Source organism: Streptomyces sp. NPDC014991, assembly GCF_043080665.1.
In the GTDB taxonomy this organism is placed as follows: Bacteria; Actinomycetota; Actinomycetes; order Streptomycetales; family Streptomycetaceae; genus Streptomyces.
The window spans coordinates 377,998-492,795 of record NZ_JBIBVY010000002.1 but is presented as its reverse complement, the minus strand read 5'-3'; the positions used below and the strand labels follow the sequence as shown (position 1 = coordinate 492,795).

98 protein-coding genes, 2 tRNA genes and 3 pseudogenes (2 of these 103 cut by a window edge) are annotated in these 114,798 nt (G+C 71.5%); 31 read left to right on the top strand and 72 right to left on the bottom strand.

Translation table 11 applies throughout. The annotated features are described in order from the left end of the window. Window positions 1–61 carry the 5' portion of an oxidoreductase gene (locus ACF1BE_RS06255; RefSeq protein WP_392197776.1) on the bottom strand. Its footprint begins 764 nt before the window's first position, so 61 of the gene's 825 nt are visible here — the first part of the coding sequence; the start codon lies at window positions 59–61; the stop codon falls past the left edge of the window. Between the two features lie 101 nt (window positions 62–162). On the opposite strand from ACF1BE_RS06255, the gene ACF1BE_RS06250 reads away from it, so the two are divergent. Then, complete coding sequence (locus ACF1BE_RS06250; protein WP_392197775.1) at window positions 163–1,143, top strand: ATP-binding protein; 981 nt, start codon at window positions 163–165, stop codon at window positions 1,141–1,143. A 3-nt stretch (window positions 1,144–1,146) separates the two neighbouring features. On the opposite strand, the gene ACF1BE_RS06245 is transcribed toward ACF1BE_RS06250, so the two are convergent. Beyond that, window positions 1,147–2,412 (bottom strand): hypothetical protein, encoded by a 1,266-nt coding sequence (locus tag ACF1BE_RS06245; RefSeq protein ID WP_392197774.1) that lies wholly within the window; start codon window positions 2,410–2,412, stop codon window positions 1,147–1,149. A 338-nt stretch (window positions 2,413–2,750) separates the two neighbouring features. On the opposite strand from ACF1BE_RS06245, the gene ACF1BE_RS06240 reads away from it, so the two are divergent. The 6 genes from ACF1BE_RS06240 to ACF1BE_RS06215 all read left to right on the top strand — a co-directional run bounded on the left by ACF1BE_RS06240 (window position 2,751) and on the right by ACF1BE_RS06215 (window position 10,697). After that, the gene (locus ACF1BE_RS06240; protein WP_392197773.1) at window positions 2,751–5,201 is read left to right on the top strand and encodes a SulP family inorganic anion transporter; all 2,451 of its coding nucleotides are present in this window, start codon (window positions 2,751–2,753) and stop codon (window positions 5,199–5,201) included. After that, the gene (acs, locus tag ACF1BE_RS06235; protein WP_392197772.1) at window positions 5,198–7,153 is read left to right on the top strand and encodes an acetate--CoA ligase; all 1,956 of its coding nucleotides are present in this window, start codon (window positions 5,198–5,200) and stop codon (window positions 7,151–7,153) included. The genes ACF1BE_RS06240 and acs overlap by 4 nt, the downstream gene beginning before the upstream one ends. 195 nt (window positions 7,154–7,348) lie before the next feature. Beyond that, entirely contained in the window at window positions 7,349–8,794 is a 1,446-nt protein-coding gene (gene nhaA / locus ACF1BE_RS06230; RefSeq protein WP_392197771.1) for a Na+/H+ antiporter NhaA, read from the top strand. A gap of 146 nt (window positions 8,795–8,940) precedes the next feature. Further along, complete coding sequence (locus ACF1BE_RS06225; protein WP_392197770.1) at window positions 8,941–9,438, top strand: phage holin family protein; 498 nt, start codon at window positions 8,941–8,943, stop codon at window positions 9,436–9,438. After that, window positions 9,435–10,358, top strand: coding sequence for an alpha/beta fold hydrolase (locus tag ACF1BE_RS06220; protein WP_392197769.1), 924 nt, complete (start codon window positions 9,435–9,437; stop codon window positions 10,356–10,358). Before ACF1BE_RS06225 ends, ACF1BE_RS06220 begins: the two co-directional genes overlap by 4 nt. Window positions 10,359–10,517: 159 nt before the next feature. Further along, on the top strand, window positions 10,518–10,697 hold the full coding sequence (locus ACF1BE_RS06215; RefSeq protein WP_356821438.1) for a hypothetical protein: 180 nt from the start codon (window positions 10,518–10,520) through the stop codon (window positions 10,695–10,697). Window positions 10,698–10,712: 15 nt separating this feature from the next. Here the strand turns inward: ACF1BE_RS06215 and ACF1BE_RS06210 are convergent, their stop codons facing one another. The 3 genes from ACF1BE_RS06210 to nth form a co-directional block, all read right to left on the bottom strand. Next, window positions 10,713–11,912: a MarP family serine protease gene (locus ACF1BE_RS06210; RefSeq protein ID WP_392197768.1), complete on the bottom strand. Its 1,200-nt coding sequence runs from the start codon at window positions 11,910–11,912 to the stop codon at window positions 10,713–10,715. 115 nt (window positions 11,913–12,027) lie between these two features. Then, window positions 12,028–12,723, bottom strand: coding sequence for an NUDIX hydrolase (locus ACF1BE_RS06205; RefSeq protein ID WP_392197767.1), 696 nt, complete (start codon window positions 12,721–12,723; stop codon window positions 12,028–12,030). 55 nt (window positions 12,724–12,778) lie between these two features. Beyond that, window positions 12,779–13,804: an endonuclease III gene (nth, locus tag ACF1BE_RS06200; RefSeq protein WP_392197766.1), complete on the bottom strand. Its 1,026-nt coding sequence runs from the start codon at window positions 13,802–13,804 to the stop codon at window positions 12,779–12,781. A 214-nt stretch (window positions 13,805–14,018) separates the two neighbouring features. On the opposite strand from nth, the gene ACF1BE_RS06195 reads away from it, so the two are divergent. After that, entirely contained in the window at window positions 14,019–14,693 is a 675-nt protein-coding gene (locus tag ACF1BE_RS06195) for a Crp/Fnr family transcriptional regulator (RefSeq protein ID WP_014674022.1), read from the top strand. A gap of 171 nt (window positions 14,694–14,864) precedes the next feature. On the opposite strand, the gene ACF1BE_RS06190 is transcribed toward ACF1BE_RS06195, so the two are convergent. The 4 genes and pseudogenes from ACF1BE_RS06190 to ACF1BE_RS06175 all read right to left on the bottom strand — a co-directional run bounded on the left by ACF1BE_RS06190 (window position 14,865) and on the right by ACF1BE_RS06175 (window position 17,557). Then, window positions 14,865–15,695, bottom strand: a complete 831-nt coding sequence (locus ACF1BE_RS06190; protein WP_392197765.1) for an MBL fold metallo-hydrolase — start codon at window positions 15,693–15,695, stop codon at window positions 14,865–14,867. 311 nt (window positions 15,696–16,006) lie between these two features. After that, window positions 16,007–16,867: pseudogene (locus ACF1BE_RS06185) on the bottom strand (NUDIX hydrolase); the annotation flags it as partial. Between the two features lie 67 nt (window positions 16,868–16,934). Then, the gene (locus tag ACF1BE_RS06180; RefSeq protein WP_392197764.1) at window positions 16,935–17,399 is read right to left on the bottom strand and encodes a RidA family protein; all 465 of its coding nucleotides are present in this window, start codon (window positions 17,397–17,399) and stop codon (window positions 16,935–16,937) included. Beyond that, window positions 17,396–17,557, bottom strand: a complete 162-nt coding sequence (locus tag ACF1BE_RS06175; protein ID WP_003975360.1) for a DUF4177 domain-containing protein — start codon at window positions 17,555–17,557, stop codon at window positions 17,396–17,398. Before ACF1BE_RS06175 ends, ACF1BE_RS06180 begins: the two co-directional genes overlap by 4 nt. 95 nt (window positions 17,558–17,652) lie before the next feature. Here ACF1BE_RS06175 and ACF1BE_RS06170 point away from each other — a divergent pair, with 95 nt between their 5' ends. Together ACF1BE_RS06170 and ACF1BE_RS06165 are read left to right on the top strand one after the other, a co-directional pair. Next, on the top strand, window positions 17,653–18,630 hold the full coding sequence (locus ACF1BE_RS06170; protein ID WP_392197763.1) for an ArsA family ATPase: 978 nt from the start codon (window positions 17,653–17,655) through the stop codon (window positions 18,628–18,630). After that, entirely contained in the window at window positions 18,627–20,027 is a 1,401-nt protein-coding gene (locus ACF1BE_RS06165) for an ArsA family ATPase (RefSeq protein WP_392197762.1), read from the top strand. Before ACF1BE_RS06170 ends, ACF1BE_RS06165 begins: the two co-directional genes overlap by 4 nt. A 321-nt stretch (window positions 20,028–20,348) precedes the next feature. On the opposite strand, the gene wblA is transcribed toward ACF1BE_RS06165, so the two are convergent. After that, window positions 20,349–20,687, bottom strand: coding sequence for a transcriptional regulator WblA (wblA, locus tag ACF1BE_RS06160; RefSeq protein WP_392197761.1), 339 nt, complete (start codon window positions 20,685–20,687; stop codon window positions 20,349–20,351). Window positions 20,688–21,180: 493 nt separating this feature from the next. On the opposite strand from wblA, the gene ACF1BE_RS06155 reads away from it, so the two are divergent. Further along, window positions 21,181–23,544, top strand: a complete 2,364-nt coding sequence (locus ACF1BE_RS06155) for a transglycosylase domain-containing protein (RefSeq protein WP_392197760.1) — start codon at window positions 21,181–21,183, stop codon at window positions 23,542–23,544. Between the two features lie 140 nt (window positions 23,545–23,684). Here the strand turns inward: ACF1BE_RS06155 and ACF1BE_RS06150 are convergent, their stop codons facing one another. Continuing rightward, window positions 23,685–24,152 (bottom strand): GatB/YqeY domain-containing protein, encoded by a 468-nt coding sequence (locus ACF1BE_RS06150; protein ID WP_392197759.1) that lies wholly within the window; start codon window positions 24,150–24,152, stop codon window positions 23,685–23,687. A 94-nt stretch (window positions 24,153–24,246) separates the two neighbouring features. Between ACF1BE_RS06150 and ACF1BE_RS06145 the strand changes: the two genes are divergently transcribed. From ACF1BE_RS06145 to ACF1BE_RS06135, 3 genes are all read left to right on the top strand, one after another. Beyond that, window positions 24,247–25,173 carry a metallophosphoesterase gene (locus ACF1BE_RS06145; protein ID WP_392197758.1) on the top strand — a complete coding sequence of 309 codons (927 nt, stop codon included), beginning with the start codon at window positions 24,247–24,249 and terminating at the stop codon, window positions 25,171–25,173. A gap of 130 nt (window positions 25,174–25,303) precedes the next feature. Then, window positions 25,304–26,062, top strand: coding sequence for a Pr6Pr family membrane protein (locus tag ACF1BE_RS06140; RefSeq protein ID WP_392197757.1), 759 nt, complete (start codon window positions 25,304–25,306; stop codon window positions 26,060–26,062). A gap of 65 nt (window positions 26,063–26,127) precedes the next feature. Then, window positions 26,128–26,201: transfer RNA gene (locus tag ACF1BE_RS06135), tRNA-Pro, on the top strand. 797 nt (window positions 26,202–26,998) lie between these two features. Here the strand turns inward: ACF1BE_RS06135 and ACF1BE_RS06130 are convergent. The 10 genes and pseudogenes from ACF1BE_RS06130 to ACF1BE_RS06085 all read right to left on the bottom strand — a co-directional run bounded on the left by ACF1BE_RS06130 (window position 26,999) and on the right by ACF1BE_RS06085 (window position 39,651). Further along, on the bottom strand, window positions 26,999–27,736 hold the full coding sequence (locus tag ACF1BE_RS06130) for a site-specific integrase (protein ID WP_392197756.1): 738 nt from the start codon (window positions 27,734–27,736) through the stop codon (window positions 26,999–27,001). A 222-nt stretch (window positions 27,737–27,958) separates the two neighbouring features. Next, a pseudogene (locus ACF1BE_RS06125) lies at window positions 27,959–28,344 on the bottom strand (PE-PGRS family protein); the annotation flags it as partial. Between the two features lie 34 nt (window positions 28,345–28,378). Beyond that, window positions 28,379–28,828, bottom strand: a complete 450-nt coding sequence (locus tag ACF1BE_RS06120) for a hypothetical protein (protein WP_392197755.1) — start codon at window positions 28,826–28,828, stop codon at window positions 28,379–28,381. Window positions 28,829–28,837: 9 nt separating this feature from the next. Next, window positions 28,838–33,142: a DUF6531 domain-containing protein gene (locus ACF1BE_RS06115; RefSeq protein ID WP_392197754.1), complete on the bottom strand. Its 4,305-nt coding sequence runs from the start codon at window positions 33,140–33,142 to the stop codon at window positions 28,838–28,840. Next, window positions 33,132–33,497, bottom strand: coding sequence for a hypothetical protein (locus ACF1BE_RS06110; protein ID WP_392197753.1), 366 nt, complete (start codon window positions 33,495–33,497; stop codon window positions 33,132–33,134). The genes ACF1BE_RS06115 and ACF1BE_RS06110 overlap by 11 nt, the downstream gene beginning before the upstream one ends. A gap of 191 nt (window positions 33,498–33,688) precedes the next feature. After that, complete coding sequence (locus ACF1BE_RS06105) at window positions 33,689–34,159, bottom strand: hypothetical protein (protein WP_392197752.1); 471 nt, start codon at window positions 34,157–34,159, stop codon at window positions 33,689–33,691. Between the two features lie 117 nt (window positions 34,160–34,276). Beyond that, entirely contained in the window at window positions 34,277–34,990 is a 714-nt protein-coding gene (locus tag ACF1BE_RS06100) for a hypothetical protein (protein ID WP_392197751.1), read from the bottom strand. Next, window positions 34,987–36,639: a polyprenyl synthetase family protein gene (locus ACF1BE_RS06095; RefSeq protein ID WP_392197750.1), complete on the bottom strand. Its 1,653-nt coding sequence runs from the start codon at window positions 36,637–36,639 to the stop codon at window positions 34,987–34,989. The genes ACF1BE_RS06100 and ACF1BE_RS06095 overlap by 4 nt, the downstream gene beginning before the upstream one ends. Continuing rightward, window positions 36,632–37,717 carry a hypothetical protein gene (locus tag ACF1BE_RS06090; RefSeq protein ID WP_392197749.1) on the bottom strand — a complete coding sequence of 362 codons (1,086 nt, stop codon included), beginning with the start codon at window positions 37,715–37,717 and terminating at the stop codon, window positions 36,632–36,634. Before ACF1BE_RS06090 ends, ACF1BE_RS06095 begins: the two co-directional genes overlap by 8 nt. Window positions 37,718–37,932: 215 nt before the next feature. Further along, window positions 37,933–39,651 (bottom strand): serine/threonine protein kinase, encoded by a 1,719-nt coding sequence (locus ACF1BE_RS06085; RefSeq protein ID WP_392197748.1) that lies wholly within the window; start codon window positions 39,649–39,651, stop codon window positions 37,933–37,935. A 636-nt stretch (window positions 39,652–40,287) separates the two neighbouring features. Between ACF1BE_RS06085 and ACF1BE_RS06080 the strand changes: the two genes are divergently transcribed. Both ACF1BE_RS06080 and ACF1BE_RS06075 read left to right on the top strand, forming a co-directional pair. After that, window positions 40,288–40,899 (top strand): hypothetical protein, encoded by a 612-nt coding sequence (locus ACF1BE_RS06080; protein WP_392197747.1) that lies wholly within the window; start codon window positions 40,288–40,290, stop codon window positions 40,897–40,899. Window positions 40,900–40,932: 33 nt separating this feature from the next. Next, window positions 40,933–41,799, top strand: coding sequence for a choice-of-anchor K domain-containing protein (locus ACF1BE_RS06075; protein ID WP_392197746.1), 867 nt, complete (start codon window positions 40,933–40,935; stop codon window positions 41,797–41,799). A gap of 99 nt (window positions 41,800–41,898) precedes the next feature. Here ACF1BE_RS06075 and ACF1BE_RS06070 read toward each other — a convergent pair whose 3' ends face one another. Then, entirely contained in the window at window positions 41,899–43,164 is a 1,266-nt protein-coding gene (locus tag ACF1BE_RS06070) for a DNA sulfur modification protein DndB (RefSeq protein WP_392197745.1), read from the bottom strand. A 383-nt stretch (window positions 43,165–43,547) separates the two neighbouring features. Here ACF1BE_RS06070 and ACF1BE_RS06065 point away from each other — a divergent pair, with 383 nt between their 5' ends. Further along, entirely contained in the window at window positions 43,548–45,614 is a 2,067-nt protein-coding gene (locus ACF1BE_RS06065; RefSeq protein ID WP_392197744.1) for an NAD(+) synthase, read from the top strand. 23 nt (window positions 45,615–45,637) lie between these two features. Here the strand turns inward: ACF1BE_RS06065 and ACF1BE_RS06060 are convergent, their stop codons facing one another. Both ACF1BE_RS06060 and ACF1BE_RS06055 read right to left on the bottom strand, forming a co-directional pair. Beyond that, window positions 45,638–46,348 carry a TIGR03943 family putative permease subunit gene (locus ACF1BE_RS06060; RefSeq protein ID WP_392197743.1) on the bottom strand — a complete coding sequence of 237 codons (711 nt, stop codon included), beginning with the start codon at window positions 46,346–46,348 and terminating at the stop codon, window positions 45,638–45,640. After that, window positions 46,345–47,364 (bottom strand): permease, encoded by a 1,020-nt coding sequence (locus ACF1BE_RS06055; protein WP_392197742.1) that lies wholly within the window; start codon window positions 47,362–47,364, stop codon window positions 46,345–46,347. Before ACF1BE_RS06055 ends, ACF1BE_RS06060 begins: the two co-directional genes overlap by 4 nt. Window positions 47,365–47,522: 158 nt before the next feature. Here ACF1BE_RS06055 and ACF1BE_RS06050 point away from each other — a divergent pair, with 158 nt between their 5' ends. Then, the gene (locus ACF1BE_RS06050) at window positions 47,523–49,391 is read left to right on the top strand and encodes an NAD-binding protein (protein ID WP_392197848.1); all 1,869 of its coding nucleotides are present in this window, start codon (window positions 47,523–47,525) and stop codon (window positions 49,389–49,391) included. A 108-nt stretch (window positions 49,392–49,499) separates the two neighbouring features. Here the strand turns inward: ACF1BE_RS06050 and ACF1BE_RS06045 are convergent, their stop codons facing one another. After that, entirely contained in the window at window positions 49,500–51,305 is a 1,806-nt protein-coding gene (locus tag ACF1BE_RS06045) for a prolyl oligopeptidase family serine peptidase (protein ID WP_392197847.1), read from the bottom strand. A gap of 196 nt (window positions 51,306–51,501) precedes the next feature. Between ACF1BE_RS06045 and ACF1BE_RS06040 the strand changes: the two genes are divergently transcribed. Further along, window positions 51,502–52,290, top strand: a complete 789-nt coding sequence (locus tag ACF1BE_RS06040; protein ID WP_392197741.1) for an SURF1 family protein — start codon at window positions 51,502–51,504, stop codon at window positions 52,288–52,290. A gap of 135 nt (window positions 52,291–52,425) precedes the next feature. Here ACF1BE_RS06040 and ACF1BE_RS06035 read toward each other — a convergent pair whose 3' ends face one another. The 7 genes from ACF1BE_RS06035 to ACF1BE_RS06005 all read right to left on the bottom strand — a co-directional run bounded on the left by ACF1BE_RS06035 (window position 52,426) and on the right by ACF1BE_RS06005 (window position 58,905). Next, entirely contained in the window at window positions 52,426–53,544 is a 1,119-nt protein-coding gene (locus ACF1BE_RS06035; RefSeq protein ID WP_392197740.1) for a hypothetical protein, read from the bottom strand. Window positions 53,545–53,687: 143 nt separating this feature from the next. Continuing rightward, window positions 53,688–54,371, bottom strand: coding sequence for a SigE family RNA polymerase sigma factor (locus ACF1BE_RS06030; protein ID WP_392197739.1), 684 nt, complete (start codon window positions 54,369–54,371; stop codon window positions 53,688–53,690). Between the two features lie 361 nt (window positions 54,372–54,732). Next, window positions 54,733–55,800, bottom strand: coding sequence for an aspartate-semialdehyde dehydrogenase (locus ACF1BE_RS06025; RefSeq protein ID WP_392197738.1), 1,068 nt, complete (start codon window positions 55,798–55,800; stop codon window positions 54,733–54,735). Next, the gene (locus ACF1BE_RS06020; RefSeq protein WP_121787698.1) at window positions 55,800–57,071 is read right to left on the bottom strand and encodes an aspartate kinase; all 1,272 of its coding nucleotides are present in this window, start codon (window positions 57,069–57,071) and stop codon (window positions 55,800–55,802) included. Before ACF1BE_RS06020 ends, ACF1BE_RS06025 begins: the two co-directional genes overlap by 1 nt. A 164-nt stretch (window positions 57,072–57,235) precedes the next feature. Then, window positions 57,236–57,898: a DUF5063 domain-containing protein gene (locus ACF1BE_RS06015; protein WP_392197737.1), complete on the bottom strand. Its 663-nt coding sequence runs from the start codon at window positions 57,896–57,898 to the stop codon at window positions 57,236–57,238. Next, on the bottom strand, window positions 57,891–58,490 hold the full coding sequence (gene recR / locus ACF1BE_RS06010; protein WP_392197736.1) for a recombination mediator RecR: 600 nt from the start codon (window positions 58,488–58,490) through the stop codon (window positions 57,891–57,893). Before recR ends, ACF1BE_RS06015 begins: the two co-directional genes overlap by 8 nt. A 73-nt stretch (window positions 58,491–58,563) precedes the next feature. Further along, entirely contained in the window at window positions 58,564–58,905 is a 342-nt protein-coding gene (locus ACF1BE_RS06005) for a YbaB/EbfC family nucleoid-associated protein (RefSeq protein WP_392197846.1), read from the bottom strand. Between the two features lie 265 nt (window positions 58,906–59,170). Between ACF1BE_RS06005 and ACF1BE_RS06000 the strand changes: the two genes are divergently transcribed. Next, entirely contained in the window at window positions 59,171–59,920 is a 750-nt protein-coding gene (locus tag ACF1BE_RS06000; protein ID WP_392197735.1) for an SLATT domain-containing protein, read from the top strand. Window positions 59,921–59,937: 17 nt separating this feature from the next. Here the strand turns inward: ACF1BE_RS06000 and ACF1BE_RS05995 are convergent, their stop codons facing one another. Then, window positions 59,938–61,914: a protein kinase gene (locus ACF1BE_RS05995; protein ID WP_392197734.1), complete on the bottom strand. Its 1,977-nt coding sequence runs from the start codon at window positions 61,912–61,914 to the stop codon at window positions 59,938–59,940. A 230-nt stretch (window positions 61,915–62,144) separates the two neighbouring features. Here ACF1BE_RS05995 and ACF1BE_RS05990 point away from each other — a divergent pair, with 230 nt between their 5' ends. From ACF1BE_RS05990 to ACF1BE_RS05980, 3 genes are all read left to right on the top strand, one after another. Further along, a complete protein-coding gene (locus tag ACF1BE_RS05990; RefSeq protein WP_392197733.1) occupies window positions 62,145–63,500 on the top strand; it encodes an aspartate aminotransferase family protein in 1,356 nt (451 codons plus the stop codon). Window positions 63,501–63,638: 138 nt separating this feature from the next. After that, window positions 63,639–64,334: a GntR family transcriptional regulator gene (locus ACF1BE_RS05985; RefSeq protein ID WP_392197732.1), complete on the top strand. Its 696-nt coding sequence runs from the start codon at window positions 63,639–63,641 to the stop codon at window positions 64,332–64,334. 108 nt (window positions 64,335–64,442) lie between these two features. After that, a complete protein-coding gene (locus ACF1BE_RS05980) occupies window positions 64,443–65,093 on the top strand; it encodes a hypothetical protein (RefSeq protein ID WP_392197731.1) in 651 nt (216 codons plus the stop codon). Between the two features lie 221 nt (window positions 65,094–65,314). Here the strand turns inward: ACF1BE_RS05980 and ACF1BE_RS05975 are convergent, their stop codons facing one another. Next, window positions 65,315–66,598 (bottom strand): adenylosuccinate synthase, encoded by a 1,284-nt coding sequence (locus ACF1BE_RS05975; RefSeq protein ID WP_392197730.1) that lies wholly within the window; start codon window positions 66,596–66,598, stop codon window positions 65,315–65,317. A 197-nt stretch (window positions 66,599–66,795) separates the two neighbouring features. Between ACF1BE_RS05975 and ACF1BE_RS05970 the strand changes: the two genes are divergently transcribed. After that, on the top strand, window positions 66,796–67,668 hold the full coding sequence (locus ACF1BE_RS05970; protein WP_392197729.1) for a diacylglycerol kinase: 873 nt from the start codon (window positions 66,796–66,798) through the stop codon (window positions 67,666–67,668). A 48-nt stretch (window positions 67,669–67,716) separates the two neighbouring features. On the opposite strand, the gene ACF1BE_RS05965 is transcribed toward ACF1BE_RS05970, so the two are convergent. From ACF1BE_RS05965 to ACF1BE_RS05880, 18 genes are all read right to left on the bottom strand, one after another. Further along, complete coding sequence (locus ACF1BE_RS05965) at window positions 67,717–68,937, bottom strand: cytochrome P450 (protein WP_392197728.1); 1,221 nt, start codon at window positions 68,935–68,937, stop codon at window positions 67,717–67,719. Window positions 68,938–69,081: 144 nt separating this feature from the next. Next, a complete protein-coding gene (locus ACF1BE_RS05960; protein WP_392197727.1) occupies window positions 69,082–69,747 on the bottom strand; it encodes a response regulator in 666 nt (221 codons plus the stop codon). After that, complete coding sequence (locus tag ACF1BE_RS05955; protein WP_392197726.1) at window positions 69,744–71,090, bottom strand: sensor histidine kinase; 1,347 nt, start codon at window positions 71,088–71,090, stop codon at window positions 69,744–69,746. Before ACF1BE_RS05955 ends, ACF1BE_RS05960 begins: the two co-directional genes overlap by 4 nt. A gap of 856 nt (window positions 71,091–71,946) precedes the next feature. Further along, the gene (locus ACF1BE_RS05950; RefSeq protein ID WP_392197725.1) at window positions 71,947–72,621 is read right to left on the bottom strand and encodes a response regulator; all 675 of its coding nucleotides are present in this window, start codon (window positions 72,619–72,621) and stop codon (window positions 71,947–71,949) included. After that, window positions 72,618–73,997: a sensor histidine kinase gene (locus ACF1BE_RS05945; RefSeq protein ID WP_392197724.1), complete on the bottom strand. Its 1,380-nt coding sequence runs from the start codon at window positions 73,995–73,997 to the stop codon at window positions 72,618–72,620. The genes ACF1BE_RS05950 and ACF1BE_RS05945 overlap by 4 nt, the downstream gene beginning before the upstream one ends. A gap of 10 nt (window positions 73,998–74,007) precedes the next feature. After that, window positions 74,008–75,264: an acyltransferase gene (locus ACF1BE_RS05940; RefSeq protein ID WP_392197723.1), complete on the bottom strand. Its 1,257-nt coding sequence runs from the start codon at window positions 75,262–75,264 to the stop codon at window positions 74,008–74,010. Further along, on the bottom strand, window positions 75,257–76,303 hold the full coding sequence (locus tag ACF1BE_RS05935) for an alpha/beta hydrolase (protein ID WP_392197722.1): 1,047 nt from the start codon (window positions 76,301–76,303) through the stop codon (window positions 75,257–75,259). Before ACF1BE_RS05935 ends, ACF1BE_RS05940 begins: the two co-directional genes overlap by 8 nt. Window positions 76,304–76,461: 158 nt before the next feature. Next, a complete protein-coding gene (locus tag ACF1BE_RS05930; protein ID WP_392197721.1) occupies window positions 76,462–77,385 on the bottom strand; it encodes an alpha/beta hydrolase family protein in 924 nt (307 codons plus the stop codon). Window positions 77,386–77,575: 190 nt separating this feature from the next. Beyond that, window positions 77,576–78,760, bottom strand: coding sequence for a kynureninase (gene kynU, locus ACF1BE_RS05925; protein WP_392197720.1), 1,185 nt, complete (start codon window positions 78,758–78,760; stop codon window positions 77,576–77,578). After that, window positions 78,753–79,601, bottom strand: a complete 849-nt coding sequence (locus tag ACF1BE_RS05920) for a tryptophan 2,3-dioxygenase family protein (protein ID WP_392197719.1) — start codon at window positions 79,599–79,601, stop codon at window positions 78,753–78,755. The genes kynU and ACF1BE_RS05920 overlap by 8 nt, the downstream gene beginning before the upstream one ends. 151 nt (window positions 79,602–79,752) lie before the next feature. Next, complete coding sequence (locus ACF1BE_RS05915; RefSeq protein WP_392197718.1) at window positions 79,753–80,166, bottom strand: DUF3151 domain-containing protein; 414 nt, start codon at window positions 80,164–80,166, stop codon at window positions 79,753–79,755. Window positions 80,167–80,306: 140 nt separating this feature from the next. Continuing rightward, on the bottom strand, window positions 80,307–81,329 hold the full coding sequence (gene fbaA, locus ACF1BE_RS05910) for a class II fructose-bisphosphate aldolase (protein WP_392197717.1): 1,023 nt from the start codon (window positions 81,327–81,329) through the stop codon (window positions 80,307–80,309). 152 nt (window positions 81,330–81,481) lie between these two features. Further along, entirely contained in the window at window positions 81,482–82,030 is a 549-nt protein-coding gene (gene pyrE / locus ACF1BE_RS05905; RefSeq protein WP_392197716.1) for an orotate phosphoribosyltransferase, read from the bottom strand. A 10-nt stretch (window positions 82,031–82,040) separates the two neighbouring features. Further along, window positions 82,041–82,829 (bottom strand): aldose 1-epimerase, encoded by a 789-nt coding sequence (locus ACF1BE_RS05900; RefSeq protein WP_392197715.1) that lies wholly within the window; start codon window positions 82,827–82,829, stop codon window positions 82,041–82,043. A gap of 46 nt (window positions 82,830–82,875) precedes the next feature. Further along, complete coding sequence (locus tag ACF1BE_RS05895; protein WP_392197714.1) at window positions 82,876–83,655, bottom strand: SRPBCC family protein; 780 nt, start codon at window positions 83,653–83,655, stop codon at window positions 82,876–82,878. A 93-nt stretch (window positions 83,656–83,748) separates the two neighbouring features. Beyond that, window positions 83,749–85,344, bottom strand: coding sequence for a polyamine aminopropyltransferase (locus tag ACF1BE_RS05890; protein WP_392197713.1), 1,596 nt, complete (start codon window positions 85,342–85,344; stop codon window positions 83,749–83,751). A gap of 79 nt (window positions 85,345–85,423) precedes the next feature. Continuing rightward, window positions 85,424–85,969, bottom strand: a complete 546-nt coding sequence (locus ACF1BE_RS05885; RefSeq protein WP_392197712.1) for a DUF2617 family protein — start codon at window positions 85,967–85,969, stop codon at window positions 85,424–85,426. 325 nt (window positions 85,970–86,294) lie between these two features. After that, on the bottom strand, window positions 86,295–86,618 hold the full coding sequence (locus ACF1BE_RS05880; RefSeq protein ID WP_392197711.1) for a hypothetical protein: 324 nt from the start codon (window positions 86,616–86,618) through the stop codon (window positions 86,295–86,297). Between the two features lie 140 nt (window positions 86,619–86,758). On the opposite strand from ACF1BE_RS05880, the gene ACF1BE_RS05875 reads away from it, so the two are divergent. After that, complete coding sequence (locus tag ACF1BE_RS05875) at window positions 86,759–87,943, top strand: pyridoxal phosphate-dependent aminotransferase (RefSeq protein WP_392197710.1); 1,185 nt, start codon at window positions 86,759–86,761, stop codon at window positions 87,941–87,943. 42 nt (window positions 87,944–87,985) lie between these two features. Here ACF1BE_RS05875 and ACF1BE_RS05870 read toward each other — a convergent pair whose 3' ends face one another. Further along, a complete protein-coding gene (locus ACF1BE_RS05870; protein ID WP_121787725.1) occupies window positions 87,986–88,516 on the bottom strand; it encodes a YbjN domain-containing protein in 531 nt (176 codons plus the stop codon). 228 nt (window positions 88,517–88,744) lie between these two features. Beyond that, window positions 88,745–91,342, bottom strand: coding sequence for an ATP-dependent chaperone ClpB (clpB, locus tag ACF1BE_RS05865; protein ID WP_392197709.1), 2,598 nt, complete (start codon window positions 91,340–91,342; stop codon window positions 88,745–88,747). Between the two features lie 137 nt (window positions 91,343–91,479). On the opposite strand from clpB, the gene ACF1BE_RS05860 reads away from it, so the two are divergent. Next, window positions 91,480–91,893 (top strand): pyridoxamine 5'-phosphate oxidase family protein, encoded by a 414-nt coding sequence (locus ACF1BE_RS05860; protein ID WP_392197708.1) that lies wholly within the window; start codon window positions 91,480–91,482, stop codon window positions 91,891–91,893. 145 nt (window positions 91,894–92,038) lie between these two features. Here ACF1BE_RS05860 and ACF1BE_RS05855 read toward each other — a convergent pair whose 3' ends face one another. Beyond that, window positions 92,039–92,374: a hypothetical protein gene (locus tag ACF1BE_RS05855; RefSeq protein ID WP_392197707.1), complete on the bottom strand. Its 336-nt coding sequence runs from the start codon at window positions 92,372–92,374 to the stop codon at window positions 92,039–92,041. A gap of 300 nt (window positions 92,375–92,674) precedes the next feature. On the opposite strand from ACF1BE_RS05855, the gene ACF1BE_RS05850 reads away from it, so the two are divergent. After that, entirely contained in the window at window positions 92,675–93,685 is a 1,011-nt protein-coding gene (locus ACF1BE_RS05850) for a helix-turn-helix transcriptional regulator (RefSeq protein WP_392197706.1), read from the top strand. Window positions 93,686–93,727: 42 nt separating this feature from the next. Here the strand turns inward: ACF1BE_RS05850 and ACF1BE_RS05845 are convergent, their stop codons facing one another. The 7 genes from ACF1BE_RS05845 to ACF1BE_RS05815 all read right to left on the bottom strand — a co-directional run bounded on the left by ACF1BE_RS05845 (window position 93,728) and on the right by ACF1BE_RS05815 (window position 101,838). Next, a complete protein-coding gene (locus tag ACF1BE_RS05845; RefSeq protein WP_392197705.1) occupies window positions 93,728–94,771 on the bottom strand; it encodes a LuxR C-terminal-related transcriptional regulator in 1,044 nt (347 codons plus the stop codon). 248 nt (window positions 94,772–95,019) lie between these two features. Further along, a complete protein-coding gene (locus ACF1BE_RS05840; RefSeq protein ID WP_392197704.1) occupies window positions 95,020–96,126 on the bottom strand; it encodes a sugar ABC transporter substrate-binding protein in 1,107 nt (368 codons plus the stop codon). 406 nt (window positions 96,127–96,532) lie between these two features. Further along, window positions 96,533–96,982 (bottom strand): heat shock protein transcriptional repressor HspR, encoded by a 450-nt coding sequence (locus tag ACF1BE_RS05835; RefSeq protein ID WP_361998776.1) that lies wholly within the window; start codon window positions 96,980–96,982, stop codon window positions 96,533–96,535. Between the two features lie 5 nt (window positions 96,983–96,987). Next, window positions 96,988–98,163, bottom strand: coding sequence for a molecular chaperone DnaJ (gene dnaJ / locus ACF1BE_RS05830; protein ID WP_392197703.1), 1,176 nt, complete (start codon window positions 98,161–98,163; stop codon window positions 96,988–96,990). Window positions 98,164–98,196: 33 nt separating this feature from the next. Then, window positions 98,197–98,850 (bottom strand): nucleotide exchange factor GrpE, encoded by a 654-nt coding sequence (gene grpE / locus ACF1BE_RS05825; protein ID WP_392197702.1) that lies wholly within the window; start codon window positions 98,848–98,850, stop codon window positions 98,197–98,199. Continuing rightward, complete coding sequence (gene dnaK, locus ACF1BE_RS05820; protein WP_392197701.1) at window positions 98,847–100,691, bottom strand: molecular chaperone DnaK; 1,845 nt, start codon at window positions 100,689–100,691, stop codon at window positions 98,847–98,849. Before dnaK ends, grpE begins: the two co-directional genes overlap by 4 nt. Window positions 100,692–100,785: 94 nt before the next feature. Then, a complete protein-coding gene (locus ACF1BE_RS05815; RefSeq protein ID WP_392197700.1) occupies window positions 100,786–101,838 on the bottom strand; it encodes an MraY family glycosyltransferase in 1,053 nt (350 codons plus the stop codon). 209 nt (window positions 101,839–102,047) lie between these two features. Between ACF1BE_RS05815 and ACF1BE_RS05810 the strand changes: the two genes are divergently transcribed. Continuing rightward, a complete protein-coding gene (locus ACF1BE_RS05810; RefSeq protein WP_392197699.1) occupies window positions 102,048–104,342 on the top strand; it encodes a (Fe-S)-binding protein in 2,295 nt (764 codons plus the stop codon). A gap of 116 nt (window positions 104,343–104,458) precedes the next feature. Here the strand turns inward: ACF1BE_RS05810 and ACF1BE_RS05805 are convergent, their stop codons facing one another. Then, on the bottom strand, window positions 104,459–104,788 hold the full coding sequence (locus ACF1BE_RS05805; protein WP_121787738.1) for an antibiotic biosynthesis monooxygenase: 330 nt from the start codon (window positions 104,786–104,788) through the stop codon (window positions 104,459–104,461). Between the two features lie 259 nt (window positions 104,789–105,047). Between ACF1BE_RS05805 and ACF1BE_RS05800 the strand changes: the two genes are divergently transcribed. Continuing rightward, entirely contained in the window at window positions 105,048–106,532 is a 1,485-nt protein-coding gene (locus ACF1BE_RS05800) for an FG-GAP and VCBS repeat-containing protein (RefSeq protein ID WP_392197698.1), read from the top strand. Between the two features lie 86 nt (window positions 106,533–106,618). After that, window positions 106,619–107,698 carry a YIP1 family protein gene (locus ACF1BE_RS05795; protein WP_392197697.1) on the top strand — a complete coding sequence of 360 codons (1,080 nt, stop codon included), beginning with the start codon at window positions 106,619–106,621 and terminating at the stop codon, window positions 107,696–107,698. 63 nt (window positions 107,699–107,761) lie between these two features. On the opposite strand, the gene ACF1BE_RS05790 is transcribed toward ACF1BE_RS05795, so the two are convergent. The 3 genes from ACF1BE_RS05790 to ACF1BE_RS05780 all read right to left on the bottom strand — a co-directional run bounded on the left by ACF1BE_RS05790 (window position 107,762) and on the right by ACF1BE_RS05780 (window position 109,113). After that, on the bottom strand, window positions 107,762–108,265 hold the full coding sequence (locus tag ACF1BE_RS05790; RefSeq protein WP_392197696.1) for a phosphoribosyltransferase: 504 nt from the start codon (window positions 108,263–108,265) through the stop codon (window positions 107,762–107,764). Between the two features lie 13 nt (window positions 108,266–108,278). Beyond that, entirely contained in the window at window positions 108,279–108,854 is a 576-nt protein-coding gene (gene dcd, locus ACF1BE_RS05785) for a dCTP deaminase (RefSeq protein WP_121787742.1), read from the bottom strand. Window positions 108,855–108,927: 73 nt separating this feature from the next. Then, window positions 108,928–109,113 carry a hypothetical protein gene (locus tag ACF1BE_RS05780; RefSeq protein WP_392197695.1) on the bottom strand — a complete coding sequence of 62 codons (186 nt, stop codon included), beginning with the start codon at window positions 109,111–109,113 and terminating at the stop codon, window positions 108,928–108,930. A 281-nt stretch (window positions 109,114–109,394) separates the two neighbouring features. Between ACF1BE_RS05780 and ACF1BE_RS05775 the strand changes: the two genes are divergently transcribed. Next, window positions 109,395–109,468, top strand: a tRNA-Gly gene (locus ACF1BE_RS05775). A 63-nt stretch (window positions 109,469–109,531) separates the two neighbouring features. Here ACF1BE_RS05775 and ACF1BE_RS05770 read toward each other — a convergent pair. The 6 genes and pseudogenes from ACF1BE_RS05770 to ACF1BE_RS05745 form a co-directional block, all read right to left on the bottom strand. Beyond that, entirely contained in the window at window positions 109,532–109,927 is a 396-nt protein-coding gene (locus tag ACF1BE_RS05770) for an immunity 7 family protein (RefSeq protein ID WP_392197694.1), read from the bottom strand. Between the two features lie 7 nt (window positions 109,928–109,934). Continuing rightward, window positions 109,935–112,178 (bottom strand): annotated as a pseudogene (locus ACF1BE_RS05765) (restriction endonuclease fold toxin); the annotation flags it as partial. A 15-nt stretch (window positions 112,179–112,193) separates the two neighbouring features. Then, window positions 112,194–112,604 carry a PIN domain-containing protein gene (locus ACF1BE_RS05760; RefSeq protein WP_392197693.1) on the bottom strand — a complete coding sequence of 137 codons (411 nt, stop codon included), beginning with the start codon at window positions 112,602–112,604 and terminating at the stop codon, window positions 112,194–112,196. After that, complete coding sequence (locus ACF1BE_RS05755) at window positions 112,601–112,822, bottom strand: type II toxin-antitoxin system VapB family antitoxin (RefSeq protein WP_392197692.1); 222 nt, start codon at window positions 112,820–112,822, stop codon at window positions 112,601–112,603. The genes ACF1BE_RS05760 and ACF1BE_RS05755 overlap by 4 nt, the downstream gene beginning before the upstream one ends. A 700-nt stretch (window positions 112,823–113,522) precedes the next feature. Continuing rightward, window positions 113,523–114,401, bottom strand: a complete 879-nt coding sequence (locus ACF1BE_RS05750) for a hypothetical protein (protein WP_392197691.1) — start codon at window positions 114,399–114,401, stop codon at window positions 113,523–113,525. Further along, window positions 114,398–114,798: the final stretch of a hypothetical protein gene (locus ACF1BE_RS05745; RefSeq protein ID WP_392197690.1), read on the bottom strand. 919 nt of this gene lie beyond the right edge of the window; only the last 401 of its 1,320 coding nucleotides appear in the window; the start codon falls outside the window, past its right edge; the stop codon is at window positions 114,398–114,400. Before ACF1BE_RS05745 ends, ACF1BE_RS05750 begins: the two co-directional genes overlap by 4 nt.

Genomic DNA, 114,798 nt, shown 5'->3' with positions numbered 1-114,798 from the left:
CCACGCCGGGCAGTGCGCCCAGGGCCGCGAGCGGATCGGCGGTCGCGCCTGTCGTACTCATGAGTACGACATTACGCACCCCACCGGCCGACCCCACGAAGGAGTGGTCTTCTTCACCTTCCTAGGACACGTACCGCAAGTACACGACTACCCTTCGTGAACATGAAAATTGCTTTCGTCGGGAAGGGCGGGAGCGGCAAGACCACTCTCTCCTCCCTCTTCGTCCGCCATCTCGTGGCCGCCGGCGCTCCGGTGGTCGCCATCGACGCGGACATCAACCAGCATCTCGGCCCCGCGCTCGGCCTCGACGAGAAGGAGGCGGCAGCGCTGCCCGCCATGGGTGAGCGGCTGTCGCTGATCAAGGACCACCTGCGCGGCACCAACCCGCGCATCGCCTCCGCCGCGACGATGATCAAGACGACGCCGCCCGGCGAGGGTTCGCGGCTGGTGCGGGTCGCGGATCCGAACCCGATCTACGACGCTTGTGCGCGTCCGGTGGAACTCGACGGAGGAGCCGTCCGTTTGATGGTCACGGGCCCCTTCACCGACGCCGACCTGGGCGTCGCCTGCTACCACTCCAAGACGGGAGCGGTGGAGCTGTATCTGAACCACCTCGTCGACGGCCCCGACGAGTACGTGGTGGTCGACATGACGGCCGGCTCGGACTCCTTCGCCTCCGGCATGTTCACCCGCTTCGACATGACGTTCCTCGTCGCCGAGCCGACCCGGAAGGGGGTTTCCGTCTACCGCCAGTACAAGGAGTACGCCCGCGACTTCGGCGTGGCCCTGAAGGTCGTCGGCAACAAGATCCAGGAACAGGACGACATCGACTTCCTGCGCGCGGAGGTCGGCGACGACCTGCTCGTGACCGTCGGACGCTCGGACTGGGTGCGCGCCATGGAGAAGGGCCGCCCGCCCCGCTTCCATCTCCTGGAGGAGGCGAACGCCCGCGCCCTGCAGGCCCTGCGGGCCACGGCGGACGCCGCGTACGAGCATCGCGACTGGGAGCGCTACACCCGGCAGATGGTGCATTTCCATCTGAAGAACGCCGAGTCCTGGGGTAACGAACGCACCGGGGTCGACCTGGCCGCGCAGGTCGACCCCGGATTCGTGCTCGGCGAAGGGGTGGTGACGCCCGCCTGAGGCCTACAGCCTGTCCGCCGGCGCCCCGGGCACGCCCCTGGGTGCCGGGGCGGGGCGGCCGGACAGCAGGGACGCCCAGCCCTGCCGAGGGGCCTCCCCCACCTTCAGGGTGCGCAGTCGCGTGAGGGTCTGCGGGTCCTGGGCGTCCAGCCAGTCGGCCAGCTGGTGGAAGGAGACGCACCGCACCTCGGGCTTGTTGCAGACCTCCTTCACCACTTCCTCGACGGCGCGCATGTAGGTGCCGCCGTTCCAGGACTCGAAGTGGTTACCGATGATCAGGGGTGCGCGGTTGCCGTCGTAGGCGCGGTAGAAGCCCTTGAGGAGACCGTCGCGCATCTGGTCGCCCCAGTAGTCGAACTTGTCGGGGTCGCCCTGGGTCTGGGTGCCGGACTGGTTGACCATGAAGTTGTAGTCCATGGTCAGCTGCTCATAGGTGTGGCCCGGGAAGGGCACGAGCTGCATCGACAGATCCCACAGGCCCTCTTTCTTCTTGGGCCAGACCTGGTTGTCGACTCCGCTGGAGTCGTAGCGGAAGCCCAGCTGGCGGGCGGCCTTCATGAAGTTCTTCTGCCCTTCCAGGCAGGGGGTGCGGGCGCCGATCAGCTCCTTGTCGTAGTCGAAGGGCAGCGGGGCCGCCCGTTTCATGCCGGTGTTGGACTTCCATGACTTCACGAAGTCCTTGGCCTGGGCGATCTCGCTCTTCCACTCCTTCACCGACCAGGTGCCGACGCCGCCGTCGGGGCCGCAGAAGTGGCCGTTGAAGTGGGTCCCGATCTCGTTGCCCTCCAGCCACGCCAGGCGTACCTGTCTGAGGGTGTCGGTGATGCCCTGCTCGTCGTTGAAGCCGATGTCGGAGCGACCGGGCGCGTGCTGCGGCGGCTTGTACAGGTCACGCTTCTCCTCCGGCAGCATGTACACGCCGCTGAGGAAGTACGTCATGGTCGCGTGGTTCTCCTTGGCGACCTTGCGGAAGTGCGAGAACAGCCTCTGGCTGTCCTCGCCCGCGCCGTCCCAGGAGAACACGACGAACTGCGGCGGCTTCTGGCCGGGCCTCAGCCGTTCGGGGCTGGGCAGGTACGGCTGGGCGCCGGTGTACGCGGTGGATCCGTCGCCGATCAGCCGGAGCACGCTCTTGGGTGCGGGCGCTCCCTTCTGCGGGCCTGACGCCCCTTCCTTCGTGCCGTCGGAGCCGGTCGCACAACCGGCGAGTGACGCCGCACAGGCCGCGGCGGCCATGGCGCCGGCGGCGATCCTCTGGGTGGCGGCCATGTTCCGCCCACCTTCTTCCTTCTCTCAGGCAAACGCTGACGAGGGCCTTTCGTGCTGATGTGCCGGGCTTGCACCGACAGCGCCGCCAAGGTCCCACGGGGCCGAGAAGGAATTAATACGACAAGCCGATGAAATGCCTACTTCACCCTGACGCGCGACGCACTACGCCATTTGCTCCGAAAAGTTATGCCTTCCCTTTACGTGGCATTACGGTTCTTTTACCGACATAGCTTCATCCCGCCGCTGCACGCCGTGACCTACGGCCGCGACCGAGCCCCGCCCATCGCCGCGAGGCCCCATCCAGTCCGCGACCGCGCCACCCCGGAGGAGACGGGAACATGCCGACCTGCGCACCCCCGAACACCCAGCACCCCCGCCCACCGCACACCCCCGCACCGAAGCGCCGCCGCCTCACCGTCGAGGGCGCCGACCTGTCCGCGGCCGTGGCGGTGTTCCTGATCGCCCTGCCCCTCTCCCTCGGCATCGCCCTCGCCACCGGCGCCCCGCTCCAGGCCGGCCTCGTCGCCGCCGCGGTCGGCGGAGTCGTCGCCGGACGGTTCGGCGGCTGCCCGCTGCAGGTGAGCGGTCCGGCCGCCGGACTCACCGTGGTCACCGCCGACCTGATCCACCGTTACGGCTGGCGGACGACCTGCGGGATCACCGTCCTCGCCGGTCTCGCCCAGCTCGGTCTCGGCTGTCTGCGGGTGGCCCGCGGCGCGCTCGCGGTCAGTCCGGCCGTGGTGCACGGCATGCTCGCCGGCATCGGCATCACCATCGCCGTCGCCCAGCTGCACATCGTGCTCGGCGGCACCCCGGACAGCTCCGTCCTCGCCAACCTGCGGGCGCTCCCCGCCCAGTTGGCCGGTCCGCACCCGGTCGCCGTGGCGATGGGCGTGCTCACCCTGACCCTGCTGCTGACCTGGCCGCGCCTGCCCGGGCGTGCCGGCCGTCTGCTGCGTACGGTGCCGGCCGCCCTCGTCGCCGTCGCCGGTGCCGGTGCGACAGCCGCCCTCGCCGGACTGACCCTGCCCCGAGTCGACCTGCCGTCCTGGCACAGCCACGCCCTGGCCGGGCTGCCCGAGGGACCGGTGTCCGGCATCGTCGCCGCCGTGCTCACCACCACCCTGGTGTGCAGCGTGCAGTCGTTGCTCGGCGCGGTGGCCGTGGACAAGCTGGTCGCCGCCCGCCCCGGCCCGCACACCCGGCCCGGCCGCTCCGACCTGGACCGGGAGCTGCTGGGCCAGGGGGCCGCCAACCTGCTCTCCGGGGCGCTCGGCGGACTCCCGGTCGCGGGGGTGGCGGTGCGCAGCACCGCGAACGTGAAAGCGGGTGCCGTCAGCCGGAACTCCACGATGCTGCACGGCGTTCTCGTAGTAGTCGCCGCGCTGCTGATGGTCCCGGTCCTGGAGGAGATCCCGCTCGCCTCCCTCGCCGCCCTGGTGATGGCCGTCGGCATCCAGATGGTGTCCCCGCACCACATCCGCACGGTGACGCGCCACCGCGAAGTGCCGGTCTACGCCGCGACCACACTCGGCGTGGTGGTCCTCGGCGTCCTGTGGGGCGTGTGCCTCGGGGTCGCCGTGGCGGTCGCCTTCGCGCTGCGCCGCCTCGCCCGCACCCGCATCACCCACGAGGAGAAAGCAGGAGTCCATCACGTACGGATCCGGGGCCAGTTGACCTTTCTCGCGGTGCCGCGGCTCAGCAGGGTCCTGCACCATGTGCCGCAGGGCACCCACGCCGTCGTGGAGTTGGACGGTTCGTTCATGGACCACGCGGCGTACGAGTCACTGCAGGACTGGCGCGGTACCCACACCGCGCGGGGCGGTACGGCCGAGCTGACAGGCCGGCGTGGCGGGATCCGGACCGCCGGGCAGGTCCCGGCAGCCGAGTGCCGGTGCCACCCGTGGACGCCCTGGCGCAACCACCGGTCCTGTTCCACCGGGTTCCCCGCCACCCCGGCGGGACCGGGGGCCGATGGGAGTGGCGGGGAACTGGCCCGTGGCAGCAGCTCCTTCCAGCGGAACACCGCGCCGCTGGTGCGGGAGGAGCCGGCAGGGCTCGCCCAGGAGGGCCGGCGGCCTTCCCAGCTCTTCCTGACCTGTGCCGACTCACGGCTCGTCACGTCGATGATCACCGCCAGTGGTCCCGGTGACCTGTTCGTGGTCCGCAACGTCGGCAATCTGGTGCCGCCGCCCGGCGAGGGGCACGAGGACGACTCGGTGGCCGCCGCCGTCGAGTACGCGGTGGACGTGCTCGGGGTCCGCTCCATCACGGTGTGCGGGCACTCCGGGTGCGGGGCGATGCAGGCACTGCTGTCCGCCGGCGCCGGCCAGGGGCCCACCCCGCTGCACCGGTGGCTGCGGCACGGGCTGCCGAGTCTCGCGCGGATGGCCGGGGACCACGGTGGCCGGCCGGGTCCGGCGGGGCGCGTCCCCACGGACGCGGTGGAGCAGCTGTGCCTGGCCAATGTGCTCCAGCAGCTGGCGCACCTGCGGGCGCACGAGCCGGTGGCCCGGGCGCTGGCCAGGGGCGCGCTGGAACTGCAGGGGATGTACTTCCACGGGGGCGAGGCACAGGCGTACCTGCTCACGGAGGCGGAGGGGGTGGCGGTCCTCGAGGAGGCCGCGGACGGAATCGAGGGAGGTGATGCGGCTCCCGGGCCGATGCGGGCGACAAGCTTCAGACAGGTCTACACCAATTTTGCCGTCGACCCTTGTCACCGGCCCCCCACGTCTGATGAGGTGTGGTCTGGGACACAACGGACACCCTTGGAAAGGGAGATGTCGTGAGCAACGAGAGCCTGGCCAACCTGCTCAAGGAAGAACGCAGGTTCGCGCCGCCCGCCGACCTGGCAGCGCAAGCCAACGTCACCGCGGAGGCGTACGAACAGGCCAAGGCTGACAGGCTCGGCTTCTGGGCCGAGCAGGCCCGCCGGCTGACCTGGGCCAAGGAACCGACCGAGACGCTGGACTGGTCGAACCCGCCGTTCGCCAAGTGGTTCGAGGACGGCGAGCTGAACGTCGCGTACAACTGCGTGGACCGGCATGTGGAGGCCGGGCACGGGGACCGCGTCGCGATCCACTTCGAGGGTGAGCCCGGTGACAGCCGCGCGATCACCTACGCGGAGCTGAAGGACGAGGTCTCCAGGGCCGCCAACGCCCTGCTGGAGCTGGGGGTGCGCAAGGGCGACCGGGTCGCGATCTACATGCCGATGATCCCCGAGACCGCGATCGCGATGCTGGCCTCGGCCCGGATCGGCGCCGCCCACTCGGTCGTCTTCGGCGGCTTCTCCGCGGACGCGCTCGCCACCCGCATCCAGGACGCGGACGCCAAGGTCGTCATCACCTCCGACGGCGGCTACCGGCGCGGCAAGCCGTCCGCGCTCAAGCCGGCCGTGGACGAGGCGGTCCACAAGGCGGGGAACGTCGAGCACGTGCTCGTGGTCCGCCGTACCGGGCAGGAGGTGGCCTGGAACGGCGAGCGCGACGTGTGGTGGCACGAGCTGGTCGGACGGCAGTCCGACCAGCACACCCCACAGGCGTTCGAGGCGGAGCACCCGCTGTTCATCCTCTACACCTCCGGTACGACGGGTAAGCCCAAGGGCATCCTGCACACCTCCGGCGGCTACCTCACCCAGACCGCGTACACCCATCACGCCGTGTTCGACCTCAAGCCGGAGACGGACGTGTACTGGTGCACGGCCGACGTCGGCTGGGTGACCGGGCACTCGTACATCGTCTACGGCCCGCTGGCCAACGGCGCGACGCAGGTCATGTACGAGGGCACACCGGACACCCCGCACCAGGGCCGCTTCTGGGAGATCGTGCAGAAGTACAAGGTCACGATCCTCTACACGGCGCCGACCGCGATCCGGACGTTCATGAAGTGGGGCGACGACATCCCCGCCAAGTTCGACCTGACCTCCCTCCGCGTCCTGGGCTCGGTCGGCGAGCCCATCAACCCCGAGGCGTGGATCTGGTACCGCAAGCACATCGGTGCCGACCGGACGCCCGTGGTGGACACGTGGTGGCAGACCGAGACCGGCGCGATGATGATCTCGCCGCTGCCGGGCGTCACCGAGGCCAAGCCCGGTTCCGCGCAGCGCGCGCTGCCCGGCATCAGCGCCACGGTCGTGGACGACGAGGCGAACGAGGTGCCCGACGGCGGCGGTGGCTACCTGGTGCTGACCGAGCCGTGGCCGGCGATGCTGCGCACCATCTGGGGCGACGACCAGCGGTTCATCGACACCTACTGGTCCCGCTTCGAGGGCAGGTACTTCGCCGGGGACGGCGCGAAGAAGGACGACGACGGTGACATCTGGCTGCTGGGCCGGGTCGACGACGTCATGCTCGTGTCGGGCCACAACATCTCCACCACCGAGGTGGAGTCCGCGCTCGTCTCCCACCCTTCGGTCGCCGAGGCGGCCGTCGTCGGTGCCGCCGACGAGACCACCGGCCAGGCGATCGTCGCCTTCGTGATCCTGCGCGGCACGGCATCGGAGGACGAGGCGCTCATCGGCGCGCTGCGCGACCACGTCGGCGCCACGCTCGGCCCGATCGCGAAACCCAAGCGGATCCTGCCCGTGGCCGAGCTGCCCAAGACCCGCTCGGGCAAGATCATGCGCCGTCTGCTGCGCGATGTGGCCGAGAACCGCCAGCTCGGCGACGTCACCACGCTGACGGACTCCACGGTCATGGACTTCATCCAGGCCAAGCTGCCGGCCGCACCGAACGAGGACTGAGCGGTACGGCCCCACTGCGGTGGGAGGGGCGTCCGGTGCGGTCACCGGACGCCCCTCCTCGTCCGTCCCACAGGCCATCGATGTCACAGTCGGGTAAAATGTCAGCTTCAGGGCGTGCCGGGAAGTCTGGTCGGCAGGGCCGTCGGCGATCCCCGCGACGGCCGGAACACCGTCGTACCGACTCGGAGGTCTGCCGTGACCGCGCCGCCCCGCCCCCGGAAAACGTCCCGCAAGGTCTTCGGACGCCTGTCCCTGCCCGAGCGGAACTTCGTGGCGGAGGCGCTGCGCACCGAGACCACCGGCGGTGTCCTGCTGCTCCTCGCCGCGGTCGCGGCGCTGGCCTGGGCGAACATCCCCGCTCTGCGCCACAGCTACGACACCGTGAGCCACTTCCACCTCGGCCCCGGCACCCTCGGCCTGCACCTCTCCGTCGCCCACTGGGCCGCCGACGGCCTGCTCGCGGTGTTCTTCTTCGTCGCCGGCATCGAACTCAAGCGTGAGCTGGTCGCCGGCGACCTGCGCGATCCCAGGGCGGCCGTGCTGCCCGTCGTGGCCGCGCTGTGCGGGATGGCCGTACCCGCGCTCGTCTACGCCCTGACCAGCCTCAGCGGCGGTGGCACCACCCAGGGATGGGCGGTGCCCACCGCCACCGACATCGCCTTCGCGCTCGCCGTGCTCGCGGTCATCGGCACCTCGTTGCCCAGCGCCCTGCGCGCCTTCCTGCTCACCCTCGCGGTCGTCGACGACCTGTGCGCGATCCTGATCATCGCGGTCTTCTTCACCGACCGGCTGGATTTCGCCGCGCTCGGCGGGGCCGCCGCCGGCCTCGTGGTCTTCTGGCTGCTGCTGCGCAAGGCGGTACGCGGGTGGTACGTCTACGTACCGCTCGCGCTCGTCATCTGGGCGCTGATGTACAACAGCGGCGTGCACGCCACCATCGCCGGCGTGGCGATGGGCCTGATGCTGCGCTGCACCACCCGCGAGGGTGAGCGGCACTCGCCGGGCCAGCACATCGAGCACCTGGTGCGACCGCTGTCGGCCGGACTCGCCGTCCCGCTGTTCGCGCTGTTCAGCGCCGGCGTGCCGGTGTCCGGCGGGGCCCTGCGGGACGTGTTCACCCGGCCGGAGACGCTCGGGGTCGTACTCGGTCTGGTCGTCGGCAAGACGGCCGGCATCTTCGGTGGCACGTGGCTGACCGTCCGCTTCACCCGGGCCCGGCTCGGCGAGGACCTCCGATGGGCCGACGTCTTCGCGGTGGCCTCCCTCGCCGGGGTCGGCTTCACCGTCTCGCTGCTCATCGGCGAGCTGGCCTTCGCCGGTGACGCGGTGCTGACGGCCGAGGTGAAGGCGGCCGTCCTCACCGGGTCGCTGATCGCGGCGGGGTGGGCGACGGTGCTGCTGAGGATACGCAACGCCCGGTACCGCCGGCTGTGCGAGGAGGAGGACCGCGACGAGGACCTCGACGGCATCCCGGACGTCTACGAGCAGGACGACCCGGCGTACCACCTGCGGATGGCCGAGATCCACGAGCGCAAGGCCGCCGAGCACCGGCGGCTGGCCGCCGAGCGGGCGGCCGAGGCGCGCCACGGGCTTGCGGAAGTACCGGGTGGGGCAGGCGAGGAGGGCGACCGTCCGGCATGATCTGACGAGACGGTACAAAACAAGACGGCCCACCGTGTCCGGGTGGCCGGCCGCCCGGACACGTACGGCCGCACCCGGCCGTGCGAGCGCGGCGGCCACCCGACACAGTCCATTTGCGGCACGAGAGACCTCTAAGGGAGAACGCGATGAGCGCACCCGACGGCAGCCCGGTCGGCGCCGAACGCAGCATCGGCCAGCTGTTCGCCTCGGCGACGACCGAATTGTCCGCGCTGGTGCACGACGAGATCGCACTGGCCAAGGCCCAGCTGAAGCAGGACGTGAAGCGCGGCGCGGTGAGCGGCGGCGCCTTCTCGATGGCGGGCGCGGTACTGGTGTTCTCCCTGCCGATGCTCAACTTCGCCCTCGCGTACGGCATCCGCACCTGGAGCCACTGGAACCTGGCGATCTGCTTCGTGCTGTCCTTCGCGGCCAACGTGCTGGTCGCCGGCCTCCTCGCCCTGATCGGCGTGGTGTTCGCGAAGAAGGCCAAGAAGGGCCAGGGACCGCAGAAGGCGGCCGCATCGATGAAGGAGACGGCCGGCGTCCTCCAGAACGCCAAGCCGCACCCGCGCCCCGAGCTGCCCGAGCTGCCCGAGGACCGGGCTCCCGCGGCCATCGAGGCTGTGGCACGCTCGTCGTCATGACGGACCCCGCCGCCCCCTCGGCCGTACGGATCGAAGGTCCCTGGACGCACAGGGACGTCGCCGCGAACGGCGCGCGCTTCCACATCGCCGAACTCGGCGACGGCCCCCTGGTGCTGCTCCTGCACGGCTTCCCGCAGTTCTGGTGGACGTGGCGGCACCAGCTGACCGCGCTCGCCGACGCGGGCTACCGGGCGGTGGCGATGGACCTGCGGGGCGTCGGCGGCAGCGACCGCACGCCCCGCGGGTACGATCCCGCCAACCTGGCCCTCGACGTCACCGGCGTGATCCGCTCGCTCGGTGAGCCGGACGCCGCGCTGGTCGGCCACGACCTCGGCGGATATCTGGCGTGGACGGCGGCGGCCATGCGGCCCAAGCTCGTCCGGCGTCTCGCCGTGGTGTCCATGCCGCACCCGCGGCGCTGGCGCGCGGCCATGCTCCGGGACGCCCGGCAGACGGCCGCCGGGTCCTACATCTGGGGGTTCCAGCGGCCGTGGATCCCCGAACGGCAACTCACCGCGGACGGCGGCGCCCTGACGGGCCGGCTGATCCGGGACTGGTCCGGGCCGCGGCTGCCGGAGGACGCGGCCGTGGAGACCTACCAGCGGGCCATGTGCGTCCCCTCCACCGCGCACTGCGCGATCGAGCCGTACCGCTGGCTGGTGCGCTCGCTGGCCCGTCCGGACGGCGTGCAGTTCTACCGCCGGATGAAGCGGCCGGTGCGGGTGCCGACCCTGCATCTGCACGGCTCGCTGGACCCGGTGGCCCGGACGCGCAGCGCGGCCGGTTCCGGTGAGTACGTCGAAGCCCCCTACCGCTGGCGGCTGTTCGACGGCCTCGGCCACTTCCCGCACGAGGAGGACCCGGCGGCCTTCTCCACCGAGCTGGTCAGCTGGCTGAAGGACCCCGAGCCCGACCGCTGAGAAGCCGGCGTCCGGCCGGTGACCCCACGGTGAAGAACCGGTGCGCCGAGTATCCGGTTCCTGAACACTTGTCCCCCGAACGGTTCATGCCCGCCGCATAGGCCAATTGAGCGGCGCACAGGCGATTATGGACCTTGGGGCGGGGGCACACGTCGGGGTATGGGCTGGACGCAGGACTACAGTGACGCACCCCGTACCCGCCGCTCGGCCACCGGCCTGAGCACGCCCCGGCGAGGCACCGCGCAGGTCGCGGAAGCGGACCTCCGAGTGGGCATTCCGCGCATCCTGCGCCGTCGGGCCCGCTGGGTCTCGGTGCGGCTGCGTCATCCGCGCGGCTGAGCGCCCGCCGCCCGCCTACAGGGCGCAGCTGTCCGTACCGACCTGCTCGTTCGCCGTACGCCCCTGCCTGATGTCGGCCCGGATCTCGTCCGCCGTGAGGGCGTAGCCGGTGTCCGCGTCGTCGAGGGACTTGGCGAACACCACGCCGTACACCTTGCCGTCCGGCGTCAGCAGCGGGCCGCCGGAGTTGCCCTGGCGGACGGTCGCGTACAGCGAGTAGACGTCGCGGCGGACCGTGCCGCGGTGGTAGATGTCCGGGCCGTTGGGCGTGATGCGCCCGCGCACGCGCGCGGCGCGCACGTCGTAGGCGCCGTTCTCCGGGAAGCCCGCGACGATCGCGCCGTCACCGCCGGAGGCGTCCCGGGCGGAGAACTTCAGCGCGGCCGTCTTCAGGTCCGGGACGTCGAGGACGGCGATGTCGCGCTTCCAGTCGTACAGGACGACCTTCGCGTCGTACGCGCGGCCCTCACCGCCTATCTGCACGCTCGGCGCGTCCACGCCCCCGACGACGTGGGCGTTGGTCATCACCCGGCGGTCGGCGAACACGAAGCCGGTGCCCTCCAGGATCTTGCCGCAGCTCTGGGCCGTGCCGGTGACCTTGACGATGGAACGCTGGGCCGCACCGGCGACCGGGCTGCGCGCGAGGGACGGGTCCGGGGGCTGCACGTCCTTGATCGGCTCGTTGGCGAACGGGCTGAAGACCTGCGGGAAGCCGTTCTGCGCGAGTACGGAGGAGAAGTCCGCGAACCAGGTGTCGGCCTGCGTCGGCAGCGCCCGGGAGACGCCGAGGAGCACCTTGGAGCCGCGGACCTCCTTGCCGAGCGTCGGCAGGGTCGTACCGGCGAGCGCGGAGCCGATCAGCCAGGCGACCAGCAGCATCGCGACGACGTTGACCAGCGCGCCGCCGGTGGCGTCCAGGGCGCGCGCCGGTGACCAGGTGATCTGCCGGCGCAGCTTGTTGCCGAGGTGGGTGGTCAGCGCCTGCCCGACGGACGCGCAGACGATGACGACGATCACGGCGGCGACGGCGGCGGTGGTGCCGACGTCCCTCTTCTCGGTCGCGGCGTCCCAGATGAGGGGCAGCGTGTACACGGCGACGAGGCCGCCGCCCAGGAAGCCGATCACCGACAGGATGCCGACGACGAAGCCCTGGCGGTAGCCCACCACCGCGAACCACACGGCCGCGACCAGCAACAGGATGTCGAGCACGTTCACCGCTTCAGGCCTCGCCTACTCACTCCGGTCCCCGCGGCCCGGCCGGGGGTCCGGCACGCCACGCAGTGGCTGAGGGACACGGCGTCCCCGGAAGACACAGCACGGGATCACCCTGTCATGCGCGCCAGTCGAGCGGGACCTGCTTCTCCCGGTCCCAGGGGCGCTCCCAGCCCGCGTAGTGCAGCAGGCGGTCGATCACTCCGGCCGTGAAGCCCCAGACGAGGGCCGATTCGACCAGGAATGCCGGGCCGCGGTGGCCGCTGGGGTGCACGGCGGTGGCACGGTTGACGGGGTCCGTGAGATCCGCCACGGGCACGGTGAAGACCCGCGCGGTCTCGTTCGGGTCGACCACGCCGACCGGGCTGGGCTCACGCCACCAGCCGAGCACCGGGGTGACGACGAAACCGCTGACCGGGATGTACAGCCGGGGCAGCACACCGAAGAGCTGCACACCGGACGGGTCGAGCCCGGTCTCCTCCTCCGCCTCGCGCAGCGCCGCACGCAGCGGTCCCTCGCCCTGCGGGTCGCCGTCCTGCGGGTCCAGCGCGCCGCCCGGGAAGGACGGCTGGCCGGCGTGCGAGCGCAGCGAGCCCGCGCGCTCCATGAGCAGCAGCTCGGGGCCGCGCTCGCCCTCGCCGAACAGGATGAGGACGGCCGACTGCCGCCCCGAGCCGTTCTCGGGCGGCAGGAAGCGGCTCAACTGGAGCGGCTGGACCGTCTCGGCGGCACGCGCCACGGGTTCCAGCCAGCCCGGCAGCCCTTCCTCGCTGAGCGCCACCGGACCGCCCTGTGTGTCACTGGCCCTCGTCATCGCCACCCCCGTCGCTCTGCCCTCTCCAACACCCGGAAGTCCCGGGATCGTTCCGTCACGCGGCCCCCAGTGGCGGCGCCGGCCTGCCGCCCGCGTCCAGGTAGGCCTGCGGGGGCTTGAGCCGCTGGCCGGGGAAGCCGCCCTTCTCGTACTTCAGGAGCTTCTTCGCCTTCTCGGGATCGGTCTCGCCCTCGCCGTAGGCCGGGCAGAGCGGGGCGACGGGGCAGGCGCCGCAGGCGGGCTTGCGGGCGTGGCAGATGCGGCGTCCGTGCCAGATGACGTGGTGGGACAGGTCGGTCCAGTCGGCCTTCGGGAAGAGCGCGCCGACGGCGGCCTCGATCTTGTCGGGGTCGGTCTCGTCGGTCCACTTCCAGCGCCGGACCAGGCGCTGGAAGTGCGTGTCCACGGTGATGCCGGGCCGGCCGAACGCGTTGCCGAGGACGACGAAGGCCGTCTTGCGGCCGACGCCGGGCAGCTTGACCAGGTCCTCCAGCCTTCCGGGCACCTCGCCGCCGAAGTCCTCGGCGAGGGCCTTGGAGAGCCCTATGACCGACCTGGTCTTGGCCCGGAAGAAGCCGCAGGGGCGCAGGATCTCCTCGACCTCCTCCGGGTTGGCGGCGGCGAGGTCCTCGGGGGTGGGGTACCTGGCGAAGAGCGCCGGGGTCGTCTGGTTGACCCGCAGGTCGGTGGTCTGGGCCGACAGCACGGTGGCGACGAGCAGCTGGAAGGGACTCTCGAAGTCCAGCTCGGGGTGGGCGTACGGGTACACCTCGGCCAGCTCGCGGTTGATGCGGCGGGCACGGCGGACCAGCGCGGTACGGGACTCGCCGCCGGCCGGTGGCCCTCCGGCGGGGGTGGCCTTCTCCCCGGACGCCTTCTTCGCGGGCTTCGTGGCGCTCGCCGTCTTCCCGACGGCCTTCTTCACGGCCTTTTCGGCGGGCGCGGCTTTCTCCGCGACATCGACAACCTTTTTAGCCGGTTTGCCTGTTTTATGACTTTCTTCGGGGACCTGTTCGCCCACGGCGGAATCCCGACGTACAACCACCCGCCCAGCCCCCTTGGCCTGTGCTCTCACTGGCATTTTGGATACCCGGCCAGCCTAAAGCCCGGCACCGTGATCCGCCCCGGACCCGGCGTACCGGCCCCCGATTGGACCCCTGACGCTTACCCCGGGACACGTGTGCGGCATCCTTGTGACAGATCACACTGTTTGGACCGTCCGGCAAAACGGGGAACACGGTCCCCTGGCACGCGGGGAGCAACATCCCCTGAGCAGGTCGACAAGGAGATAACTCGTGGACGACGTTCTGCGGCGCAACCCGCTCTTCGCGGCACTCGACGACGAGCAGGCCGCGGAGCTGCGCGCCTCCATGAGTGAGGTGACCCTCGCACGCGGCGACTCGCTGTTCCACGAGGGCGACCCCGGAGACCGGCTGTATGTCGTCACCGAGGGCAAGGTGAAGCTGCACCGCACTTCCCCCGACGGCCGCGAGAACATGCTCGCCGTCGTCGGACCCGGTGAGCTGATCGGCGAACTGTCGCTGTTCGACCCCGGTCCCCGTACGGCCACGGCGACCGCGCTGACCGAGGTCAAGCTGCTCGGTCTCGGGCACGGTGACCTCCAGCCCTGGCTGAACGCCCGCCCGGAGGTGGCCGGTGCCCTGCTGCGCGCCGTCGCCCGCCGGCTGCGCAAGACCAACGACGCGATGTCCGACCTGGTCTTCTCGGACGTCCCCGGCCGCGTGGCGCGGGCCCTGCTGGACCTCTCCCGCCGCTTCGGCGTGCAGTCCGAGGAGGGCATCCACGTCGTCCACGACCTCACCCAGGAGGAGCTGGCCCAGCTGGTCGGCGCCTCCCGCGAGACCGTGAACAAGGCCCTGGCCGACTTCGCCCAGCGCGGGTGGCTGCGCCTGGAGGCGCGGGCCGTCATCCTGCTGGACGTCGAACGGCTGGCCAAGAGGTCGCGCTGACGCCGGGCTCCGCCCCACGGCCGACGGGGCCCACCGCACGCGCGGGCGGGCCCCGCTGTCGTACCCGGTGATGAGCGCGGGCCGGCCCCTCGCGCGGGCCCGCCGGGCCTGCCGGCGCGCGTGCACGGCGTACCGACCCCGCGAGCCCGGCCTGATCAAGAACGAGAGGCCCTAGATCAGCCCGTGCTCGCTGAGGTAGTCCAGCTGGGCCCGCACCGAGAGCTCCGCCGCCGGCCACAGCGAGCGGTCCACGTCGGCGTACACATGGGCGACGACCTCGGCCGGGGCGCGGTAGCCGTTCTCGACCGCTGTCTCCACCTGCGCGAGCCGGTGGGCGCGGTGGGCCAGGTAGAACTCGACGGCGCCCTGGGCGTCGTCCAGGACCGGCCCGTGGCCCGGCAGGACGGTGTGCACGCCGTCGTCCACCGTCAGGGACCGCAGCCGCCGCAGGGAGTCCAGATAGTCGCCGAGCCGCCCGTCGGGGTGGGCCACGAGCGTCGTACCGCGACCGAGGACGGTGTCGCCGGTCAGCACGGCCCGGTCGGCCGGGAGATGGAAGGACAGCGAGTCCGCGGTGTGCCCGGGGGTCGCCACGACACGCAGTTCCAGGCCGCCGGTGGTGATCACGTCGCCGGCGGCCAGGCCCTCGTCACCGAGCCGGAGCGCCGGGTCCAGGGCACGCACGCGCGTACCGGTCATCGCGGCGAAACGGGCGGCGCCCTCGGCGTGGTCGGGGTGTCCGTGGGTGAGCAGGGTCAGGGCTATGCGCTTGCCGGCCTTCTCGGCCGTGTCGACGACATTGCGCAGATGGCCGTCGTCCAGCGGGCCCGGGTCGATCACCACGGCGAGGTCGGAGCCGGGCTCGGCGACGATCCAGGTGTTGGTGCCGTCCAGGGTCATCGCGGAGGCGTTGGGCGCGAGGACGTTGACGGCCCGTTCGGTGGCGGCTCCGGAGAGGACTCCGCCGCGGGGCTGGCCCGGCAGGGCTGCTGCGTCGGTCATGCGGGGCCTCCACCGGTCTTCTCAGCGGTCTTCGTTCCGGCGAACGTCTCGGCGGCCTTCTCAGCAGCCGTCATCCCGGTGACCGTCTCGGCGGCCTTCTCAGCAGCCGTCGCACCGGTGACCGTCTCGGCGGCCTTCTCAGCAGCCGTCGCACCGGTGACCGTCTCGGCGGACTGCTCAGCGGCCGTCGCACCGGTGACCGTCTCGGCGGACTGCTCAGCGGCCGTCGCACCGGTGACCGTCTCGGCGGACTGCTCGGCGGATGTCGCACCGGTGGCCGTGGCGGCCGTCTCAGCGGGCGCCTGAGCCGTCGTCACGGCGGCCGGGACGTGCTTGGTGAACTCGTCGTGCCCGGGCCAGGAGAGGACGATCTCGCCGTCTCGCAGGCGGGCCCGGGCCAGGACCGGGGTCATGTCGCGCGCGGGAGCGGCGGCGAGCGCCTCGGCGGCGGTGGCGTACGGCAGCAGCTGGCGCAAAGTGGCGATGGTGGGCGGCATCATCAGCAGCTCGCCCCTGTCGTACCCGGCGGCGGCCTCCTCCGGACGGATCCACACCGTGCGGTCGGCTTCCGTGGACGCGTTCCGGGTGCGCTGGCCCTCGGGGAGGGCGGCCACGAAGAACCAGGTGTCGTAACGGCGGGCCTCGAACTCCGGGGTGATCCAGCGGGTCCAGGCGCCCAGCAGGTCCGAGCGCAGCACCAGGCCGCGCCGGTCGAGGAACTCGGCGAAGGACAGCTCACGTGCGACCAGGGCCGCGCGGTCGGCCTCCCAGTCGTCGCCGGTGGTGTCGCCGACGACCGAGTCCGGGCCGGGGCCGGCGAGGAGCACGCCGGCCTCCTCGTAGGTCTCACGGACGGCCGCGCACACGATGGCCTGGGCGCCTGTCTCGTCGACGCCGAGCCGTTTCGCCCACCACGCGCGCGTGGGGCCCGCCCAGCGGACCCGGCGGTCGTCGTCACGGGGGTCGACACCGCCGCCGGGATACGCGTACGCGCCTCCGGCGAAGGCCATGGAGGCGCGTCTGCGCAGCATGTGGACGGCAGGACCGGCGGCGGTGTCCCGCAGGAGCAGCACCGTGGCCGCGCGCCGGGGGGACACCGGGGTGAGAGTGCCGTCCGCTAGGGCGCGGATGCGGTCCGGCCACTCCGGGGGGTACCACTGACCGTTCGCCATGGCCGGAGGCTATCCCGTGTAGGGCGAATGTTCGAGAGGTACCGAGGTCAGCGGCGCCTCGGCACGATCACTGGGCCAGCTCGACCTGGATCTCGACCTCGACCGGCGCGTCCAGCGGCAGCACCGCGACACCGACCGCGCTGCGCGCGTGCACGCCCTTGTCGCCGAGGACCTCGCCGAGCAGCTCGCTGGCGCCGTTGACGACACCGGGCTGCCCGGTGAAGTCGGACGCCGAGGCGACGAAGCCGACGACCTTCACCACGCGCGCGATGCGGTCCAGGTCACCGGCGACGGACTTCACGGCGGCCAGGGCGTTCAGCGCGCAGGTGCGGGCCAGCTCCTTGGCCTCCTCCGGCGTGACCTCGGCGCCCACCTTGCCGGTGACCGGCAGCTTGCCCTGGACCATCGGCAGCTGGCCGGCGGTGTACACGTACACACCGGACTGCACGGCCGGCTGGTACGCGGCCAGCGGCGGTACGACGTCCGGCAGGGTCAGTCCCAGTTCGGCCAGCCTGGCCTCGACCGCGCTCACGCCTGCTTCTCCCGCTTCAGGTAGGCCACGAGCTGTTCCGGATTGTTCGGCCCGGGCACGACCTGGACGAGCTCCCAGCCGTCCTCGCCCCAGGTGTCCAGAATCTGCTTCGTGGCATGGACGAGCAGCGGCACGGTTGCGTATTCCCACTTGGTCATGAGGCCGACTGTAGCCGCTGTGCCGGAAGGGGCCGGACCTCCGTTATCCACAGCCTCCCGCGTGGTTGTCGGCCGGACTGGTTAGGCTCGAGGACGTGAGCAGGCTCCAGGTCGTCAGCGGCAAGGGCGGGACCGGAAAGACGACGGTCGCCGCAGCCCTCGCGCTGGCCCTCGCGACCGAGGGGAAGCGGACGCTTCTCGTAGAGGTCGAGGGCCGGCAGGGCATCGCACAGCTCTTCGAGACGGAGGCGTTGCCGTACGAGGAGCGCAAGATCGCGGTCGCTCCGGGCGGCGGGGAGGTGTACGCCCTCGCCATGGACCCGGAACTGGCCCTTCTGGACTACCTCCAGATGTTCTACAAACTGGGCGGAGCCGGCAGAGCCCTGAAGAAGCTCGGTGCCATCGACTTCGCCACCACCATCGCCCCCGGCATCAGGGACGTCCTGCTGACCGGCAAGGCGTGCGAGGCGGTGCGCCGCAAGGACAAGAGCGGGCGGTTCGTCTACGACTACGTCGTCATGGACGCCCCGCCGACCGGCCGCATCACCCGCTTCCTGAACGTCAACGACGAGGTGGCGGGCCTCGCGAAGATCGGCCCGATACACAATCAGGCGCAGGCGGTGATGAGGGTGCTGAAGTCGCCGGAGACGGCGGTGCACCTGGTGACGCTGCTGGAGGAGATGCCGGTCCAGGAGACCGCCGACGGCATCGCCGAACTGCGCGCGGCGCGGTTGCCGGTGGGCCGGGTCATCGTGAACATGGTCCGGCCGCAGGTGCTGGACGAGGACGACCTGGAACTCGTACGGGACGTGGAGCGTTCATCGGTTGCGCGGGCGCTCTCGGCCGCGGGCCTGGGCGGGGCCCGACGGGGCGGGAACGCCGCGAGGCTGGTGGACCCGCTGCTGGCCCAGGCCGCGGAGTACGCCGAGCGGTACGAGCTGGAGCAGGAGCAGCGCGCGGCCCTCGGCGAGCTGGGCCTGCCGCTGGACGAACTGCCGCTGCTCGCCGAGGGCATGGACCTGGCGGGCCTGTACGAACTCGCCACCGAGCTGCGGAAGCAGGGGTTGTCATGAGTCCGGACCCGGCCGAGGCGCGGGAGGCCCCCGACGAGCGGGAGGCTCCCGGGGGGTCGGCGGCCCCCGAGGGGCAGGAGGCTGCCGAGGTGGCGGACACCGGCCGCCGGCTCTCCCCCGCGCGCGTGCTCGACGTCGATACGCTGCTGGACGACCCGAAGACCCGCATCGTGGTGTGCTGCGGTTCGGGCGGAGTGGGCAAGACGACGACGGCGGCGGCCCTCGGACTCCGGGCCGCCGAGCGGGGCCGCAAAGTGGTCGTCCTGACCATCGACCCGGCCAGGCGGCTGGCCCAGTCCATGGGCATCGACTCGCTCGACAACGTGCCGCGCCGGGTGAAGGGCACGGAGGGCGACGGCGAGCTGCACGCCATGATGCTCGACATGAAGCGCACCTTCGACGAGATCGTGGAGGCGCACGCGGACTCCGAGCGGGCCGCCGCGATCCTGGCGAACCCCTTCTACCAGTCGCTCTCGGCGGGCTTCGCGGGCACGCAGGAGTACATGGCGATGGAGAAGCTGGGCCAGCTGCGGGCGAAGGACGAGTGGGACCTGATCGTCGTGGACACCCCGCCGTCCCGTTCGGCGCTGGACTTCCTGGACGCGCCCAAGCGGCTGGGCTCCTTCCTGGACGGCCGCCTCATCCGCCTGCTGACCGCTCCCGCCAAGCTGGGCGGGCGCGCGGGCATGAAGTTCCTGAACGTCGGCATGTCGATGATGACCGGCACGCTGGGCAAGCTGCTGGGCGGCCAGTTGCTGAAGGACGTCCAGACGTTCGTGGCCGCGATGGACACCACCTTCGGTGGGTTCCGTACGCGCGCGGACGCCACCTACAAGCTGCTCCAGGCGCCCGGTACGGCGTTCCTGGTGGTGGCGGCCCCGGAGCGGGACGCGCTGCGCGAGGCCGCGTACTTCGTGGAGCGGCTGGCCGCGGAGCACATGCCCCTGGTCGGCCTGGTCCTCAACCGGGTCCACGGCAGCGGGGCCGGCGGACTGTCTGCCGAGCGGGCGCTCGCCGCCGCGGAAAATCTTGAGGACGCCCGCATTGTGGATCAGGAGGGCGGGCAAGCTGGACTTCGTAAGTCTCCGGACCCGTACGGCAGTTCACCATCTCCCGCATCCGAGACCGCAGCCGCCGCCCCAGCCGCTGCCGCCGAGGAAGGCTCCCCCGCCGACGCGGAACGCTCCGTCGACCAACTCACCGCGGCCCTGCTGAGGCTGCACGCCGAGCGCATGCAGCTGCTCTCGCGCGAGCAGCGCACGTGTGACCGTTTCGCCGCCCGCCACCCCGAGGTGGCGGTGGTGGAGGTGCCCGCACTGCCCGGCGACGTCCACGACCTCACGGGCCTGCGGAACATCGGCGACCGGCTGGCGACCGGGCGGCCGACGCACCCGTAGGCACACACGCCGCGCCCACCCCACACGACACGGCACGCGCGCGTGAGCGGCGATCACCGGCACACCACCGGCCCGGCACGAGCGGCAGCCGTCACCGGCACACGCGCGGCAGTCGCACACGCCGCGGGACCGAGGGGCGCCGGCATGCGCGCGACGGTCGCGGGCGCCGTACGCAGCACACGTCGATCGGACATCGGTAGGACACCGATCCGTACGTGGCGCGCGTCGACGCCGAGGTGCGCGACGGTCGCGGGCGTACAGGCGGTTGCCGTGGGGGGCTGCCGGAACGGTGCGTTCCGGGTGTGTACCCGGGGAGTGCCGTCAGCTCACCGCCGCATAGTGCTCGTAGACCTCGTCGTTGTCGAGGGACACGATTCCGACGCCCCGCTCGTACTCCGAGCGAGCGGTCTCCAGCAGCCTGCGCCAGGAGGTCACGGTGGGCCGCCGGCGCAGCAGTGCGCGGCGCTCCCGTTCCGTCATGCCTCCCCACACGCCGAACTCCACACGGTTGTCCAGCGCGTCCGCCAGGCACTCCGTGCGCACCGGGCATCCGGTGCACACCGCCTTGGCCCTGTTCTGCGCTGCTCCCTGAACGAACAGTTCATCCGGATCCGTAGTGCGGCAGGCAGCCTGCGCACTCCAGTCGGTTACCCAGCCCATACCGGCGCCGTCCTCTCCCGAATCGAGGCTCCCCCACGGCGGCAGCGGCATATTCACCGCCGCCAGTTGAGGACGTTACGGAAGGTCGACACAGCGCAACACCCCCTTCGGGCCCAATCTTGGATGGCCCGAACGGACTATGGGTAAGCGGCAGATCACCCGCGGGAGTGAGCTGGCGACAAGCGCGACCATCCCGGCAAACCGGGACGGCTGCGGTGCGCCACATCGGGCACCAGGTGACACACGAGGCGGATTCGGGCGCGTCCGCCCCGGAAAACGGGCGCGCGCCCCGGTGGATACGGGCAACGACCGGAACGGTTCGGGGCCGCCGGACGTACTACGTAGGTGACCGCATCGCTGTGACAGTCGAGAGCAGCTTAGGCCAACGCCTGCATGCGTGTCCGGCGAACGGGAACGCGGACATCCTGCTTTGCCGTGCCGTGACACGGTCGCTCCTTAGGAACGCTCAACAGTACGGATTAGGCTGCACCCCATGCCAAAGAAGCGCTCGGGTGGCGGTCTGTCGCCAACGCAGCAGGCCGCCAAGTTCCTCGGTGTCAGTGTGCTCGCCGGAGCCGTGCTGGCGGGCATCGCGCTGCCCGCGGCCGGCGCGCTGGGTCTCGCGGCCAAGGGCTCGGTGAAGGGCTTCGACGAGATCCCGGCCAACCTCAAGAGTCCCCAGCTCAGTCAGCGCACGACCATCCTGGACAACCGGGGCAGACAGATCGCGACCGTCTACTCCCGCGACCGTACGGTGGTCGACCTCAAGGACATCTCGCCGTACATGCAGAAGGCGATCGTCGCGATCGAGGACTCGCGCTTCTACCAGCACGGCGCGGTCGACCTCAAGGGTGTGCTGCGCGCCCTGAACAAGAACGCGCGGAGCGGCGGGGTCGCCCAGGGCGCCTCCACGCTCACCCAGCAGCTGGTGAAGAACTACTTCATCGAGGAGGCCGGCGACGACCCGACGAAGGTCGCCGAGGCCACCCAGCAGACCCTGGGCCGCAAGATCCGCGAACTGAAGTACGCCATCCAGATCGAGGACAAGCTCGGCAAGAAGAAGATCCTCGAGAACTACCTGAACATCACCTTCTTCGGTGAGCAGGCCTACGGCGTCGAGGCCGCCGCACAGCGCTACTTCTCCAAGCACGCCAAGAACCTGAACCTCCAGGAGTCGGCCCTCCTGGCCGGCATCGTGCAGTCACCGAGCCGCTACGACCCGGTGAACGACGAGGCCGAGGCCACCAAGCGGCGCAACATCGTGCTCCAGCGCATGGCGGAAGTCGGCGACATCTCCCAGAAGGAGGCGGACGAGGCCAAGGAGAAGCCGGTCGAGCTGGATCCCAGCCACTCCAAGAACGGCTGCATCACCGCTGTGAAGGGCGCCGGCTTCTTCTGTGACTACGTCCGCCAGATCCTCCTCACCGACGAGTCCTTCGGCAGGACCAGGGAGGCGCGGTCCAAGCTCTGGAACCGGGGCGGCCTGACGATCCGTACGACGCTCGACCCGCAGGCCCAGCGTTCCGTGCAGGCGTCCCTCAAGGACCACGTCTACGAGAGCGACTCCGTGGCCACCGCCGCGACCATCGTGGAGCCCGGCACCGGCAAGATCCTCGCGATGGGCCAGTCCCGTCCGTACGGCGTCAGCACCAAGCACCACGAGACGACGATCAACCTCTCCGTGAACCAGGGCATGGGCGGCGGCGCCGGCTACCAGCCCGGTTCCACGTTCAAACCGATCGTCGCCGCGGCGGCCATCGAGGGCGGGAAACCCCCGACCCAGGAGTACTCGTCGCCGTACGAGATGACGTACCCCAGCCCGGTGTCCGCGTGCGAGGGCAAGACCTGGCACGACGACCCGAACCGGCCCACGAAGCTGACCAACGAGAACGAGTCGGAGCACGGCCCGTACGGCATGAAGGAGGCGACCGCCAAGTCGGTCAACACCTACTACGTGCAGCTGATCAGCGACATCGGCATCTGCCCGGTGATCGACATGGCCCACAAGATGGGCGTGCGGCGCGCGGACGGACGCAAGGTCCAGCAGGCGCCCTCCATCGCACTCGGCACCCAGGAGATGTCCCCGCTGACGATGGCGAACGCGTACGCCACCTTCGCCTCGCGCGGTATGTACTGCACGCCGGTCGCCATCGACTCGATCACCCAGAAGGTGGGCAGCGAGCAGAGGTCCCTGGAGGTGCCGAAGTCGACCTGCTCGCGGGCGATGTCGGAGAAGACCGCCGACACGGTGAGCACGCTCCTCAAGGGCGTGGTCGAGGACGGCACGGGTCAGGAGGCCGGTCTCGGCAGCCGGCCGAGCGCGGGCAAGACGGGTACGACGGACGAGCGCTACGCGGCCTGGTTCGTCGGCTACACCCCGAACATGGCCGGCGCGGTCTGGGTCGGCGACCCGCAGCACAAGCGCCGGATGGTCGACATCACCATCGGCGGTGTCCCGCACGCCAAGGTCTACGGCGGTGAGGTCCCCGGCCCGATCTGGCGCGACATGATGTCCGGCGCCCTGGAGGGCAAGCCCGCACCGGACTTCCACCTGATCGACATTCCCGACGACACCCACAACGGGGGTGATCAGGGAAAAGGGGACGGGGGGACGGACGACGGCAGCAACCGGGACAACGGGACCGCGACGGGGCAGGTGACCGGCGGGCTGATCGGCGGACTGATCGGCGGGCTGACGGACGGGGGCACGACCGACGGGGGCACGACGGGTGACCAGAGCACCGGCGGCATCGGCGGCACCCTGCCGACGCCGACGTTCTCCCTCCCCGGCAACTTCATCGAGGGCCAGATGAACGGCGGCGGCAACGGCCACGGCAACGGCGGCCGCCGGGGCTAGCCACCGCGCCACACGACCGCGAGGCCGCACCGGTGTTCCCGGGTGCGGCCTCGCGGTCGTGTGGCGCGGTCGTGGTCGTGAAGTCGAACGGTCCGGCAGCGCGGCAGCGACTCAGCTCCGGTGGCCGCTCCTCACAGGGCTCAGCCCTGGAGCAGCCTCTTCACCGCGCCGGCGACCCGGCCGCCCTCGGCCAGACCCGCCACCTTCGGGTTCACGATCTTCATGACGGCGCCCATGGCCCGCGGCCCCTCGGCGCCGGCCGCCCTCGCCTCCTCCACGGCCTGGGCGACGATCGTGTCCAGCTCGTCGTCGGACAGCTGCTTGGGCAGGTACCCGGCGAGCACCTCGCCCTCCGCCTTCTCCCGCTCGGCCTGCTCGGTACGGCCGCCCTGCGCGAAGGCCTCCGCGGCCTCACGACGCTTCTTCGCCTCACGGGCGATCACCTTCAGCACCTCGTCGTCCGAGAGCTCCCGCTTCTCCGCGCCCGCGACCTCCTCCTTGCTGATCGCGGTGAGCGTCAGCCGGAGCGTCGAGGAACGCAGCTCGTCGCGCCCCTTGATCGCGGCGTTGAGGTCGTCGTGCAGCTTCGACTTGAGCGTGGTGGTCATGCAGCCGATTGTCGCAGGTACCCGGCCCGGTACGCCCGCTCATTTATCCGGTGGCCGTTCCCGCCCCGGCCAACCGGTCTGACACGATGGGGACATGCGCGCGCGATACGGAATCCCTCTGGGCATCATGGCGGCCGGCTCCGCCGGCCTGGTGTATGCGGCGGGCTTCGAGGCCCGGTCCTTCCGCCTGCGACGGGTCACCGTCCCGGTCCTGCCCCCGGGCATGCGCCCCCTGCGCGTCCTCCAGGTCTCCGACATCCACATGGTCGGCGGCCAGCGCAAGAAGCAGCGCTGGCTGCGGTCACTGGCCGGCCTGCGCCCCGACTTCGTGATCAACACGGGCGACAACCTGTCGGATCCCGAGGGCGTCCCCGAGGTCCTGGACGCGCTGGGCCCCCTGATGGAGTTCCCGGGCGCCTACGTCTTCGGGTCCAACGACTACTACGGCCCCAAGCTGCGCAACCCCGCCCGCTACCTGCTGGAGAAGACGAACGGCCGCCACGGGCTGAACGGCAACGCACCGGCGGTGGGCGTCATCCACAACCCGTGGGAGGACCTGCGGGACGGTTTCGACGGAGCGGGCTGGCTCAACCTGACGAACACACGGGGAGTCCTGAAGATCGAGGGCGTCTCCATCGAGCTGACCGGCCTGGACGACCCCCACATCAAACGCGACCGCTACGCCCAGGTGGCCGGTGGCCCGTCGGGGACGTACGACTTCTCCCTCGGCGTGGTCCACGCCCCGTACCTGCGGGTCCTGGACGCGTTCACCGCGGACGCCTACCCCTTGATCCTGGCCGGCCACACCCACGGCGGCCAGCTGTGCATCCCCTTCTACGGCGCCCTGGTCACCAACTGCGACCTGGACACGGACCGGGTGAAGGGCCTCTCCACCCACACGGCCGAGGGCCGCACGTCCTACCTCCACGTCTCGGCAGGCTGCGGCACCAACCGCTACACCCCGGTCCGCTTCGCCTGCCCACCGGAGGCGACACTGCTGACGCTGGTGGGCAGGGAGTAGGACGACCGGGCGGGGGAGGCCGCAACCCGGCGCCGGCGGCGAGAATGCCGAGGGTGCGGGAGAGTGCGGCCGTAACCCACCCGGCCCAATCCGCCTCGCCGCTCCCCTCGTCCGCTCCTAGCGTGAGGGCATGACCGCCCCGATACCCAGGGACATCCCGGACCTGCCCGCGGTCCCGGGCCCACCCCTGCTGCTGCCCGCCCCGGTCCCGGCCACGGCGGTGGTGGCCCCGGTCCGGCGCCCCCAGACCGCGGTGTTCCGCCTCGTCACCGCCATGGTGGCGGCCGGCGGTGTCGCTCTCGAAATCCTGCTGAGCACCCCGGCCCACAGCCTGAGCTACTTCAGCGTCCAGGCCAACCTCCTGCTGGCCGTGGTGATGCTCATGGCGGCGAGGAGATCCTGGCGGGGCCGCCGTCCGCTGCCCTCCGCCGTGACAGGCGCCGCGCTCCTCTACGTCCTGACCGCGGCGCTGGCCTACCACCTGCTCCTGGCCCACACGACACCCCCCTTCACCATGACCGGCGCGACGACCGTCCCGGAACGCTGGCACGCCCAGTGGACGGCACTGCAGATCCTCCACACGGTGATCCCGGCGGCTGCCCTGCTGGACTGGCTCCTGCTCACCCCCGCGGCCCGCCTGCACCTCCGCCAGACCGCGTCCTGGCTCCTCTACCCCCTGGCCTACCTGGCCTTCTCCCTCACCCGAGCGGCGCTCCTCCCGCCCTCCCACCCGGCCCGCTACCTCTATCCCTTCCTGGACGCAGCCGCCCACGGCTACCGCATCACCCTGGCCAACGCCCTCCTCCTGGGCCTCGCGGTCCACACCCTGGCCGTCCTCCTCGTGGCCCTGGACCACACCCGCCCGACCCCGGTCCGCCACCGCTGCTGAACCGGATTTCGCCTACAGCCACCGGTGGGCTAAAGTAAACGTCGTCGCCGCGAGAGCAGCGACATCGGGGTGTAGCGCAGCTTGGCAGCGCGCTTCGTTCGGGACGAAGAGGTCGTGGGTTCAAATCCCGCCACCCCGACACAGGTCAGAGGCCCAATCACTTGATCGCGATTGGGCCTCTGTCGTGCTTGGGGGGCCAAACGAAGTTGGTCAGGCGTCCCCGATGTCAAGATTGCGGGTTCCTCCACATGGGGTCCTCATCCACTGGCCGCCCGAGCGTTCGGACTGAACCACGCAGGTGCGGACTTGTTTGGAGGCGGACAGCATGGACCAGAGCGGCGCGAGCTTTCTCTACCGGCCGTCGAAGTTCCAGCCATGCTTCCTGTCCGGTCTGGCCACCGTGGATCGCCCAGTCGGCGCGCCATAGCGTCTCGTCAAGGGCGTAGGCGGCGTCCACAACCGGTTGGGCGCAGACAAACGACACCTCAGTCAGGGCCTGGTTCCATGAGGCCCAGGCCAGGTCAGGAGTCTCACCCCGGCGCGTACGCGCCATGGAGTCGTAGAGCAAGGCGAACTCGTCCATCAAGCGACGGCAGGCAGCCAGCTGCGTCTGGCGGGTCCACTGGCGATCTCCGGTTCGAGCGGTGAGCCCGGCACCGAGCAGGACACCGATGAGCGCGAAGCCGCTGCTGAGCAATCCTGCGACCACCTGCGATACTCCGATCTACGCCCCGTGGACCGGGAGCGTTCTACGCCCACGCACGAGATCACCTTGTGCCATAAGGGATACATCCCCCGCCGACGGTTCCACGGCATGCTGCCGCGTAGGTGAATGGCTCCCGCTGCCGTGCGGATTCGTCATCGAGACTCATTCCGAAGGACAGCGGGCCCCGCTCTGCGCACCTTTGCAGATACAGCAGAGTGGGGCGCAGCTCGTTACTCCACGTCGCCCTCAGCGTCGGCGAAAATGTCGTCCATTGCTTCAGCACCCTGCGTGATCACGGGCCGGAGCTGCCGGCGGTAGACCGCCTCTGTGGTCGCCTGGCTGCTGTGACCGACCAAGAGCGCGATGCGTTCCAGAGGGATGCCATGGTCGGAGAGCAGGGGCACGAAGCTGTGCCGGAGCTCCCGCGGGGTCCACTCAGCCTTCAGCCCGGCCTTCTTCACGATGGCCTTGAAGTCTCGCCGGACGTTGGCCGCGTCGAGTGGTTCGCCGCTCCGGGTCGTGAAGACGCGGCCGGTCGGGCTCCACTCCATCCCCCGCGATGCCCGCTCCTGCTTCTGCCATCGCATGTGCTCTTCGAGGACGTCGACTACCTGCTTCGGCAGAGCGATTGTCCGGCGGCTCTTCCTGGTCTTGGTATCACCGTGCTTGCGGACCGAGCGCCACACCGCGACGTGCGGCGGGGCCCCGTCCTTCGGCTCCAGGAAAACGTGATCCCAGGTGATGGTACGACGATCGCCATGCACCCTTGGTCTCCGTTGAACGACCGGCAACTCGCGCTCCTCACCCGCATCGGGGACGGTTCCGACCCTGTCACCTCGGACAGCCCCGAACTCGCCGTCAAGGCCCGCGCGCTGAAGGGGCAAGGGCTGAACACCATGCCAAAGCAACGCGGGAAGTAGCAGGCGGAAATCACCGACGCCGGACGCTTCTACCTGGAGCACGGCCATGACCCGGACCGGCCGGAGCCGGTCCAGCGCAAGCAGCGGCCAGCACACCACGAGCAACGGACACGACCGGCACCTCAACCGCAGAAGCGCGCCGCAGCCGCGTCCGCGACGAAGCCTGCGCCACAGCGCGCCCCCAAGCCCTCACGGCCGTCACCGGCGGAAGTCGGAGCTGCCTTGATCGCCGAGGTGCAGCAGGCTGGGCGGTTCCTTTGCATCCCGAACCCGCTTGCGGTCCACCTCCGGGAGGATCTCGTCGGCGAGGCGGCCCGCTACCTGGCGGACGACGCGCTCGGTGACCGGTTAGCCGGCCCGGCACATGCCGGCGCGGTTCTCGTGCAGCATCGAGTCACTGCGGAGCGCGGTGGCGTCCATCCGGTGAGCGGCGCCGTCTCGTCGAGTCGGCTCAGTCCCAGAACTCCCGCGTTCGCGATCCCTCGGCGGAGGCGCGGCCTGTTCTCCGGCCGGACGAACCCGAGGATCAGGTGCGCGGCTTCGAAATCCATATTGCCCCGTACGTGGCGTGACGCCTCAGTCAGTCTGAGCTCTGCCTCGTCATCCGGGCGGAACGCGTCGACATATGGCCACGGTGCTACGAGGCATCCGGGAATGACCCACGGACGCCCAAGGCTCCTGTCGGCGGCCTCAGCCCGTGAGCCGCGTCAAGGCATCGTCGTACCCCAAGGCGTTCTCAGGAAGCAGCTCTTTCATCCTTGTGAAGAATTCTGTGCCGGACCAACGCAAGGCGTTCACAAGTTCGCGTTCCCCGACGGAAACGGTCCGCTTGACGTCATCATAGGTGAGTGACACGAGGACGAGTCCACCGCCCAAGCGTTTGAACGACAAGCGGATCGGCTGATCCGGAAAGTAGGTCGACGCCTCGCCCTCGTTCGCGAGTTTCAGGACCATATCGCCGATATAGGCCCAGAGTTCGTCGACATAGTCCCAGACCTCCCGGTCCAGGATCCGTACGCCGTTGATGGTCATATCGATAGCTCCCTCGACATACGAAGGATCCACAGGAGGAGTGCCTGCCTCCGCCACGTCGACGAACGATCCCGACTCGGTGCGCAGGTAGGACGTGATGTCGATCATGTAGCCAGCCTACTTGTCGAGGGTTCCGGGAAAAAATTGACCGATGCGGCCATTCTTGATGCCGAGGACGTAGTCCACGCCATTTACTCGACCCTCGATCTGATACATGCCCATCGGACCGCGCGAGACGAGGTTGTCCCGGTTTTGCTTCAGCGTCCCTGTAATGGCATCTTGCACATCCTGAACTGACATTTTTCCGTCAAGGAACGACTGCTTTGCTTTGACAGACCCGTCCCAGTATTCCGGGTGATGCCTTTCCAGGACATGCGCCATGCCCTTCTTGTCGAGCACGAACTCATTGCTACCGAACTGGTATTTCCGGCTCTGCCAGCTCTTGAGTGCGTTTTCGACCTTGCACGTGAACAGGCCCAGCGGATCGGATTCGCTCCCCGGGTTGCCGACATAGGCATGAGGGTTGGGGCCAGGCAGGAGGCCCATTGGGTCCGATGTGAGGTATCCGCCCGTTTCGGGATCGTAGTAGCGCAACAGGTTGTAGTCGAGGCCCGTCTCGCCGTCCGCGTACTGCCCCGGGAACCGAAGCCGGCAGTCCACAGCCGCCTCAGAGTCTGTGGCTGAGGGAAACCTGGTGCCCCAGAGTGTGGTGCGGGACTGCCACGCAAGTTCGGCGGAGAGGGAGACCAGTTCCATGGGCGTGCCGACGACGTCTGTGATCACGGCGTGGAAACGTGACCTCATGTCAAGGCTGCTCTCCTCAGCCAGTCGGGCGAGGAAGGAAGTTTCGGCCGACGACGCCCGCCGGTCGGTCTGCGCGACTGGGCGATGGGTCCCTGGCTCATAGTCCCAGGTAGTAATCCTGCCGTCCGTATCGATCTGTTCCGCAAGGCGCGTGTCGTCCCACGAGAAGTCGATGCGATCCGCTGCTGAGCCGTCCGCGCCGACACGATGTTTGGAGATGCGTCGACCCATCGGGTCATAACGGTAGAGCCAGCGGTCACCGGCAGGTGTGACCACCTCCTCTAGCCGGTCATCTACATCCCATGCATACGTCCAGAGGCGCTTCTGCCCGTTGAGCAGCCTGCGCGTCCGGCGGACCAGGCGCCCCTGCGCGTCGTGCTCGAACGTGGTGCGTCCCGCCTGGCGGACGAGTGTGCCCTCGAACTTGCGCTCACCTTCTGACGCGTGGCCAGGGGCCGACGCTTGGAGCAGGTTGCCGGCCGCGTCATAAGCATAGTTTTCGGTCCATCCGTGTGCCCGTATCCCCGTGACCCGCCCCATGGCGTCCAGATCGTAGCGCCGCGTACCGGAGGTCAGTTCGCGGATCTCCGTGAGATGTCCGTCGGCCCGGTAGGCGTACGTACGGTGCTGGAGCAGGCGCTCCGGCCCCGCACCTTTCAGAGCCGAGACCAATGACTGGTCACTCAACCGCCCGGTCGGGCTCCAGCTCTGGGTCAGCCTCACCGCCTCACCCAACCGTCGCTCGGTCTCACGCCCCGCCTCGTCGTAGGTGAAAGCGACCGAGCCCGCCTCCGAACGCAGCATTATTGGGCGTCCAGCCGCGTCGTACGCCCATTCCGATGCGAGACCGGAGGGTGTCACGCGGCGAGTACGACGACCGGCGGCGTCGTACTCGAAGATCGATGACCGACCGTTGACTGTTTCCGACAGGATTCGCCCCAGTGCGTCCCGCTCGAACGCCACGTCGGCATCCGCATTGACCGCGCGTCGGAGCGCCCCGCCCAGCCCGTATTCGTACGTCGTGGTCTCGCCGGAGTCGTCTTGCCGAGTCATGACCCGGCCGCACGCGTCCAGCGTGAAGCGCATGACCTCGCCGGTGCCGTTGGTCCGGGCGATCAGTTCTCCCGCAGCGTTGTGCGCGTACGTCAGCGTGCGGCCGTTGAAGTCCGTCTCCGCGATCAGACGGCCAGCCTCGTCGTAGGTGTACGACCAGGTCCGCCCATCGGGGTTGGTGACGCCGCTCAAGCGCAGTTCGGTGTCGTAGGTGAATGCGTAGCGGGTGCCGTCCGGGTCGGTGCGGGTAGCCGGGAGGTCGAAGGGCGCGGCTGTGTGGTGAGTGGTGTTGCCCGCTGGATCGGTGTGGGTGACGAGGTTGCCCTCGGCGTCCCATGTCCAGGACTCGAGGGTACCGTCGGCCAGTTCACGCCACGACGGCTTGCCCTCCGTGGTCCAGCCCAGGCGGGTGGCGTGGCCAAGAGGGTCGGTCACCTCGATGACTCGGCCGAAGGGATCACGGCGGATTGACGTCGTATGGCCTAGTTCGTCTATCACAGCGATAGGCAGGCCCGCATCGTCATACGCCACCGTGCGGGTGTGGCCCAGGGCGTTGGTGATCACCGTCGGACGACCCTTGTCATCAAGGGCGTACCGCGTCGCAGCTCCGAGCGGGTCGACTGTCTTCAGCAGGTTTCCCCGCTCGTCATAGGCGTGCTGCCAGACAGCGCCGCCCGGTTCGATCACCTCAGTCGGTAGACCGAGCGCGTTGTAGGTGGCCCGGGCCACCGTGCCATCGGGATGCGTGAGTTCAACGAGGTTTCCGGCGTGGTCGTAGGCGTAGCGAGTGCTGCGGCCGACGGGGTCTCTCACCGTCAGCGGCTTGTCGCCGTACTCGTCCCACTCCGTGCGGGTGACATGCCCGAGCGGATCCGTCTCTTCCACCACCCGGCCCTCGGCGTTGTACCGGTGGACCGAGACATGCCCCTGGGAGTCGGTGTAGGTGGTGGTGCAGGTGGTGTCGTCGTAGGTCAGGGTGCCGGAGAGGATGCCGTCGACGCCCTCGGTGCGGACCACCCGGCCGCGCTCGTCATAGACGTATCCGAACCAGGTGCCGTTGCGGTCGGTCCAGCGGGTGACACGGCCCTCGGTGTCGTAGGTGAAGCGGAAAGGCTCACCGCTGGAGTTGATGACCTCGGTCAGGTTGCCGACAGCGTCGTAGCCATACCGCATGACGACCGTACCGTCGTCGGGCGTGGTGCCCGGGCGGTAGCGGGAGGGCGGCTCGGCCAAGAGGCGCAGGGCGGTGATGCGCGGGCCCTGCGTGTCGACGGCGACGTAGTAGCCGCCGGAGTGGCGGATGCCGAACGGGATGCCGTCGTCGTCGCGTTCGACGTCGATGCGGTTGCCGTTGCGGTCGGTCCAGGAGTCCAGGGCCAGGTGGAACACGCCGAAGGAGGGGGAGGGGACGGGGGCTGCGAAGGTGCGGGTCACGCCGGTCGCCGGGTCGGTGACCGTCATGGCGCCGTCCGGCGTGCCGTCCCACTCCAGCGGCCAGCGCGGGCCCTTGACCGGGAGGGTCGGCTCGCCCGGCTGCGGCACCGGGTAGACCAGGCGCATGCCGTCGGCTGCGGCGAAGACCACGCCCTCGCCGTCGATCTGGAGGCACTCGTCGAGGGTCGAGATCCAGGTCGGGCCGAAGCAGACGCCGCCCCGGTAGGAGGACAGGTGGGTGCGCGTGAACTCCAGCGGCAGGCTGCCCGGCAGGGTCAGGTCCGTCTGCGTCATCAGCATCGCGCCGGTCGCCACGTCGATCGGCTCGCCCACGCACGGGGTGCGTTCGGCGTTGCGGGCCGCCGGGCCCAGCTCGACCAGGTCGGGGCGGAGCGAGGGCGGGCGCAGCAGCAGCGGGGTGGTGTCGGCGAGGCCGCCTTCCATGCTCGCCTTGAGCAGGCCGCCGCCCGTACCCAGCGCGCCACCGAAGAGCATGCCGTCTTTGGCGGCCTGGTTGACCTCATCCAGGCTGAAGCCGTGTTGCAGGCCGGTCGCCATCTGGAGCGGCTGTGCCACCGCCAGGTCCACGGTGACCGACTCGACTCCGCCGAACGCGGCCGCGACGAGGGCACCCCCGGCGATCTCGGCCACCGTCGTGGAGATGGCGACGCCCATCGTGGCGCCGAACTCGATGACGGCGTCCGCCGCCGCGACGGCCGCCCCGGAGGCCAGGCCCGCGGTGAAGAAGGCGAGCGCCACACCGCCCGCGATGACGGCGGCGTCGATGCCGATCCGCGTCCAGAGCTTGTTGATGGCGTCGTCGATGGTGTCGGCGAACTTGTCGAGAGCTTTCGCCATCTCCCGCGCGGAGTCCGCCAGGTCCTTCAGCCAGCCGCCGTCCTGGTCCTTGGCGTAGCGGGCCCAGAACTTGTCGAACGCCTCGATCGACTCACCGGTGTTGTGGTGGATGATCGAGGAGGCGCTGCGGTGCACCGGGGAGCGGACGTCGTCCACGGCCCCTGCGAACGTACGCCAGGCCTTCGCCGCGTCCCGCAGTTTGTCGGAGTCGGCCTCCGGCCACCACAGGCCCAGCTTGAGCAGGATGTGGCGGGCTTTGTCCTCAACGCTCACCGGCACCGTCGCTCTGCTTGCCGGTCTTGACTTCCGTGAACATGCCGGCGATGAGCTGGTCGTTGTCCACGTGCCCGTCCGCCAGGTCCACCATCGCCTCGTGGATGCTCGTCAGGCCGAGCACCAGGATGCCCGCGGCACTCTCGATCTTCTTCTGCTGCGGCTTGTAGGCGCTGCCGAAGAGGTCACCCTGTTCGTCGTGGCCCCAGGGCTCACCGAGGCCGTCCAGGGTGTTGACGAGGGTGGTCAGCGCCTTGCTCAGGTCGATGGCCCCCTGGTGGAAGGCAGGTGCCGCCGTTTTGATGTCGGCGGTCTTGATGTCCAGCACCTTGCCGGGGACCTTGCCGTCGCCCATCGCTGTCGCCTCCCCCCGGTTCGCAACTGCGGGTTCCGACCCTAGGGGAGGCGGGTCAAGAGAAGGTCATATGGGAGGCATGGGGGCGCAATGTGTCGACGGGGGGCACTGCCTCTCCCGGGGAACGTGCATGTCGCGCGTGTCCCGCCGGTGGCTCCGGGGGCCGGAGCCACCAACGGGAGGCGGGGAGGTCAGTTCTCGTCGGGGTCGAGTACGCGGCCCTTGAGTTTGACGGGGTTCGCGGCGCCCACGCGGAGTTCGCCGTCGGTGTAGCGGCCCGGTGTCGCGCCGTCGGTGGCGGTGACCTGGGCCGCGTAGCCGATGCACTCCTGGTTGGTGGAGAGGTACGGGTTGTGGGTGAAGGACAGGGTGCGGCCCTGGTTGCCCAGGGTGCCCTGGGTGGTCTGCATGTTGCCCTTCGCCGCGAGCGTGTTGACGTCGTGGTAGGCCCAGGACAGCCAGCCCGTGAAGACGAAGCCCGTGGGCGCCTTGAGGGTGAAGGTGATGTCGCCGGGGTTCACCGGATCGGGGACGGTGCTGAGGACGCCGAAGCTGAGGTGGGCCGGCACCCCTCCCGGGGCGTCCTCGACGATGCCCTGCTGGAGGATGTACAGCTTGTTCTCGGATCCTGGTTCGACGGGGGCCTGGGTCTGTGTGGCCATGGGTTTCCCTTCTGTGGATGAGCGTGTCCGCGTGGGCGGATCCGCCGGTGGCGGCCTTGGGGGCGTGGACCGCTCCGCTCCGTCCGGTGGGGAGGGGCGGGATCCGCGCGCCGTGCGTTACGCGGACGGGGTGGGGTCGGACGGCACGTCCTCGGAGCCGGAGGCGGCGTGGTCGGACAGGAGCGGGCCCAGGACCGCGAGCGTGCCGAGGACGATGTCCTCGTACAGGTAGAACCCCGCTTCCAGGGGCGGCAGTTCGGGTGCGGTGGGCTGGGTGGAGGAGTGCGGGGGTGCGGTGGTGTCCTCGGTGTCGTCCTCCGTCGCCGTCCGGGGGGTGGGCGTGCCGAGGAGGTCGGTGAGGTCCTGCGCGGCGCCCAGGAAGGCGGTGCGGGCGGTGGTGGCCAGCAGGCGCAGGGGAAGGTCGAGGGCGGCGGCGGTGCGCTGACCGGGGACGGCTCTCGCCGCGGCGGGGGCCTGCGAGGTCGCGGCGGCGAGCCACTGGACGGGGAACGTGGCGGCGGAGACGATCCGCTCGACGGGCAGCACGGGCGGGGGTTCGCCGTCGACCATCAGGTCCTCCCATTCCATCAGGTCGAAGAGGAACTGGCCGCCCTTGTAGCAGGGCCAGGGCCGGACCGTGTCGAGGAGCAGCCGGGCGCGTTCGGGGGTGTCGCGGCGCAGCGCCACGCCGTGCCGGGCCAGGGTGCACAGGCACTGGCGCAGGGAGCTGTTGACCTGGCCGAGGAAGGCGAAGGCCCCGTGGTCGGTGGGGGTCAGCGGGCCGGTGACGGTGGGGTCGGCCGGCGGGCCGGTGGTCGTGGTGGGGGTCACAGTGGCCTCGAGGTGACGTAGTGGGCGATCTGCCGCAGGACGGCTTTGCCTTCGTTCTCGGGGATGACCTGGAGGTCTTCTTCGAAACGGGCGATGCCTTCAGCGGCGAGCCGGTCGGCGAGTTCGGTGGCGTACTCGATGGAGCCGTGCCGGCGCATGGCGGCGAGGAGTTCCTCGGCGTGCTGCTGGGTCTTGTCGGTACGGCGCCGGCGCAGGACGTCGAGGAGGCGGGGGCGCTCGTAGGCGTGCGCGGTGCGGAACAGGTGGATCAGCATCACCGTGCGCTTGCCTTCGAGCAGGTCACCGAGGGGTTCCTTGCCGTAGAGGGCCTCCTCGCCGACCAGGTTCAGGATGTCGTCCTGGATCTGGAAGGCGATGCCGATCAGGCGGAACGCCTCGTCGAACCGGCCCAGTACGGCCGGGTCGGTCACGCCGGCGCAGACGGCGCCGATGCGGCACGGGCTGATGCAGGTGTACCAGCCGGTCTTCTTGGTGCTCATGGTGAAGTAGGCGTCGTCGGCCTCGGGGACGACTTCGTGCCGGATCCAGCCCAGCTCCATGGCCTGGCCCTCGATGGACTCCCGGCACATGTGGACCGCCTCGTGGATGAGGCCGAGGGTGCGGGCGAGGCCGAGTGTCTCCAGGTTGGACAGGACGGCGTCGACGGCCAGCAGGTTCAGCCCGTCGCCGACGTTGACCGCCAGGCCCAGACCGTGTTCCTCGTGCATGGTGGGCATGCCGCGCCGGTGCGTGGACTCGTCGGCAATGTCGTCGTGGACGAGGAAGCCGTTGTGGAACAGCTCCAGTGCGGCGGCGGCGCGTACGGCGTCGTCGGGGCGTCCGCCGAAGGCGGCGCAGGCGGCGATGGTCAGGGTGGGGCGCAGTCCCTTGCCCTGGCGGGCGGGGTAGGAGCGCATGAGGTCGTACAGCTCGGCGCGCGGCTCACGGTCCGGCAGCAGCCGTTCGATCTCCTCGCCGGTGCGGGCCCGGCACCGGCGCATGGTCTCCAGGAGGTCCGCGTCGCTGACGGGGTCCTCCAGTGACCAGCCGGTGCTGGTGCGGCCGTCCCAGATCATGCGCGGCGCCCGTACGGTGGTGTCACCGATCAGTACGAGGGGTGCGGGGGCGTCCTCGGGGGCGCGCCGGGCGAGGAAGTCCAGCGCCGTCCAGTCGACCGGATCGGCGGCCGGCTCCGGGGCGGCCGGTGCCGCGCTGCCCCACAGCTGGGGGGCCCGTTCCCGGTAGGCGCCCCAGAGTTCCTGCATGCTGCGCAGGCCCGCCGCGCGCTGGGACAGCAGCGTGAAGGCCCGCCACACGGCGAGGGTGTCCTCCTGGGAACCGCGGACGTCGAGGCTGTCGGACAGCACCTGGTCGACGGGTGGGCGCTGGAGGTCGAACAGCAGGTTCATCGCCCGGTTGTCGAAGGCGACCTCGACGTCGGGATCGGGGCAGCGGTCCCGGTGTACGACGATGCGGCTGTGCCGCGCGGTGAGCGTGGCGTGGCTGCCGTCGTTGAAGTGCAGGCCGAGCCGGATGCCGCGCAGGTGGCCGGCGGCGGCGGCGAGGACGGCCGGGGCCCGGTCGGACAGGGCGGCCACGGTCTCGTCCAGCAGGCCGGCACCCGTGAGAGCGGGGACGGTCTCAGTCATGGGCGCCCCCGGCGAACTCCACGATGCCCTCGGCGCGGAAGCCGATACGGCGTCCGCCGATCCGGCCCTCCACGGTGCACGGGCCGAGGGTCTCGTGCACGCTGAACGGGTGCAGGCTCGTCTCGGACGGGTTCGCGATCCGGCCCGCCGTGTGCGAGCGGAAGTCGAGGACGAGACGGTCGTCGCCGAGCTGGGCGGTGATGAGCAGCCGGCCGGGCACCGCGGCCATCGGCGGGGTGCCCAGCGTGTCCGCGAGCGGCGGCACCATCGCCACCCGGTCGCGGTCCAGGCTTCCGCTGACCGCGACCCGCAGGTTGCGGCGCGGGAAGTGACGGATCATGCGCCCCTGGCGCCACAGCATCACCGACCCGTTGGCCGCGTCCGCCGGGCGCTCGGGCTGGATCAGGGTGAAGACCACCGCCGAGGGCGGGGCGGCGTCGGCCGGCCCGGACGGGTCGTTGACGAATCCGAACACCCAGCCGCCGAGCGTCGGCCAGGACCAGCGGCCGCGTACCCGTTCGTGGTAGCCCAGCAGGTCCGTCTCCGTGACCGTGCCGTCGCCGTGCCGCAGAGTGCCGGTGCCCAGGACTCCGGGCTCCGACTGCCACCGCAGGTGCTCGTCCTCGCCGAACGGCGCGCACTGCGAGGTGCAGGGCCTGCTGGTCCGGATCAGCCGCACGTCGGCCGCCGGCGCCGCCGACCGGGCCGCCACCCGGAACGCGCCGGGTTCGCCGTGCGGGTGCGGCCACCGGAAGGCCGACCACGGCAGTTCGGGCTGGTCGGCGTTGAACTGTGTCGCGCTCCAGCCGTGCCCCTCCGTGTAGACGAGGAGGATCGCCATGTGCTGTCCCTCGGCCGCCGTGCCGGTGCCGCTGCGCCGCCCGGTGGCCGGGGCGCCCGGGTCCGCGTAGACCTCGCCGGTGGAGGATCCCAGGACGGACAGGTTGGCGATCAGTGCATGCCGGCCGCACCGGGACAGGAACGCGTAGTGCAGCCACTTGCGGTCGAGTGGATGTACGAGCGGGGCGTGTGGGAAGGGACCCGGGGGCCCGAGCCTGGGGAGGGTGGGCGTGGACACGTTTCGAACGCTAACCCACTGAAACCGTAATGTCGCAATCTGTTACCTTCACGTGGGTGAGCCGGAAGCACAGAAACGTTTACTTCCGTATTGAGGGTTTGGAGCGGTGGCCATCGCGAAGCGTCGGCCGGCGGCCCGCGGCGGGTCACCCGTGGCCGTCCGTGGCAGACGGTCCGCCGCGGACGGCCACGGGCTCGTGCGCGCTCGCGCCGGTCCTATTCGTCGTCTCCCAGCACGCTTGCCTTCAGGGGCACTTCCGGCCGGCCCGAGATCACCGCCCGTCCGTCGGTGTACCGGCCCGGCTCGGCGTCCGCAAGGGCCCGCAGGCCGAGCGTGTAGACCAGGGCCGCCGCCGGATGGTCCTGGGTGTTCAGGCGGGGCTCGTCCGTGACGGCCAGCGATCTGCCGCCGTCCCGCACGGTCGCCGTCGGCTTCCCGGCAGGGAGCACCGTGCGATCCGCGCGGTAGTACGCCGCGGTCGCTCGGCCGTCGAAGACGAAACCCGTCGGAGCCGTGAACTGGTGCTCCACCCGGCCGGGGGTCCACGGATCGGCGGACGAGACCCGTACGTGGAGCAGTTCGCTCTCCCCACGGAGGACTTCGACGCCGACTTCCTGACGGACCAGCAGACGTGCGGGCGGGGCGGGCGGGGGAGCTGGTGTGGGCTCCGGTTTCCGCTCCGGTTCCGGTTCCGGTTTCCGCTCCGGTTCCGGTTTCCGCTCCGGCTCCGGCTCCGGTTCGGGTTGCCGCTCCGGCTCCGGCTCCGGTTCGGGTTTCGGCGCCGGTCGCTCCGCCTGCGAAGGGGCGGCGGTGAGGGGAAGGGCGACGATCCGGTGGTGGAAGTTGTCCGCCACGAGCAGCCGGTGGCCGGCCAGGTCCGTGGCGAGACCGCACGGGTAGGCCAGCGCCGCGCCGACGACCGTGTCGGCCGTATCGGCCGTGTCGGTGCTGTCACCGGGGCCCCTGCCCCCCGCCCCGCCGGCGGCCGGAGCGCGTCCCGCGACGATCCGGGCGGTTCCGCCGGCCAGCCGCCACACCCGGTGTCCGTTCACGTCGGCGACGTAGACCGCCCCCTGGCCGTCGACCGCCACCGCGCACGGTGCGCTCCAGCCGACGGCCGCGGCGCCGGCACCGGCGTCCGCGTCCGGTGGTCCCGCCAGGGTTCGAAGCGTCCCGTCCGTGTCCAGCAGCAGCACCCGGCGGCCCACCGGGTCGGCGATGTACAGCTGTCCGGCCGCGTCGACCGCGAGGCCCGCGGGCAGGAACGCCTCGCCGGCGTCGGCCGTGGCGGGGCCGGCGGGCCGTCCGGATGCCGCGACGACCGTGCTGATGACGCCGTCGTCGGCGATCCTGCGCACCCTGTGGCTGCCCGCCTCGCCGATGTACACCGATCCGGTGCCGTCCACGGCCAGGGCGCACGGGGCGTCCAGCCGGGCCCGGCCGGCGGGGCCGCCGTCACCGTTGCCGTCACCGTTGCCATTGCCGTCGCCGTCGCCGTCGTCACCGCCGTCGCGGGAGCCGTCTCCCGCGAAGGTGTCGATGACACCCGAAGGGTCGATCCGGCGGATCCGGTGGTTCATCTCGTCGGCGATGAGCACGCCTCCGTCCGGGGCGACCGCCAGGGCGGCCGGGAAGCCCAGGCGGGCCCGTGCCGCGTCCGCGCCGTCCCCGGCGAAACCCCGCAGCCCGTCACCGGCGACCGTGGTGAGCGTGCCGGAACCGTCGATCCGGCGGACCCGGTGGTTGGCGTGGTCGGCGACGAAGACGGCCCCGCCCCCCACGGCCACGGCCGCGGGAAAGGCCAGCTGCCCTGCCGGTGCGGGCCCGCCGTCCCCGGAGAATCCGGCGGTGCCGTTCCCCGCCCCGGCGACCAGCGTTCCGTCTCCGGCCAGGGACGCCTGCTGGTCGGGGCGGGCCGGGGCCCTGGACGTCATGCCGTCACCACCCGGCACGGGCGCGGTGGGGCCTCGATGGCGCCCGCACCCTTCCACTTCCACGGCCTCGTCTCCCGCATGTCGGTCTCCTTCCGAGCCGTCGTCGGCGTTCTCCCTGCATACCGGCCGGGCCGGTCCCGCAGGAGCAGCGCACCGGGCGCCCCACCCGCACGGGGGAGCAGCCGCGGGCGGCGCGCGGCAACGGGACCTGCCGGAGCGAACAGCGGGCCGCGGTCGGCCGGGGGCGCCTTCGGCACGGCTCGGTGCTCTCGCGCTTCGCACCCCCGCACTCCCCCGTGCCTCAAGTCCACTCGAACAAGTGACGCAGAATCGATCCGGCATTCTCGAACGGCGGAATGGCGGCATACCGCCCGCGGAGCCGGGCTATCGATTGCCCCGGAGACGGCCCGGTGTGTGCCGTGATGCCTGCGCGAACGCCCCGCCCGAAGCCACGGGCGGCGTCCTGCCTCACGTCCCCTGTCCTCCGGGCGCCGCTCCCCATGGCGTCCCGCATGCGGTGAACCACGCGCCGTGCGGTGCGGCGGAACACCGCCGGCCGGCCGCGGACCGGGGCCCCCACGCCGGACGTCCCTTTTCGTCGCACGCTTCGATCACAGTCCCAGGAGGAACGCGGAGATGACCACCGACGTGCAGGCCAAGAAGGAAGCCTACGAGCGGGGGGAGGAGCAGGGCCGCGCCGACGCTCTCGCCGGGAGGCCCTACGCCGATCCGCCTCGTGACGGTGCGCGCGGCGCGACGGACCAGTACGCGAACGGATACGACTGGGGTTACGAGCAGGGACGGGCGCAGAAACTGGACCTGGTCGTCTGGCAGGAGGGCGGCGTCGAGGACGCGCCCGGGGGTCTCGGCACCACCGTCAACGTCTGTGTGCGCACGCCGAACTGGAGCGAGACGGTCGACGCCGGCGAACGCGAGCACGTCTTCACCGCGCCCACCGGGTTCCGCTGGAACGGCGTGGTGGGCGCCCAGTACAAGCGCATGGACCAGACCACGCGGGGCAACCTGCCCCCCGTGCGGGCCGAGGTCAGCCAGGACGGGCGCACGCTGACCTTCACCTACCACGTGCACCTGAACACGACCGACGACGACAAGGACTGTCTCGTCTACACCTGTGGTCTTCAGGCCGCCGACGGTGCCACGCCCGGCCGCCGCACCGACGGTGTCGCCCAGATCGGCACCGCGCCGCCGGGCAAGCTCAAGGCCGAGGTCATCGAGGACGAGGACTGAGGACGAGGACCGAGAGAGCAGGGAACAGACATCATGACCACCGTCGTCACCTCCGGCGTCTTCTCCTCCACCACTCCGGCCGTCTCACCGCTCGACGGGCTGGGCACCGCCGACATCAGGTGGGGCAGCAACAACTCCCAGAGCGGCTACCAGTTCCGTGGGGCGGCCGCGGACGTCCAGCTCGACGGCACCGAGTTCGTCGTCGGCACCTTCGTGCACCGCAACGTCCCCACGAACGTCAACCCGAGCGTGTTCGACGTCCAGCTGACCGTCAACGTCATGTTCGAGGACGGCAGCACGACCGACCTGAACTTCAGCTTCCACCACAACGAGACACCCAACACGACGAACTCCAGCCCCGCGGACGACGATCTGGTCGACCTCCAGACCTTCGTGCACCCGCAGCCGGTCACGATCGACGGCAAGCAGTACCGGGCGGTCCTGAGCGGATTCAAGCGGGGCGGCCAGATCGTCCGGCAGTTCCGCAGCCCCGAGGGCGGCATCAACTTCGCCGAGGTCGTCTGCGCGTTCGCCTTCGACGAGCCCGACGTGGTCATCTCCGGCCTGCGCTACCAGGGCACCGGCCCGGCGCAGGCCGACGAGTACGTCGAGATCCTCAACAAGGGCGGCGCGCCGCAGGACCTGACCGGCTGGGCCGTGCAGTGCAAGCCCACCGGGTACTCCTTCCCCTTCCCCCCGGGAACGGTGATCCAGCCCGGCCAGCGCTACCGCGTCTACACGAACGAGACCCACCAGGAGTACGGCGGGTTCTCCTTCAGCTCCTCCCGGGAGGTCTGGCGGGACCGGGGCGGCATCGCCCGCCTGGTCGCGGACGACGGCTTCGTCGTGGACCAGCACCCCTACCTCGACAAAGGGTTCAACAAGTCCGGCACGCCATAGGGAGCGGTCGTGGAGGGCGCTGACCGGTGAGGCCCGCCCCGGCCTCACCGGTCACTGAAGGGCGCCGAGGACGGCCGCCCTTCGACGCGCGTACACCGACTACAGGGCGGTGGGCGCCTTCTTGTACCAACCGGTGATGACACCCACCAGGTGGACGATGTTCTGCGTGCGCATGATCGGTGCCGAAGCGTTCGGTTCGAAATCGGCGTCGGCCGCGGTGGTGCGCCAAAGGCTGCTCTCGGAGACCGGTGCGGTCATGTGCGGGTCGAGGCGCTTGAAGAAGTCAGTGATGTCGTCGAGTTCGGCCGGATTCTCGCCGGCTCGGAGCTCCCGGAACACACCGCCGAGGACGCGGAGCATGCCCACCGAACCGAGGAGAGAGGTTCGACGTACCTCCTGGGCCATGGTCAGCCCCCCGGGCCGACGCTCCGCGTCGGGATCGTCCTCGGTGAGGGATGCGAGGTCGGTGAAGGCGTTCGAGATGACGTCGAGGAAGTCTTTCACCTGTTCGATCACCTCGCCGTCGGTGAGGGTCTGCTCTGCCTTCTTGCTGATCCGGCCCCCGGCACCGGCGATGACGGCGCGGGTGATGTCGGCAACGTGCTTGGCGCCCATGAAATTGGGGTTCTTGAGCGTCATGCGATCCTGCTCGGCGTCGACCCGGCCCTTCAGCAGTGGGTGGTCGATGACGTCGGACAGAGTACGGTTGGCGACCTTGTAGCTGTCGAATCGGGCACGGACGGCACTGCTGATCCCCTTGGCATTGTCCGCAACATCCACGAACATCTGCTGAGCCTTGATGGGGTCCGGCTCGACGTAGATATCCAGGCCGACATACTCAGCCTTGAGACGGTTCATCTGCCCAATGAGCTTCTCACGTTCGGCCTCGAGCTTGGCCGACTTCTCGGCGCTGACCTTTCGAGCCATTTCGCGGTCGACAGCAGAGATGGCATCGGTGATGCGCTGCTTCTCGATGGCGACACCGAGCACACGGTGCTGACCGTCGATGGTCCGCAGGCTGGAGACGCCACCGATCGCCCACGGCACGGTGAGGTAGCCGACGGTGCCCTGATCATCCACCTTCTCGAAGGTGCAGCCTCCGCCGTCCCGGGCCAGCAGGGCGGGGGCCACCCAGTCCTGCTTGGTGTCCAGGTACTCACCGAAGTGCTTGGCGTGCAGACGGTCGACCTTACGGTTGTCCTTGTCGACGTTGTTCGGGTCGGGGACGGGCAGGATGGTCGGGAGATCGAGGAGCGGGACGCGGACGCTGAAGACCGTGCGTCCGCCTTGCGGGGTCTTGATGGCGAGGTACGTACTGGAGTCCTGCGGCTTGGACAGCCGCAGGGGGTCGACGGCAATGCTCACGGATCCCCCCAATGGGATACAGCCACGCACTCGACCGGCGCAGTAAGAATCAAAAGATAGAGCACAGACGGTAAATCCGATGACTAATTCTTAATTCTGCGCATTGATTGATAATCGTTGCTCGAACAGTTTCGGACGTGGCGCAATATGACGGTGATCGACTGTCCACGGTCATCGGTCCAACCGGTCCGCACACGAGACGCGCCGACGGCGTGATGGCAGGGTGCCGTTCCCGCGGAGACGCCGGACGCCGGAGCACCCCGGCGCGGACCCGTGGCTCCCTGGCCGGTGGCCCGGCTGGTGGCCCGAAGTGGGGTGGTTGTGGGGCCGGACTTAGGCTTTCGGTGTTGGAGTAGCGCTTCGCCGGTGCGGTCTGTTCAGTCATGAGGGATGTCCCGTTGAACTTCTGGTCGATCTATCAGCACGGTTTCGCGCGTGTCGCCGCGTGTACCGGCCACACCGTCATCGCCGACCCGCGGGCCAACGCCGAGGCGGTGCTGCGTCAGGCGCGCCGGTGCGCGGACGAGGGCGTCGCCGTCGCCGTCTTCCCGGAGCTGGGCCTGTGCGGGTACTCGATCGAGGACCTGCTGCTCCAGGACGCGCTGCTGGACCAGGTCGAGGCGGGGCTGGCGACGGTCGTGGCCGGGTCGGCGGAGCTGTTGCCGGTGCTGGTGGTCGGCGCCCCGCTGCGGCACCGCAACCGGATCTACAACTGCGCGGTCCTCGTGCACCGCGGGCGGATCCTCGGTGTCGTACCGAAGTCGTACCCGCCGACCTACCGGGAGTTCTACGAGCGCCGGCAGATCGCCGACGGGCATGACGAGCGGGGCGGGACGATCCGTGTCGGGGGCGCGTCCGTGCCGTTCGGGGTGGATCTGCTGTTCGCCGCCGAGGACGTGCCCGGCCTGGTGCTGCACACGGAGATCTGCGAGGACATGTGGGTGCCGGTGCCGCCGAGCGCGGAGGCGGCGCTGGCCGGTGCGACCGTGCTGCTCAACCTGTCCGGCAGCCCGATCACCGTCGGGCGGGCCGAGGACCGCAAGCTGCTGTGCCGCTCGGCGTCCTCCCGCTGCCTCGCCGCGTACGTGTACGCCGCGGCCGGACTGGGCGAGTCCACCACCGACCTGTCCTGGGACGGACAGACCATGATCTTCGAGAACGGGGTGCTGCTGGCCGAGACCGACCGGTTCCCGCTCGACGAGCAGTACGCGGTGGCCGACGTGGACCTCGACCTGCTGCGCCAGGAGCGGCAGCGGATGGGCACCTTCGACGACAACCGCCGGGCCCACGGAGCACGGACCGGCGACTTCCGGACGGTCGAATTCCGGCTGGAGCCGCCGGTCACCGACCTCGGGCTGCGGCGGCGCGTCGAGCGGTTCCCGTTCGTGCCGGCCGACCCCGAGCGGCTCGCCCTGGACTGCTACGAGGCCTACAACATCCAGGTCGCCGGGCTCCAGCAGCGGCTGGCGGCGATCGGCGGGCCCAAGGTGGTCATCGGGGTGTCGGGCGGTCTGGACTCCACGCACGCGCTGATCGTGGCCGCCCGGGCGATGGACCGTGCGGGCCGGCCGCGCAGCGACATCCTGGCCTTCACCCTGCCCGGCTTCGCGACCAGCGACCACACCAAGGACAACGCCCACACGCTGATGCGGGCGCTCGGCGTGACCGCGGCCGAGCTGGACATCACGCCGACCGCGCGGCTGATGCTCCAAGAGATCGGCCACCCCTTCGCGTCCGGCGAGCCGCTGTACGACGTGACCTTCGAGAACGTGCAGGCCGGGCTGCGCACGGACTACCTGTTCCGGCTGGCCAACCAGCGCGGCGGCATCGTGCTGGGCACCGGTGACCTCTCCGAGCTGGCGCTCGGCTGGTCCACGTACGGGGTCGGCGACCAGATGAGCCACTACAACGTCAACTCCGGCGTGCCGAAGACCTTCATACAGCACCTGATCCGCTGGGTGATCGGCAGCGGCCAGTTCGACGAGGAGACCGGCGCGGTCCTGGCCGCGATCCTGGACACGGAGATCAGCCCGGAGCTGGTGCCGGGCGAGGAGATGCAGTCGACCGAGTCCAGGATCGGACCGTACGCGCTGCACGACTTCACCCTTTTCCAGGTGCTGCGCTACGGTCTGCGGCCCTCGAAGATCGCCTTCCTGGCCTGGCACGCCTGGCACGACCCGGAGGCGGGTGCGTGGCCGCCCGGCTTCCCCGAGGCCAAGCGGGTCGCGTACGACCTGGCGGAGATCCGGCACTGGCTGGAGGTGTTCTGCCGCCGCTTCTTCGCGTTCTCGCAGTTCAAGCGCTCGGCCATGCCGAACGGGCCGAAGGTCTCGGCGGGCGGCTCCCTCTCCCCGCGCGGCGACTGGCGGGCCCCGTCCGACGGCAACGCCGAGGCGTGGCTGCGGGATCTGGACCGCTTCGACTTCGACAGCGCGGGGGCCGGCCGGTAGGCGGCGAGGGACGGTGGTGGCGCTCAGGTGTTCCAGGTCTCGTCGTACGGGTCGTGGGGTGCCGGGACCGGCCGTGCCGCGGTGACGCGCAGGTACGGGACCGGGCCGTCGTTGACGGGGTCGTGGGCCAGGCGGGGGGTGTACGTGCCCGTCACCTCCAGCCAGGCGTCCGGGCGCAGGACCGGCGGCAGGGCGCCGGTGAGAGCGATCTTCACCGGCTGGGCGTCCGCGGCACAGCAGTTGAGGGCCATGCGGACCAGGTAGGGCCGGCCCGCGCGGTCCAGCGCGAGGAAGCCGGTGACGCGGACCGCGCGGCCGTGCAGCGAGCGGCCGTGACCGTAGGCCGCGCGGGAGGCGTAGTCCACCACGGACAGCGGCACCGGATCACCGGCGGGCAGCGGGCCGTAGGCGTACGGCTTCTGCAAGGCCGTACCGGAGCGCAGGGCGCTGTAGGAGCCGAGGGCCGGCGGGGCGATGAGGATGAGGGCGAGGAGCGGGAGCAGGAGGAGCCAGGCCACGCGGGGTTCGGGGTGCGCGTCGGTCCGGGTCCGCCGGTGGTGGCGGCGCTCGTACCAGGCCGTCGCCAGTGCCACCGCGACCAGCACCGCGCCCGAGGCCAGCAGCAGCGGGCGCAGGCCCGCCTTGACGTACCGCAGATACAGGTCGGTGGCGCCCGCGTGCAGCAGGGCCGCGCCGAGCAGGAACAGGACGGCCGCCTGGGCCTGGCGGTTCACAGCAGCACCGCCCCGGTCAGTACGGCGCCGGCGACGGCCAGCGTGAAGGTGGCGGGGGCGAAGCGCAGGGCGAACGTACGGCCGAAGGTGCCGGCCTGCATCGCGAACAGCTTGAGGTCGATCATCGGGCCCACCACCAGGAACACCAGTTTGGCCGTCGCGGAGAACTGGGTGAGGGACGCCGCGACGAACGCGTCCGCCTCCGAGCAGATGGACAGCAGGACGGCCAGGACGGCGAGGGCGAGCACCGAGACCAGGGGGCTGCCGGCGGCCTCGCGCAGCCAGGTCGCCGGCACGGCCGCCTTCAGTGTGGCCGCGGCCGTCGCGCCGAGCACCAGGAAGCCGCCGGCGTGCATGACGTCGTGCCGGACCGCGCCCCAGAACGCCTCGCCCCTGGTGGCGCCCTCGTGTGCGCCGTGGGCCGGCGGGCGCAGCCAGTCCGTGCGGCCGAGCCGCTGCCAGAGCCAGCCCATCGCGCAGGCCACCAGCAGGCTCGCCGCGAACCGGGCCAGGACCATCTCCGGGTGCCCGGGGAAGGCGATGGCGGTGGCGGTCAGCACGACCGGGTTGATCGCGGGCGCGGAGAGGAGGAAGGCGAGCGCGGCGGCCGGGGTCACGCCCCGGCGGACCAGGGCGCCCGCCACCGGCACCGACGCGCACTCGCAGCCCGGCAGGACCGCGCCCGCGAGCCCCGCCACGGGTACCGCCAGGGCGGGGCGGCGGGGCAGGGCGCGCGCGAAGAAGGACGCCGGGACGAACACCGCGATCGCCGCCGACAGCAGCACGCCGAGGACCAGGAACGGCAGCGCCTGGACGGTCACGGCCACGAACACCGTCATCCAGCTCTGCATCAGCGGGGTGCCGAGCAGGCCCCGGATCGGGGACTGGGCGAGGACGGCCCCCAGCAGGATCAGCGTCAGCAGCAGCGGGGAGCTGAGCCGCCGGCCCTCGCGGTCCGGCGGCGGCCCGGGACGGTGGACGTCCGCGCCGGGCGGGGCGTCTTCGGTGATGGCCACGGGTGTTCCCTCCGGCTGCTGCTCTGCCTCCCCCTCGGTACGCGGATCCCCGCACGGGTGTTCAGGGCATTGCTGGAACCACTCAACTCCTTGGGGCAGTCTTTCCCCTCGTGGCGAGCGTTCCGTACCAAGGGGGGCCGGGTGTCCCGGCGGCACACATGGTCGTGTGCGGTGACGACGGGCTCGCGCACCGGCTGGCAGCCGAGTTGCGCGGGGTCTACGGCGAGCAGGTCACCCTCGTGGTGCCGCCGAACGAGCGCACCGTGCGGCCCCCGGTGGTCGGACGGGCCCGGGCCGCCTCGGCGGCCCTGTTCGACCGCATGGTCAGTGCCGCGGTGGGCTCCGTGGGCCGGACCGGCGGGGCGGGGCAGCCCGCGGGTCCCGCCGCCGGACACCGCCCGGACGGCGAGGGCGTGCTGGAGGCGTTCGAGCTGACGGAGGCGGTGCTCGCGGAGGCCGGGGTGGCCCGCGCCACCGCCCTGGCCCTCGTGTACGACGACGACGAGACCAACATCCGCGCCGCGCTGACCGCCCGCCGGCTCAACCCCCGTCTGCGGCTCGTCCTGCGGCTCTACAACCGGCGGCTGGGCCAGCACGTCGAGGAACTCCTCGACCAGGCCGCCGCGCTGGCCGCCGGGAGCGGCGCGGACGGCGGCGACGGCGGGGCGGGCGCGGGCGGCAGGAACGGCGGCCTGGAGGCCTCCACGACCGTGCTGTCCGACGCCGACACCGCCGCACCCGCGCTGGCCGCCACCGCCGTCGCCGGCACCAGCAAGGTCGTCCAGGCCGAGGGGCTGCTGCTGCGGGCCGTGGAACGGCCGTTGTCCGCGGAGGGGCCGGACGCCGACTCCGGGCTGTGCACCCTGGCCCTGCTGTCGGGCGGTGACCGGGCCGGTACCGACGGACCGGACGGCAGCGGGGAACAGCAGCCCCGGCTGCTGCCCGACGACGAGGAGGTCCGGCAGGCCGCCGGCCGGCAGGCTGTGGTGCTGGAACAGGTGTCCGCCACGGGTGGCGCGGAACCCGCCGCGCCCGGCCGCGGCGTGACCGGCGTACCGTCGCTCGCCTCGCTGTTCTCCCGCCGGCTGCGCTGGTCCGTGGCCGGCCTGGTGGGGTGTGTCGTCGCGCTCGCCGTCGCGCTGTGGCTGGTGACCGGGACCCATCCGCTGCGGGCCTTCTACGTCACCCTCCTCGACCTCCTCGCCATCGACGAACCCGCCCTCCGCGCGCCCCTGGGCCGACAACTCCTCCAGCTCCTCTCCGCCTTCGTCGGGTTGCTGCTGCTGCCGGTGCTCCTGGCCGCCGCGCTGGAGGCGTTCGGCACCTTCCGCACCGCCTCGACCCTGCGCAAGCCGCCCCGGGGCCTCGGCGGGCACGTGGTGCTGCTGGGGCTCGGCAAGATCGGCACCCGGGTGCTGACCCGGCTGCGGGAGCTGAACGTCCCCGTGGTCTGCGTCGAGGCCGACCCCGAGGCCCGGGGGCTCGCCACCGCGCGCCGGCTGCGGGTGCCGGTGGTGCTCGGCGACGTCACCCAGGAAGGCGTCCTGGAAGCCGCCAAGATCCACCGGGCGCAGGCGCTGCTCGCGGTGACCAGCGCCGACACCACCAACCTCGAGGCGGTGCTGTACGCGCGGACCGTACGGCCCGATCTGCGCGTCGTCCTGCGGCTGTACGACGACGACTTCGCCACGGCCGTGTACCGCACCCTCCGGGCCGCCTACCCGCAGGCGCTGACCCGGAGCCGGAGCGTCACCCACCTGGCCGCCCCCGCGTTCGCCGGGGCCATGCTCGGGCGGCAGGTGCTCGGGGCCGTCGCCGTGGAGCGCAGGGTGCTGCTGTTCGCCGCCGTCGACGTGGACGGGCATCCCCAGCTGGAGGGGCGGTCCGTGCGGGAGGCGTTCCAGGCCGGGTCCTGGCGGGTGCTGGCGCTGCTGGGGCGGGCCGGCACGCCGTCCGGACATGTGCTGGAGAAGGGGGACCGGGTGGTGGTCGCCGCCACCCGCCGGGGGCTCGCGGAACTGCGGTGAGCCTGCCGGGGTCAGGCGCTTCGTGCTGCCGGCCCCGGCCGCCCCACCCCGGTCGTTCCGGCCGGCCGCCCGGTCGCCGCACCCGGCCCGGGCCGGCCGGCGGACACGTTACGGCGTCAGGTTCCGCTGCGCGAACTCCAGTTCCAGCCTCACCTGCTTGATGCGCTCCTCCACCACCAGTGACCCGTGTCCCGCGTCGTACCGGAACACCTCGTGGGCCGCGCCGCGGGTCTCCAGTCTCTTGACGTAGTTGTCGATCTGCCGGATCGGGCAGCGTGGGTCGTTGACGCCGGCCGAGATGTAGACCGGGGCCTTGACCTGGTCGACGTAGGTCAGCGGGGAGGACGCCTCGAAGCGGTCCGGGACCTCCTCCGGGGTGCCGCCCAGCAGGGTGCGGTCCATGGCCTTCAGGGCCTCCATCTCGTCGTGGTACGCGGTGACGTAGTCCGCGACCGGCACCACCGCGATGCCCACCGCCCAGGCGTCGGGCTGGGTGCCGAGGCCGAGCAGGGTGAGGTAGCCGCCCCAGGAGGCGCCGGTGAGGACGAGACGGGCGGGGTCGGCGAGGCCGGAGGAGACCGCCCACTCCCGCACCGCGGCCACGTCCTCCAGCTCGATCAGCCCGACCCGGTGCTTGAGGGCGTCGGTCCAGGCGCGGCCGTAGCCGGTGGAGCCGCGGTAGTTGACGCGGACGACCGCGTAGCCGTGGTCGACCCAGGCGGCCGGGCCCGCCGCGAAGGAGTCGCTGTCGTGCCAGGTCGGGCCGCCGTGCAGGTCGAAAACCGTGGGCAGCGGGCCCGTGGCGCCGGCCGGCTTCTGGATCAGGGCGTGGATGCGGCCGCCCGGGCCCTCCACCCACGCGTCCTCCACCGCCACCGACGCCGGGCACGCCATGCCCGGCGGGTCCAGCACGACTCCGCCGGCCGTGGACCGCACCACCGGCGGCTCGGCGGCCGACGACCACAGGTACTCCACGCTGCCGTCGGGGCGGGCCGTCGCGCCGGAGACCGTGCCGGGCGGGGTGGGGATGCGGGTCAGCCCGCGGGACGCCAGGTCGTACCGGAACAGTTCGCTGCGGGCCTCGAAGCCGTGCGCGATGAGCAGGGCCGAACCGTCCGGATACCACTCGGCGCTGACGTCGCCGGGCAGGTCCAGGGCCAGGTCCGTCTCCTCGCCCGTCGCCACGTCCCAGACCAGCGGCTCCCAGCGGCCCCGGCGCTGGTGCCCGATGAGCAGCCGGGTGTCGCCGTCGACCGGGGCGAAGCCCAGGACCTCCAGGCCCAGTTCCTCGGTGCCGCCCCGGGTGTCGTCCAGCTCGGCGACCGTCGTGCCGTCCGGGCGCAGGACGCGCAGCGCCGCGTGCATGGCGTCGCCGTGCTCGGTGTGCTCGACGGCGATCAGGGAGCCGTCGTGGGAGAGGTCGCCGACGCCCGCCGACTCGCGGTGCCGGTAGATCTCCACCGGTTCCCCGCCCTCGCGGGCCAGGTGGACCGTCGTACCGTCCTCGTCCGTGGAGCGGCCGACGACCGCCGTGCGGCCGTCCCGGGACAGGGCCAGGCCGGCCGGGTAGGACGGGCCGAGGCCGGGGACGGCCGGTTCGTCCGCTCCGCCCGTGAAGGGCTGGCGGCGCCAGATGCCGAACTCGTCGCCGTCCTTGTCGTCGAACCACCAGATCCACGCGCCGTCCGGGGAGAGGACGCCGTCCGTCGTGCCGTTCGGCCGGTCCGTCGCCTGCCGCTGTCCGCCCGTCGCGCGGTCCCACGCGTACAGCTCGTACGTCCCCGTCGCGTTCGACACGAACAGGGAGCGGTCCGGTGCGTCCTCCGCCCAGTCGGGCAGGGACACGCGCGGCGCCCGGAACCGCTTCTCCCAGTCCGGCATGTCCGTCGTGTCCGGCGTGCCGCTCTCACTCATCGCCCCAGTCATGCGCCCATACTGCCTGGTCGCGCCGACCTTTGGGCGGCGGGTGCACCCAGCCTGTGGACAACTTCCCGGCCGCGGGCGTTCCCGCCCCCTGCGCGTCCGCCTGCCGGGGGCCGGAGCGTCCCGGACGCGGACATGAGCCGCCCCGCGGCCGAGCCACCGCGGCGGGCGCCGTACCGTGGAGGGCGTGTACCGGTTTCTGCTGACACCCCGCTGGTGGGGCATCAACGTCTTCGTGCTGCTCGCCATCCCGTTCTGCGTCTTCATGGGGTCGTGGCAGCTGAGCCGGTTCGAGGACCGGGTGCAGGACCACCGTGCGGTGACCGAGCAGGTCGCGTCCGGCCGGGACGAGGCCGCGCGTCCGCTGGCCGCGATGCTGCCCGTCGACAAGAGCACGGCGGGGCGGCGGGTCAGCGCGAGCGGGCGGTACGGGAAGCAGTTGCTGGTGCCGGGGCGGGAGCTGGACGGCAGGGGCGGCTTCTACGTCCTCACCCTGCTGCGGACCGGCTCCGGCAGGGCGTTGCCGGTGGTGCGGGGGTGGCTGCCGGGCACCGCGGACCCCGCGAAGGCGCCCGCGCCGCCCCGCGGCGAGGTCACCGTCACCGGGGCGTTGCAGGCGTCCGAGACGCCCGGGAGCAACGGGGTCGGTGCGCAGGGCGGACTGCCGGCGGGGCAGACGGGGGTGATCAGCTCGGCGGCACTGGTGAACCTGGTGCCGTACCGGCTGTACGACGCCTGGATCACGCTGGACCGCGGTGACGCGGGGATGAAGGCGGTGCCCGCGAGCGCGCCGGACGGTACGGGGCTGGACCTGAAGGCGTTCCAGAACCTCGGGTACACCGGGGAGTGGTTCGTCTTCGCGGGGTTCGTGGTGTTCATGTGGTTCCGGTTGCTGCGGCGTGAGGTGGAGGCCCGGCGGGACGCCGAGCTGGGCCTGGTGACCGAGGACCACCCGACGCCGGTGTCCAGCGGCTGACCGGCGCGGATGCGGGTGCCCGGCGGGTGCCGGGCGGGAGCGGGAACGCCCGCCGCCCGTGCGCGGGATGCCGCCGTGGCCGCCCGCGGCGCGCCCCGGCCGCCCGTCCCGCGCTCCGTGCGTACCCGCCGCGCGTCACGCCCCCGCCAGCACCCCGGTGTAGTAGACCGTCCCGGCGCACGCCCCGGACACCATCGCCGTGGCCGTCGGGGAACCCGGTGCCGCCGTGTGGGTCAGCAGGATGCTGCCGTCGGCCGGGCCGTCCTCGGTGACGAGCTGGGGTGTGGCGCCCACCGAGGCACCGGTGTCGGCCGTACCGCCCGCGGCGTCCGCGTCCTGGGTCGGCGTCGGATCCGGCGTGGGTTCGCCCGTGTCGGTGCCTCCGGTGCTGCCGCCGCCGGTGGTGGGGCAGGTCTCCGAGGGCACGAAGGCGAACTTCTCCTCGTACGCCGCGCCCGGCTGGAGGATCAGCCCGGAGACCTCCAGGGACGGGTCCGGCAGGGCCGCCGCCGCGTCCCCGGCCACATGCCGGGCAGCGATGATCTTGGCCGGGTCGGCGGCGCCCTGTGCCGTGGGCGTGACGGTGCCCGGGCCGCCGAGGGTGCAGGCGGTGCCGGAGACGTTGGCGACGCGGAAGACGCCGTAGACGACGCCCGTGGTGTCGGGCGCGTCGGCCGTGCCGGTGGCGGAGCCCAACTGGCCCGCCGTGCACAGCGGAACGCCCGGGGCGACGGTGGCCGGGGGGTTGACGCCGCCGGTGGAACCGCCGCCGGTGTGGCCGCCCTTGCCCTTCTCGTCGTGCTTGCCGGGCGTCTTGCCGGGCTTGGCCGTCGCGCCGCCGGCGTCCTTCTTGCCGCCCTTGTCGCCGCTCTTGTCCTTGCTCTGGCCGGTACCGCCCTGGGCCTGGGAGGACTGGCCGGCCATGGCGGTGTTGGGGTCGGAGCCGCCGGCGTACGAGACGTGGACGAGGGCGGGGATCGCGGTGCCGATGAACAGGGCCGCCGCGGCCATGCCGACCACGGCCTGCCGCTTGCGGGCGCGCCGCGCGGGTACCGCCCGGCGCAGGTGGTCCAGGGTGCCGGTGCTCGGTTCGATGTCGTCGACCGCCGAGTGCAGCAGTCGGCGCAGGGCCAGTTCGTCGGAGTCCGGCGTGTCCGGTCCGTCGAGTCCGTCGGGCCCGTCGGCGGGCGCGTCGGGCCCGTCGGGACGGGGGCCGGACCCCTTGGGGCCCTTGTCGTCGGGGCCGTGGTTCACAGTTCCGTTCCCAGCGTGCGTTGGCGTGTGCTCTTGCCCGTGCCGTTGTGTCGGCTCGTGCCAGGCGTAGGGCTCGTGACGTTCATGGGAGTGACGTTCATGGGAGTGGCCGTCATGCGGTTCGCCCCCTTCGGCGTGGTCTTTCATGCCGAGGCCTCCATGGCGACCCGCAGCGCGGCGACGCCCCGCGAGCCGTACGCCTTGACCGAGCCCAGGGATATGCCGAGGGTCTCGGCGACCTGGGCCTCGGTCATGTCCGCGAAGTAGCGCAGCACGAGCACCTCGCGCTGGCGGCGCTGGAGACCCTTCATCGCCTTGATGAGGTCGCGGCGCTCCAGCTGGTCGAAGGCGCCCTCCTCCGCGCTCGCCATGTCGGGCATCGGCTTGGAGAGCAGCTTCAGGCCGATGATGCGCCGGCGCAGCGTGGACCGGGAGAGGTTGACGACCGTCTGGCGCAGGTAGGCCAGGGTCTTTTCGGGGTCGCGGACGCGCTTGCGGGCGGAGTGGACGCGGATGAAGGCCTCCTGGACGACGTCCTCGCAGGAGGCGGTGTCGTCGAGGAGGAGGGCGGCGAGGCCGAGCAGGGAGCGGTAGTGCGCCCGGTAGGTCTCGGTGAGGTGATCGACGGTCGTGCCGGCGGCCACGGTCGCCGGGGTGGTCCCGGTCTCCTCGGCGCCGTCACGCTGACTGGGTATGCGGGCCGGCCGCGCTGCGGGCATGGGCGCGATCACCGGCATGCCGCCGGGCGTGCGGGGCCTGAGCGCCGCACGGGGCGGCCGCAGGGCCGTGCCGGTGCGGGCCACACTGAGTTCGAGTACCTCTGCCACGCCGGTTGGACACGTTCCCCCCCTCGGAGGTTGTACGTGCCGGGCGTCACATGTGCGACAACCGACGGTGCCTCAAGTGCCGTCATGCGTCCCGCTCTTCCCTTATGTCCCATTTGAACGGGCGTCCCCACGCCCCGATCACGGCGTCCCCACGCCAGGATCATCACGCCCCCAGGTCCCGCAAGGGTGACCGCAAAGACGCTCCCCGCCCTCCGTACGGTTGCGGAGGGCGGGGAGGCACATCCTCTGTCGTGAGGAGAGACCGGTTCAAGTGGGTCACGACCATGCTCCCGGCCACTCTTCGCACACAGATCCTACGCAGCGGGGCCGGAGAGTCTCGTTCGGACCGGACGAAAATTGCTCAGCCGCGGCCGGGCGGCTCCGCCGCGACCAGCTCCGCGATCTGCACCGCGTTCAGCGCGGCACCCTTGCGCAGGTTGTCGCCGCACACGAACAGTTCGAGCGCGGTCGGGTCGTCCAGGGCCCGCCGCACCCGGCCGACCCAGGTCGGGTCCGTGCCCACCACGTCTGCGGGGGTCGGGAACTCGCCGGCCTCCGGGTTGTCGCAGAGCACGACACCGGGCGCGGTGGCGAGGATCTCGCGGGCGCCGTCGACACCGACCTCGCGCTGGAAGCGGGCGTGGACGGTCAGCGAGTGCGTGGTAATCACCGGCACCTGCACGCAGGTCACGGCGACCGGCAGCCGCGGCAGTCCGAGGATCTTGCGGGACTCGTCGCGGACCGTCATCTCCTCCGACGACCAGCCGTCCTCCCGCAGCGATCCGGCCCACGGGACGACGTTGAGCGCGACCGGCTCCGGGAACGGCCCGGTGCCGTCCCCGACGGCCCGCCGTACGTCCCCGGGCTTGGTGCCCAGTTCGGTGCCGGCCACCAGGGACAGCTGGGCCCTGAGCGTCTCCACCCCGGCCCGCCCGGCCCCGCTCACCGCCTGGTACGACGACACCACCAGCTCACGCAGCCCGAACTCGGCGTGCAGCGCGCCCAGGGCGACGATCATCGTCAGGGTCGTGCAGCTGGGGTTGGCGACGATCCCGCGCGGGCGGGACCGCACGGTGTGCGGGTTGACCTCGGGTACGGCCAGGGGCACGTCCGGGTCCGTCCGGAAGGCGCCGGAGTTGTCGACGACGACCGCACCGCGCGCGGCGGCGACCGGCGCCCACACGGCGGCGACCTCGTCGGGGACGTCGAACAGCGCGATGCCGACCCCGTCGAAGGCTTCCTCCGACAGGGCCACCACCTCGGTCTCCGTCCCGCGCACGGCCAGCTTGCGGCCGGCCGAGCGCGGGGAGGCGATCAGTCGGATCTCACCCCAGATGTCCGCCCGCTGGGACAGGAGCTGGAGCATGACCGTGCCGACGGCCCCGGTCGCACCCACGACCGCGAGCGTCGGCCTGCCGGTCAGCGCCATCAGCGGCCGGTGCCTCCGTAGACGACGGCCTCGTCGGTGTCGGAGTCGAGCCCGAAGGCGGTGTGCACGGCGCGGACGGCCTCCGCCACGTCGTCGGCGCGGGTGACGACCGAGATGCGGATCTCGGAGGTCGAGATCAGCTCGATGTTCACGCCGGCGTTGCTCAGCGCCTCGAAGAAGGAGGCGGTGACGCCCGGGTTGGTCTTCATGCCGGCGCCGACCAGGGAGATCTTGCCGATCTGGTCGTCGTAGCGCAGCGAGTCGAAGCCGATGCCGGAGCGGTTGCGCTCCAGCGCGTCGATGGCCTTGCGGCCCTCGGTCTTCGGCAGGGTGAAGGAGATGTCCGTCAGGCCCGTGGAGGCGGCGGACACGTTCTGCACGACCATGTCGAGGTTGATGGCGGCGTCGGCGATGGTCCGGAAGATGGCGGCGGCCTCACCCGGCTTGTCCGGCACACCGACGACGGTGATCTTGGCCTCGGAGGTGTCGTGCGCGACACCGGAGATGATGGCCTGCTCCACCTGCTTGTCCCCAATCGGCTCACTGCTGACCCACGTGCCCTGCAGCCCGCTGAAGCTGGACCGGACGTGGATCGGGATGTTGTAGCGGCGGGCGTACTCCACACAGCGGTGGAGCAGCACCTTGGAGCCGGAGGCCGCCAGCTCCAGCATGTCCTCGAAGGAGATCCAGTCGATCTTCTTCGCCTTCTTCACCACGCGCGGGTCGGCGGTGAACACGCCGTCGACGTCGGTGTAGATCTCGCAGACCTCGGCGTCGAGCGCGGCGGCGAGCGCCACGGCCGTCGTGTCGGACCCACCGCGGCCCAGCGTGGTGATGTCCTTCTTGTCCTGGCTCACGCCCTGGAAACCGGCGACGATGGCGATGTTGCCCTCGTCCAGCGCGGTGCGGATCCGGCCCGGCGTGACGTCGATGATCCGGGCTTTGTTGTGGACCGAGTCGGTGATGACACCTGCCTGGCTGCCGGTGAAGGACTGCGCCTCGTGGCCCAGGTTCTTGATCGCCATCGCCAGCAGCGCCATGGAGATCCGCTCCCCGGCGGTCAGCAGCATGTCGAACTCCCGGCCGGCAGGCATCGGAGACACCTGCTCGGCGAGATCGATCAGCTCGTCCGTCGTGTCGCCCATCGCGGAAACGACGACGACAACCTGGTTGCCGTTCTTCTTCGCTTCCACGATCCGCTTGGCGACGCGCTTGATGCCCTCGGCATCGGCTACGGAGGAGCCTCCGTACTTCTGCACGACAAGGCCCACGTGCGCTCCTCGCTCGGTTCGTTTGTGTCGGCTCAGTTTAACGAGCGTCCGCATCCCACCACCGTTCTCCCGCATGGTGAGACGCCGGACGCCCGCTACCGCCACCTGCCCGGCGTGCCGCCCGGCACTCGGAACGTGCCCGGGCTCACAACCGCGCCCGGCGGCTACGTGGCCGGCCGGATGCCCAGCGGATCGCCGATCTCCTGGGCCATCACCCGGCCCGCCTCGAACTCCAGGGTCTCGTCGCCGATGGCCGCCTGGTCGGTGTCGAGGCCGTCCAGCTCCTCCAGGGGCTGGTTCAGGCGGACGTGGATCAGGACGGACTGGAGGGCGCGCAGTACCGCGGACGCCATCGGACCCCAGTTGGAGAAGTACGAGAACTGCCACCACCACAGGGCCTCGGTGGTGCGGCCCGCGCGGTAGTGGACCATCCCGTGCCGCAGGTCGGTGATGATGTCCGCGAGGTCGTCGGAGATCCGGCCGGGCACCGGCGCCTTGCGGGGCTCGTACGGGTCGAAGACCTCGGAGTAGACGTCGACGGGGTCCAGGAGGCGGGCGAAACTCTCGCGGATCCCGTCCACGTCCGGTTCGGGACCCGGGTCGGGCTCGTAGCGGTCGTCGGGGACGATGTCCTCGTGGGCGCCCAGCCGGCCGCCGGCCAGCAGGAGCTGGGAGACCTCAAGGAGGAGGAAGGGCACCGTCGAGCCGGGTTCGTCGCCCTTCGCCACCTCCGTGACAGCCACCAGGAAGCTCTCGACCTGGTCCGCGATCTGGACCACGAAGTCGTCCGGGTTCTGCGCCGAGGCGTGCAGTGTGGCGTCAGACATCTAGGAGTCGTCTCCCCTCGAAGGCGCGGCCGAGGGTCACCTCGTCCGCGTATTCCAGGTCGCCACCCACCGGGAGGCCGCTGGCCAGGCGGGTGACCTTCAGGCCCATGGGCTTGATCATGCGAGCAAGGTACGTCGCCGTGGCCTCGCCTTCCAGATTGGGGTCCGTGGCAAGGATCAGTTCCGTGACCGTCCCGTCGGCCAACCGCGCGAGAAGTTCCCGGATACGCAGGTCGTCGGGACCGACACCCTCGATCGGGCTGATCGCGCCCCCGAGCACGTGGTAGCGGCCCCGGAACTCACGGGTGCGCTCGATCGCGACGACGTCCTTCGGCTCCTCCACCACACAGATGACGGAGAGGTCGCGGCGCGCGTCACGGCAGATGTTGCACAGCTCCTCCTGTGCCACGTTGCCGCACGTCGCGCAGAAGCGGACCTTCGCCTTCACTTCCAGGAGCGTCTGCGCGAGCCGTTTTACGTCGGCCGGCTCGGCCTGGAGGATGTGGAAGGCGATCCGCTGCGCGCTCTTGGGACCGACGCCGGGCAGCCGCCCCAGTTCGTCGATGAGGTCCTGGACCACGCCTTCGTACAACGGACTGCCTTTCCTGGAGACCTTTCGGTACGTACGGTAGTCGGCACCCGCCTTCGCGTGGAAGGCGGCGGGGTCAGAACGGCAGACCCGGGATGCCGCTGCCGCCGCCCAGCCCCTGTGCCAGCGGGCCGAGCTTCTGCTGCTGGAGCGTCTGCGCGTTCTCGTTGGCCGCCTGCACGGCTGCCACGATCAGGTCGGCGAGGGTCTCGGTGTCCTCCGGGTCCACCGCCTTGGGGTCGATGCGCAGCGCGCGCAGCTCGCCGGACCCGGTCACGGTGGCCCGCACCAGACCGCCACCGGCCTGCCCGTCGACCTCCGTGTTCGCCAGTTCCTCCTGCGCCTGCTGGAGGTCCTGCTGCATCTTCTGGGCCTGCTGGAGCAGCTGCTGCATGTTGGGCTGGCCACCGGGAATCACGATCAGCTCCTCGCCGTCTTCTCCGACGTCCTTCTCGACGTCTTCTTTCTCCGTCGTGACTGAGCCTACGTGGTCCACGCGGCCATCGCCCCGCCACTCTTTCGAGTGAGAACTACGGGAGTCCTCTACCTGATCAAGACGCACTTCCGGGCGGAAAACCCGGGGAAGCCCCCTCCCCGCCACCCGTCGGGCGGTAGGAAGGTGGCCGCGCGTCGGCAGGGCATGTCACGCAATGTGACCGGTCGTGATCAGTAGGGAGTGCCGGGTGGGTCAGCCGGAGATGCAGCCCGAGGGTCCGCCTCAGGACGGGCGGGGCGAGGGCGCGGCCGGGCTGCGGCCGGGCGACCTGACCGGGCGGGCCTTCCCGCTCGGGGACTGGGCGGAACCCGCCGAACGGCTGGACGAACTGTACCGGTGGGTGGAGGACCGGGCGCTGGAGACGGCCGCGTGGTATCTGCGGGACCGGGTCCGCAAGCGGCGCTGGGCGCGGGTACTGCGGGCGGGCACGGCGGCCGGGGCCGTGGTGGGGGCGGCGCTGCCCCTGCTGGACCTCACCGGGGTGGCCGCCGGGATCGCCCCCTGGGGGTGCCTGGCCCTGCTGCTGGCGGCCTCCTGCGCCGGCGTCGACCGGTTCTTCGGGGTCACGTCCGGCTGGATGAGGGACGTGGCGACCGCGCAGGCGGTGCAGCGGCGGCTCCAGACGCTTCGGTTCGACTGGGCCTCGGAGTGCGTGCGGGAGGTGCTGGGGCCGGCGGAGGGGACGGCGAGCGAGGCGGCCGAGCGGTGCCTGTCGGTGCTGCGGCGGTTCTCCGAGGACGTCACCGAGCTGATGCGTACGGAGACGACCGACTGGATGGTGGAGTTCCGGACGGGTTCGGTACCGCTGGGGATCCAGACGGCGGTGACGTCGGTGCCGCGGCAGGAGGCCGGGGGTTCCGGCGGCCGTTTCCCCCTGCCGCCGGCGAACGGGAGCCGGCCGAACATGCCCAGACAACGCCCGCCCGAGCCACGCTAGGCACTTCGCCGGCCCGGTCACTCCTTGCTGTACGTCAGGCTTTCCCCGCCGTTCGCCTTCGACCGCTTCAGGCGCCCGTCCGGCAGCAGGGTGACCTCGGTGGCCTCGCCGGGCGAGCAGGAGGAGGCGGGCGCACCGCTGGTGACGGTGGAGGGCCCGATCTCCAGCGGCCCGCCGGCGCCGGGCTCCGCGGCGAGCGTGCCCTCGAAGACGCAGTGGTACGTCCCGCCGCCGTCGGTGGGTCCGTCCGCGACCAGCGTCAGCACGGCGTCGCCCACCTCGCCCTGCCGGAGGGTGAGTGCGCGGGTGTGGGAGCCGTCGGCGTTGTCGATGGTGGTCCGCCAGGAGCCCAGGTAGGCGTCCGGGACCGCCCCCGCCGTGGAGGCGGACGCCGACGGTGACGAGGTGGCCGGTGTGGGCGCCCCGGAGGTGGCCGGGGGCGCGGAGGTGACGGTGGGGACGGGGCTGACCGTGCCGCCGCCCTTGTCGTCGTCGCCGCTGCCGTTCTTCATCAGCGCGTACACCGTGCCGCCCGCGCCCAGCGCGACGACCAGGGCGATCACGACGAGCAGCGCGGTGGACCGCCCGTTGCGCCGCTCGGTCTCCCCCGGCGCTCCGGCGGTCGTCGGCCCGTACGGAGGGGTGTGGCCGAGCCCGCCGGCGTACGGGTTGTACGGCGGCGGTGCTCCTCCCCAGGACCCGGCGCCGGGCTGCTGGGGATATCCGTAGGCGGCGGGCGCGGGGTGCTGCTGCGGGTGCTGCTGGGCGTACGCGGGCCCGTACGCGCCGGGTACGGCGCCGAACCCGGGCGGCGCCGGCGGCGTGCCGGGCGGTGGGGCCGGGGCGGAGACGGTGGTGGGCAGATGTCCGACGCCGGCGCCGGGCACCGGCCCGGCGGGCGGAGCCGGCGGCCCGTCGGAGACGGCGGCGTGCTCGGGCGACGCACCGGCGCCCACGGAGGGCGCCCCCGCTCCGGCGCCGGACATGCCCGCTGCCGGCAGGGGCGGTGCGAGGGGGAAACCGTCCGCCGACGCGCCCGCGTCGGGCGACGACGGTCCCGGGCCGCCTTCCGGGCTCTCCACCTCCAGCAGCCGCACGGCGTGCCGTCCCAGCTGCGCGACCAGCGAACCGGGCAGCCACGGGTCCCGGGACCGCCCGTCGGCCACCGTGTCCTGGGCCCCGGTCCGCTCCAGGATCGTGTCCAGCGAGGGCCGGGCCCCCGGGTCCTTGCGCAGGCAGTCCCGGACCAGGTCGGCGATCCCCTCCGGCACCCCCGTCAGGTCCGGCTCCTCCTGGGCGATCCGGAACATCAGCGCGTGCACCCCGCTGTCGGCGCTCCCGAAGGGCGGGGCCCCGGTCGCCGCGTAGGCCAGCACGGACCCGAGGCAGAACACGTCGCACGCCGGTGTGATCCGGTCCCCGCGCACCTGCTCGGGTGCCATGAACCCGGGCGACCCGACGAGCGACCCGGTCCGGGTCAGCCCCTCACCGGCGGCGGTGGCCGTCTCCAGGGCCCGCGCGATGCCGAAGTCGATCACGCGCGGCCCGTCGATGGTCACGAGCACGTTCGACGGCTTCAGGTCCCGGTGCACGATCCCCGCCGCGTGGATGTCCGTCAGCGCGTGCGCGAGTCCCGCCGCGAGGATCCGTACCGACCGCTCGGGAAGCGCCCCGTGGTCGTGCCCGACGACCTGCTGGAGGCTCGGCCCGGCCACGTACCCGGTCGCCACCCACGGCACGGGTGCCTCGGTGTCCGCGTCCAGCACGGGCGCGGTCCAGTACCCGCCGACCCGCCGCGCGGCCCGCACCTCCTGCCGGAACCGCGCGCGGAACTCCTCCTGCTCGGCCAGCTCCGCACGGACGAGTTTCACGGCGACGGTACGTCCCCGCTCCGACCGGGCCAGATACACGTGCCCCATGCCGCCCGCGCCGAGCCGCGCCAGCAGTCGGTAGGACCCGATCCCCTGGGGGTCCCCCGCTCCCAGCTTCTCCATCCCCGCGCCGCCTTCCCCCATAGGTCGCAACAGACCGAGAATAGTGCGGGGGTGCGGCGGCGGGCGCGGGCCGCTGTCTACGGTTGCGTAACAGGCTCGCCCGGGACGTGCGCGGCCTCACCACCTGCACGCCTGCCGACGGCATGTCGACAACCTGTCGCGAAATGCCCTTGTCGACGGAACAGGACGCCGATACCCCTTCCGTATCGCGGACATCTACCCTCGGCCGCATGACCCCTCAGCCCCGCCCCGACGCCGGCGCCGCAGTGAAGGCCGCGGACCGCGCGCACGTCTTCCACTCCTGGTCCGCCCAGGACCTCATCGACCCGCTCGCCGTCGCCGGCGCCGAGGGGTCGTACTTCTGGGACTACGACGGCACGCGCTACCTGGACTTCACCAGCGGGCTCGTCTTCACCAACATCGGATACCAGCACCCCGAGGTCGTCGCGGCGATCCAGGAGCAGGCCGCGAGGATGACGACCTTCGCGCCCGCGTTCGCCGTCGAGGCCCGCTCGGAGGCGGCCCGGCTGATCGCCGAGCGGACCCCCGGCGACCTGGACAAGATCTTCTTCACCAACGGCGGCGCGGACGCCGTCGAGCACGCGGTGCGCATGGCCCGGCTGCACACGGGCCGCCCGAAGGTGCTCTCCGCCTACCGCTCGTACCACGGCGGCACCCAGCAGGCCGTCAACCTCACCGGCGATCCGCGCCGCTGGGCCTCCGACAGCGGCAGCGCCGGCGTCGTCCACTTCTGGGCGCCGTTCCTCTACCGCTCCCGCTTCTACGCGGAGACCGAGGAGCAGGAGTGCGCGCGGGCGCTGGAGCACCTGGAGACGACGATCGCCTTCGAGGGGCCGGCCTCCATCGCCGCGATCGTCCTGGAGAGCGTCCCCGGCACCGCCGGGATCATGGTTCCGCCGCCCGGCTACCTGGCCGGGGTCCGCGAGCTGTGCGACACCTACGGCATCGTCTTCGTCCTGGACGAGGTCATGTCCGGGTTCGGCCGGACCGGCGAGTGGTTCGCGGCCGACCTGTCCGGTGTCGTACCCGACCTGATGACCTTCGCCAAGGGTGTGAACTCCGGTTACGTCCCGCTCGGCGGTGTGGCCATCTCGCAGCGGATCGCCGAGACCTTCGGCAAGCGTCCCTACCCCGGCGGCCTCACCTACTCCGGTCACCCGCTGGCCTGCGCCGCCGCCGTCGCCACGATCGGCGTGATGGCGCGGGAGGGCGTGGTCGACAACGCCCGGCACCTCGGTGAGACGGTCGTCGGCCCCGCCCTCGCCGCGCTGGCGGCCCGGCACCCGAGCGTCGGCGAGGTGCGCGGCGTCGGCATGTTCTGGGCGCTGGAGCTGGTGCGGAACCGGGAGACCCGCGAGCCGCTGGTGCCGTACAACGCCTCCGGCGAGGCCAACGCCCCGATGGCCGCGTTCGCGGCCGCCGCCAGGCGGCACGGCCTGTGGCCGTTCGTGAACATGAACCGCACGCACGTCGTGCCGCCCTGCAACGTGACCGAGGCCGAGCTGAAGGAGGGCCTGGCCGCGCTCGACGCCGCGCTGACCGTGGCCGACGAGTACACCGTGTGACGCCGTGTACCGGATCCGAGGCTGCCGCCGGGCCGGTCCGAACGCGTAAGGTGACGTGCTCGTAAGTGATATGTACGCGCGTTGATCGCGCGTACGTACGAGTACGTCACCCCGGACGTGTGAGGAGAGGCACGGACCATGCCCGGTACCGGCGCCGTGACGCGCAGCACCCTGCGCCAGCAGATCGCGGACGCGCTCCGGGACGAGGTGCTGGCGGGGCGGCTGCGCCCGGGCCTGGCGTTCACCGTCAAGGAGATCGCCGACCAGTACGGCGTCTCCGCCACCCCGGTCCGCGAGGCGCTGGTCGACCTGTCCGCGCAGGGCATCCTGGAGGCCGACCAGCACCGCGGTTTCCGCGTGCCCGAGTACTCGCTCACCGACCACCGGAACATGATCGAGGCCCGCAGCCTGGTCACCGACGGCATGTTCCAGGCCCTCGTCGCGGACCACCCCGCCTTCCGCACCCCGCCGGACGACCCCCGCACGGCCGCCGCCCTGGCCACCGTGCGCCGCCGCGGCGAGGAGGCCCAGCGGGCCGCGGCCGCCGGGGACCTCACCGTCCTCGTCGGCTACGACCTGCGGTTCTGGCGCGAGCTGAGCGCCCTGTTCGGCAACCCCTACCTCGGCGACTTCCTGCACCGCCTGCGGGTGCAGTCCTGGGTCTGCGCGGTGCAGCACCTGCTCCGCCTGCCCGACCTGCGCGGCCGGCTCTGGGCCGGGCACACCGAGCTGGTCGACGCGCTGGCCCGCCGCGAGGCCGGGGCCGCCCGCGCGATCGTCGCCGCCTCCAACGCCCACGCGCTGGCACTGCTGGAACGCCTGACCAACGGGTAGGTGACCGGTACGGTCCGCGGGCGAACCACCCCGGGGCCGGACGCACTACCCTGCCCTGACACCTGCTGTCGTGCGTGACCCCGCGCCTGCCGATGCGAGGAGCCTCTTTTGGCCTGTGACCTGTGGCTGGTACCGCTCGTGGACGTGTTGTGCCACACCCCGGACAACCCCTTCGCCGAGGAACTCTCGCAGTACAACAAGGCGTTGGCCGAGTCCGGCCTGCCGCCGGTGCCGGTGTACCAGTACATGCCGGGTCTGTCCGGTGACGTCGCCCCGGTCGCCGGGTTCGACTACGACGCCCTGCACTTCCTGCGCCGCGCCCACCTGCTCCAGGTCTGCGGCCTGCCGGTGACCCCGGTGGACGAACTGGGCGGGGACTACGAGCAGTTGCTGGAGATGTTCGAGACGACCGCGCAGCAGTCGCACCTGGTCTGGCACTACGACCACGCGGGCGCGTACGTCCCCGTGGACTTCCCGCACCCGCTCTCCAACGACGAGCTGCTGGCCGGCGGCGGCCCCCTGGGCAGCTCCCAGACCCTGCTGCGCGAACTCCAGCACGTCGCCCCCGTCATCGGCATCGACCCGGCGAACCCCCCGGCGCCGCCCACCCCGCCGGCCGGCCCGACGGAACTGGAGGAACCGGCCGTCCCCGCCCCCTACGACCCCAGTCCCTTCGCGCGCGAACGCCACGTCTGGCTGGGCCTGCACGCGGCGGCGACCCGCTCACTGGCACAGGGCTCGATGATCGTCTTCAGCTGAGGCGAGAGGCCCACCGGCCGCCCCACCTGTCGGTCACCCCGGCCGCGTGGACCGACCTCCTCGCCCACGCCGCTGGGTGACCGCGGGACGGGCACGGCGTCAGGGGCAGGCGTCGGCTTCCTCCTCGGCCGGCTGTGCCGCGTCCGGGCACCGGGCACGACGCGGCGGCGCCCGCCGGTCGTGCCCGGGGGCACGTCCGGCGGGCGCCGCCCGCGACACGTCTAGAGGAACGAGTTGATCTCGATCGTCTCGTCGCGGCCCGGGCCCACGCCGATCGCGGAGATCGGGGCGCCGGACATCTCCTCCAGGGCCTTCACGTAGTTCTGGGCGTTCTTGGGCAGGTCGGAGAAGGACTTCGCCCCGGTGATGTCCTCGGACCAGCCCGGCAGGGTCTCGTAGACCGGCTTCGCGTGGTGGAAGTCGGTCTGGGAGTACGGGAGTTCCTCGACGCGCTTGCCGTCGATCTCGTACGCCACGCAGACCGGGATCTGCTCCCAGCCGGTCAGGACGTCCAGCTTGGTGAGGAAGAAGTCGGTCAGGCCGTTGACGCGGGTCGCGTAGCGGGCGATGACCGCGTCGAACCAGCCGCAGCGGCGGTCACGGCCGGTGGTGACGCCCCGCTCGCCGCCGATACGGCGCAGCGCCTGGCCGTCCTCGTCGAACAGCTCCGTGGGGAACGGGCCGGCGCCGACACGGGTGGTGTAGGCCTTGAGGATGCCGATCACGCGGCTGATCTTCGTCGGGCCCACGCCGGCGCCGGTGCAGGCGCCGCCCGCGGTCGGGTTCGAGGAGGTGACGAAGGGGTACGTGCCGTGATCGATGTCCAGGAGGGTGCCCTGACCGCCCTCGAACAGGACGACCTTGTCGTCCTCCAGCGCCTGGTTCAGCACCAGGACGGTGTCGGCGACGTACGGCGCGAGCTTCTCCGCGTACGTCAGCAGCTCCTCGACGACCTGGTCGACGGCGATGGCCCGCCGGTTGTAGAGCTTGGTGAGGATCTGGTTCTTGACGTCGAGGGCCGCCTCCACCTTCTGGGTGAGGATCGACTCGTCGTACAGGTCCTGGACCCGGATGCCCACGCGGTTGATCTTGTCGGCGTAGGTCGGGCCGATACCGCGGCCGGTGGTACCGATCTTGCGCTTGCCGAGGAAGCGTTCCGTCACCTTGTCGACGGTCACGTTGTACGGCGTGATGATGTGCGCGTTACCACTGATCAGGAGCTTGGACGTGTCAACGCCACGCTCGTTCAGACCGCTCAGCTCGGAGAGCAGGACCGACGGGTCGACGACGACACCGTTGCCGATGACCGGCGTACAGCCGGGCGACAGGATTCCGGAAGGAAGGAGGTGGAGTGCGTACTTCTGGTCGCCGACGACCACCGTGTGGCCGGCGTTGTTGCCACCCTGGTATCGCACCACATAGTCGACGGAGCCACCGAGCAGGTCCGTCGCCTTTCCCTTGCCTTCGTCACCCCACTGAGCACCGAGCAGCACAAGTGCGGGCACGCGCGTACACCCCTTCCGGGCGGGGCATGTCCAAGGTCGGGGGCGTGGGCGTAAGGTTCACCGCCGCGTGCCACAGCGACCGCCGTTGGTCGCACAACCGTCGGACCGGATGCCCCGGAATAGACGAAGCCCCTGGCGCAATAGCGCAAGGGGCTCTTGCACAAAGATGCTACCCGAGGAAGCGAGGCAGGACCGAGGTGGCGACTTTCGCGAAGTCCGATCAGCTGCTTGTGATCATCGATCCGGCGGCCCGGCAGACGGACGGAGAGTCCGTGCGGATCGCGAAAGACGTGCTCAGCGCGGGTGCGGCGGCCAAGGTGTGCCTGCCGGAGGGGCCGGAGGAATTCGCCCGCGCGCTGGGCCGAAGGGGGTCGCGGCGGCCGGTGGTGATCGGTGACGGCCGGGCTCTGGTGCGGACCGTCGCCCTGCTGCACCGGCAGCGGGAGCTGGCCGGGTGTGTGCTGTCGGTGGTGCCGGTGGGGGACAGCGCGCTCGCCGAGTCGCTCGGGGTGCCCGCCGGGACGGTGGCGGCCGCGCGGGCCGTGCTGGACGGGGCGGAGCGGCGGCTGGACCTGCTGGTCGACGACAGCGACGGGGTGGTGCTGGGGACGCTGGGCATTCCGCCGGCGCCGGTGCGGGTGGCCGCCGCCCAGCCGATGCACGTCTCCGTGGGCCGGCCCTGGTTCCGCTCCCTGGTGCGTCCCCTGGCCCCGCGTCCGCTCCGGCTGCCCGCCGTGCCCTCCCCGGGGCCCACGCGGCTGAGGGTGGAGGTCGACGGCGAGACGCTCGTGGACCTGGACCAGCCGGTGGAGACGGTCTCGGTGACCCCGGGCGCCCGCGGAATGGCGGACGTGGAGGTCCGCCCGCTGTCGGTGGGCGCGGCGGCGGCCCCCCTGCTGACCTCAGGCCACACGGTGACGGTCACCGGGGCGGACTTCCGCTACCGGGCGGACACGGCGGTGGCGGGGCCGGTACGGCGGCGGACGTGGCGGGTGGAGGAGGGGGCGTGGGGGTTGGTACTGCCCCGCCACACCTTCGCCGACGGTCCGCTGACGATGCCGGACATCTGACCCGCGCCGGCCCTTTCCCGCCCGGTGTGCCGCCTCGCGCGGACGTGGTCAGCCGATCTCCACGCTCAGCCCCCGCAGGCCCCTGATCACGAAGCCCGGCTTGCGTTCCGGTTCCGCCGCCAGGGTCAGCGTGGGCGCCTGCCGGAGCAGCGCCGACAGGGACGCGGCCAGCTCCATGCGGGCCAGCGGGGCGCCGATGCAGTAGTGGATGCCGGCGCTGAAGGAGACGTGCGGGTTGTCAGCGCGGGTGAGGTCCAGGCGGCCGGGGTCGGCGAAGACGGCCGGGTCGTGGTTGGCGGAGCCGAAGAGCATGGCGATCTCCGCGCCCCGGGGGATCGTGGTGCCGTCGATCTCGATGTCGTCCAGGACCCAGCGTTCGAAGAGCTGGAGCGGGGTGTCGTAGCGCAGCAGTTCCTCGACCGCGGCCGGAATCAGATGGTGGCCGGCGCGTAGGGCCGCCAGCTGGCCCGGGTTGCGGAACAGGGCCCACCAGCCGTTCACCGTGGCGTTGACCGTGGCCTCGTGGCCGGCGTTGAGCAGCAGGACCACCGTGGAGATCATCTCCTGTTCGGTGAGGCGGTCGCCCTCGTCGTGGGCCGCGATCAGGCCGGAGACCAGGTCCTCCCCCGGCTCCTCGCGGCGGGCGGCGATCAGCTCGCGCAGGTAGTCCGAGAACTCCACCGACGCCCGTACCGCCCGCAGGGCCGTCTCCCGCGGCGGGTTCAGCTCGTACATCCCGCAGATGGCCGCCGACCAGGGGCGCAACTGCCCCCGGTCCGCCTCCGGGATGCCCAGCATCTCGGCGATCACCGCGACCGGCAGCGGTTCCGCCACGTCCGTCAGCAGATCGCCGCCGCCCTCCCGGACGAGACCGGCGACCAGGTCGTCCGCCAGCCGGTGGACGTACGGCTTCAGCCGCTCCACCGTGCGCGGGGTGAACGCCTTCGACACCAGGCGCCTGATCCGGGTGTGGTCCGGCGGCTCCAGGTCGAGCATCCCGTGGTCGTTGAGGGTGTGGAACGGCTCGTGCTCCGGTGGCGGCGCGCTCCGGCCGAACTCCTCGTGCGAGAAGCGGTGCCGGTAGGTGCGGCCGAGGCGGCGGTCGCGCAGCAGCGCCGAGACGTCCGCGTGGTGCGGGACCAGCCACTGGTCGGTCGGCTCGTACCGGATCACCCGGCCGCGCGCCCGCAGCTCCGCGAAGGCCGGGTACGGGTCCGCGACGAACGCCGGGTCCCAGGGGTCGAAAGCGAGGTCGGTGGGGCCTGCCATGCGGGGACGCTAACGCGTGGGGCGGCATCTGACCAGGGGTGACGTTCTCCGGCCGGGCGCGGGCTCCCGGCCGGGGCTTCCGGCCGGGGCTCCCGGCCGGGCACGGGCGGCGGAAAGAGGCCCGGCGGTGCGGCGCGGACCCCGTCAGCCGGGCGTGACCAGCCGCGCCTCGTACGCGAACACCGCCGCCTGGGTGCGGTCCCGGAGGCCGAGTTTCACCAGCACGCGGCTCACATGGGTCTTGATCGTCGACTCCGCCACGACCAGCCGCTCGGCGATCTCCGCGTTGGACAGGCCCTGGGCGATCAGGACCAGCACCTCCGTCTCGCGTTCCGTCAGCTCCCCGAACGCCGACCGCGCCGCCGGCGTCAGGCGCGGTGCCTCGGACAGCCGGGAGAACTCGGTGATCAGCCGCCTGGTGACCGAAGGCGCGAGGAGGGCCTCGCCGGACGCCACCACCCGGACGCCGTCGGCCAGCTGCCGGGCCGAGGCGTCCTTCAGCAGGAAGCCGGAGGCTCCCGCCCGCAGTGCCTGGTAGACGTACTCGTCGAGGTCGAACGTGGTCAGCACCAGCACCTTCGCCGCCGCGTCCGCGGCCACGATCTCGCGGGTCGCCTCGATCCCGTTCAGCTCCGGCATACGGATGTCCATCAGCACCACGTCCGGGGCCAGCCGCCGCACCTGGTCGACCGCCTCCCGGCCGTTGACGGCCTCGCCGACGACCTCGATGTCCGGCATAGCGTTCAGCAGGACCGAGAAGCCCTCGCGCACCATCATCTGGTCGTCGGCGATCAGCACGCGAATGGTCATGCCCCACCCTCGTTCACGGCCGCCGGCACCGGCAGGAACACCGTCACCTCGTATCCTCCGTCGGCCGTCGGGCCCGCCGTCATCTCGCCGTCCAGCATGGAGACGCGTTCCCGCATGCCCGTGATGCCGTGCCCGGCGCCGGGCGAGGGCTTGACGAGGTGCGGGGCCGGCGGCGGGTCGTTGACGACGCGCAGGCCCAGGCCGCCGAGGACGTACGCGACCTCGACCCGCGCGTCCGCGCCCGGCGCGTGCCGCAGCGTGTTGCTCAGCGCCTCCTGCACGATGCGGTACGCCGACAGCTCCACGCCCTGCGGCAGTTCCCGCACCGCGCCGGTCACCGTCCTGGTCACGTCCGAACCGGCCTCCCGCACGTTGGCGAGCAGCCCGTCCAGGTCGGCGAGGGTGGGCTGCGGGGCGTCCGGCGCCTCGTGGTCCTCCGCGCGTACGACGCCCAGCACCCGGCGCAGCTCGGTCAGGGCCGCCACCGCGTTCTCCCGGATGGTGACGAAGGCCTTCTCCAGCTCCGGCGGCGGATTCTCCACCCGGTAGGGCGCGGCCTCCGCCTGGATGGCCACCACCGACATGTGGTGGGCGACCACGTCGTGCAGCTCACGGGCGATGGTCGTGCGCTCCTCCAGCAGCGTGCGCCGCGAACGCTCCACCGCGGTGACCGTCTGCTGCGCGGTCACCTCCCGCTGGGCCTGCCGGCGGATGTGCCGGACGGTGACGGCCAGCAGGACCAGCGCGGAGACGACCAGCATCGGGCCCACGTCGGTGCCGTCGTGGTCCCAGCCGAAGACGGCGTCGGCCCACACGCCGTACAGAGCGGTCAGCGCCCACATCCAGGCCGCCGTGCGCGGGCGGGTGCGGACCGCCACGACCGTGAGCACCAGCAGATGGGACACGAAGCTGCCCGGAAGCCACGGCCAACTGCCCCAGCTGCCGCCGATGACGGCGGTGGCCGCGGTCGCCGCGAACGACAGCCAGAACGCGCCGACCGGGCGCACCAGCGTCAGCAGGACCGGGGCCAGGGCCAGCAGTCCACCGAGGACGGACGGCCCGCCCACGTCCGTGTGCACCGCTCCGACGAGCAGCGCCACCAGCCCGCCGGCCACCACCAGCGCGTGCGGGGTCCAGACCGCGTACGTCCGCGGCCGGCCCGGCAGGTGGCGGGTCAACGGGCCGTCCACGGCCGCGCGGGGCAGCGGACGGTAGGCGAAGGCGTCATGGAACAGGTCCTGCCACAGCCCGCGCAGAGCATCCGCGGCCAGCCGGAACTCCGGACTGCGGGGCCTGCCGGACACGGACGGCCTCATCGGCTGCGTGTGCGTCGTCTCGGTCACGAAAGAACGGTAGGCCCAGGCGGGAACGCGGTCGTCAGCAGTGAGGGGGGTTCTCGGGGGTCCACCTGAAGTACTACCGGGCGCGGGAACCCGGGGCCGGGGGTGGGCCGGGGGCCAGTGCTCAGGAGCCGGGGCCGGGGGCCGGCGGGGGCGGGGGGAGGCCCGGGGGTCGGGGGCGGGGGGCGTGAAGTCGCAAGCGGCAGGCCAGGGGGCCGGAGGCGGAAGGCGGAGCGGCGAGCCAGGGGCCGGGTGGGAGAGCCGGAAGGCGGGAGGCGGCTTTGCCTGGGTCGGGGAGCACCGCCGCCGGGATTGGAGGGCCGATGCGCCGGAGGGCCGAAGCGCCGCGGGTCCTCGGGAGGCCGGGGACCGGGCCGTAACGCCGGAAAGCCGGGGCAGGACGCCCGGAAGGCCGAAGGGCCGCGGGCCGGAGGCCCGGACCGGAGGCCGGAAAGCCGGAGCCGGGGGCCCTGGCCGGAGCCGGAGGCCGGAGCGGGGGCCGCATGGCCGAGGGATGGAGGCCAGAACAACGGGCCGGCAGCCACAGGCCGGGACCGGCGCCCAAGAGCCGGAGCCGGGGCGCTGGAGCGCGGGGCCGCATGGCCGCAGGGCCGGAGGCCAGGGCCACAGGCCGGAAAGCCGCAGGCCGGGACCGCAGGGCCGGAGGCCAGGACCACATGCCGGAAAGCCGCAGGCCGGGACCGCAGGACCGAAAGCCGGGGCCGCATGGCCGCATGACCGGAACCGGAAGGCCGGGCCGGAGCCGGAAGGGGGCGGAGCCGGAGGGGCGGGCCGGAACCGGAAGGCCGGGGCGGAACCGGAAGGCCGGGGCGGAACCGGAAGGCCGGGGCGGGGTGGGTCAGTGGCTGGATGGGCGGACCAGGCCGGACTCGTAGGCGAAGACCGCCGCCTGGGTGCGGTCCCGGAGTCCCAGTTTCACCAGGATCCGGCCCACATGCGTCTTCACGGTCTGCTCGGCCACGACCAGGCGCCCGGCGATCTCCGCGTTCGACAGGCCCTGGGCGATCAGTGCCAGCACCTCCGTCTCCCGGTCGGTCAGTTCGCCCACGCGCTGCCGGAGCGGGGGCCGCGGGGAGCCGTCCATCCGGGAGAACTCCGCTATCAGCCGGCGCGTGATGCCGGGGGCCAGCAGGGCGTCGCCGGCGGCCACGACCCGGACCGCCTCGGCGAGCTGGTCGGCGGAGGCGTCCTTGAGGAGGAAACCGGAGGCCCCCGCGCGCAGCGCCTCGTACACGTACTCGTCCAGGTCGAACGTGGTCAGCATCAGGACCCTGATGCCCGGGTGGTCCGCGGTGATACGGCGGGTCGCCTCGATGCCGCCGAGTTCGGGCATGCGGATGTCCATCAGGACGACGTCCGGGGTCAGTTCGGCGACCCTGGCGATCGCGTCCCGGCCGTCCACCGCCTGTCCCACCACCTCGATGTCCGGCCGGGTGTCGAGCAGTACGGTGAAACCTTGCCGGACCATCTGCTGGTCGTCGGCGATGAGTACGCGGATGGTGCCGCTCGTCATGCGGTCGGTTCTCCTGACGGGGTCGGGGTCGGGGTCGGGCCGGGCGGGAGCGTGGACGGCGTGCCGTCCCGGGGCAGGAAGGCCGCCACGGTGAAGCCGCCGGCCGGGGTGCCGGCCGCCGTGACGGTGCCGCCGAGCATCGCCGCCCGCTCCCGCATGCCGAGCAGCCCGTGCCCGGCGCCCGCGGAGGGCGGCCCGGGGTGCCGCGGACGGGAGTTGGTCACCGCCAGGCGCACACCGCCCCTGAGGTGCGCGACCTCGACCCGCACCCGGGATCCCGGCGCGTGCCGCAGGGCGTTGCTCAGCGCCTCCTGCACGATCCGGTACGCCGACAGTTCCACCCCCGGAGCGTAGGGCCGGGCCCTGCCCTTCACCTCGCTGGTCACGTCCAGGCCCGCCGCGCGGGTGTTCTCGATCAGCGCGTCGAGCCGGTCGAGCGTGGGCTGGGGGGCGTGGGGCGCGGCGCCGGTGCCGGGGTGTCCCGGCCCGTACGGGTCCTCGGGGTTCTCCGAACGCAGCACGCCGAGCACCCGGCGCAGCTCGGTGAGCGCCTCCAGCGCGTTCTGCCGGATGCCCGCGAGGTTCTCGACCAGCTCCGGCGGCGGTTGTTCGACGAGGTGCGGGGCCACCTGTGCCTGGATGGAGATGACCGACATGTGGTGCGCGACCACGTCGTGCAGCTCGCGCGCGATACGGCTGCGTTCCTCCAGCAGGGTGCGGCGGGCCCGTTCCTCGGCGGTGAGGGTGGTCTGCTCGACGAGTTGGGCGCGTGCCTCCCGACGGCCCCGCAGGGCGCTGCCGAGCACCACGACGACCGTGGACAGCACCACCGCGACGACCCCGGTGGGCTGGTAGTGCGCCGCGCCCCACCCGGCCTCCAGGAGGTAGGTGAGCAGCGCGGTCAGGGCCAGCGCCTCGACCGCCGCGCGGGTGCGTACCCGCAGGGCGAGCAGCAGCAGGACGAGCAGGTGGGCGATGATGCCGGCCGCGGTCCAGGGCCAGGTGAACGCCGTCCCGGACACGCTGCCCAGCCGCCCGTGGACGGCGACGGCTCCCACCAGGGTCCCCGCCATGGACAGCCACCAGCCGGCGACGGGCCGCCACAGCGCGAGGACGACCGCGCCGCCCGACGCGAGACCGATCACGAGGGCCGGCCAGGGAGCCAGGTGCCCGTTCTCCCTGAGCTGTGCGGCGTCGCCGAGCGTGACGCCGAACGCGGCCAGCCACAGCAGGCCGTGCGCCAGCCGGCGCAGCGCCAGGGATGCGGGCAGCGGTTCGGGCCGTACGGTCCACAGGTCGTCGCGCAGGATCCGCAGCCGGCGCGGTATCCAGCCCGTGAGCACCACGAACACCCGGCGGCCCCCCGTCTGCGTCACGCGCCCCACCTTAGACACGGCGCGCGATCCGCGTGGTCTCCCGGTCCGGGTCCCGGTGCGCCCGTACCACCCGCGAGCGTGCCCGCCCGGAGCGCGCGCGGCGGCCGGGGCGGGGGCGGCGGGTCCCTTCCTCGAGGGAGCGGAACGCGGTCCGGCACAGGGCCAGGACCACGGCGAAGACCGGGAGCCAGAGGAGCCGGGCCGCCACCCAGGCCGGGCCGTCGGGCAGCGTGTGCAGGCCGGGCAGGCGGCCGGCCGGCAGCGCGGTGACCGTCGTCACCATCAGCGCCGTCTGGTGCCACAGGAAGACCGTCATCGCGGACAGGTTGACCAGCGCCACCGCCGCCCAGGCCGGTGGGCGGCGCATCGCCGAGCGCAGCCGGTCGCGCAGCAGCAGGGCCAGACCGCACTGGGCCATGCCGAAGGTCACGGCCGCCAGCGTCGGCGGGTCGAGGTTGGAGACGGCGGCGCCCGGCACACCGACCATGGACGCGGGATAGCCCGCCCACAGCACGAGCGCGACCGTGGCCGCCGTGCCGCCCAGCAGCAGGGTCCGGGCCGCGCGGCGGCTCTCCAGGCCGCCGCGGGCCCAGGCCGCACCCAGGGTGAACGGGACCAGCCAGCCCGCCGCCAGGTTCACCCAGCCCAGCCAGGACGGGCCGAGGTGCAGGCCGAGGCGGAGGACGTCGACGTGCAGGACGACGGCGAGCGGCCACAGCGGGTGGAGGCGGGCGACCAGCGGGGTGGCCGCCGTCAGGGCGGCGAAGACCAGCAGGAACCACAGGGGGGAGAGGGCCAGTTTCACCAGCGTGTGGAGCGTGACGATGGAGGTGCCGGTCAGCAGCAGGGCCGTCGCCGCCACCGTCCACAGGCCGAGCAGGGCGGCGGCCGGCCGGAGCAGGCGGGTCAGGCGGGCGCGCAGCCACGCGCCGTACGGCACGCCCCGGGCACGGGCCGAGGCGTGGCCGCGGGTCGCCACGTGGCCGCCGACCAGGAAGAACACGGCCAGCGTCTGGAACGCCCAGGAGACCGGGGCCAGCCCCGGCAGGTGCTGCAGCGGGCTCGCCGTGTGCAGCGCGCCGTCCTCCGCGACCAGGGCGGTGACCAGCCAGTGGCCGAGGACGACACCGAGGATCGCGAAGGCCCGCAGGGCGTCCACCGCCCGGTCGCGGGAGGCGGGGGTGGCCGCGTCCACGCGCTGGGCGGCCCGGCGTATCGCGTGCGGCGCGCGGCGCGGGGCACGGGCGCCCGGGGCCGGCTCAGCCACGGGACACCTCCGAGGCCCTGCCGAGGGTGATCCGGGCCAGGTTGGCGAGGGCGGCCGAGCCCGGGCGGAAGTAGCCGCTGTGGCCGGCGTCGGCGGCGTCGAAGACCTGGGCGCCGAAGGCGCGGGAGACCGGGTCGGCGCCGAAGCCGACGGTGGTGAACAGGAGGTCGGCGCGGACGTGCGGGACGTGCGCCACCCAGTCGTCGCTGCCGCGGGCGGCCCAGACACGGGCGGACGTGTGCAGGCCGGTGACCGTGTCGGCACCGGTTCCGGGGCTGCCGACGAGGGCGATGTCGTCGGCGTCCAGGCCCGCGGCGGCGCGGGCGCAGACCACCGAGCCGTAGGAGTGGCACAGGAGGGAGACGCGGGCCCGGGCGGGGGCGAGGGCACGCAGCTGTCGTACGAGGGCGCGCAGGCGGGGCGCCGCCTGCTCGGCGCGGGCCGGGGTCGCCACCGCCGTACTGACCGTCTCCGGCGTCCGGTAGCCGAGCCAGGCGACGACGGCGACGCGGGTGCCGGCGGGGGCGCGGTGCCGGAGGTCCCCGTACAGGGCCGCCGCCGCCCGGTGGAAGCGCGGGTAGGTGTCCAGGGAGGTGTCCGAGCCGGGCACGAGGACCGCCACCCGGTCGGCGTGCGCCAGATCGCCGAGAACCTCCGTGGCCAGGCCCGGACCCCGGCCGTCGAAGGCGAGGAGCCGGCGGGAGCGCGCCGCCAGGGCCCGGTCGGCGCCGGCACGGTGTGTGTCCCCGTGCGCGGCGGCCATCCGGGCCGCCTCGGCGGCGTCGGCCCGGTTCGCCTCGTACGCGGACGGCAGGGCGGCCGGCGTGAGGCGGGCGAGCACGGCGGGGGCCGGAGCGGGGATCCCCGGCCGGGCCGCGCCGGCGAGGGGGACGACGAGCCCGGCGGTGAGAAGCAGGGGGAGCAGGACACGACGCCAGGCGCGCGGTGCCTTCGGGTGCGGAGCCGGTGTGGGGGGTCGTGGGGCGTCGGCGGGACCCGGGACCGGCAGGCGGGGGACGTCGGTGTGGGGTTGCCCCATGGGTGGCTTCCTCTCGGTGCCCGGCCATCGGGCTTGTCCGACAAGGAAGTTAGGAGAGCGGGACCGTCACCGGCGTCCCGCCAGGGAGCTGTCCCGCGCCGTAGCTCTCAGGTACTACGGGTATGACCGGGGCCGCCCCCGCGCGGGAGACGGCTGTGTCACCAGGCGAGTTGGGCGATCTCCTCCGCCACCACCGCACAGGCGTCCGCCGCCGGGTCGATCAGCGGGAAGTGGCCCACGTCCGCCAGGAGCGTCAGCCCGGCGATCTCCCCCGCCCTCGCCGCGGCCTCGGCGTACGACTCGGCGACCGCCGGCGGTACCACCAGGTCCGCCCGGCCCTGGACCAGGGTCGTGGCGATGCCCGTCGGGAGGAGCAGGACGGGGTCCGCGTAGGCGCGGCGCTCCGTGAACACGTCGTGTCCGCCGAGGAGTTGCCGGGACGCGTGCCCGCAGACGCCGAGTTTCTCGGCCACTTCCAGGTCCGCGATCGGCGCCAGCGCGACGACACCGCGCAGTGCCGCCGGCCCGTCGGTGCGCCAGGGGGCGTCAGCGGGGAGGACATGGCGGGCCGCCGCCCACAGGGCCAGGTGTCCGCCCGCCGAGTGGCCGGTCAGGACCGTGCGGCCCGCGTCCGCCTGCGGGAGCGCCTCGCGGACCAGGGCGGGGAGGGCGTCCATGGCCGCCGCGACGTCGTCGAGGGTGTCGGGCCAGCGGCCGGCGGGCGGCGTGTCCCCGGCCTCGGCATCCGGCTCGTGCGTCCCGGCCCCTGGTCCGGGGACCAGGGGCCGGCCACCGCGCCGGTACTCGACGTTGGCCACCGCGAAGCCCCGGCGGGCCAGATGGTCCGCGAAGGGGGTGATGTGACGGCGGTCGTGGCGGGCGCGCCAGGCACCGCCGTGCAGGACGACGACCAGGGGCGCCGGGGAGACGGTGGCCTCCGTGCCGGGGCGCGGGGCGTAGAAGTCGATCACCTGGTCGGGGTGGTCGCCGTAGGCGGCGGTGACGTCGGGGTCGACCGGGGGGTGCGAGAAGGCCGACTCCTCTTCGGCGGCGGCGCGGGCTGCGGCGGCGTCGTCCGGCATGCTCCAACCTCTCAGCGACGGAACGGGGATGGCGGACCGGGCCGGAGGGGGACGGCCGTCGGCGGGGACGGTACCAGCCCGGTGACGTGGGGGGACACGGGGATGTCACGGACGGTGAGGAGCACGCGGTGCGGTGGGAACGGGCCGGCCGGTGGCGAGGTCCGCCCGCCCCCACCGGCCGGCCCGCATGCTAGGCCAGCACCTCCGCCAGGATCCGCGCGGCCCGCTCGGTGTCCCGGAAGCCCACGTACAGCGGCGTGAACCCGAACCGGAGCACGTCGGGGTGCCGGAAGTCACCGACGACCCCGCGTTCGACGAGGCGTTTCATGACCTCGCCGGCGTCCGGGCAGCGCAGGGCGATCTGGCTGCCCCGCTCCTCGTGGCGTACGGGCGTCACGGACTCCGTCCGCCCCGGCCCGGTGTACTCGGCCACGCACCGCAGGAAGAAGTCCGTCAGGGCGAGGGACTTCGCGCGGACCGCGGTGAGGGACACCCCGTCCCAGACCTCCAGGGCGGCCTCCAGGGCCAGCATGGAGAGGATGTCCGGCGTGCCGACCCGGCCGCGCGGGGCGCCCGGCGCCGGGGCGTAGGCCGGGCTCATGCCGAAGGGGTCGGCGTGGGAGTTCCAGCCGGGCAGCGGGGAGTCGAAGCGGTCCTGGAGCGCGCTGCGCACATACAGGTACGCCGGTGAACCCGGGCCTCCGTTCAGGTACTTGTAGGTGCAGCCGACGGCCAGGTCGACCCCGTGCTCGTCCAGGCCCACCGGCAGCGCGCCCGCGCTGTGGCACAGGTCCCAGACCGCGAGGGCGCCTGCGGCGTGCACCGCGGCGGTGAGCCCGGGCAGGTCGTGCAGGCGGCCGGTGCGATAGTCGACGTGGTTCAGCAGGACCGCCGCCGTACGGGCGCCCAGCAGCCCCGGCACCTCCGCCGGGGTGACCGCGCGCAGGGTGCGGCCGGTCAGGCGGGCCGCCGACCCGGCGATGTAACCGTCCGTGGGGAAGGTCGTGGCGTCGACCAGGATCTCGGTGCGGTCCTCGCCGGCCATGCGGACCGCCGCCACGAGCGCCTTGAAGACGTTCACGCTGGTGGAGTCGCCGACGACGATCTGGCCCGGGGCGGCGCCGACCAGCGGGGCGATCCGGTCGCCGATCCGTTCGGGCGCCGTCCACCAGCCGCTCTCCTCCCAGGAGCGGATGCGCAGCTCTCCCCACTGGCGGCGGACCACGTCCTCGATCCGCCCCGGCACGTGCGCGGGCAGGGCGCCGAGGGAGTTCCCGTCCAGGTAGACCACGTCGTCGAGGACGAAACGGTCGCGCAGCGGGGCCAGCTCGTCGTCCGCGTCCAGCTTCTCCGCGAGCAGGCGCAGCTCAGACATGGGACCTCGCCGTCCACAGCTCGGGGAACACGTTCTTGCGGGCACGCTTCTCCAGCCAGGCCACGCCGGCCGAGCCGCCGGTGCCGGCCTTGGCGCCCATCGCGCGCCGGGTGGCGACGAGATGGTCGTTGCGCCAGCGCCACACCAGTTCCGCCACGTCCGTCAGCGCCTCGCCCAGCCGGGCGATCTCGTCGCTCTCGTCGTCCGCGTAGACGGCGGCCCAGGCGGCCTCCACGGCCTCCGACGGCTCGTAGCGCCGGGTGACGTCGCGGCGCAGCACGGAATCGGGGATCGCGTGGCCGCGGCGGGCGAGGAGCCGTACCACCTCGTCGTACAGGCTCGGCTCGTGCAGGGCCTTCTCCAGTTCCGCGTGGACGCGCGGGGCGCCGCGGTGCGGTACGAGCATGGACGCCGACTTGTCGCCGAGCAGGAACTCCAGGCGCCGGTACATCGCCGACTGGAAGCCGGAGCCCTCGCCGAGCGCGCTCCGGTAGCTGTTGAACTGCGCGGGGGTCAGCTGGCCGAGCGGCTTCCAGGAGGCGTTGAGGGCCTCCAGCTCGCGTACGGAACGCTTCAGCGCGGCGATCGCGGTGGGCACGTCGTCCGAGCGGAGTGCCTTCGCGGCGGTCTCCCACTCGTGCACGAGGACCGTGAACCACAGCTCCATGACCTGGGTGGTCACCAGGAAGACCATCTCTCCGGGGTCGTCGGAGAGGGTGTGCTGGAGATGGGTGAGCACGTCCGCCTTGACGTAGTCCTCGTACGGCGTCGTACCCGCGAAGTCGAGATGCGGGGTCTCGGGCTCAGTGGCCTCGGCAGGGAGGTGAGCCTGGTGGGACATCGCTGTCTCCTGTGTTGCTCCGGGTAGCGGTCCGCCCCTGCCGATGCCGGCACGGGGGCCCCGGTCCCCACACCGCATCCTCCGCATTCCCCCCGGAAACGGCAAGGCCCGCCTGCTGCCAGACGGGCCACACCGGACACAGCACCCCAGGTCAGCCCAGCGTCTGGACCGCCGTCGGCGAGGAGTCCGCCAGGAACCGCGCGCAGCGCTCGTGCTCGTCCTGCTCACCGATGACCCCGGCGGCGCGGGCGAGGGCGTGCAGGGCCCGCAGGAAGCCGCGGTTCGGCTCGTGCTCCCACGGCACCGGGCCGTGCCCCTTCCAGCCGCTGCGGCGCAGGGCGTCCAGACCGCGGTGGTAGCCCGTGCGGGCGTAGGCGTACGACTCCACGACCGCGCCGCGCTCGAACGCCTCGTCGGCCAGCTGGGCCCAGGCGAGGGAGGAGGTGGGGTGTCGCGCGGCGACGTCCGCGGGCGCGGTGCCGTCCGCCAGCAGCCGGCGGGGCTCCGGGTCGTCCGGGAGGTGGGTGGGGGGCGGACCGCCGAGGAGGTTCTCGTGAATCGTCATGGGTTCAGTCTCGCGCACGCGGGAACGGCCGGTGGCGGCCGGCCCGGACCCGGGCAGGGCGGGCGTCCGGCCCCGGGCCCACCCGGGCAGGCGATGGGCCCGGCGCCGTGACGGTCGCCGGGCCCATCGGGAAGAACCGCTTACTTGATCTTGTTGCCGGCGGAGCGGAGGTGCTGCGTGGCCTCGACGACGCGTGCGGCCATGCTCGCCTCGGCCAGCTTGCCCCAGGTGCGCGGGTCGTAGGCCTTCTTGTCGCCGACCTCGCCGTCGACCTTCAGGACGCCGGCGTAGTTGCGGAACATGTGGTCCACGACCGGACGGGTGAAGGCGTACTGGGTGTCCGTGTCCAGGTTCATCTTGACGACGCCGTTCTCCAGCGCGGTCCGGATCTCCTGCTCGGTGGAGCCGGAGCCGCCGTGGAAGACGAAGTCGAACGGGGACGCCTTGCCGAACCGGGCGGCGACGCCCTCGTTCAGCTCCTTGAGCAGCTCGGGACGGAGGACGACGTTGCCCGGCTTGTACACGCCGTGCACGTTGCCGAAGGAGGCGGCCAGCAGGTAGCGGCCCTTCTCGCCCAGGCCCAGGGCCTCGGCGGTGCGGATCGCGTCGTCGACCGTGGTGTAGAGGGAGTCGTTGATCTCGTGCGAGACACCGTCCTCCTCGCCGCCGGTCGGGGTGATCTCCACCTCGAGGATGATGTGCGCGGCGCGGGCCTGCTCCAGCAGCTCCTGCGCGATCTCCAGGTTGTCGGCGAGGGTCTCGGCCGAACCGTCCCACATGTGCGACTGGAACAGCGGGCCGAGGCCGGCGTCGACGCGCTTCTTCGACAGCGCGATGAGCGGGCGTACGTACCCGTCGAGCTTGTCCTTCGGGCAGTGGTCCGTGTGCAGGGCGATGTTGACCGGGTACTTCTCGGCGACGATGTGCGCGTACTCGGCGAGCGCGACCGCGCCGGTCACCATGTCCTTGCTGTACTGACCGCCGAGGAACTCGGCACCACCGGTCGAGATCTGGACGATGCCGTCGCTCTCCGCCTCCGCGAAACCGCGCAGCGCCGCGTTCAGGGTCTGGCTCGAGGTGACGTTGATGGCCGGGTAGGCGAACTTGCCTGCCTTCGCCCGGTCGAGCATCTCGTTGTAGACCTCGGGGGTTGCGATGGGCATCTGTCCGCTCCTTGTGTTGCGGGTGGATTCTGCGTTACGGCCCTGACCTAGACCTGGGGTGCGACGTCATCGTCGGCCCCATCTTTCCAGACACGACGTGCCGGCCGGCGCGATGGTAAGCACCCCGGCCAAGTCCAGGTCATACCGGTCCGTCAGTCCAGACCCAGTTCATTCTTCGAGAAGGCGAAACGGTACGGAACGCCCGCGCCGGCCTGGATCTTCTCGGCGGCGCCGGTCGCCCGGTCCACGATGGTCGCGACGGCGACGACCTCGGCACCGGCCTCGCGCACCGCCTCCACGGCGGTCAGCGGGGAGCCGCCGGTGGTGGAGGTGTCCTCCACGACGAGCACGCGGCGGCCCGCGATGTCCGGGCCCTCCACGCGCCGCTGCAGGCCGTGCGCCTTGGCCGCCTTGCGGACGACGAACGCGTCCAGCCTGCGCCCGCGCGCGGCGGCGGCGTGCAGCATGGCGGCGGCGACCGGGTCGGCGCCCATGGTGAGCCCGCCGACCGCGTCGAACTCCAGGTCCTCGGTCAGGTCCAGCAGCACCTGGCCGACCAGCGGGGCGGCCTCGCCGTCGAGGGTGACGCGGCGCAGGTCGACGTAGTAGTCGGCCTCCAGACCGGAGGAGAGAGTCACCTTGCCGTGCACCACGGCCTTGTCCTTGATCTGCTGAAGCAGCGCGCCACGTACGTCCGTCATGGCAGCCAGCTTAAAGGCGCCGCCAGCTCCAGGTGGTCGTCGCCTCCAGCGGCTCCAGCGGGGTGACCAGGCGCGGGTGGGTGTTCAGGCCGTTGGGCGGGCCGGTCTGCGGCTCCACGCAGACGGCCTCGGCCTGCTCGTCGTAGACCACCACCCACTCCTCCCGGCTGGTCACCGTCAGCTCCAGCTGTCCGGGCCAGGTGAGGGTGACGTCGACGCCGTCCGGCATGCCGAAGCAGTCGTCCCAGGGGCCCGGTTCCGGATCGACTCGGTGACCGGTGGGCAGGTGGTCGGCGCCGCGCTCCTCCTGCCAGGCGGGTGTGAAGTCCAGCCGCACGTCCTCGCCGCCGAGGTTGCGGTGGAACCACGGATGCCAGCCGATCTGCGCCGGGAAGGAGTCGTCGTACGTCTCCACGGACATCGTCAGCGTCAGGGCGTCCTCGGCGAGCGCGACGACCTGGGTGACGCGGCCGGTGTGCGGCCAGGGGTCGGTCAGCTCGTACGTGAGCACCGCCTCGTTCCGCGTGACGCGCGCGGTGCGCCAGGCGCCGTCGCGCGCGGTGCCGTGGATGGCGTGCGGCGGGGCGTTGAGCGGCATCCGGCGGACGGTGGCGCCGTCCAGGAAGCGGCCCTCCCGGATCCGGCCGCACCAGGGCACCATCGGGAAGCAGCCGTAGCGCTCGCCCTGCCGCAGCAGTTCCGCACCGCCGATCCGGAGTCCGCCGATACGGCCGCCGTTGCCGGGTCTTACGCTCACTTCCGCGTCGCCCGCGGTCAGCGTGATGTCTTCGTCACTCACGGGACCGACCCTACTGGGGCGATCAAGAGGGCGTGGCGCAAGCGGCTCAGCGGCGCTTGCGCAGGGCGCGGGTCAGCACGACCGCCGAGGCGAGGGCCAGCGCCGCGGCGGGGGCCGCCCAGCGCAGAGCGGCGTTGCCGGCGATCGTCTGGGGGGCCGGTACGGGGGCGTAACGGCCGCGCGGCGGGGCGTGGTCGACCTCCTCGGCGCTGCGGCCGATCATCGTCCGGCGGGCGTGCGCGGCCTCGGCCGGCGGCTCACCGGTGCCGGCGAAGTCGTCGGTGAGGCGATCGGGACACGCGTCGTCACCGCCGGGTCCGTCGTCCGCGCCGGATTCCGGCGACGACGCGAACACCTCGGCCTCGCCCACGGAACCGGGCTCGGCGCCGGGCTCCGGCTCCTGGGCCCCGTCCGTCGCCAACGCGGCCACGAAGCGGTCCAGCAGCCGTGTCGCCGCCGAGGTCACCGCCTGGGCCGGCAGTTCCGTGATGCGGCCGTCCGCGTCCGCCGTGCCCCGCACGGTGACCGTGCAGCCGCCGTCGCCGTCCGCCAGGCGCAGGGTCAGGGCGAGCCTGACCGATCCGTCGCCGCGGGCCTCGGCCGCGTCACCGTCGACGGCGTACGTGCCGTCCTCCCGGGCCGTCACCCGCAGCACGCCCCGGTAGGTGACGGAGTGTCCCCCGACGCGCAGCTTCAGCCGGCCGGCGACCGGTTCGGCACCGGCGTCCTGCTGCAGACCGGGAACCGCCCGGGCGACGCGTGCGGGGTCGGCCAGCGCCGCCCTGAGCCGTTCGGCGGAAACCGGGACGAAGACCTGGTGCTCCATGTCCGGTGAGCCTACCCAGTCCCCACGAGAACGCACCCGGCTCCGCCACAGGCATCACCCCCGCTCCCGGAACCCGTCCGCCCCGCCCGGGTCTCAGTACCGTGGATGGAGCAGGGTCGACGCCCGCAGCCCCCTGATGCGGGTACGTTCCGCCGCCTCGGCGTCCGCGGCGAGGGCCGCCCGGGTCGCGGCGGGCGGGTGGCCGGGGTCCGGCCGCAGGGGTGGTGGGGTGCGGCCCGGCGCCGCCAGGAGGAAGCCCCAGTCGTGCGGGGTGCCCGAGTCGTCGCCGAGGACCCGGTAGGGCGAGGTGGCGAAGCCGGCCGCGCGGAGTGTCGTGGCGACGGTCCAGAAGGTGCGGGGCCGGCTGGTGACGGGCCCGGCGTGCACCACCAGCCGGCCGTCCGGGGCCAGGACCCGGCGGGCCAGGCCGTAGAACTCCTGGGAGTACAGCTTGGAGCCGGCGGTGATGCCGGGGTCGGGCAGGTCGGCGACCACGACGTCGTACCCCGGCCCGTGCGCCCCCCGCAGCCAGGTGAGCGCGTCGGCGGTGGTGACGTGGACGCGCGGGTCGGCGAGGGCGGACCCGTTGGCGGCGGACAGGCCGGGATCGCGGCGGGCGAGGTCGACCAGGCCGGGGTCGAGTTCGACGACGTCGACGCGGCGCACCCCGCGCCGGCGCAGCACCTCGCGGGCGGCCAGGCCGTCGCCGCCGCCCAGGATCAGGACGCGCGCGTGGGGGCCGGCGAGGGCGGGGTGGACCAGGGCCCGGTGGTAGCGGGACTCGTCCCGGCCGCCGGCCCGGAGCCGGCCGTCGAGGTAGAGGCGAAGGGGCCGGCCGCCGGTCCCGCCGGTCAGGACGACCTCCTGGACCCCGGTCCGCACGGCCACCCGGACGTCCGTGCCGTACACGGCGCGGCGGGCGGCCCGCTCGAAGTCGCCGGCGAGGGCGGCGGCGGTGGCGAGGATGCCGAGGACGAGGAGGCCGGCGACGAGGAGGGTCCAGCGGGCGCGGCGGGTGAGGTCGCGGCGGAAGAGGCCGAGGACGAGGGCGCCGCCCGCGACCATGTTGACCGTGCCGGTGAGCAGCGCGCCGGTCAGCTGACCGAGGAACGGCAGGAGCAGGAACGGGAAGGCCAGGCCGCCGACGAGGGCGCCGACGTAGTCCGCGGCGAACAGGTCGGCCACCGCGCCGCCCGCGTCCTGCCGGCGGATGCGCTGGATCAGCTCCATGAGCAGCGGGACCTCGGCGCCGATGAGCAGGCCGATGGCGAGGGAGAAGGCGACCAGCAGACAGCGCGGGCCACCGGCCCACATGCCGCCCCAGCCGCCGGTCCAGGCGAACACGGCGTGCAGTGCCATGGCGCTGCACCCGCCGACCAGGGCGAGGGCCGACTCGACCGCGCCGAACCCGGCGGCCGCGCGCCGGCGCAGCCGTTTGGCGCCGAGGGAGCCGATGCCCATGGCGAACACCATCACGGACAGCACGACGGAGGCCTGGGTGACCGAGTCGCCCATCAGGTACGAGGCGAACGCGACGAGTTCCAGCTCGTACACCAGTCCGCAGGCCGCGCAGACGAACCCGCACACGAGGACCAGGAACCGCCCGGTGCCGGGCCGGACGGGCAGCGGTGCGGGGCCCGCCCAGGAGGGCGGGGCGCCCGGGGGCGCGGGGGCGTGCGTATCGATCACGCTGCGACGTTACGTCACTCACCGGGCACGCTTCGTCACCCACACGTGTGGATCCGACGGCAGTCGACGCGTCCGGGGTTTATCCCACCCGGGACCGGTCCCGGCCCGGTCGGCCCGCCGTCACGCGGGCACCGACCCGGGTCCGGGTGGCCACCAGCTGTCCGTCCTGCGGGTAGGCGTGCCAGGTCCGCCAGTGCACCTGGCCCTCCTGCCGCTGGGCGAGCATCGCGGTGAAGGCGTGCGGGCTGCCGGGGAAGACGCCGGCCAGGCCGTGCGGATGCTCGGAGACGAGGGCCAGCAGTTCCTGGGCACGGCGCTCGAAGGAGTCGGGCGTGAGGACCTCGACGCGGGCGGCGAACTCGTACTCCCAGTCGCCGACGCGCTTGGCGACGCCCAGCGGAAGCGGGGTGCTGGAGCCGGGGAGGCACGCGACGGTCTCCGAACAGTTGCTCCTCTCGTCCTCGAGGAGGATCTGGTGGGACGCGCCGAGCAGTCGCAACTGAAGCTTGGCTCCGCTGAGTTCGAGGTCGAGGGCGGCGAGGGCGGGCAGCGGTTCGCGTCCCAGGGCCCAGGCCAGGTCGGCAGCCCGTGTATCGGTGTATGAGGTGTTCAGGGTCGTGAGCATGGGTCGGCTCCGCTAACGCGCAAGGAGGGGGAGATCTGCCTGTCAGTCCAGTCGGCCCGGCCGCGGGGAGGGGCCGGGGGGACGCCCGGGGGGCTGCGTCGGCGTTGTAGAGAGAACCACGAACTGTGGTGACACCACAGCGTTTTTGCCCAACTCCGCCGGGTTTCCATCCCTCAGGGGGCTACACAGCTCAACTGTTCAAACACGGTGTACGACAGGCGCACGACCGGAACGGGCGAACGCCCGCCGGATGTTCGTGTCCGGCGGACGTCCCGGTGCGGCCCGGATGCGGTCCCCCCGCTACCGGGAGCTCAGCTGCCCCGTGTCAGCTGCCTCCCCCGCATCCGCCCCCACCGCCGCACGACGAACCTCCGCCGCACGACGAACCGCCGCCGCAGGAGGAGTGGCCACCGCCGCAGGAGTGGCCTCCGTGGTGGCCTCCGTGGTGGCCGTCTCCCCCGGACGACGCGCCCAGCCCGCCGGCCCACCAGCTGCCGCCGTCGGACGACGACGATGACGAGCGGGACGGCCGGCCGCGCCCGCCGCCCTTGCCGAGCGACAGCCCGGACTGCCGGTTCCGGCGGTTGCGGCCCGCCACCCGCGCGCTGATCAGCACTGCCGCCACCACCAGGATGATGCCGATGACCATGGCGTCACCCTCCTTCCGTTCCCCCGAAGCGGCCCCCCGTGGGCGCCTCGCCGTTGCCGCGCCTGGCGCGGTGACCGGGAGATGCCCAGCCGGATCCGCGCGCAAAGCAGAGTTGAGGAAGTCCAGAGCTTGGGCGGAGGATGACCGTCATGACCTCCAGCGCACGCCCCCACCTCAACCGCCGGCTCGCCGCGTTCGGGACGACGATCTTCGCCGAGATGTCGGCGCTCGCCGTGGCGACCGGGGCGATCAACCTGGGCCAGGGTTTCCCGGACACGGACGGGCCCGAGGAGGTCCGGGAGGCCGCCGTACGGGCGCTGCGCGACGGCCGCGGCAACCAGTACCCGCCGGGCCCGGGCGTCCCCGAACTGCGCTCCGCGGTCGCCGCGCACCAGCAGCACCGGTACGGCCTGTCCTGGGACCCCGACACCGAGGTGCTGGTCACGGCGGGCGCGACGGAGGCGATCGCGGCGGCGCTGCTGGCGCTGGTGGAGCCCGGGGACGAGGTCGTGGCCCTGGAGCCGTACTACGACTCGTACGCGGCGAGCATCGCGATGGCCGGCGGCACGCGGGTGCCGGTCACCCTGAGGCCGCAGGGGGGACGCTTCCGGCTCGATCTGGACGAGCTGCGCGCGGCCGTCACCGGCCGCACCCGGCTGCTGCTGCTCAACACCCCGCACAACCCGACCGGCACGGTTCTCACCCGCGCGGAACTCGCCGCGATCGCCGAGCTGGCGGTGGAGCGGGATCTGCTGGTGGTGACCGACGAGGTGTACGAGCACCTGGTCTTCGACGGCGCCGAGCACCTGCCGCTCGCCGGGTTCCCCGGGATGCGCGAGCGCACGGTGAGCATCGGCTCGGCCGGCAAGACGTTCTCGTTCACCGGCTGGAAGGTCGGCTGGGTGACGGGGTCGCCGGAGCTGGTCGGCGCGGTCCGCGCGGTGAAGCAGTACCTGACGTACGTCGCCTCGGGGCCCTTCCAGTACGCGGTCGCCGAGGCCCTCGCCCTGCCCGACTCCTACTTCGAGGAGTACCGCCGGAGCATGCTGGCCCGCCGGGACATCCTGGCGGAGGGGCTGGCGGCGGCGGGCTTCGAGGTGTTCCGGCCGGCCGGCACCTACTTCGTCACCACCGACATCCGCCCCCTCGGCGAGAAGGACGGGTTCGCCTTCTGCCGCGCCCTGCCCGAGCGCGCGGGCGTCGTGGCCGTACCCAACGCGGTCTTCTACGACGACCGGGAGGCCGGGGCGCCCTTCGTGCGGTTCGCGTTCTGCAAGCGGGAAGAGGTGCTGCGAGAAGCGGCACAGCGGCTGCGGGCCATGTGAGCGCGGTCCGGGGGCCGCCGCCCCCGGACCTCGCGGACCGGGTTACTCCCCGTCGTCCTCGGGCTTCTCCGCCTCGTCGACCTCCTGCTCCAGGCCGAGCTGCTCGACCAGCCACTTGTCGAACTCGATCGCGGCCCGCACCCAGCTGACCGTGGAGGAGACGAAGTGGTTGATGTCGACGCCCGTGCCGATCAGCATCTGGGCCTCGCCGATCAGGCGGACGGTGCCGTCGTCGTGGGTGTGGGTGTACACCTTGGGCCACAGGGTGCGGCGGTTCCAGTCGTCGATGGACTCCAGCAGCTGCGGCTTCTCGTCGATCGGGTGGGGACGGTCGTAGAACGTCCGCACCGAGAAGATCGCCTGTTCGGCCTCTCCGCGGAACATGAAGTAGGTGCGGAACTGCTCCCACGGCGCCGCGAGGTCACCCTCCTCGTCGACGACGTACTTCAGCTCCATCTGCTCGAGAAGCTGCTTCACCAGGTCCTGATCCGGGAGGACGGGGCCCGCCGGTCCTTGGGGCTGCGGTTCGGGCTGGCCCCCGAAATTAGGAATCGAGGACGGGTCGATGCTCACCGTGTTTTTCCCTTCATGCGGATGCCGCCATCCTCCCCCATGCGGGGAGGGGGGTGGCAAGCCCTGACGGGGCCTGTCAGCCCGTGGCGGACATGATCCGGCAGGGGATGCCGTGGGCGGTGACGCGGGGGTGCGCCCGTACGCCTGTCCGAGTGAACCCCGGGCGCCCGCCGAAACGCGAAGGTCCCCTCTCCCGGCGGGTCCGGGACAGGGGACCGTACACATGTTCTACAGGGTCTTGCCGGTGGCGGGGCCGACCAGCAGGCCGTCCCCGGAGCGGTCCACGCGGACCGTGTCGCCGTCCTTGACCTCGCCGGACAGGATCTCCCGGGCGAGCCGGTCCCCGATCGCGGTCTGCACCAGGCGGCGCAGCGGGCGGGCGCCGTACGCCGGGTCCAGGCCCTCCTCCGCCAGCCAGGCCAGCGCCGGCGGAGTGATCTCCAGCGTGAGCCGGCGTTCGGCGAGCCGCCTGGCCAGCCGCTCGATCTGCAACCGGGCGATCCGCTCCAGTTCGGGCTTGGTCAGCGCCGAGAAGACCACCAGGTCGTCCAGCCGGTTGAGGAACTCCGGCTTGAAGGAGCTCCGGACGACCTCCAGCACCTGCTCCTTCTTCTCCGTCTCGCTGCGCAGCGGGTCGACCAGGAACTGGCTGCCCAGGTTGGAGGTGAGCACCAGGATGGTGTTGCGGAAGTCGACCGTGCGCCCCTGACCGTCCGTCAGTCGCCCGTCGTCCAGCACCTGGAGCAGGATGTCGAAGACCTCGGGGTGGGCCTTCTCCACCTCGTCCAGCAGGACGACGCTGTACGGGCGCCGCCGGACCGCCTCGGTGAGCTGGCCGCCCTCCTCGTAGCCGACGTACCCGGGGGGCGCGCCGACGAGCCGGGCCACGCTGTGCTTCTCGCCGTACTCCGACATGTCGATGCGGACCATCGCCCGCTCGTCGTCGAAGAGGAAGTCCGCGAGCGCCTTGGCGAGTTCGGTCTTGCCGACTCCGGTCGGGCCGAGGAAGAGGAAGGACCCGGTGGGCCGGTCGGGGTCGGCGATCCCGGCCCGCGAGCGCCGTACGGCGTCGCTCACGGCCCGTACGGCCTCGCCCTGGCCGATGAGCCGCCTGCCCAGCTCCTCCTCCATGCGCAGCAGCTTCTGCGTCTCGCCCTCCAGCAGGCGGCCGGCGGGGATGCCGGTCCAGGCGGCGACGACGTCGGCGATGTCGTCGGAGCCGACCTCCTCCTTGACCATGGTGTCCCTCGTGACCTCCTCCTCGGCCTGGGAGGCGGCTTCCAGCTCCTTCTCCAGCTGCGGGATCTCGCCGTAGAGCAGCTTGGCGGCGGTGTCGAAGTCGCCGTCGCGCTGGGCACGTTCGGCCTGCCCGCGCACGTCGTCCAGGCGTTCCTTCAGCTCACCGACCCGGTTGAGGGACTGCTTCTCCTTCTCCCAGCGGGCGGTGAGACCGCGCAGCTCCTCCTCCTTGTCGGCGAGATCGCGGCGCAGCTTCTCCAGGCGGGCCACGGAGGCCGGGTCGGTCTCCTTGGCGATCGCCAGTTCCTCCATCTTCAGCCGGTCGACGGCGCGCTGGAGTTCGTCGATCTCGACGGGTGAGGAGTCGATCTCCATGCGCAGCCGGGAGGCGGCCTCGTCCACCAGGTCGATGGCCTTGTCCGGCAGGAAGCGGGAGGTGATGTAGCGGTCGGAGAGGGTGGCGGCGGCCACCAGCGCGCTGTCCGCGATCTGCACCTTGTGGTGGGCCTCGTACCGGCCCTTGAGGCCGCGCAGGATCGCGATGGTGTCCTCGACGCTCGGCTCGGCGACCAGGACCTGCTGGAAGCGGCGCTCCAGGGCGGGGTCCTTCTCGATCCGCTCCCGGTACTCGTCCAGGGTGGTGGCGCCCACCATCCGCAGCTCGCCGCGGGCCAGCATGGGCTTGAGCATGTTGCCCGCGTCCATGGCCGAGTCCCCGCCGGCGCCGGCGCCGACGACGGTGTGCAGCTCGTCGATGAAGGTGATGACCTGCCCGTCGGAGTCCTTGATCTCGGCGAGGACGGCCTTGAGCCGCTCCTCGAACTCGCCGCGGTACTTGGCGCCGGCCACCATGGCACCGAGGTCCAGTGCGACCAGCCGCTTGTCCTTCAGCGACTCGGGCACGTCGCCCTTCACGATCCGCTGGGCGAGCCCCTCGACCACGGCGGTCTTGCCGACGCCCGGCTCGCCGATGAGCACGGGGTTGTTCTTGGTCCTGCGGCTGAGCACCTGCACGACCCGCCGGATCTCCTGGTCCCGTCCGATGACCGGGTCCAGCCGGCCCTCACGGGCGGCGGCGGTGAAGTCGGTGCCGAACTTCTCCAGGGCCTTGTACTGGCCCTCCGGGTCGGCGGTGGTCACGCGGCGTCCTCCCCTGGCCTTCTTGAAGGCCTCTAGCAGTTTCCTGGCGTCGGCGCCCTGCTGCTTGAGCACGTCACCGGCGGCGCCGCCCTGCGCGGCGATGCCGATGAGCAGGTGCTCGGTGGACAGGTACTCGTCACCGAGCGCCCGGGCGCGTTCGCCGGCGTCGGCGATCGCGGCCAGCAGCTCACGGTTGGGCTGCGGCGGCGCGACGGTGGACCCGGTCACGCTGGGCAGGCCGGCGAGGACGCGCTCCGCGCCGGAGCGTACGGCGGCCTGGTCGGCCTCCACGGCCGCGAGCAGGTCGGTGATGTTCTCGTTCTCCTGCCCCTGGAGCAGAGCCAGCAGCAGGTGGGCAGGGGTGAGGTCCGGGTGTCCCTCGGTCACTGCGCGGCTGCTCGCCGCGTTGATCGCGTCCCGGCTCCTGTTGGTCAGCTCGGCGTCCACGTGTCCGTTCTCCTCCTCGGCGGTCGTCGCGGCGGCCGCCTCTCCCAGTTCGGCGGTCCTGCCTCAACCAACGTACACAAAGTTGAGTCTATTTCACTCAAGGCAGGAGGTGTACCCGGGTCGGCTAGGTTTCCCGCATGGCCTCGTACTCCGTAGACCCGGCTTCCCCCGACGAGCCGTACCTCGCCTTCTGGCGGGAACGGCATCTGTGCACGCTGACGACCCTGCGGCCGGACGGCAGCCCGCACGTCGTACCGGTCGGGGTGACGTACGACCCGGAGGCGCGGCTGGCCCGGGTGATCACGAACGGGTCGAGCACGAAGGTGGCGCACGTGCTCGCCGCCGGGGCCGACGGGGCGCGGGTGGCGGTGTGCCAGGTGGACGGCCGGCGCTGGGCCACGCTGGAGGGGCGCGCGCGCGTGCGCACCGAGCCGGAGCGGGTCGGGGAGGCGGAGCGGCGGTACGCCGAGCGGTACCGGCGGACGCCGGGCCCGAACCCGTCCCGGGTGGTCATCGAGATCGAGGTCGAGCGGGCACTGGGGCGCGGTTGAGGAACGGCCGGTTCCGGCCACCGTCGAGGTGGGCCCATACCCGGAAATGTCCCCGGAAACTACAGCGGCGTCACCGTGTTCAGGTCACGGTGACGCCGCTGCGGGGGGAAGCGCCTGAGCGATCTTTTACGACGGGGGAATCGCGTCAGGCACTGCGGGGGGTGGCCGAGATGGTCCTCAGGTCGGTCTCCGCCGGCTCGCACAGCCGGTGGTCCCGCTGGTCCAGGTTGACAAAGATCATTCCGTATCGGATGGCGCATCGCACCGGCTGCGGCGCACCACGCGGCTTGCGCAGACACCGGTACGCCCGCACGTCTCCGTCGTCGTCCCGCGTGACGACGACCGGCTCGCCGAACACGGGCACCATCAGCGAGTCACCACTGTGGGGGATGGCGGTGACCAGGTCGATGAAGTGCCAGCCGGAGCGGTAGGCGGTGGCCATCTCGCGACGGAAGGAGCGGTCGTCTGGCGGGGTCGTCACGTCAGCTCCTCACAGCATCCGTGTGAATCACCGGCCAACTGGTATCACTGGCGACCACGGTAGTCGTGGCCACCGACGGCCAGCTGGTGTCCGCTCGAGCGTCGCTCTTCTCACCGGTGAGGCCGCCCAGCGCTCCCGCGGCCGCCACAACGGAGAAGGCGGCGACAAGTATCGAGCGAAGCAGTCTCTTACCCATAGTCGGCTTCGTCCTCACTTGAAGGTCCCCTCTTCCCCCGTCGGGTACGACGATGGCTCATTCGGGCACGTCGTGGCCACATAATCAATGCATCATGTTCCTGCATGTTCAGGACCCTGGGGGGTGGAGATTTGGCAACGAATCAGACTAAAGCTACACATCCCCATGCTGTGACGGAGATGTGCGAGCAAGGGGGCCGTCTCTACGCCGATGCACTGCGTGCCGGACGGATCGCCCGCGCCGAGGCGGAATCCGCCCCGTGCCTGCTGGAGTTCGCCCTCCTGCACCCCGACCCCGACGATCCGGAATGGCTTCGTCCGGTACCCGCGCCCGTGGCGCTGGCCCAGCGGCTCAGCCCCCTGGAGCGCGAGATCACCGAGCGCCGGCGGCTGTCGATCCAACTGGCCGACGTCTTCGAGCCGTTCATGGCACTCAGCAGCCACATGACCGCGACCACCGATTCAATCACGGTGCTGGAGGGCGGGGAGCGCATCAACGCGGCGCTGAACCTGGCCACGACCCAGTGCCAGGGCGAGGTGCTCACGGTCCAGCCGAGCAACCGCTATTCCGAGCGCAGCCTCCTGCGGGGACTGGAACGCGACCGGCCGCTCATCGAACGTGGTGTGAAGATCCGGACGCTGTATCAGCACACCGCGCGGTACAACCCCGAGAAGCTCGCCTACGTCGCCCAGCTCACCAACGGCAAGGCGGAGTACCGCACCATCGACGAACTGGTGGAGCGCCTCATCATCTGCGACGAGACCGTCGCCTTCATCCCCACGCGGGACGACCAGCAGGTCGCCCTCGAACTGCGCCACCCGGGCCTCGTCCGCTACCTGATCAAAGTGTTCGAGTTCATGTGGGACCGGGCGGTCCCGCTCAGCGCCGGCGCCCCCTACGAGACCGCCGCCGACGGCATCACCAACATCCAGCACTCCATCGCCAAACTCCTCGTGGAGGGCCACGTGGACGAGGCCATCGCCCGCCGCCTCGGCATGAACGTCCGCACCTGCCGGGCCCACATCGCCAAACTGGCGCAGGCCCTCGGCAGCGGCAGCCGCGCCCAGCTCGGCTACCTCATCGCCCAGTCGGGCATCCTCGACCGGGACCAGTGAGGCCGCCTGCCCCGGACCCGCCCGCAAGCGCCGTCCGCTGCCTCAGCGCGCCCCCGGGGGCTCCCGGTCGGACCCGGTGAGGGCGGTGGTCGGGGCGGGGCGCTGGAGCCCGTCCAGGCCCGCCTGGGCGATGCGCACGCCGAGCTGGGTACGGCTCGCCGCGCCCAGCGTCTCCGACAGCCGGGCGATATGGGCCCGGCAGGTGCGCACGCTGATGCCGAGCCGCTCGGCGATGACCGCGTCCTGGTGACCCTCGGCGAGCAGCGCCGCGATGGACTGCTCGCGGTGCGAGATGCCCTCGATCCCCGTGTCGGGCAGCGGGGCGGTGAGCGGGATCGCCAGCCGCCACAGGCGCTCGAAGACGGTCACGAAGTATTCGACCAGGGCCGGGTGGCGCAGCTCCAGGGCCATCGTGCGGTCGGTGTTGGCGGGGATGAAGGCCACCGTGCGATCGAAGAGGATCAGCCGGTCGATGACCTCGTCCAGGGTGCGGGCCTCGACCGTGTCACCCATCAGCTCCAGGTAGTTGAGCAGGCCCTGGCCGTGCCGGGCCACGTGCGTGTAGAGGTCCCGCATGCGCACGCCCCGGCCGCGCAGGGCCAGCGCCCGGTGCAGGCCCTCGGTCAGCTCGGCCTCGCGCCGGATGCCGCCCGGCTGCACGGTGAGCACCTCGGTGGTGCACGCCTCGGTGGCCTCGTCCATCGCGGCCTGGATACGGGCGAGACCGTCCAGCACGCGGATGGCGCTGCCCTCGGCGGACGCCGTCAGGGGCTGCGGCTGCCGTCCCAGGCCCGCGTACCACTCGAAGGCGGCCACCGCCGAGCCCACCCGCCGCTGGCTGGCGCTGACCTCGTCGTAGACCCCGCGCAGCAGCCGGGTCATGACCTCCTGCGGGGAGGTCGGCACCAGCCAGTCCATGTCGTCGGGGTCCGGGTGCAGCAGGGCCAGTTCCAGCAGGCAGGGCACCGGTCCGGCGTCCGTGCGGGGCACCCGTCCCCGGCGTACGGCCCGGGAATACACCCGATCCCCGGCCTCGCACAGCCGGTCGGCACCGTGAGGATGTTCCTCCGTCCCGTGCCCGGCCATCGCCCATTCCACCCCCGGTGTGCTGCCCTTCCGCAGCGCAACTATGCGCGGCGCCGACCGGGTCCGCAACACGGCTCCCCGGACACCGGCCGCCGGATTCCACCACTGTGCCCGGGTTCGGCCCGTGCTCCGCTCCCCGTCCTGCAACAAGCTGATGGTGCGCGCGGCGCTCCGGGGCCGTCGCCCGGGAGCGGTGGCATGCCGGTGAGCCGCACGGCCGGGGGCCGTACGGCTCGGGGCCGTTGCCGTTACTTCAGGCCGATCGCCGCGCAGGCCGCCTTGTACCTGGCGGTGCAGATGTCGTCGACGCTGTAGATGCCGTCCTCGATGACGGTGTCCTTGACGGTCTTCCTGGTCAGCGCGCTCACCTGGACCAGCCTGGACGGGATGCCCTTGGCGGTGGGGCTGTCCACCCGGTCCTGGGTCAGGGCGTCGAACTGGATGTCCTTGCCCTGGATCTTGGTGACGGCGATCTGCGCGGCGGTCGCGGCCTCGTCCGGGTAGGACTTGTAGACGCTCATGTACTGCTCGCCGCTCACCACCCGCTGGACGCCGTCCAGTTCGGCGTCCTGGCCGGTGATCGGGGGCAGTGCGGTGACGCCGGCCGCCTTCAGGGCCTTGATGACACCGCCCGCCATGCCGTCGTTGGCGGAGTAGACCCCGGCGATGTTGCTCTTGCCGATCTTCGCGATCGCCTGGGCCATGTTGGTCTCGGCGTTCTCCGGCTTCCAGCCCGTGGTGTCGAAGCTCGCCGCGATGTCCACCTTGCCGTTCAGCTCGGAGAGCGCGCCCTCCTTGAACTGCTTGGCGTTCGGGTCGGTGGGCGAGCCGTTCATCATGACGATCTTGTCGGAGGTGTCGACGCCCGATCCCAGCGCCTCCAGCAGGGTGCGGCCCTGCACCTCGCCGACGAGTTCGTTGTCGAAGGAGACGTAGGCGTCGATCGGGCCCTCGGCGAGGCGGTCGTAGGCGATGACGGGGATGCCCGCGTCCTTGGCCTTCTTCACCCCCGGGGCGATGACGTGCGCGTCCACGGCGTCGAGCAGGATGACGTCGACCTTGTCGTCGATCAGGTTCTGGAGCTGCTCGGCCTGGCGGGTGGCGCTGGCGTCCGCGTTGGCGTACTTCACCTTGCCCTGCTTCTTGGTGAGTTCGGCCACCTTGTCCTTGATGATGGGGTAGTCGAACTTCTCGTAGCGGGTGTTGGCCTTCTCGGGGAGCAGCAGGCCCACGGTGATGTCGTTGCCCTTGGTCGGGCTCGCGCTCGCTCCGTCCCCCGTCGCGTTCAGCACGCCACAGCCGGCGAGCGAGAGGGTCATCGTGGACGCGGCCACGGATATGGCGATACGGCGCATGCGAGGGCTCACTTCAGGTGCGTTCCGGACGTGGGTGCTGCAATACGACCCAGGTGTCTGAAAAGACAACGCGGAGGCCCCACCCGCCGTCAAGAAGAATCACTTAACGAGTGCGCAACGCCACGCACAGCTGCCTCTGTGGAGGTTCCGCGAAACCCCCTTCAAATACCCTTTACGGACCCTTCATCCAAAGGCAGTTCACGCGTCGGCAAAGTTCCGTACAACCCGCCCGGTTCGCCACGCCCCGTGATCGCGCGCCGCCGGGCGACACATCGACTCGATCAGAGGAGCGAACAAACTCAGCCAGATCCAGGCCGTCACGAGCGGAGGCGCCGACGCCCCGGGCACGCCCGAGGGGCCGGCGGGATCGCTCCCGCCGGCCCCTCGGGGCACCGCTCGGTCCTGTTCAGTCCTGCTGCTGCCGCTTGGGCCGCCACACCACCAGCGCGCTGGTCTGCTGGACCTCCTGGTACGGCACCAGGTCGCGCCGGTAGGAGGCGTGCACGGCGGCCTCACGCTGCCGCATCGCCGTCGCCGCGCCGTCCAGGGCCGACTCCAGCTCCGCGACACGGGACTGGAGCGCGGCGACCTGGTTCTCCAGTTCGATGATGCGCTTGATGCCGGCCAGGTTGATGCCCTCGTCCTGCGACAACTGCTGCACCTGGCGGAGCAGTTCGATGTCACGGGCCGAGTAGCGCCGGCCCCGGCCCGCGGTGCGGTCCGGGGAGACCAGCCCCAGGCGGTCGTACTGGCGCAGCGTCTGCGGGTGGAGTCCGGAGAGCTGGGCCGCCACCGAGATGACGTAGACCGGGGTCTCCTCGGTCAGTTCATACGGGTTGCGCCGACGGCCGTCCATCACTCTCAAGCTCCCTTCGCGGCCTCGAACAGCTCCGCCCGCGGGTCCTCACCCGCGGTCGCCTCGCGATACGCCTCCAGTGCGTCACGAGCCTTCCCCGACAGGTCCTGCGGAACACTCACCTCGACGGTGACCAACAGGTCGCCGCGGGTGCCGTCCTTGCGGACCGCGCCCTTGCCCCGCGCCCGCATCGTACGGCCGTTCGGCGTGCCGGGGGGCAGCTTCAGGGTGACGGCCGGGCCGCCCAGGGTCGGCACCCGCACCTCACCGCCGAGGGCCGCCTCGGCGAACGTCACCGGCACGGTGACGGTGAGGTTGTCGCCCTTGCGCCCGAACACCGGGTGCTCGCCGACGTGCACGGCCACGTACAGGTCGCCCGCCGGTCCGCCCCGCTCGCCGGGCGCGCCCTTGCCGCGCAGCCGGATGCGCTGCCCGTCGGTGACGCCCGCCGGAATACGGACCTGCATCGTGCGGGAGGACTTCGCGCGCCCGCTGCCCCTGCACTCCATGCAGGGGTGCTCGGCGATCAGGCCGCGGCCCTTGCAGTCGGGGCAGGGGTCGGTGAGCGAGAAGCCGCCGCCCGAGCCCCGGGCGACCTGCCCGGTGCCGACGCAGGTCGGGCACACGCGCGGTGTGCCGTTCTTGTCGCCGGTGCCCGAACAGGCCTTGCAGGGCGCCTGGGAGGACATCCTGAGGGGCACCGTGGCGCCCTCGATGGCCTCCGTGAAGCTCAGCGTGACCTCGGACTCGACGTCCTGGCCGCGCCGGGGCTGGGTACGGGTGGTGCCCCCGGCGCCGCCGCGGTTGAACAGGCCCCCGAAGACGTCACCGATGCCGCCGCTGAAGCCTCCGGCCTGGGTGGTGCCCCCTCCGCCGAAGAGGTCGCCCAGGTCGAAGTTGAAGGAGCCGCCGGCCGCGCCCGGCCCGGGGCGGAAGCCTCCGTTGCCGAACAGGGCGCGTGCCTCGTCGTACTCCTTGCGCTTCTTGGGGTCGCCGAGGATGTCGTTCGCCTCGGAGATCTCCTTGAAGCGCTCCTCCGCCTTGGCGTTGCCCTTGTTGGCGTCCGGGTGGAACTCGCGGGCGAGCTTGCGGTACGCCTTCTTGATCTCGGCCTCGGTGGCGTCCTTGGGGACGCCGAGGACCTTGTAGTAGTCCTTCTCGATGAAGTCCTTGGTGCTCATCCTCGACGTCCCTCCTTCCCCCGGGTCCTCACGTCAGCCCTCTTCCGGGCCACCGCTCTCCTTGTCGTCGGCCGCCGGGGCCTCCTCGGCGTCCTCCGCCTTGACGGTCTGCGCGCCGGGCTGCGGCTCGGCGACGGCCACCCGCGCGGGGCGGATGGTGCGCTCGCCGATGCGGTACCCCGGCTGGAGGATCGCCACGCAGGTCGTCTCGGTGACGTCCGGTGCGTAGGAGTGCATCAGGGCCTCGTGGATCGTCGGGTCGAAGGGCTCGCCCTCCTTGCCGAACTGCTGCAGGCCCATCTTGGCCGCGACGGTCTCCAGCGACTCGGCCACCGACTTGAAGCCGCCGACCAGTTCGCCGTGTTCCCGCGCGCGGCCGATGTCGTCGAGCACGGGCAGGAGCTCGGTCAGGAGGTTCGCGATGGCGATCTCCTTGACCGCGGCCCGGTCCCGGTCGACGCGGCGGCGGTAGTTCTGGTACTCGGCCTGGAGGCGCTGGAGGTCGGCCGTGCGCTCGCCGAGCGCCGTACGCACCTGGTCCAGCTGGGCCACCAGGCCCGGGTCTGCACTTACGTCCCCGGCCGGGGCCGCCCCCTCGTCGGAAGCGGCCTTCGGCTCGGCGTCGTCGGGGGTGGCGCCGGAGGGGACGTCGGGCTTCTCCTCGAAACCCGGGGTCTCCTCCGTCACGCGGCACCGTCCTTGCGCTCGTCGTCCACGATCTCGGCGTCGACGACGTCGTCGTCGGCCTTGGCCTCACCGGCGCCGGCGGACGCGCCACCGGCGGCCTGTGCGCCCTGGGCGTCGGCGTACAGCGCCTGGCCCAGCTTCTGCGAGACGGCGGCGACCTTCTCCGTGGCGGAGCGGATCTCGCCGGTGTCCTCGCCCTTGAGGGCTTCCTTCAGCTCGCCGACCGCGGCCTCGACCTCGGTCCTGATCTCGCCGGGAACCTTGTCCTCGTTGTCCTTGAGGAACTTCTCGGTCTGGTAGACGAGCTGCTCGCCCTGGTTGCGGGTCTCGGCGGCCTCGCGGCGCTTGTGGTCCTCCTCCGCGTAGCGCTCGGCCTCCTCGCGCATGCGGTCCACCTCGTCCTTCGGGAGCGAGGAGCCGCCGGTGACGGTCATCTTCTGCTCCTTGCCGGTGCCGAGGTCCTTCGCCGTGACGTGCATGATGCCGTTGGCGTCGATGTCGAAGGAGACCTCGATCTGCGGGACGCCACGCGGCGCCGGCGGCAGACCGGTCAGCTCGAACATGCCGAGCTTCTTGTTGTAGGCCGCGATCTCGCGCTCGCCCTGGTAGACCTGGATCTGCACCGACGGCTGGTTGTCCTCGGCCGTCGTGAAGATCTCCGAGCGCTTGGTCGGGATCGTGGTGTTGCGCTCGATCAGCTTGGTCATGATGCCGCCCTTGGTCTCGATACCGAGGGACAGCGGGGTGACGTCGAGCAGCAGGACGTCCTTGACCTCGCCCTTGAGGACACCGGCCTGGAGCGAGGCGCCGATGGCGACGACCTCGTCCGGGTTCACGCCCTTGTTGGCCTCCTTGCCGCCGGTCAGCTCCCTGACGAGCTCGGCGACGGCGGGCATACGGGTGGAACCGCCGACGAGGACGACGTGGTCGATCTCGCCGAGCTGGATGCCGGCGTCCTTGATGACGTTGTGGAACGGCGTCTTGCAGCGCTCCAGCAGGTCGGCGGTCAGCTGCTGGAACTGGGCGCGGGTGAGCTTCTCGTCCAGGTGCAGCGGGCCCTCGGCCGACGCGGTGATGTACGGCAGGTTGATCGAGGTCTCGGTGGAGGAGGAGAGCTCGATCTTGGCCTTCTCCGCGGCCTCACGCAGACGCTGGAGAGCCATCTTGTCCTTGGACAGGTCCACGCCGTGGCCGGACTGGAACTGCTTGACCAGGTAGTCGACGACACGCTGGTCCCAGTCGTCACCGCCGAGGTGGTTGTCACCGTTGGTGGCCTTCACCTCGACGACGCCGTCGCCGATCTCCAGCAGGGACACGTCGAAGGTGCCGCCACCGAGGTCGAAGACGAGGATCGTCTGGTCGTCCTTGTCGAGGCCGTACGCCAGCGCCGCCGCGGTCGGCTCGTTGACGATACGCAGGACGTTCAGGCCGGCGATCTCACCGGCCTCCTTCGTGGCCTGACGCTCGGAGTCGTTGAAGTAGGCCGGGACGGTGATGACCGCGTCCGTGACCTTCTCGCCCAGGTAGGACTCGGCGTCGCGCTTCAGCTTCTGAAGGATGAACGCGGAGATCTGCTGCGGGTTGAAGTCCTTGCCGTCGAGCTGGATCTTCCAGTCGGTGCCCATGTGGCGCTTCACCGAGCGGATGGTCCGGTCCACGTTCGTGACCGCCTGGCGCTTGGCGACCTCGCCGACGAGCACCTCACCGTTCTTGGCGAAGGCGACGACGGACGGCGTGGTCCTGGCGCCCTCGGCGTTGGTGATGACGGTGGGCTCGCCGCCCTCCAGAACGCTGACGACGGAGTTAGTCGTGCCCAGGTCGATGCCGACCGCACGTGCCATGGTTGATTCCTCCAGCTGACTTGAGTGGAACAGGCTCAAGTGTGCCTGAGGAGACGCGATGGGTCAACAGACCTGAGTCAACGAGACTCAAGTCTTATCCGTTCCTTACGCGCAAGTGGCCCGTGACCTGCGTGGACGACCCGCGCCGGGGTGGCTGGACGGGGACGCGCGGCCCCCGCCGGGGCGGCTGGACGGGAACGCGCAGCAGCACCAGGACGGCGAGCAGCGCCACTCCCGCGACCCACAGCGCGGCCCTGTCACCCGTCCACCCCGTGTGGACGAGTACCCCGACGAGCACCGCCGAGAAGGAGCCTGCCCCCAGCAGCACGACGGATCCCTGCGGGGTCAGCCCGATCCGCCGCAGCCGGTGCGCGAGGTGGTCCGGGCGCCGGCGCAGCAGCGGGTGCCGGGCCAGGAGCCGGGCGAGGACCACGAGGACGGCGTCGGCGGCGGCGACCGCGCCGAGGCAGAACGCCACCGCCGCGCTCGGGCCGAGCGCGTACCCCGCGCGCGTGAAGACCACGGACGACGACAGCAGGAACCCGGTGAACAGCGATCCGCACGCCCCCATGCCGATCCGCGCGGGATGCCAGTTGTGCATCAGGAAGCCGGTGAGGGCGGCGGCGAACACGCTCAGCAGCACGGCGAGCCCGTCCATCACCTCCGCGGCGGCACAGGCCCCCACGCCGAACGCGGTGACCACCCCGACCGTCCCCGCCAGGCCGTCGGCGTGGTCGAGGCCCTTGAAGGCGAGGGAGGCGAGCACGACGCAGCCCACGGCGAGCACGCCGCCCGGCACGCCCGTCTCGTCGTAGGGCACCACGCAGGCCGCCGCCACGGCCGTACCGGCGACGAGCACGCGCGCGCGCAGCCGCCACACGTCGGCCACCAGGCCGAGCAGGGCGACCGCGGCGGCGGCGGCCAGCAGCTTTCCCACCCCGTCGCCGAGCGGGGCGACCCGGGTCCACTCACCCACCCAGGCGACCAGACAGGTGACGACCACGACGGCGAGCCCGCCCAGCACCGGCAGGGGACGCTGGCGGCGCCGGTCGAGGACGCCCAGCCGCAGCGCGGGCACCCGGAGCAGCGCCGCCAGCACGGCGGCGAGAAGCAGGGCTGCGGTTGCGGCGGCGATCCCGTAGAGCACGGCTCTAAGGTAGGGGCGAATGTAGCAATTCGGGATGAATAACACGATCGGATTGCCTGGGGAACGCGAACGCAGGTCACCCTCAGCGACCCAGATCACCCCGCACCCTGCTGCGTCCCGACGGATGATGGGGGTAGTCTCAGACGGACTGCATAAGTTACCGCTTAGTAATGTTGCTCGGTTAATTCGAGGCCGCCTCAGGAGCCCCCATGCAACTCGCCGCGATCATCGTGTCGCTGGTCCTGACCGTGGTCGGCGTCGCGCTGCTCGCCCGTGCCATCGGCCAGTTCGTCCGGTACTTCAGGCTGGGCCAGCCCGTCCCCGCCGGGACCCGGACCGACAACCCCTACCAGCGCAGCGTGACCCTGGTCCGGGAGTTCCTCGGGCACACCCGGATGAACCGGTGGGGCATCGTGGGCGTCGCCCACTGGTTCGTGGCCATCGGCTTCCTGACGCTGCCGCCGACCATCATCAACGCCTACGGACAGCTCTTCCAGGCCGACTGGAGCCTCCCGGTCCTCGGCGGCTTCCTGCCGTACGAGCTGTACATCGAGTTCATCGGCGCGATGACCACCCTCGGCATCGCGACGCTGATCGTCATCCGCCTGCTGAGCCTGCCCTCGCGGCCCGGCCGCAAGTCCCGGTTCGCGGGCTCGAAGATGGGCCAGGCGTACTTCGTCGAGTACGTCATCCTCATCATCGGTCTGGCGATCTACACCCTGCGCGGCCTCGAGGGCGCCCTGCACCACGTGGACCACTACGAGGCCGCCTACTTCGCCTCGTACCCGCTGGTCCTCGCCTTCAAGGGCCTCAGCCTCACCACGCTCCAGAACCTCACGTACCTCGCCGCCATGATCAAGCTGGGCACGACCATGATCTGGATGATCACGGTCTCGCTCAACACCAACATGGGCGTGGCCTGGCACCGCTTCCTGGCGTTCCCGAACATCTGGTTCAAGCGCAACGCCGACGGCTCCACCGCCCTGGGCGCCCTGGCGCCGATGACCTCCGGTGGCAAGCCGATCAACTTCGAGGACCCCGGCGAGGACGACGTCTTCGGCGTCTCCCAGGTCGAGCAGTTCTCCTGGAAGGGCCTGCTCGACTTCTCCACCTGCACCGAGTGCGGCCGCTGCCAGTCGCAGTGCCCCGCCTGGAACACCGGCAAGCCGCTCTCCCCCAAGCTCCTCATCATGTCCCTGCGGGACCACGCCCACGCCAAGGCCCCGTACCTGCTGGCCGGCGGCGGCAAGACCGTGGAGGGCGAGGAGAGGGCGAGCGAGGAGCAGCTGGCCGGCGTCCCCGCCGCCGCCCTCGCCGAGGCCGAGCGCCCGCTGATCGGCACCGCCGAGGAGAACGGCGTCATCGACCCGGACGTCCTGTGGTCCTGCACCACCTGCGGCGCCTGCGTCGAGCAGTGCCCGGTCGACATCGAGCACGTCGACCACATCGTCGACATGCGCCGCTACCAGGTGATGATCGAGTCCGCGTTCCCGTCCGAGGCGGGCACGATGCTCAAGAACCTGGAGAAGAAGGGCAACCCCTGGGGCCTGGCCAAGAAGCAGCGCCTGGAGTGGACCAAGGAGGTCGACTTCGAGGTCCCGGTCGTCGGCAAGGACATCGAGGATCTCACCGAGATCGAGTACCTGTACTGGGTCGGCTGCGCCGGCGCCCTCGAGGACCGCGCCAAGAAGACGACGAAGGCCTTCGCCGAACTCCTCCACATCGCGGGCGTCAAGTTCGCGATCATGGGCGGCGACGAGAAGTGCACCGGCGACTCCGCCCGCCGCCTCGGCAACGAGCCCCTGTTCCAGGAGCTCGGCATGGAGAACGTCATGGCCCTGAACACGGCGTTCGGCGAGGAGCTGGACGACGACGGCAAGGTCACGGCGGAGTCCAGGAAGCCGAGGTCGGCGAAGAAGATCGTCGCCACCTGCCCGCACTGCCTCAACACCCTCGGCAACGAGTACCCGCAGCTCGGCGGCGACTACGAGGTCATCCACCACACCCAGCTGCTCCAGCACCTGGTGGACGAGGGCAAGCTGATCCCGGTCACCCCGGTCGAGGGCATCATCACGTACCACGACCCGTGCTACCTGGGCCGCCACAACAAGATCTACACGCCCCCGCGCGAGATCATCGGCAAGGTCCCGGGCCTGCGCAACGAGGAGATGCACCGCCACAAGGAGCGGGGCTTCTGCTGCGGCGCCGGCGGCGCCCGGATGTGGATGGAAGAGCGGATCGGCAAGCGCATCAACAACGAGCGCGTCGACGAGGCCCTGTCCCTCAACCCGGACATCGTCTCCACCGCCTGCCCGTTCTGCCTGGTCATGCTCACGGACTCCGTGAACGGCAAGAAGAACGACGGCAAGGCCAAGGAGTCCATCCAGGTCGTGGACGTCGCCCAGCTGCTGCTGGACTCCGTCCGGGTCCCGGTCCCGGACGACGAGCCCCCGGCCGGTACGGCCGACTCGGCGAACGAGCCGGAACCGGAGCCGGTGAAGTAACGGCCCCCCGCCCCTGACGGACCCCGGCGACACCCCCTGACCCGCACAGGCAGGGGGTGTCGTCGTGTGCGGTGCGGCGGTCGCGTCCGGGACGGCCGGCCCCACCGGGGGAAGGGTCAGGCGTTCTTGGCGCCCGCCTGCTGCACCACCTCGAACGACCACAGCGTCGAACCGGAGGCCGCCGGCTTCGGCCGCTCGCCGCCACCCTCGCCGCCGCCCTGGTGCGCGGACTTCATCGGGCCCTCCATCCACGCCTGGAAGGACTCCTCGTCACGCCAGCGCGTGTACACGAGGTACTGGTCGGTGCCCTCGACGGGCCGCAGCAGCTCGAACCACTCGAAGCCGTCGGAGTTCTCCACGGCGTGGGCCCGCGAGGCGAACCGCTTCTCCAGCGTCTCCCGCTGCTCGGCGGGCACGGTCAGCACGTTGATCTTCACTACGCTCATGGACCCATCCTGGACCATGCCCCGGCCCGTACCGGAGGACGGCGGCGAAGGCGCGCCCGTCCCCCACCTCCTGGGCCCCACCCGTCACAGCGATCCCATACCGTTACCGAACACACGTACAACCCTGGCGCCCCACGGCGGGTCTCCTGATCGCCGACCGCCCGTGAACCGCGGGACAACACGTGATGAACACGGGCGGACGCACCCCATCAACTGCGGATGCCCCGCCAGGCATCCCCCGCATGCCGCAGGAGAACGCATGCACACGCACCAGCCGCGACCGGTCCTCGTGACGGCCGTCGCCGCCGCGCTGACGGGCGGTCTGCTCACGTTCGCCGCCTCCCCCGCCACCGCCGCCGACTCCGCCAAGGTCGCCAAGGCCGACTTCAACGGCGACGGGATCGGCGACATCGCCTCCGCGGCCGCCGGCGCCTACGTCAGCGGCCAGAAGAACGCCGGTCAGGTCGTCGTCCTGTACGGCACCACCACCGGCGTCTCCTCCGCCAAGCGCACCACCATCAGCCAGAACACCTCCGGTGTCCCCGGCACCGCCGAGGCCGGCGACTTCTTCGGCGCCGAGCTGGCGTACGCCGACTTCAACGGCGACGGCTACGACGACCTCGCCGTCGGCACCCCGGACGAGAAGGTGGGCACCGACACCAACGGCGGCGGCCTGGCCATCCTCTGGGGCTCCAGCAGCGGCCTGACCGGCAAGGGCGTCGACGTGCCCGACCCGGCCGCCTCCTCCCACGACTACTGGGGCCAGACCCTGGCCGCCGGCGACTTCGACGGCGACGGCAGGGCCGACCTGGTCGTCGGCAGCTCCGCCGGCACCCTCTACCTGTACAAGGGCGGCTTCACCACCTCCGGCGGCTACGGCAGCCGGACCACCGTCAAGCCGCCGATCCAGTCGGGCACCAACGACTACCCCTACGGCCCGCTGAACCTGACCGCCGGCGACATCAACGGCGACGGCCGCACCGACCTCGTCGTCGACGGCTACGAGACCGAGACGCAGTACGGCTGGAACACCAACTACTGGCTGCCGGGCACCACCGGCGGCCTGAGCGGCGCCTCGGCCAAGACCCTCAAGGCCGGCATCATCACCGCCATCGGCGACATCAACGGCGACGGCTTCGGTGACATCGTCAGCGGCGCCGACTGGGACACCAAGACCGGTGACGGCACGACCATCCCGGACTCCGCCACCGGCGGCAAGGTCAACGTCACCTACGGCTCCGCGTCCGGCCCCGCCACCACCACCGGCATCACCCAGAACACCGGCAACGTGCCCGGCTCCTCCGAGAAGGGCGACGCCTTCGGCTGGGAGCTGGACCTCGGCGACATCAACGGCGACGGCTACCAGGACCTCGTCGTCAGCAGCCCGCAGGAGGACATCGACGGCGTCCCCGACACCGGCAGCGTCACCGTCCTGTACGGCTCCGCCTCCGGCGTGAACACCGCCTCCGGCACCCAGGCCTTCTCCCAGGACTCCGCGGGCGTCCCCGGCGGCGACGAGAAGTCCGACCTGTTCGGCGCCGACGTCAAGCTCGACGACGTCACCGGCGACGGCAGGGCCGACCTGGTGATCGGCTCGTACGAGAACAGCGGCGACGGCGCGGTCACCTACCTGCCGTCCACCGGAACGAAGATCACCACGACCGGCTCGCGTGCCGTCGGCGCGTCCACCGTCGGCGTCTCGACCACCGGCACCCCGCAGTTCAGCGCCGTCTTCGCGGACTGACCGACCGCCACGAGGGGCCGGGACCGGGCACGTACCGGGGAAACCCCGAAGAACCCCTGGTTGTCCTGCTGACGGTCCCTTAGGGGATGTCACAGGTCGGCCGCAAAGCCGGGCCCGGACCACCGGGCCCGGCACGTCGGCCGCCGGGACCAGGTACGTTCGATGACGTGGCTGGATTCAGGATCGGACGCGGGGGCCGAAACAACCGCACCCCCCAGGGACAACAGGCGCCGCAGGAACCGTCGTACGGACGCGGACGCGGCCCCGCTCAGGCCGGGGGGCCGTCGTACGGGCAGCCGCCGCACGGTCAGTCGCCGTACGGCCGGCCCCCGCAGGGTCAGCCGCCGCGCGGGCGGCAGGGCGGCCCCTCGTACGGCTACCCGTCGGCGCCGCAGCAGCCGTACGCACAGGCCGGACAGCAGTACGGGTATCCGGGACCGGCCGGCGACGGGCCGGAGTACTTCGGCGACGACGGCCACCCGGGCCAGGGCCCCGGCGCGCACGACCCCTACGCGGCCAACAACCCGGGCCACACCCAGGCGTTCTCGGTCGACGAGGCCGCCGGCTACACCCAGGGCGCGACCTACCAGGCCGGCTCGCCCGCCGCGCCCGCCGCACCGCTCGGCCCGCCCCTGCACTGGAAGGAACTGCTGCGGGGGATCGTCCTCTCCCCGAACGACACCTTCCTGCGCATGCGGGACTACACCATGTGGGCCCCCGCGCTGGTCGTGACCTTCCTCTACGGCCTGCTCGCCGTCTTCGGCTTCGACGGCGCCCGCGCGGACGCGATCAGCGCGACGCTGTCCAACGCGGTGCCGATCGTGCTGATCACGGCCGTCGTGATGGTGCTGGGCCTGTTCGTCCTGGGCGTGGTCACCCACACCCTGGCCCGCCAGCTCGGCGGGGACGGCGCCTGGCAGCCCACGGTCGGCCTGTCCATGCTGATCACGGCCCTCACGGACACACCCCGCCTGATCTTCGCCATGTTCTTCGGCGGCAACGCCGGCTTCGTCCAGATCCTCGGCTGGGCCACCTGGATCGGCGCGGGCGCCCTGCTGACCCTGATGGTCTCCCGCTCCCACGACCTGCCCTGGCCGAAGGCGCTGGGCGCGTCGGCGATCCAGCTGGTCGCGCTGCTGTCGATCGTGAAGCTGGGCACGTTCTGACCGTCCGCACACGGAGGAGCCCCCGGCACGACGGCCGGGGGCTCCTCCGCGTGGGCGGCGGGATCAGGCGTCGAGAACCTGCCCCGCCCGCTTCACCACGGGCGGCTCGACACTCCACGGGAAGTTGATCCAGTCATCGGTCCGCTTCCACACGTACTCGCACTTCACGAGGGAGTGGGACTTCTCGTAGACCACCGCGGAGCGCACCTCGGCGACGGTGTCGAGACAGAAGTCCCGTACGAGTTTCAGCGTCTTGCCGGTGTCGGCGACGTCGTCGGTGATCAGCACCTTCTTGTCGGAGAAGTCGATCACGTTCGGCACGGGCGCGAGCATGACCGGCATCTCCAGGGTGGTCCCCACACCGGTGTAGAACTCGACGTTCACCAGATGGATGTTCTTGCAGTCCAGGGCGTAGGCGAGTCCGCCGGCGACGAAGACGCCGCCACGCGCGATGCTCAGCACGACGTCGGGCTCGTACCCGTCGTCGGCGATCGTCTGCGCCAGCTCGCGGATGGCGGACCCGAACCGCTCGTAGGTCAGGTTCTCCCGCACGTCTGCGTCGCTCATGTCGTCGTCGCCCTCACACCTGGGTCCGATGGAAGTTGAGGAAGGAGCGCGAGGCGGTCGGCCCGCGCTGCCCCTGGTACCGGGACCCGTACCGCTCGCTGCCGTACGGCGACTCGGCCGGCGAGGTCAGCCGGAACATGCACAGCTGCCCGATCTTCATCCCCGGCCACAGCTTGATGGGGAGCGTGGCCAGGTTGGACAGCTCCAGGGTGACGTGCCCGCTGAAGCCGGGGTCGATGAACCCGGCGGTGGAGTGCGTGACCAGCCCCAGCCGCCCCAGCGAGCTCTTCCCCTCCAGCCGCGAGGCCAGATCGTCGGGGAGCGAGATGACCTCGTACGTCGACGCCAGCACGAACTCCCCGGGGTGCAGGATGAACGGCTCGTCGCCCTCGGGCTCCACCAGCCGCGTCAGGTCCGCCTGCTCGACAGAGGGGTCGATGTGCGGGTACCGGTGGTTCTCGAACACCCGGAAGTACCGGTCCAGCCGTACGTCGATGCTCGACGGCTGCACCATGGATTCGTCGTAGGGATCGATCCGTACCCGCCCGGCGTCGATCTCGGCCCGGATGTCCTTGTCTGAGAGAAGCACGTAGCGAGGATACGCAGGCCGCGCGGAGCCACGACAATCCTGATGACTCCGCGCGCCCGCTGTGACGCTCCCGCTACGAGGCGTTCTCCGTCACCGCCGCCCACCGCCGCTCCGGCGCGACCGGGACCGCGCTGCGGAGCCGGGCGCAGCGCGGACACCGCACGAGCCGGCCGGGGCCGAGCCGTCCGGCCTGCTGCATCGGGAACGAAGCGGTGCTGAAGACGTGCCCGTCCGCACAACGGACAACGGTGCGTTCCATCAAGTCCCTCAAGTCCCTTCCCCAAGAGCCGCGTCCGGCGTTGCTACCCGGACAACAAAAGCCACATTACGGGATCAAAGAGACGACTCTCCAGGCGGCACCCCGGCCTCACCGAACCCCGCCGCCGACGCTTCACGGTACGCCCCAACTCCGGCCGCCCGTAGCCGTATCCCACCCTGCGGCCGACTCAAACCCCCGACCTGTCGGCACCGGGGCTCCGCGATGATGTAAAGTGAGCGAACGTCCGGACACCGGCTCCATGCGGGCTCGTCCGTACTTACGCGGGTGTAGTTTAATGGTAGAACATCAGCTTCCCAAGCTGAGAGCGCGAGTTCGATTCTCGTCACCCGCTCCAGACTGAAACCCCAGGTCAGTGGCCTGGGGTTTTTCAGTGTCGGCGACGTGCATCGACCGTCGGTCAGTCCTCGATGACCGGACGACAGGGTGACAGGAACGGGTCGAGCCGGTCCTGTACCTCCCCCCTGGCCAAGACGCGAACCCGGAAGGCTCCCGGGCCCGGCGGGTGGTCCATGTCGGCGGAGCGTTCGTAGAGCAGGCCCCATGAGCCGGGGAAACGGCGCGCGATGAAATGGATCAGGGCGTCCAACTCCTCGGCCTCGTCACGGCGCCGGTTCACCAGACCGTCGGTGCGCACGAAGTACTCACCGTTGTGGACCTTCAGCGTCGCCTCGCCGGTCGCCCAGTCGATGCGGTCGATGGCCGCCCGCAGTTCGGCCACGCCCTCCTCGAGGGTTCCCGCGTCCGCCTCTTCGGGGGACTCGGCGATGCCGAACCAGCCATGGAACTCGTACATGTGCCTCTCACAGCGGTTTCGTGTCGATCACGGGCTGGATACCGTACCGCCTGCCGTACTCCTGGAGCTTGGCGATCACTCCGGGACCCGGCTCGCCGTCGAAGTGGAAGTAAGGAGTGCGGCCGGATTGGATCGCGTACTCGAACGTGGCTTTTGCCTGGTTTCTGAGGGCGCTCACCATCTGCATACCTCCAGGCTTTGACTGCGCCACGTAGTCGTCGCTGATCGCATCGATCTCCCGCCCCTTCGGATCGTGCTCGAACTTCACCCGGGACTCGCCGCCGAGCCGCTCGGCGAGAGCATCGGCGGCGGGGTCGGGCTTGTTGACCTTGACGAGACTGCCGAGGCCACCGTTGTTCTCGTACGGCGCGAGGCCGAGCGGGTCGCTGGTCGTGTGCGGGTTGTGCACGTAACCGGCTGGGTCGGGGGCCGGCGCCAGGCCGAGGGGGTCAGGGGTGACGTAGCGCGCGGTGTGGGGGTCGTAGTAGCGGTGGTGGTTGTAGTGGAGGCCGGTCTCGGGGTCGAAATACTGGCCGGGGAAGCGCAGAGGGGTGTACGCGGTCGCGGTCGCGTTCCACATGGTGATGCCCCACAGCGTGGTGCGACTGTGCCAGGCGATGCTGCCCTGTTCGTCGATGAGTTCGGTGGGTGTGCCGATCAGGTCGGTGGCAACGGCGAAGAAGCGGGCGTCGATCTCGTCCTGCGTGGCCGCGTCGATGAGCCGCTCGGTCTGGGCGACCGGCGCCAGACCGTCGTAGTCCCAGGTGAGGGTGGTGCGGTGGGGCACCTCCCCGGTGGGGGCCGTGGACTGTTCGGCCAGGACAGGGCCGTCCCAGACGAACTCCGTGCGTTCGACGACCCGGTCGCCCCCGGCCGACAGCCTCTCCTTCGCGGTGCGGCGGCCCAGCGGATCGTAGCGGTACCGCCAGACGGTGCCGTCGGGCGTGGTGACGGACGTGAGCCGGTCCTCGGCGTCGTAGGTGTAGTGCCATGTGTCGGGCTTGCGGGACAGCCTGGTCCGCGTGCGCCGGACCAGCCGCCCGGCCCCGTCGTAGACGTACCGGTTGGCACCGGCGCCCATCACCCGGGTGCCCTCGTACTCCCGCTCCCCCTGGGCATCGGCTCCCGCGTGCGCGTCGGGCCAGCGCGCCGTCGTCGTACCGCCGCCCGCGCGGTCGTAGGCGTACGTCTCGCTCCACCGGTCGGCGACGACGGCGGTGACCCGGCCGACCGTGTCGAGCGCGAAGCGGCGTGGGCCGCGCAGGGTGTCGTCCATGCCGGCCAAGTGGCCGTTGCCGTCGTAGGTGTAACTGCGGCGGCTGACGGTCCGGTCACCGAATGCGAACTCCTGCCGGGTGATCCTTCCCGCCTCGTCCCAGCTGGAGGTGAGGGTGAGCATCTCGCCGAAGTGCCGGGACAGTTCGTGTCCGGTCACGTCGCGGGTGTAGGCGATCTCGTGTCCGCCGGCCGTCAGCCGGACGGCGCGTCCGGCGGCGTCGTACGCGTACTCGGTCACCTGCCCACCGGGGGTGACCCGCCGAGTGCGGCGGCCTGCCGCGTCGTACGCGAACGTGAGGGGACGGCCGTCGGACAGCTCGGTCTTGACCCGGCCGGAGCGGTCGTACTGGTAGGTGAGTTCCCCGTCGGGGCCGACGGCCTGCAGGAGACGTCCGGCCGGGTCGTAGGTGTAGGAGGTGACGGCGCCCGCCGCGTCCTTGGCGACCACCCTGCCCATCACGTCCCGCTCGTAGCGGATGGTCGCCCCCAGCGGCGTGGTCCGCGAGGAGACGTTGCCGAGCGGGTCGACCTCGTAGCGGGTGGTACGTCCGTCGAAGTCGGCCTCCTCGACCAGGCGGCCCGCCGCGTCGTAGCGGTAACCCCACTGCAGGCCCCGGGAGTTGATCACCGAGGTGAGACGCAGCTCGGTGTCGTGGACGAACTCGTGGCGGCTGCCGTCAGGGTCGGTGCGGGCGGCGATCAGGTCGAAGTGGGTGTACTCGAAGCGGGTGGTGGCGCCCAGAGCGTCGGTGTGGGAGAGACAGTTGCCCTCACCGTCGTACGTCCAGTGCTCGGTGCTGCCGTCGGGGTGGGTGACGCGGGTCGGGTGGCCCTCGGGTGTCCAGTCGTAGTGCGTGGAGTCGCCGCCCGGGCCGACGCGTTCGACGATGCGGCCCAGGGCGTCACGGCGGTAGACCGTCACGCCACCGACCGGATCCCTGCGCTCCACCAGGAGCCAGGCCGGCGAGATCCGGCCCTCCACGCCGCCTCAGGAGACGTCGTGGATGTTGTGCTCGGCCAGGTCGGACGCGTGCCGAGCGATGGCACGGTAGTCGGCGTCGTCGTGGAGGACGGCCAAGCCGTGATGGGCAGCGGTGGCAGCGATCACGAGGTCCACCGCCGAGGCGCTGCGATGCTCCCCGGCCTGGGCCATACGATGTTGCACTCCGCCGATCCAGCGCCCCGCGTTCTTCGGCACCGACACGTCGGGGTAGAGATCGGTGAACATCTCCACGATCTCGTCGTACTCGCGTCCGGTCCGGGCGCTGTGAAGAAACTCGGTGCGTTGCACATAGCAGGATGCGATGGCCCCGGCATCGATCGCGTCGTACCAGGCCGATTGCAGTTTTGAATCACGGAGCAGCCGGACTAGGCCGGACGTGTCGAGCAAGTAGATCACCGGCTGTGCTTCTCCGCACGGTGCAGGCGCTCGGCGTCCTCCACGGCACCCCACTCACGCGCACGCTCGAAATGACGGCTGATGCGCGCCGCACGCTCCTGCTGCTCGGCGTAGAAATGCAGAGCGAGATTGACCGCCTCCTTCTTGGTCCTGACCCCGGCCAAGGCCATGGCGCGTTCCAGGGCGTCGTCATCGATGTCGATCTGGGTCACAGACATGTGGCACCTCCCGCACGATGTTGGTGATGTACATAGAAATATACTTCACCAACATCGACGCGGCCACGCCTGGTGTCGGATCTGCAGTCGCAACGGACGTTCCAGGTCAGCCCGGCAGACGACGCCGACCGGTCGGTGCGAAGCGCCGCGCGCACATATGACTCGATCGCTGGTGGTGGTGGCCGTGCCCATAGCGTGCCCGTAAGAGCGGACAACTACGGTCAGCCGCGGTGTGAACGGGCCCGCGCCACGGTGTCGGCACGATGAATCCGCCCAGGTCAGCGACCATCCGGCCGTGCAAGCGCCGTCGCTTCCCAAGCTGAGAGCGCGAGTTCGATTCTCGTCACCCGCTCCATAGTCAACCCCAGGTCAGTGGGCTGGGGTTAGTTTGTTGTCTAGTTCAATTAGATGGCGGCGTGCCCTCGGCGTGCCCTAAGACCGTGTCCTATGTGGTGAGCCGGACTAAGTCGGGGGCAGGCACCTCACCGGGACCCCTGGATGGGCTTCAAAGCCGGGTCGAATCGAATCCCGAGATGGACTTTCAGTGAGCCGGGCCAGATCAGAGCGATCATGGTCCACAAGCGGTCGCAGTGCCACACCGCAGCGCCATCCGCGTGCCCCGGAGCCAGGGGTGCGTCCAGAACGCCTCAGACCGGGTCCTGCCAGGCTGCACTGCGGCCGGCGGCACCGGTCCGTCGTATCACCAGGGCAGGGGTTCCGGGCGGCGGTTCCACCACCATCCGTGTGCCGAGGCGGCGTCCTTTCCCGGAAGTGGCTCCTTGCCGAGCAGGCCATCCGTGTCGTCGACCGTCAGGTCGGCGAAGAGGTCGTCCAGCGGCTCAAGAGCGTTCTGCAGGAGGACAGTTACGTTTGGGGGGAGCTGGTTGCGCAGCTGCTCCAGCTTGTCGCGCGCTGAGAGCCGCTCGACGTAGAGGTCGGCCGGATACCAGCCGGAGGGCGCCCAGGCGGCTTCCATCTGGCGGACGAGTTTCTCCCAGGCGATCAGGGAACTCCGTGCCGTCCAGAACGGGGTTCCCGGGGTGCCGGTCTCCTCCGGGTGCATGCGGTGCAGGTGCGCGGCGAAGACGTCGCCAAGCGGAGTGGCGATCTTCAGTTCGCGCACCACTTCGGGGATGCGCGCCACCGTGACGTGCGGGAGCCGGTCGATGGGTGCCTCAACCCTGTCGATCGTGTAGCGGGGTTCTTCGTCGTCGGTCTCGTACAGACGTGACCGTGTGACGAGTCCGCTCTCCGTCACCAGCCAGTACGCGCTCGGCGGCGCCTCCTCGGCGGGGAAGAGGACCAGGGCACCTGCCGATCGGGCGAAGGCTGGTGCCAGCTCTCGCTCGCTGGGTCGCGGCTGCACCGACTCATGGACATAGATGTCTAGCGACGTGGACACGTCACCTAGGACGGTCACCATCTCGCACAGCACCAGGGCATCCCAGTTGCGCAGGTCCTGGTCTGTGTCCTCGTCGGCAACGTCCACCTCCTGGACGCCCACATGCAGGCACTGCGCAAGTGCGGCCGTGACGGCATCGAGGGTCAGGGGCTCCACGATGAGGAGGTTGTACGTCATGGTGAGTAGGTCCCGTTGTAAATGTCCAGGGCCTTCTGTACGGCCTCTGGGTTGTTTGTGAAGCGCGGATTCCGGGTCAGCTGCGGTGCTGCGCTGAGGTCGCCCTTGGCCTTGGCGATCTGCTGAAGGGCGGCATATTCGTTCCGGTCGAGCTTGACGATGCCCGCGCCACTGTCGGGGTACACCGTGCCCGTGTCTTCGACGCCATACGTGCGCCCGTTCACCTCGTAACGGCTGGTGGCGTCGTCCCAGGCGGCCCTGCCAGCCGCGATGTCGGCGATGTCCTGGTGGATGTCCTGCTCGGAACCACGAAGAATGACACTGTTGGCCTCTCTGACATTGCGGCCACTATGGGCGGCCCCCGAGACAGTGTGCCGGGCGTTCGGGGGCCTGAGGG

Bases quoted from the DNA above. Each gene is read 5' to 3' on its own strand.
- ACF1BE_RS06250 (WP_392197775.1), top strand. From the start codon at position 163: ATGAAAATTGCTTTCGTCGGGAAGGGCGGGAGCGGCAAGACCACTCTC.
- ACF1BE_RS06245 (WP_392197774.1), bottom strand. From the start codon at position 2,412: ATGGCCGCCACCCAGAGGATCGCCGCCGGCGCCATGGCCGCCGCGGCC.
- ACF1BE_RS06240 (WP_392197773.1), top strand. From the start codon at position 2,751: ATGCCGACCTGCGCACCCCCGAACACCCAGCACCCCCGCCCACCGCAC.
- ACF1BE_RS06225 (WP_392197770.1), top strand. From the start codon at position 8,941: ATGAGCGCACCCGACGGCAGCCCGGTCGGCGCCGAACGCAGCATCGGC.
- ACF1BE_RS06220 (WP_392197769.1), top strand. From the start codon at position 9,435: ATGACGGACCCCGCCGCCCCCTCGGCCGTACGGATCGAAGGTCCCTGG.
- ACF1BE_RS06215 (WP_356821438.1), top strand. From the start codon at position 10,518: ATGGGCTGGACGCAGGACTACAGTGACGCACCCCGTACCCGCCGCTCG.
- ACF1BE_RS06205 (WP_392197767.1), bottom strand. From the start codon at position 12,723: ATGACGAGGGCCAGTGACACACAGGGCGGTCCGGTGGCGCTCAGCGAG.
- nth (WP_392197766.1), bottom strand. From the start codon at position 13,804: ATGCCAGTGAGAGCACAGGCCAAGGGGGCTGGGCGGGTGGTTGTACGT.
- ACF1BE_RS06190 (WP_392197765.1), bottom strand. From the start codon at position 15,695: ATGACCGACGCAGCAGCCCTGCCGGGCCAGCCCCGCGGCGGAGTCCTC.
- ACF1BE_RS06175 (WP_003975360.1), bottom strand. From the start codon at position 17,557: ATGACCAAGTGGGAATACGCAACCGTGCCGCTGCTCGTCCATGCCACG.
- ACF1BE_RS06165 (WP_392197762.1), top strand. From the start codon at position 18,627: ATGAGTCCGGACCCGGCCGAGGCGCGGGAGGCCCCCGACGAGCGGGAG.
- wblA (WP_392197761.1), bottom strand. From the start codon at position 20,687: ATGGGCTGGGTAACCGACTGGAGTGCGCAGGCTGCCTGCCGCACTACG.
- ACF1BE_RS06155 (WP_392197760.1), top strand. From the start codon at position 21,181: ATGCCAAAGAAGCGCTCGGGTGGCGGTCTGTCGCCAACGCAGCAGGCC.
- ACF1BE_RS06150 (WP_392197759.1), bottom strand. From the start codon at position 24,152: ATGACCACCACGCTCAAGTCGAAGCTGCACGACGACCTCAACGCCGCG.
- ACF1BE_RS06145 (WP_392197758.1), top strand. From the start codon at position 24,247: ATGCGCGCGCGATACGGAATCCCTCTGGGCATCATGGCGGCCGGCTCC.
- ACF1BE_RS06140 (WP_392197757.1), top strand. From the start codon at position 25,304: ATGACCGCCCCGATACCCAGGGACATCCCGGACCTGCCCGCGGTCCCG.
- ACF1BE_RS06130 (WP_392197756.1), bottom strand. From the start codon at position 27,736: ATGGCCGTGCTCCAGGTAGAAGCGTCCGGCGTCGGTGATTTCCGCCTG.
- ACF1BE_RS06120 (WP_392197755.1), bottom strand. From the start codon at position 28,828: ATGATCGACATCACGTCCTACCTGCGCACCGAGTCGGGATCGTTCGTC.
- ACF1BE_RS06110 (WP_392197753.1), bottom strand. From the start codon at position 33,497: ATGGGCGACGGCAAGGTCCCCGGCAAGGTGCTGGACATCAAGACCGCC.
- ACF1BE_RS06105 (WP_392197752.1), bottom strand. From the start codon at position 34,159: ATGGCCACACAGACCCAGGCCCCCGTCGAACCAGGATCCGAGAACAAG.
- ACF1BE_RS06095 (WP_392197750.1), bottom strand. From the start codon at position 36,639: ATGACTGAGACCGTCCCCGCTCTCACGGGTGCCGGCCTGCTGGACGAG.
- ACF1BE_RS06085 (WP_392197748.1), bottom strand. From the start codon at position 39,651: ATGACGTCCAGGGCCCCGGCCCGCCCCGACCAGCAGGCGTCCCTGGCC.
- ACF1BE_RS06080 (WP_392197747.1), top strand. From the start codon at position 40,288: ATGACCACCGACGTGCAGGCCAAGAAGGAAGCCTACGAGCGGGGGGAG.
- ACF1BE_RS06075 (WP_392197746.1), top strand. From the start codon at position 40,933: ATGACCACCGTCGTCACCTCCGGCGTCTTCTCCTCCACCACTCCGGCC.
- ACF1BE_RS06065 (WP_392197744.1), top strand. From the start codon at position 43,548: ATGAGGGATGTCCCGTTGAACTTCTGGTCGATCTATCAGCACGGTTTC.
- ACF1BE_RS06050 (WP_392197848.1), top strand. From the start codon at position 47,523: ATGGTCGTGTGCGGTGACGACGGGCTCGCGCACCGGCTGGCAGCCGAG.
- ACF1BE_RS06045 (WP_392197847.1), bottom strand. From the start codon at position 51,305: ATGAGTGAGAGCGGCACGCCGGACACGACGGACATGCCGGACTGGGAG.
- ACF1BE_RS06025 (WP_392197738.1), bottom strand. From the start codon at position 55,800: ATGGCGCTGACCGGCAGGCCGACGCTCGCGGTCGTGGGTGCGACCGGG.
- ACF1BE_RS06015 (WP_392197737.1), bottom strand. From the start codon at position 57,898: ATGTCTGACGCCACACTGCACGCCTCGGCGCAGAACCCGGACGACTTC.
- ACF1BE_RS05995 (WP_392197734.1), bottom strand. From the start codon at position 61,914: ATGGAGAAGCTGGGAGCGGGGGACCCCCAGGGGATCGGGTCCTACCGA.
- ACF1BE_RS05990 (WP_392197733.1), top strand. From the start codon at position 62,145: ATGACCCCTCAGCCCCGCCCCGACGCCGGCGCCGCAGTGAAGGCCGCG.
- ACF1BE_RS05985 (WP_392197732.1), top strand. From the start codon at position 63,639: ATGCCCGGTACCGGCGCCGTGACGCGCAGCACCCTGCGCCAGCAGATC.
- ACF1BE_RS05965 (WP_392197728.1), bottom strand. From the start codon at position 68,937: ATGGCAGGCCCCACCGACCTCGCTTTCGACCCCTGGGACCCGGCGTTC.
- ACF1BE_RS05960 (WP_392197727.1), bottom strand. From the start codon at position 69,747: ATGACCATTCGCGTGCTGATCGCCGACGACCAGATGATGGTGCGCGAG.
- ACF1BE_RS05950 (WP_392197725.1), bottom strand. From the start codon at position 72,621: ATGACGAGCGGCACCATCCGCGTACTCATCGCCGACGACCAGCAGATG.
- ACF1BE_RS05935 (WP_392197722.1), bottom strand. From the start codon at position 76,303: ATGGGGCAACCCCACACCGACGTCCCCCGCCTGCCGGTCCCGGGTCCC.
- ACF1BE_RS05930 (WP_392197721.1), bottom strand. From the start codon at position 77,385: ATGCCGGACGACGCCGCCGCAGCCCGCGCCGCCGCCGAAGAGGAGTCG.
- kynU (WP_392197720.1), bottom strand. From the start codon at position 78,760: ATGTCTGAGCTGCGCCTGCTCGCGGAGAAGCTGGACGCGGACGACGAG.
- ACF1BE_RS05920 (WP_392197719.1), bottom strand. From the start codon at position 79,601: ATGTCCCACCAGGCTCACCTCCCTGCCGAGGCCACTGAGCCCGAGACC.
- ACF1BE_RS05915 (WP_392197718.1), bottom strand. From the start codon at position 80,166: ATGACGATTCACGAGAACCTCCTCGGCGGTCCGCCCCCCACCCACCTC.
- fbaA (WP_392197717.1), bottom strand. From the start codon at position 81,329: ATGCCCATCGCAACCCCCGAGGTCTACAACGAGATGCTCGACCGGGCG.
- pyrE (WP_392197716.1), bottom strand. From the start codon at position 82,030: ATGACGGACGTACGTGGCGCGCTGCTTCAGCAGATCAAGGACAAGGCC.
- ACF1BE_RS05895 (WP_392197714.1), bottom strand. From the start codon at position 83,655: ATGGAGCACCAGGTCTTCGTCCCGGTTTCCGCCGAACGGCTCAGGGCG.
- ACF1BE_RS05885 (WP_392197712.1), bottom strand. From the start codon at position 85,969: ATGCTCACGACCCTGAACACCTCATACACCGATACACGGGCTGCCGAC.
- ACF1BE_RS05880 (WP_392197711.1), bottom strand. From the start codon at position 86,618: ATGGTCATCGGCATCATCCTGGTGGTGGCGGCAGTGCTGATCAGCGCG.
- ACF1BE_RS05875 (WP_392197710.1), top strand. From the start codon at position 86,759: ATGACCGTCATGACCTCCAGCGCACGCCCCCACCTCAACCGCCGGCTC.
- ACF1BE_RS05860 (WP_392197708.1), top strand. From the start codon at position 91,480: ATGGCCTCGTACTCCGTAGACCCGGCTTCCCCCGACGAGCCGTACCTC.
- ACF1BE_RS05850 (WP_392197706.1), top strand. From the start codon at position 92,675: ATGTTCAGGACCCTGGGGGGTGGAGATTTGGCAACGAATCAGACTAAA.
- ACF1BE_RS05845 (WP_392197705.1), bottom strand. From the start codon at position 94,771: ATGGCCGGGCACGGGACGGAGGAACATCCTCACGGTGCCGACCGGCTG.
- ACF1BE_RS05840 (WP_392197704.1), bottom strand. From the start codon at position 96,126: ATGCGCCGTATCGCCATATCCGTGGCCGCGTCCACGATGACCCTCTCG.
- ACF1BE_RS05835 (WP_361998776.1), bottom strand. From the start codon at position 96,982: ATGGACGGCCGTCGGCGCAACCCGTATGAACTGACCGAGGAGACCCCG.
- dnaJ (WP_392197703.1), bottom strand. From the start codon at position 98,163: ATGAGCACCAAGGACTTCATCGAGAAGGACTACTACAAGGTCCTCGGC.
- dnaK (WP_392197701.1), bottom strand. From the start codon at position 100,691: ATGGCACGTGCGGTCGGCATCGACCTGGGCACGACTAACTCCGTCGTC.
- ACF1BE_RS05810 (WP_392197699.1), top strand. From the start codon at position 102,048: ATGCAACTCGCCGCGATCATCGTGTCGCTGGTCCTGACCGTGGTCGGC.
- ACF1BE_RS05805 (WP_121787738.1), bottom strand. From the start codon at position 104,788: ATGAGCGTAGTGAAGATCAACGTGCTGACCGTGCCCGCCGAGCAGCGG.
- ACF1BE_RS05800 (WP_392197698.1), top strand. From the start codon at position 105,048: ATGCACACGCACCAGCCGCGACCGGTCCTCGTGACGGCCGTCGCCGCC.
- ACF1BE_RS05795 (WP_392197697.1), top strand. From the start codon at position 106,619: ATGTCACAGGTCGGCCGCAAAGCCGGGCCCGGACCACCGGGCCCGGCA.
- ACF1BE_RS05790 (WP_392197696.1), bottom strand. From the start codon at position 108,265: ATGAGCGACGCAGACGTGCGGGAGAACCTGACCTACGAGCGGTTCGGG.
- ACF1BE_RS05780 (WP_392197695.1), bottom strand. From the start codon at position 109,113: ATGGAACGCACCGTTGTCCGTTGTGCGGACGGGCACGTCTTCAGCACC.
- ACF1BE_RS05770 (WP_392197694.1), bottom strand. From the start codon at position 109,927: ATGTACGAGTTCCATGGCTGGTTCGGCATCGCCGAGTCCCCCGAAGAG.
- ACF1BE_RS05755 (WP_392197692.1), bottom strand. From the start codon at position 112,822: ATGTCTGTGACCCAGATCGACATCGATGACGACGCCCTGGAACGCGCC.
- ACF1BE_RS05750 (WP_392197691.1), bottom strand. From the start codon at position 114,401: ATGACGTACAACCTCCTCATCGTGGAGCCCCTGACCCTCGATGCCGTC.